We start from the raw sequence: 106280 nt of genomic DNA, 5'->3' as shown, positions 1-106280 counted from the left end.
GTCTTGTTTCACGGTAGTCATTCTGGTTTATCTCCTAGGTGGTTTTCACCCTCACACACAAACCATTAGACACTCTCACTCATCGACGCGACCGAGTTCTACGCCAAAATGCGCAAAAAACTCGGCGATAAGGGCCGTGAACTTACCGAAGCTAACCGCACCACAATCGTGCAGCTCTACGCCAACTATGTAGAGACCGGGCACTGCAAGATTGTGCCCATCGAAGAATTCGCCTACTGGAGCATCACCGTTGAGCGCCCGAGGCGCGATGATAATGGCGAGATTATCACTAACGCTCGCGGTAAGAAACAACCAGATGCAAGCTTAAGGGATACCGAACGCGTGCCATTCACGTATAACGGCAACACCCACGCCGACGCCGGACGTAACGAAACCATCCAGGCGTATTTCGAGGCAGAAGTGAAACCATACGTCCCCGACGCTTGGATTGACGAGAAGAAAACCAAAATAGGCTACGAGATCCCCTTCACCCGCTACTTCTACCGCTATCAACCACCCCGCCCACTCGAAGACATCGACGCAGAACTCCACGAGGCGACCCGCGAAATCCTCGATCTCCTCAACGAGGTGACCGAATGAGAACAGTAGCCTTGCGAAGGCTGAGCACAGTGCCAATCGCTAATGGACTAGGTCTTCCCGGAAATAATGCTGAGCCGTTGGATCCGAGGTACATAAGAACGACTGATATTGCGAGTCCAACGACACTGAAAGATGACACATTCGTCTCGCAACCAGCTGATATCGCTAGGAAAGCTTCTGTCAAATACGGCGATCTTCTGCTTGTATCAGCGGGAGCTTCTATCGGGAAAAGCGTCCTGTATATGAGTCATAATCCTGCCTGCTACGCGGGCTTCCTGACTCGAGTAAGACCTAAATCAATTAGAGAAGGACGCTTTCTATCATATTGGACGCAGTCCCTCCATTTTATAGACCAGGTAAGGTCTACAGCGGTTCAATCAACAATCGAAAACTTCTCCGCTTCTCGGTATAAGGAACTTCGAGTTCCAGTAATATCCGAGGTGCAACAGGAGCGCATTGCCGAGTATCTTGATGTTGAGACGGCGAAGATTGACCTCCTCATCACCAAACAACAAGAACTGATTGATCTCACGAAGGAAAGAGCCGATGCTGATATCGAAGCGTCAATCTGGGGGCAAAGAATTGAAACGGATCAGGAGTCGGAGATCATCAAGCGATCTTATTATCCACGGAACATCTCGAGTTTGGCACTCGAACGTCGGCTGGCTACTCTACCCAAGACGTGGGACGTACAGCGTTTTAAGTGGGTCTTCACTCGCAAGGATGAACGAAACACTGATCTAGTATTGGAAATGCTTTCGCTGCGCCAAACTGGAGCCGTTGTGCCCCGATCTGAAACTAGGCAGAGCCAAGAACCAAGCGAAGCATCTATTCCGAAATATCTTGCAGTGTCCTCGGGTGATTTAGTTGTAAACCCTATGTGGCTGACGGGTGGAGCAATCGGCGTCTCTGAGCGTGCAGGCGCAGTAAGCCCTGATTATCGTGTTTTCGCCATAGCAGATCAGTTGCTACCTAGCTACGCGCATGAAATTTTACGCAGTGTTAGCTATAGACACCAGTCGAAATTGTTTGAGCGTGCCAGCACGACTTTTGATCGACGAATCCAGCAGATCGATCTGGACAACTTACCGGTGCCGATTCCTCCGAAAGAGGATCAAGAGGAGATTGTGCAAGAGGTTAGAAAGATACATAAGCACAGAGATGAGCTTATCAACATCGTCGAGCGTCATATCGAACTCGCACAGGAGCGGCGCTCAGCATTGATTACTGCGGCGGTGACAGGTCAGATCGAGGTTTAGGAAGATAGAGCATGGGTGTTCAGCACGAGAAGAGTTTCGAGACCGAGATCTGCGAGTATCTCGGCGCGCATGGCTGGCTCTATGAGGAAGGTTTTTCCGGTTATGACCAAGAGCTGGCGCTGATCCCGGAGGATGTATTTGCGTGGTTGCAGGCCACCCAACCAGAGCAATGGGCGCGCGTGGTACCAGCAGATGCCTCACCGGTAGAAGCGCAGTTAGCTAAACACCTCTTGCTTGATCGACTTGTGAAGTCCCTTGAACAGCCCCTCGAGCACGGGGGTGGCACGTTGGCTGTTCTGCGCGGTGGGTTCAGAAAAACACCAGCGAAGTTCGACATGTGCGCGTTTCGGCCCGCTACCTCAATGAATCCGGTTGTGCAGCAGCATTACGCGCTCAACCAGTTGCGGGTGGTGCGGCAGGTACATCACTCCACAAAACGCCCACACGACTCCATTGATTTAGTCTTTTTCGTCAACGGCCTGCCAGTAGCCACAGCCGAGTTGAAAACCGATAACACCCAGAGCGTAAATGACGCGGTACGCCAGTACCGCAAGGATCGCCTACCCCAGGGCGAACCCCTGTTGAAGTTCGGTTCCCGAGCACTCGTACATTTCGCAGTCTCAACTGACGAAGTGCAGATGACTACAAAACTTGACGGTGCAAACACCGTGTTCTTGCCGTTCAACCTAGGCAACGATGGCGCTGCCGGTAATCCCGTGAACCCGAATGGGGCCACAACCTCATATCTGTGGGAGCGGGTGCTGCAGCGCGATAACTGGTTGCAGATTCTAGAGAGGTTTGTGAATCTGCAGATCACCGAGAAAGTTGATCCGATTACGGGTGCCCGCACGCGCAGTAAGCAAATCATCTTCCCGCGTTTCCACCAGTGGGAAGCCGTAACCAGTCTGCTGAAAACAACCCAGAAGGAAGGAGCCGGGCACAAGTATCTGATCCAGCATTCTGCGGGTTCTGGCAAGACGAACTCGATTGCGTGGCTGGCACATGGACTGGCAAACCTCCACAACGCTGACAACTCGAAAACCTTCGACTCTGTCATTGTGGTTACTGACCGCACCGTGCTTGATGACCAGCTTCAGAAAGCTATTAAGTCTATCGAGGGCACGAAAGGAGTCGTCGGCACTATCAATGCCGATGAAGTACGCAAAGCCTCGGCTTCCTCGAAGTCTGCACTCCTTGCTCAGGAACTCACTGGCGGCAAGCTCATCATTATTGTCACGTTGCAGACCTTCCCGTTCGTGCTCGACGCTCTAGCGGAACAGGGTGGGCTCGCAGATCGAAAGTTCGCGGTGATCGCGGATGAAGCCCATTCTTCGCAGACTGGCACGAGTGCGCAGAAGCTACGCCAAGTGCTCTCCCAAGCAGAAGTGGAAGCCCTCGAAGATGGCGGAGAAGTCAGCGTGGAGGACGTGCTTGCCGCTGAGATGGCGGCGCGTGCCACCGCCCATAACATTTCCTTCTACGCATTTACCGCCACACCAAAGGGCAAAACCCTGGAAATGTTTGGCCGGCCCGGCCCGGACGGTAAACCGGAACCTTTCCACGTTTACACCATGCAGCAGGCCATCGAAGAAGCCTTCATTTTAGACGTGCTGCGCAACTACACCACGTACAAGACAGCCTTCCAGCTCGCGCAGAAAACTGGGGATGTGAAGAGCGAAGATGAACTGGTAGATGAGTCCACCGCTACGAAAGGACTCATGCGCTGGGTGAGCCTGCACCCAACAAACATCGCCCAAAAAGTACAGATCATCGTTGAGCATTTCCGCGAAAATGTCGCCCATCTGCTTGATGGGTATGCCAAGGCAATGGTGGTCACGTCGAGTCGTGCTGCAGCGTTGAAATACAAAATAGCGATTGATGCCTACATCGATAAACATGACTATCAGCTCGGCACCCTCGTTGCTTTCTCCGGCAGCCTTACTTCCAAGCAGATTGACGACACCGTACCCGGAGTACAAGAGCCATATACCGAGGTGACTATGAACCCCGGCTTGCGCGGGCGAGGCATTCCACAAGCCTTCGCTGGCGGCCAATACCAAGTATTGATCGTAGCAAACAAGTACCAGACCGGCTTCGACCAGCCATTGCTGTGCGCGATGTATGTCGACAAGCGGCTCGACGGTATTGAGGCCGTCCAGACCCTATCCCGGCTCAACCGCACCTTGCCAGCTAAAGGCAAGGACACCACGTTCATCCTTGATTTCGTCAACGACGCCGAAACCATCTTGCAGGCTTTCCTGCCGTACTACCGGACCGCCGAAATCGTTGAGACCACCGACCCGGATCTGGTACACGACCTATCACGAAAACTTGAAACTGCGGGGATCTACACCGGCGATGAAGTCGATGCGTTCGCCCAGGCGTTCGTCATCGACAAAGCACACGGAAAACACACTGCGCCACTGAAGCAGGCAGCTGACAGATTCAATGACCGTTATGTGGCTGCGGTAATGGATAAGAACAAAGCTGAGATTGATGAACTCGACCTGTTCCGCAAAGACGTTGGCTCTTTTGTGCGCCTGTACGATTTCTTGTCGCAGATCGTTGACTACCAAGACACCGACCTGGCGAAACTCGCACTATTCCTTCGCCTGCTCAAGCCGCGTTTGACTGGACGTAAAACTCCAGAAGAGATTGACTTCACCAACATCGAGCTGACGCACATCAAGCAGACTCGAAAGAGCGAAGGAGCTATCCCGCTCGTCGGCGAAGGCGACAAGCTCAAGCCCATGGGGGTTGGTGGCGGGCGCTCGCGCGATCCGCACATGGTTGCGTGGCAAGAGATCCTCAACAATATCAACGCACTGTTTGAGGATGAAGACTTCGATCCCGGTTCAGTGGAATCCTGGGTTCAAGGCGTGGTCACGATCCTTGTGCAAAACGATGAAATCAAGGACCAGGTTAACGCGAATACCAAAGAACAATTCCGAGAGTCTCAAACAATCGAAACCGCAGTCACCAACGCAGTGCTCGACCATCAAGATACCCAGAACGTCATCATGGAGAAGTTCTTTGAAAGCTCACACCGGCGCAACCAGATCATCAAAGAAATCTCCGATCTCGTTTACTGGAAACTCCGGAACCGACGAGATGAGAAGTAAGAAACCGCGGGTGATATGTGTACAACAAGTTCCTATTTATGCGATTCAGCCGTTTGCACCGTCGTAAGCGACAACGGAGGTAAATCCTACTGTTGACTTTGCTCGGATTTCCCGTAGGATCGCTCGCGAAGACCCCGGAACGATCACCAGCCTCGGCTGAATCGCCGGGGTTACGTCTACCACTGAACCACACGCTACATCCCTGTATCGCAAGCAAGTTATATAGAAATCGGTGTTGATACCCACGTTTCTACCGGAATGCTCAATTGATTAGCTATCGGCGTGTATAGATCTACCCCCTGCTCACTTGTCTTCAATGAAACGATGAGAGCATATCGAACCGCTAGATCACGGCGATCTTTACGATTGTTATTCTTCCACCAACCGCCCACGGGATATACGGCAATATTCTTGCAATGCGCTAACTCCACTCCCGCACCTAGCCAGTCGTCCTGATGCAATGAACCACGGCTTCGAGCTTGTTCACCTAAAAACCACCGCTGGGAATTGTTACTATCACTCGGGCGATCTTCGTCATTAGCCTGACGATTAACCCTCCGGATAAAGTCATCAGGGGTTTCCGTTGAACCTTGCAAATCAAAACGAAGGCCGTATGAAGAGTAGGAATACTTATTTCTCCAACCGCGACGAGAAGCAGATGGCTCAATAAAATAAGAAAGAGTTACTCGCAAACGTACTTCTTGTTCTCCCAAAGCTCTAAGTGCCTCCACCGGCCAGGGCAGCTGATGTAACCTCAAAGAAGGCATCATGAAGCGCTCCCCCTGAAAGGGAACGAAACTATCCTGCACCACTAAAGTGACGGAATGAGCGTTTGAATTCAAAACCGTGTACTCAGTTGGAACACCCCAACCAAATTCACGAAGAAGTGACTGGCGATCACCCTTACTCTGCTTTTCCTCCAGCCTGTGCTTCATGGTATCCGTCCACTCTGCCGAGTGAGTGAGTAATCCACGTACAGTTTCCGGCCAGTAATCCGGATAACGGCTCATGATCAACGCCGCTAATCTGGCAGCCTGTGCAGTTGCTGCACTCGTCGCCTCTGCGGATACCAGCGAAACATCGGAAGCTTTACCTGTAGAACACAGGGATAATGATTTGACGCGGGTCTCGCAGAGGCCACTACCGTCACTCAGCGTGTTTCCACCCTCCATACAAATATCGGGTTTGATTGGCCATCGGTTGTGATCAAATCCAGTTGATGTCCTGGTATGCGGTGAAATATCTCCCGCTGTAGCGACGGCATACCATCCATTGTCGTATTCCGGTGTGGATGGAACATCGGTCATGTTCGTATACGCGCCCACTGTAAGCGCATTCCAGGATTGTGCCGGATCCTCAATAGGATGGTTGCGAGAATTGGCCACATAGTCATCCTTGTATAAATTCACGTTGCCAGCGGCAGCGAGAATCAGACGCTTAATATCGTCTTGCGGCGCGGAGAGGAGTTTAATTTCCCCTTCGGTCTGGACAATCTCTGTACCCACTGCAAGAGCATCCACCGCAGACGACCATAACGTTGGCTCACCCGGGTTATCAGGGCGTGCCGTCAATGTTAAACAGAAAACGCGCTTTCGGTCAGGTCGAGCGATTTCCGGAAGTGCCACAGCCTGAACGGTTGCAGTTCCGTAATCAAGTGGGTCGAGCCGCTTGGCGTTATCCTCTGAGAAAATTCGAACCGATTCCAGTCTATGGTGAAGCAAAATATCATCTGTACCGCAGAATAACGGATCCAAGTTACCGTAAAGGGCGAGCCCTGCCATCGCGGTACCATGCCCACCCTCGTGTAGATCAGTTCCAGAACCTCCCAAAATAGAATGATGATCCGAAGCTGAAAGAGAATCTTTGAGAAGCAGATGCGTGCGAAGCACGCCCGTATCCAGATGACAAACAGCAGGAGCATCTTCTGAAGCGCACGTAATTCGCGAGCTCAGTTCTTGGACATAGTCCGTTCGCTCGGCAACGCAGAGATCTCTAACCCCGTCAATCAGAGTAGGGTAGCGTATCTCAGTGACGGGCACCCAGCTAAATGGCAAATTCTCTAAATCATTCCATTTCGCCTTGATCCATGCGACAACGTGAATATTGAATTGCATTCGCCATGAACGTTCGTGCAGCCGAAAAGCTATTACAAACCGATCCCATTGCTTAGCATCAAACCGCTGCGAATCTAGCCAGATTTCCCACCACTGCGGGCCGTCACGATCAGGCTCCTGGTCCGATGTCCACAGGTCTTGAAGAAATGCATTCCGAATACGTGACATATTCGCAACAAGATTGTTATTCTTCGGCTTCCCTTTAGCGCTTTCTTTGGTGAGATAGTCTTCAAATAACTGAAGAAACTCTTTTCGATACCGGTGAGATACCCATACCGTGACTTTTTCAGGTTGGCTGTCATGACCTTCCTGTACAGACAGCACCATCCATTTCATTTCACTGCGTTTCCCACCGCTTCGTGCGGTCAAGGAATCGATTTTGAGGGGATAGCAAGATTCCGCTCCCTCAAGAACCACCACTGCTCCAGTGGCACGTAGTTCCTCGTCGTTGGGGAACATGGACGTGGCCTTATGATCAAATTCAGCAAAGGCCTGCTCGGCCGATCTCAGAAGCTTCTTACCATGCGTACCACGATCAACATCTCGAACGTGTGGTCTTCCGCCTCCTGTTCTATTAAATCTCTCTGTCCGTACACATCTATCTATGGAAAGATGATCCCAGTTCGCCATTTTCTCACTCAAAGCTCGCAGCCTTCCTCGCTACCAACGCCGCGATGAGGTCCTCCCGGCTAACCCGACTTTCCCCGCGTAACAGCACTGTTTTCGCGGCGGATTCAGCGGCTTTCACAATCTCGGCGTGGCTCAACCCGGTGGTGTACTCACCCAGCTTCGCCATACTCACTCCCGTAACAAGACTTCCCAACCGAGCCTTCATCACGGACACCGCCTGCCGGGCATCCGGAAGTTCATAGGTGAGAACCGCGTCGAAACGCCGGAAAAGTGCCCGATCAAGAATGGCCCGATCATTCGTAGCAGCAATGACCAGCGACTGCGAGCTAGCTTCCTCCAGAAAAACAAGGAAAGAGTTGAGAATCCTCCGCGCCTCGCCCACGTCATTACCGCTGCGATCCGCACCCAGAGCATCACATTCGTCGAAAAGATACACCGCGCGAACCCGCGCAACTTCATCGAAAACCAGCCGCAGCTTCGCGGCTGTTTCACCCATGTACTTACTCAGCAAGCTGTCCAAACGCACCGAGACCAGCGGAAGACTGAGTTCACTGGCTAATACCGCGGCCGTCATGGTTTTACCGGTTCCCGGAGGCCCCTCAAATAAAAGCCGATGCACCGGCGTAAAACCGTGATCCAGCAGAGTTTTTCTTTGCCGCTGTTCCGATAGCACCTGTTTTATCTGCGCCAGCAACGCCGGATTAACAACCAAATCCTGCAGCTTCACCTGCGGCGCACTGGTATCCACCAATTCGGCAACATCGCCCGCCGGCCGCCTGATGAAAGTAACATTGCTCAGCGGTTGGCGTTCACGAGAAGAATCAACCGCTTTCTTGATATCTCCGGCAAGCACGTGGTGACCTGCTTTCGCCTCCCGGGCAGCAACTTGCAGCGCAACAGAATAAAAGTTTTCATCATCGCCGGCCCCGTAGGCGCGCACCATCGCCGCAACGTGACTACCAACTCCAGCCATGACGCACCTCCCCGTCCATCACATTCTACGTGCCAGAATCACCACTTATTTCGTGCCCAGCGGGACTGAGCGCATCACATACAAAAGCTTGATATCAAAGGAAAATCTGGTGGAGCTAAGGGGACTCGAACCCCTAACCCCCTGCTTGCAAAGCAGGTGCGCTACCAATTGCGCCATAGCCCCTAAGATTCCGGCGCGGGATCCGGAACGTGGTGCCAACGAGAATGCTCATCCATCACGTGCACCAGGGCAGCGACAGCACAACATCCAGCAGCAAGCGAGCCGAGGAAGAAACCAACCCGTTTCATAACCCTCCTCGTAACCGTGGGCCTAGATGGACTCGAACCATCGACCTCAGTCTTATCAGGACTGCGCTCTAACCAACTGAGCTATAGGCCCGGTGACCACATGAGTTTACACCGGCGAGCCGCCGTTTCCAAATCGTTTCGCTTGCGGTTCGCGTCACACTTGTTAGCTCAGCCGCAGCAGACGGCGCAGCGGCACCCCGAGCCAGGGAGTCACCAGGCGGATGGCCGGGCCGGTAAGCACGGCCGCCGCCAGGGTGCCCTCCCGCACGCCCACGAGCTCCCCGAGCACCGCGAAGGACAATGTGGTGGCCAGAGCAACCAGGGCGGCGTCGTTATAGACCTTGATGGCGCCGAAATTAGTCCAACGATGCACGCCGAAGCGGCGCACTGTTTTCCGGTAGATCGCGATGACCACGCCTTCACCGGCGTTAACGACCGCCCCGGAGCTCACCTCCACGCAGATACCCACCGCGAGCACCGCCACCCCGCCCAGGCACAGCAGCCACTGCTGGGTGTAGCTCGAATACGTGATCGGCCCGAGGATCGCGCCGGCTGCGTCGATACCGGTGGCCATGAGCAGGGCCATCGGTAATTGCAGGAATTCCAGCGGCGGGAATTCGCGGCGCAGCAAAGCCAGCTGGATCACGATGAAGACCACGTGCATGCACCCGGTCAGGGTGCCCACCGAGATCGGCGTCATGCGCGAAACCACGTAGGGGAGGGAAGAAATTGGGGAGGTCCCCAGGTCGGAGGCAATAGCCAGCTGGATACCGAAGCCCATAATGAACAGGCCCAGGGCCAGCACCAGGTAGCGGATAACCCACAGCCACCACGGGGCGCGCGCCCTACTCATCGGTGACTGTCAAGCGCAGTCCTCCCACCAGAGCCGCGAAGAGGTTGTAGATCAGCGCCGCGATCGCGGAGAGCGCGGTCAGAAGCACAATATGAATAATCCCCACCAGCACGGCGAAAGCCATCCAGCGGCCAAATTCCATGTATTCGCCCACCCGCAGCAATTCTTCATTGCCGAGGGTCTCAAATAGATCCGACATCTGCGAGAACACGTGCATGCCGTCCAGCACGAACCAGATGAGCATCATCGCGATCACGATCATCACGCCAATCGCCACGGACAGCAGGAAGCCGATTTTCATGGCGGACATCGGCTCCACCTTGGCGATGGTCATCCGGATCCGGCGAATGCCCACGGTTTGCTTCGCGGGGGCAGCACCTTCCGGGGCGGAAACCCGCGGGTAGGCGCTGGCTCGATGCCCGGTGGCTGCCCCGCCCGCGGCCGGGCCAGCTGATCCGCTGGTGGCCCGTGCCGGGCCGCCAGCAGCGCCGTCGTACTGCATAGCTGAATGCGCCGGCACGGAAGCAGTGGAAGCAGCCGGACCGGTGTGGCCCTCCGCCGCCGCGGGCATGGCCCCGCGCACCCGGGTGGCCTCCAGCCCCGCGCCCTCACGCCCGCGGCCGGGCCCGCGTTCCGGAGTGTGTTGTGTATCTGTCATCTCAGTTCTCCAAGGTTTCAGCGGCCGGTTCTGTAGATTCCGTAACTTCCGCAGCTGCCGTAGGTTCCGTCACCTCAGCAGCTTCCGAAGATTCCGCGGATGCCTCCGCTGCCGGCTGCTCGCCTCCGGCGGGGACCTCTTCTTCGATCTCCACCTCAGCATTACGCGCGACAGCAATAATTCTGTCACCCTTATCGGGCCGCACGAAAGTAACGCCCTGGGTGTTGCGGCCGGTGAGCGACACTTCATCAACCGCGGCGCGCATCACCTTGCCCGATTCCATAATAGCGAGCACCTCGTCACCGCTGGACACCATGAGCGCGCCCACCAAATCCCCGCGGGCCTCGGTCAGCTTCGCCACCTTAATACCCATGCCGGCACGCCCCTGCACCCGGTATTCATCCGCGCTGGTCCGCTTGGCAAAGCCCTGCTCGGTCATCACGAATACCTGGGAGTCATCATGCACAACGTCCATGGTCAGCAACGAATCATCCCCGCGGAATTTCATACCCGTCACCCCGGAAGCCGCCCGTCCCATCGGCCGCAGCGCTTCCGCATCCGCGGTGAACCGCAAGGACATCCCGTGGCGGGAGACGAGCAGCAGGTCATCGGCCTCATCCACGAGGGAAGCGGCCACCACCTCATCGCTGGACCCATCGGCCAGCTCGCGCAGCTTAATCGCAATCAAACCGCCCGAGCGCGGGGAATCGTAATCCTGGAGCGGGGTCTTCTTCACCAGCCCGGACTTCGTGGCGAGCACCAGGTATTTCGCGTCGTCGTAACTGCGGATCGAACGCACCGCCGCAATCGTTTCCCCGGGCTGGAAGGCCAGCAGATTCGCCACGTGCTGGCCCTTGGCATCGCGCCCACCTTCGGGAAGCTCGTAACCCTTGAGGCGGTACACCCGCCCGAGGTTCGTGAAGAACAAATGCCAATCGTGGGTGGAGGCAATCCCGAAGTGATCGACCACATCGTCCACGCGCAGCGAGGCCCCGCGAATCCCCTTGCCGCCGCGGTGCTGAGCGCGGTATTCGCTCACCTTGGTGCGCTTGACGTAGCCCGAGCGCGTGACCGTGACCACCACGTCCTCTTCGGGGATGAGGTCCTCCACGCTCATTTCCCCGTCGTAGGGAAGAATGGTGGTGCGCCGCTCATCACCGTACTTATCGGTAATGGCCTGGAGTTCTTCGGAAATAATGGAACGCTGGCGATCCTCGGAGGCCAGAATCCCGCGGTAATCCTCCACGAGGGCCCGCTTTTCTTCGTATTCGTCCAGGATCTTCTGGCGTTCCAGGGCGGCCAGGCGGCGCAGCTGCATTTCCAGAATCGCATTGGCCTGGTCCTCATCAATATCGAGGAGCTCCATGAGGCCGGTGCGGGCCACGTCCACGGTGGCCGACGCCCGAATCAGCGCAATAACTTCATCGAGGGCATCGAGGGCCTTGAGGTAGCCCTCCAGAATATGCATGCGCTTGAGCGCCTCGTTGAGGCGGTATTCGGTGCGCCGGCGGATCACGTCCATCTGGTGCGCGACCCAGTGCCGCACGAAACCGTCCAGGGAAAGCGTGCGCGGCACCCCGTCTACCAGCGCCAACATATTCGCCGGGAAATTATTTTGCAGTTGCGTATGCTTGTAAAGATTATTGAGGACCACCTTCGGTACCGCGTCGCGTTTAAGAACGACGACGATCCGCTGGCCGGCCCGCCCGGAGGTTTCATCGCGAATATCAGCAATGCCCGGGAGGCGGCCATCCTTGATGCCCTCCACCATTTTGTCCAGCAGCCGATCCGGATTGACCTGGTAGGGCAGATCGGTGATGACCAGGCAGGTGCGGCCCCCGATCTCATCGACTTCCACCACGGCGCGCTGGGTGATCGAGCCGCGCCCGGTCCGGTAGGCATCCTCGATGCCGCGGGTTCCCAGGATCGTTGCCCCGGTGGGGAAATCCGGGCCCTTGATACGGCGCATGAGCTCGCCCAGGAGTTCTTCCCGGGAGGTATCCGGGTGGGCGAGGTACCACTGCACGCCGTCATTCACTTCGCGCAGGTTATGCGGGGGAATGCGGGTGGCCATACCCACCGCGATACCTTCGGAGCCATTGACGAGCAGGTTCGGGAAGCGGGAGGTGAGGATGGTCGGTTCCATGAGCGAGCCATCGTAGTTCGGCTCGAAATCAACCGTATTTTCCTTGATATCCCGCACCATTTCCAGGGCGAGGGGAGCCATGCGCGCTTCCGTGTAGCGCGGGGCGGCTGCCCCCAGATCACCGGAGGTACCGAAGTTACCCTGGCCGGAAACCAGCGGGTAGCGCATGGACCAGGGTTGGGCCAGGCGCACCATCGTGTCATAAATCGCGGCGTCGCCGTGGGGGTGGTAGTGCCCCATAACATCGCCCACGATTTTCGCTGACTTGGAGAAGGAAGAATCTGGCCGGTATCCGCCGTCGTACATCGCGTAAATAACGCGCCGATGCACGGGCTTGAGGCCATCGCGCACGTCCGGCAGCGCGCGACCCACAATAACGGACATGGCGTAATCGAGGTAGGAGCTCTCCATTTCGCGCTGGAGATCCACCTCCATAATCGCGCCGTGATTATACGTGGACGTCGTTTCGCTTTCGCTCATAATGATGACAAATCCTAGATATCGAGGAAGCGCACGTCGTGCGCATTACGTTGAATGAAGCCGCGGCGAGAATCCACATCTTCGCCCATAAGAACACTGAAGGTTTCGTCGGTTGCGGCGGCCTCCCCGATGGAGACCTGCTTGAGGGTGCGGAATTCCGGATTCATGGTGGTATCCCACAGTTCCTCCGCGTTCATTTCACCCAGACCCTTGTAGCGCTGGATGCGCTGGGATTCTTCGCGGGGCAGCCGCCAGCCCTTGGCTTTGCCTTCTTCGAGCACCTCATCGCGTTCCCGATCCGAGAACACGTAGGAATGCGGGGCGTTCGTCCACTTGATGCGGTAGAGCGGGGGCATGGCCAGGAAGACGTGCCCGGCTTCGATCAGCGGGCGCATATAGCGGTACACCAGGGTGAGCAGGAGGGTCGCGATATGCGAGCCGTCCACATCCGCATCGGCCATGAAAATAATCTTGTGGTAGCGCAGCTTATCGATATCGAATTCATCGCCGATACCGGTGCCGAAAGCGGTGATGAGCGATTGGATGGTATCCGAGGAAAGCGCCCGATCCAGGCGGGCCTTTTCCACATTGAGGATCTTGCCGCGGATGGGCATAATCGCCTGGTGTTCCGGATCGCGGCCGTTCACCGCGCTACCGCCGGCGGAATCACCCTCCACGATGAAAATTTCGCATTCTTCGGGTTTATTCGAGGTGCAATCCTTGAGTTTGCCGGGCATCGAGGCCGATTCCAGCACGGATTTGCGGCGGGTGGCTTCCCGGGCTTTGCGGGCCGCGGCGCGCGCGGCAAAAGCCTGGGTGCCCTTGCGGATAATTTCTTTGGCATCCGCGGGGTGGGAATCAAGCCAGTCGCTGAGCTGGGTGTACATCTGCTGCTGCACGAAAGTGCGCGCTTCGGTATTCCCGAGCTTGGTTTTGGTCTGGCCTTCGAATTGGGGGTTCCCCAATTTCACGGAGATCACGGCGGTGAGGCCTTCGCGCACATCATCACCGGAAAGATTCGGGTCTTTATCTTTGAGGAGCCCGTGTTCGCGCGCGTACTTATTGATCACCGAGGTGAGGGCGGAGCGGAAGCCTTCTTCGTGCATCCCGCCTTCGGTGGTGTTAATGGTATTCGCGAAGGTATTGACCGATTCGGAGTAGGCCGAGGTCCACTGCATGGCCACTTCCACTTCGATCTGCTTCTCATCATCTTCGGCTTCGAAGTAGATGATGTCGTTATTGATGATGTCCGATTTCTTCATCGAGTTGAGGAACTTGACGTAATCAAGCAACCCGCCGGAATAGCAATAGGACACTTCGCGCTTGGCCGGGACCTCCGCGGCGGCTTCCCCTTCCGCCCCGGTGACTTCATCGCCTTCCGAAGTAGCAGAGCGGCGCTCATCAATAAGGTTGATACGCAGGTTCTTATTGAGGAAAGCCATCTGGTGGAAACGCTTACGCAGCGTTTCGAAATCATAATCCGTGGTTTCGAAAATATCCGGATTGGCCCAGAAAGTTTGGGTGGTTCCCGTTTCGGTGGTTTCTTCCCCGCGTTCCAGTTCCCGGGTGGGCACCCCGTTTTCGTACGCGATGCGCCATACGTAGCCATCGCGTTTGACGATGGTTTCCATCCGGGTGGAGAGCGCATTCACCACGGATACACCCACGCCGTGCAGGCCACCGGACACCGCGTAGCCGCCCTGGCCGAATTTCCCGCCGGCGTGCAGCACGGTCATCACAACTTCCACCGCGGGGCGCCCTTCGGTGGGATGCATATCCACCGGGATGCCGCGCCCGTTATCTTCCACGCGCACCCCGCCATCTTCGCGCAGAGTCACCGTGATGGTATCCGCGTAGCCGGCCAGCGCCTCATCAACCGAATTATCTACAACTTCGTAGACCAGGTGGTGCAGGCCGCGCTCCCCGGTGGAGCCGATGTACATACCGGGGCGCTTGCGCACCGCCTCCAGACCCTCGAGGACGGTAATATTTGATGCGTCATAGGACTGATCGGGGGATACTTCGCCGACGTGATGCGCAGGGCCCTGCGGGGCCGGATTTTGCGGGGCAGAATTCTGCTGGGCCGAATTCTGATCCGGCTGCGAGGCCGGGTTTTGTTCCGGCTGCTGCACCGGTTCGGGATGACTCGTTGTTTCCGACACGCGCGGAACACTCCTTCAGGCTAACTCTCAAAAATGGGCCTCTCCCGCATTGACCGCCGTTCTGGTAGGTACCTACGCTGGAGAGTCCCTCGTCTATTCTAGCCTATAAGCAGCTACGAAACTGAGACGGAGGACCGCTGTGCTGGAGATGTCCGAGCAAGAATTCGAGGAAGCGGTGGCCGATGCCATCGATCTGCTGCCCGAAGCTTTCCTCGCCTCGCTTCCCAATGTGGTGTTTTTGGTGGAGGAGGAGCCCGAACCCGATATGCTCCGCCCGGAAGATTACGATGAGGACGGCCTGCCCGCGGTACTCGGTTTTTACGACGGCGTCGCGCTCACCGAGCGCGGCGATGATGCCGGTTTACTTCCCGACCGCATCTTTATTTTCCGCGGCCCGCTCATGCGCTGGTGCGAAACGCGCGAAGAATTGGTGGAGGAAATCGGGGTCACTATTATCCACGAGGTTGGGCATTTTTACGGTTTGGACGACGACGCCCTGCACGCCCTGGGCTGGGAATAGCCAGCATCGGTGCGGCTGGCTGGCCCTGGGTATCGGGGCTGGCGGTTCGGGTTTCACCTACGGGTAAGCGGGCCGGGCTAGCCGTAGGTATCGCGGGGTCCGCGGCCGGGAACCGAGAGTGGCCCGTGCTTCCAGCTGGGCCGATGCGGGCCCAAAATCACAATCTCCTTGACGATCCCCTCCCCTATTTCGGCGGCAATCCGCCCGGAGAGCGTAGCGAGGAGCGCGCGCATCTGAGTTTTCCACGAGGTGGAGGAGGCGCGCAGGGTGAGGACGCCGTCGTCGGAAAAATCTTCGATATGGCAGTGCCGCGCCACATTCGGTCCCACAATCGCATTCCAACGCGCGGAAACCGAGGCGATATCGAGGTGGCTCTGCCAGCCGCGGTCGCGGATGGTGCGAGCCAGAAGTTCGCCGATCGGATGCGGGTCGCGCCAGGAGGGCCGGGCCCCGGAACCCACATCCCCCCAGCCCGGGCCGGGGCTGGCCACCGGGTCACCAATGCGATCGGCAGCGCCGTTTTCGCCAGGCGCGCCCGTGCCATTAGCCGCGAGGTAGCGGGGGGCGGCAGCGGGGCGGCGAGTGCGCACATCCCCGCGCCGGAACGCCGCTTCCCGGGCGGCGTCCAGGGCGTGGAGCGCGAAAAGATCGCCGGCATCACGCGCCATCGCCCGCCTCCTTAATAGTCGCGCTGCCGGAAGCTTGTTCCGTTATCACGCTGCCGCGATCTTCTTCGGTCACCGCACCATCGCGAACCTCCCCGGTAATGCTGCCAGCCGCGATATGGAGGCGGTCCCCGCGCAGGCTTTCGGGCAGGTCATCACCCACAGCGGCGGTCACAATCACCTGCTCCGCGCCGGCCACCAGCTCGGCCAGGCGTTCGCGGCGCCGGGCATCGAGTTCGGCAAAAACATCGTCGAGGAGGAGGATGGGTTCGCCGTCCTCACTCAGTAATTTCCAGCAGGCCAGGCGCAGCGCGAGGGCGAAACTCCAGCTTTCCCCGTGGCTGGCATAGCCTTTGGCCGGCAGGGTTCCCAAAGATAAGCGCAGGTCATCGCGGTGCGGGCCCACCAGATTCACGCCGCGCTCAATTTCTTGATCCCGGCGTTCATCCAGCTGGGAACGCAGCAAAGCCCGGGCGGTCTCCACATCCCGCAGTGCTTCTTCGTGGGCGGTGACAGCGTGGCAGCTAGCGGCGTCGTCGTTTAAAAGCGCGGCGGCATCGGGCAGGGTGAAGGTGCCGCGCCACGCATTTGCCGCGTAATCGAGGCGGGCGTGCCCGCGATTGCCGGAGACCACGTTGTACATCTCCGTGACGTACGGGCGCAGCCGCGCCACCAATTCGGCGCGGGCGGCCACGATCTGGGCGGCGAGCGCGGCCAGCTGCTCGTCCCACACATCAATCGCGGCGTGATCCACGGCTTTCCCGCGGCGGCGCGCGGCTCCGGCTGTTTTGAGGAGTGCGGCGCGCTGGCGGATCACGCGCTCGTATTCGCTTTTCACGGAAGCGAGCCGCGGGCGCAGCTGAACCATGAGGTCGTCCAGAAAAGCGCGCCGAACCGCAGGTTCGCCGCGCACAAGCGCCAAATCTTCGGGCGCGAAAAGCACCGCGCGGATTGTGCCAAGAATTTCTATCGGGCGCACGTTTCCGCGATTGAGGCGGGCCCGGTTGGCGCGCCCGGCATAAATTTCCACTTCTACGGTGGTGGGCGATTCGCCGCGCAGCACCCGGGCCTGCACCACGCCGGCGGCCGCGCCCTGGCGGATCAGCGCATTATCGGAAGAGACCCGGTGGGAGGTGAGGGTGGCCAGGTAGCCGATGGCCTCCACCAGATTGGTTTTCCCCTGGCCGTTTTCACCCACGAGGATGGTCACCCCGGAGCGGAAACGCGCCATTTCACGCCGGTAATTGCGAAAATCCGCCAACGCTAAGTCAGAGATGTACACTCACACCCGCGCCTTAGGAGTAGGTGCGAATCGGCATGAGGAGGAGGCGGAACTCATCCGTATCTGAGCCGGTTTCTTCGGGCTGGCCGGTAATAACCGCCGGTTTCGTGGGGCTGGTGAAGGACAGGCGCACGAAAGGCGTATCCACCGCGGTCAGGCCGTCTTGCAGATAGGCCGGGTTGAAAGCCATCGCAATATCTTCCCCGGTGAGGGTAGCCGACAGGGCTTCACTGGTTTGTGCCGAATCATTTTGACCGGCGTCCAAAACCACGCTGCCTTCGCTGAAGCTCAAGCGCACCGCACTATTTTTTTCGACGACGAGCCGCGCACGCTTGATGGCATCGAGCAGCATAAGGCGATCAATTACGGCGTACCCATTGACGGTATCCGGGAAGAGGGCCCGCACCTGCGGGTAATCCCCGTCGATGAGGCGGGCCACGTTCTGGCGGTCCGCGGCCCGGAAACCGATGAGGCCGGTACGGCCGGTGGTATCCAGGGTCATGCGCACATTACCCACCGAGCCGAGGGACTTGGCGATATCGGACAGGCGGCTGGCCCGCACCAGGATGCGCGCGGAAATCTGCGGATCTTCCGGTTCCCAGGTGAGGTTGGCAATGGCCAGGCGGTAACGATCCGTTGCCATGAGCGCAATATTTTCGCCGTTGATTTCGATGCAGACCGAGACGAGAAGAGGGAGGGTGTCATCGGTGGAGGCGGCGGTGACGGCCTGGGCTACCGCGTGCTGCCAGGCGGCGCCGTCCACCACGCCGGAAACCCCATCGAGAGGTGGGGCGGCCGGGTAATCTTCCAGCGGCATCGAGGTCATCACCATGCGCGAAGAACCGCATTGCAGATCAAGTTTGGTGCCTTCAACCGTGAGATCAATGGGCTTATTGGGCAGGGCGCGGGCGTATTCGGCTAGCAGGCGCCCGTGCACCAAAATGGTGCCGGCTTCTTCCACATCCCCGGTGATTTCAGCGTAGGAGGAAATATCAGGATCGTAGGAGGAAAGCGCAATGACACCGGTGTCTTTGGCTTCGATTTTGATCCCGGAGAGGATGGGCAGCGAAGGGCGGGTGGGGATAGTGCGTGCCGTCCACGAGACGGCGTCCGCGAAGACATCGTGTTCAATCCGCAATTTCACAGCGAACCTTCCTCCCAATAACAAGAAACGTCTAGGGCTACTTTACGCGAGGGAGGGCCCGGAAGGAAAAGAATTTAGCGGGTTTGTAATTACATCAGTGTAATTTACGGCGTGCGGGTGCACCGGCCCTCGGCGACCGTTTGTTGTTCATGCGGGTGTTAATAGGTAGTGGTAGTAGTAGGTGCTGTGGACACTGTGGAAATGTGTTCGAAACGGCATGAGCATGCGGATCTGGGCTGTGGATGAGCCTGTGGACGGTGCTGTGGATAATATCGACTTTCGGGGGATGAGACACTTTGGGCTTTCGGCTATCCACCGCTAGATCTCGCCGATCCGCTTAATTTACGCCCGTGTCCACAGCTTATCCGCAAGCCCTGTGGATAGCGTTCGCGCAGGTCATGTGGGTGAGGAAACAGCGCGGTTTGCAAGGCGGGCTGTGAGGCGGGTTGTGAGCCGCACGTAGCATATGAGGTGCCGGACCTGAAACATGACTTGGCTCATTTAGTCAGGTTTTTGGGAGCGGGCGCGCTGGAGCGGTGGTGGAAAGCGCGGGAAAGCGCTGGAATAAGCCGAAAAGTCGCTTCGATAGTGGAGCCCGCTTAGTCAGATGGCAGCGCCGTCGTACTAAAGTCGCACTAAACGTGCCGCACTACATGTGCCGCACGGATGAAACGCGAGCTACAGAGCTACAGCGCTACTCCGCCTGGCTGGCGGCCTGCTTAATACGCACGGAGAGCTCGGAGACCTGGTTATAGGTGGTCTGCCGCTCGGCCATCTGCTTATCGATTTTGCGATAGGCATGCATAACAGTGGTGTGATCGCGCCCGCCGAAAAGCGAACCGATCTTCGGGAGGGACAGATCCGTCATTTCCCGGCACAGGTACATGGCGATCTGCCGCGCGGTCACCGGAATCCGGGAACGATCCGCGCTGGTCAGGTCATCAATCGTGATGGAGAAGTAATTCGCGGTTTGCGCCATGATGAGGCTCGGCTTAATATCCACCGAATCCGGATTGGTAATGAGATCCTTGAGAACCATCTCGGAGAGCGTAAGCGAAACCGGCTGTTTAGACAGATCCGCGAAGGCGGTGACCCGCCGCAGCGCCCCTTCCATTTCGCGCACATTCGTGGTCATATGCGTGGCGATATATTCATGCACTTCGCGCGGCACGCTAATGCCATCCACATGCGCTTTCTTTTCCAGAATGGCGATACGAGTTTCCAGATTCGGGCGGTCAATACTGGCCACCACCCCGGAATTGAAACGCGAGAGCATCCGCTCTTCAAAACCATTGAGAAGATTCGGCGCCACATCGGAGGTAATAACAATCTGCTTATTGGAATTCGTCAGGGCGTTGAAGGTGTGGAAGAACTCCTCCACGGTGGTATCACGCCCGCCAATGAACTGGATATCGTCAATCAGCAAAATATCGACTTTGCGGAAAGAATCCTTGAATTCACTCTGCCGCCCGTCACGTACCGCGTTAATAAAAGCGTTGGTGAACTCTTCGGCGCTGATATAGCGCACGTGAATATTCGGGTAGAGCGAAATCGCATAATTCCCAATCGCGTGCATAAGATGCGTTTTCCCCATCCCGGAATCCGAGTAGAGGAACAGCGGATTATAAGTAGTCCCGGGCGCTTCTGAGACCGCTAGCGAGGTCGCGGTGGGAAAACGATTCGAATCCCCAATCACAAAATTATCGAAAGTGTATTTCGGGTTGAGCCCGGCGGCCGTAGACATCGCCGCGAAGGAAGGATCGGCCGAATTCCCGTAAATCTTTTCTTCCCCGGAAGCCATCATTTGGGTAGCGAGCGAGGTCGGCTCGGTTGTTTCAACCGGCGCGGTTGCATGTGATGCGGTTACGTGCGGTGCCGGTGTATGCGGCGTGCTTGCGTGGGTGGTATTGAGGGCCGACGGCGCAGCTGGAGCCACCGGCTCGCCCGGCGCATCAGGAAAAGCGCCCGGTTCCTCCAGGGTGAAATCCCGGTAGGTCGCGGACTTATTCCATTCCGAATCCGGGGAGAGCGCGGTGGGAGTTTCCGCCCGGCGCGGAGCCGGAGCGGCCTCAACGGGCCGAGTTTCGCGGCGCTCAGTAGCCGGAAGCGGGGATTCATTCACGCTCGGATCAATGGAAATCACCAGGCGGATACTATGGCCCAGAATATTGGAGAGCGCCCCGGTCATGAGATCGGCAACGTGTTCCTCGATCCAGTTCTTCACGAACTCGGATCCCACCACGATCATAAAAATGTCCTCCGCGGTGGCCAGCGGGTGGGCCATGCGCACAAAAGCGGATTGCGAATCGGAGAGATCGCCCTGCATACGCAGCAATTCCAAGGCAGCAAGCCAAGCATCGCGCGCGGGGTTCATCTCCGCCATGACATCCTCCTGAGGACTCTTTCAAGAAAAAAGGGGGCGAGCCTCGCAGCCAGGTGATCCGAGCGCCGTTGATGATCACGACTGTAAGTTTCACGGTATCTGGTGAGGCCATGCCCTATCTGTCTGCCTATCGTAGGTGAATGACGCGCAACACGCTAACGAGTTATCCACAGGCTTCTCCACACCTGTGGAAATTACATCTCTGTTATTCACAGGTCACTTGCGCGCTGTGGAGCCTTAAAAACCTATCCTCAGATTTTTCCACAGATGTGTATAGGCCGAAAAAATTGCTTTGGTACGTGTTTTCTCACAGTGATCATCCTTGAGATAACGGTCACCGCGCGCTAAAAACCTTTGACTCACCGGCCTGATCTCGCGTAAAGTCATCTAGTCCATGCGTGGTTCAGCCGCGCGTCATTTGTCAAGAAGGGCCGCCACCGCTTGTGGATAAGCCCGTCAATATCTAGTGGAGGGGATCACCGTGGTTAAGCGGACTTTCCAGCCGAATAATCGCCGTCGCGCTAAGGTACACGGTTTCCGCAAGCGCATGTCGACCCGCGCGGGTCGCGCTGTTCTGGCAGCTCGCCGTCGCAAGGGTCGCGCCAAGATTTCGGCTCAGTAAATGCTTCCAGCCGTTCACCGCATGCGGAGTTCGGCGGATTTCGACTCGGCCTTTTCCGGAACGCGCGGCTCTGCCCGGCGCGTCCAAGTCATCCTTGGCTCCCAGTCGGAATCGACCCTAACCGGCCCTCACCCTGTGCGGGTCGGTTTTGTCGTATCCAAAGCTGTGGGTAATTCCGTGGTGCGGCATCGGGTATACCGGCAACTGCGCCATCTCATGCGTGCGCGTCTAAGTTTTTTCGACGACGGCGATCTCGTCGTCGTTCGAGCTTTTCCTGCCGCGGCGGGAAGCAGCAGCGCGCAACTCGGTGAGGATCTGGACCGCGCGCTTGCCAAAGCACGGGCGCAAGCAACGCGCCCGCACGAAACACGCGGGTACCAGAGGGCGGATCTAGCAGGGCATACGCAAACAGCACGCAAGCAAGAAACGCGGGCGGTGAACGCGTCATGACGCAAACGCCGGCAAGCGGACAACCGGAACGGCACGGCAAAGAAAGCCTGCTGGTGCGGGCGGTGCGCTGGTACCAACGCACGATCTCAGCCGCGCGCCCGCCGCGATGCCGCTACGCACCGAGCTGTTCGGCCTATGCGATACAAGCCATACAGATTCACGGGACCGGCAAAGGTACACTTTTAACCGTGTGGCGCTTGCTACGGTGCAACCCGCTGACGAAGGGCGGCGTAGATAGAGTGCCACCGCCGGGTCAGTGGCCAAGCAAACCATTGGACCAAGATGAGCTTCTCGAGCTTTACGCCAAAGAAGACGCCTTAGACGATACGAACAACGCTACGGGCAATCCCAAGCGGGAACACCCAGCAGCGTGAGGAGAAACTAAGTGGATACAATTCTCGCTCCGTTTATGTGGGCGGTCTCGTGGGTGATGTACGGCATCCACGAAGGACTCGTACTCCTGGGAATGAACCAGGGCGCCGGGCCGGCGTGGGTCTGCGCCATTATCGGCCTGACCATTGTGGTTCGTCTGCTCATCTTGCCGCTGTATAACCGGCAGATTCGTGCTTCGCGGGCAATGCAGGTGCTGCAACCCGATATCCAGAAGTTGCAGAAGAAGTACAAGGGGAAGCGCGACCAGGTGTCCATGCAGCGCCAGCAGGAAGAACTGCAGGCGCTCTACCGCAAACACGGGGCCTCCCCCATGGCATCCTGCTGGCCGATGCTGGTGCAGATGCCGATTCTCTTCTCCCTGTACCGGGTGCTCATTAACTTCCCCTCCATCGCGAACGGCAAGCGCGGGCCCATCGGGCCGATCACCCAGCCGGTGGCGCAGTCCTTCGAGGACACCACCTTCTTCGGCGCCCCGATGTCGGCCACCATTTCAACCGCGGGCCAATTTGCCAATGCCACGCAGGTACGGATTGTCGCCGTCGTTCTGGTGATCATCATGATCCTCAGCATGTTCTGGACGCAGCGTCAGCTCATGACGAAGAATATGCCGGAACAGAAGGACCCGAATAACGCGGCCCTGCGCATGCAGCGCATGATGCTCTACGGCATGCCGCTGATCTATGTGTTCTCCGGCGCGGTGTTCCCGGTGGGCGTGCTTATTTACTGGTGCGCCGGCAACCTGTGGAATATGGGTCAGCAGAGCTGGTTCATTCGCCATAATCCCACGCCCGGTTCGCGTGCCTATATTGAGCGGGAAAAGCGGATCCTGGAAAAGCGCAAGCGCAAGGGTCTCACCGATGAGGAAATTGCCGAACTGGAAGAGCAGGAGCAGAAGGGCGGCCAGCGCTACCAGCCGATGAGCAAGGAACGTGCAAAGAAAGCCGGGCTGAGTCCGGATGCGTATATGCCGCGCCCGGAAGATGACGGCGAGGACGATAAGCCCGCCGTCGGCAAAGATGGTTTGACGGATGAAGAACGCGCCCGCAAGCGCTACGAACGCCGCCAGGCCGAACGGGCCCGGGCCCGCGCCAAGAAGAATAAGAAAAACCGCGGGAAATAACACCCGGCTATCGGCGTAGAACAAGCTAAACTTAGTCAAAGAAAAGGAACGGACGGGTTGCGCAAAATCTTGGCAGCCCCAGAAGGGGATCCCCCGGATACCAGGAGAAAGAATGAGCGAAACGTCTGAGGATATTAAGAAGCTTGATCGCGAAGGCGATATTGCGGCTGACTACCTCGAAGAACTGCTGGATATTGCTGATCTCGACGGCGATATTGATATCTCGATTGACGAAGATCGTGCCACGATCGCCATTGTCACCGAGGGTGAAGCCGATGAGCGGCTGCGCCGCCTGGTGGGCCGGCACGGTGCCACTCTCAACGCGCTCCAGGATCTGACCCGCCTCGCGGTTCAGGAAAAGACCGGGGAACGCTCGCGGCTCATGCTGGATATTGCGGGTTATCGCGATGAACGGCGCGCCAAGATTGAGGAAATCGCCGCGGAAGCCATCCGCGAGGTGCAGGAAACCGGCGATGAAATCGAGCTGGATCCCATGAATCCTTTCGAGCGCAAGGTTGTGCACGACGCCGCTGCCGCCGCCGGGCTCGTTTCCGATTCCGAAGGTGTGGGCGCCGGGCGTCACGTGGTTATCAAGCCCGCGGATGAAGACTAAGGCGAGGATTAATACGCATATATGGCGGAAGAACATCCGATGATCGAGGTTCCTCCTGCCGCCGGTGCCGAGCATTTCGGCACGGCGACATGGGGAACCTTGCTTCATTTTGCGCGCCTGCTCGAAGAAGAAGGCGAAGTGCGCGGGCTTGTGGGTCCGCGCGAACTGGGCCGCTTGTGGTCTCGGCACCTGCTTAACTCCCTCGCTATTGAGGAATTCATCCCGGCGAATGCCACGGTGGGCAATGTGGGTTCCGGTGCCGGTTTTCCCGGAATTGTGCTGGCAATTGTGCGGCCGGACGTGACCGTCACGTTGATTGAGTCCATGGGGCGGCGTACCGAATGGCTGCGCTACGTGGTGGGCGAGCTGGATTTGCGGAACGTCAAGGTGCGGACCGCCCGCGCCGAACAGTTGAAGGGTCGGTTCGCGGCGGATATTGTGACCGCCCGTGCCGTCGCGGCACTCAAGAAATTACTGCCGTGGACGATGCCGCTGGTCAAACCTGGCGGACGCCTGGTCGCCCTTAAGGGCGAGCGTGCCGCCCAAGAAATTAACGACGCCGCAGCGCAGTTGCAGCGTTACGGAGCTGCGGAGGTTGCGGTTCATACTGTGGTGCCCTTCGGGACAGACGAGGCTACTCGAGTGGTCGAGGTGGTCAAGAAGGCTTCGTAGGCCAGATGGGCGTGTTGCTGGGTTGATGGGTTACTGGGCTTCAGAACTTGGTTGTTTGCTACTTAGTTTTCCACGGCTTAGTTGTGGGGCCCGGTTTTATAAGGGATGTGTGCTGGATTTATACGGGACGTGTTCCGATTCGGCCAGGTCTATCGAACATACGTTCGTGATGTGTGGCGCTTGTGGATAACGCGCGTGATGCAGATGACGGCGGCGCAGAGACGGCCTGATACCGGCTAGAATGTTCTGAGGTAAGGAGGGCGTTATTTATGAGTGATCCCCGTAAAAAAGTTGGACGTCGTGCTGCGCCGAGTTCGGCACCTTCGCCTGCACCACAGGATCGGGACACTCCGATCGCCCGCGAACTTCGGGAGGATTTTAAGCGCCTCAAGAAGGTAAAGGCGAGTAAATTCCAGAAGCCGGAACATACCCGCGTTGTTGCGGTGACGAATCAAAAGGGTGGCGTCGGCAAAACCACTACTGCCGTGAATATGGCCGCTGCCCTCGCTCTCAACGGGATGCGAGTCTTACTTGTTGATGCGGATGCGCAAGGGAATGCCTCCACCGGCTTGGGTATTAGCCCGCGGGAAGAACGCACTGACGTTTACGAAGTTTTTAAGGGCGAAGCACGGCTCGAGGATGTTCTTATTCAACTCGAGGATATTCCGAATCTCTACGTGGCTCCCTCGAGTATTACCTTGGCAGCCGTTGATTTTGAATTAGGCCAGGTGCCGGGGCGGTACTCTATTTTACGCGATGCGATCCGGGAAACAATGGATAGTTTCGCGGCGCAGGGCAAGGCTTTCGACTTTGTATTTATTGATTGCCCGCCGAGTATGGCGCTGTTGCCGGTGAGTGCGCTGGTGGCTGCTGATGAGGTGCTGGTACCGATTCAGGCGGAATTTTATGCGCTCCAGGGTGTGGCTCAATTGGTACAGACGGTTGAGGATGTGCGCTCATCTCGCAATGAGAAGCTACATATCTCGGCGTTTATCGTGACGATGGTGGATACCCGCACAAATCTAGCGAAGGATGTATCCGAAGAAGTGCGTTCACACTTCGGTGACCGGGTGCTTCACACGGAGATTCCTCGCTCCGTGGCTGCTGCGGAGGCGCCGTCCTTTGGGAAGAGCGTACTCACCCACGATCCCCGGAATCGGGCGGCTATTGCGTACCTTGCGGCAGCAAAAGAATTTTCAGCTCTCTCATAGTTAGGATCCATCGTGGCAACTCGCAAACGGCGCGGTTTAGGCAGTGGACTCGGTGCTCTCATTCCACCGGAACAGGCAGAGAATACCGAAAGTCCCATCGATATCTTTTTCGGTACGGCGAAGAAGAAGGACTCGGGTTCGCGGGAGGCTGCGGGCTCACGGCAGCGTGACTCTCAACAGGACGAGGCTAATCCCCTCGATCTTGGATATGGCTCGGCGGGCGAGAATGTTTCACGTGAAACATCGGGCGGTTCCAAGCGCACAGCTTCGAAACCGTCAGCTGCTGCATCTAAGAAGAAGGTGGCTAGTAAGAAGACTCAGGGCGGTAGTGGTGCGGCCGGGACACCGGATGGTGTAGTCGAATCGCAGGGCGTAATAACTGGAGCGAAGGCTGTTGGAGCTGAGGGTACTAACGTAATCGAGGAAGCTCCCGTTGTTGAGGTTGGCGCTGTTGCGGCGGGGACTCACGGTGTCGCGGGGATTGACGCAACAGAGCCGAACAATGTTTCACGTGAAACATCGGAAGATGACCTCGTTGCCGTGCCGGGTGCCACCTACGGAGAGATTGATGTCAATGTTATCGTTCCCAATCGAGCACAGCCTCGTACTAATTTCGATGATGACGATTTAGAGGAACTCGCACAGTCGATTAAAGAAGTGGGCGTTCTTCAACCCATTGTTATTCGCCCACTTAGTGACCCTTTGGATAACCATCCGGAAGCTCGATACGAACTCATTATGGGCGAGCGGCGCTGGCGTGCTACCCAACGGGCGGGCTTGACTCATATTCCCGCGATTATTCGGCGCACTTCTGATGAAGATTTGCTCCGTGATGCGCTTCTTGAGAATCTGCACCGAGCTGATCTCAACCCGTTGGAAGAAGCAGCTGCCTATCAGCAATTACTTGAGGACTTCCAATGCACACAAGATGAACTGGCGAAGAGGATTGCTCGCTCACGTCCCCAGATCACTAACACCTTGCGACTTTTGAAACTTCCGGCGTTGGTGCAGCGGCGGGTGGCAGCGGGCGTGCTGTCTTCCGGGCACGCGCGTGCCTTGCTTGGTCTTGCCGACGCTGGTGCGATGGAGCGGCTGGCGCAGCGAATCGTGGCAGAAGGATTGTCCGTCCGCGCGGTTGAGGAGATCGTTGCGCTCGGGGATGAATCCACGCCAGCTTCTGTTCGCCGAGTTCGTGTGAAGCGCTATGAAAACGAATTGAGTTCGGTAGCAACGCAATTGGGCGACCGCCTCAATACTCGTGTGAAGGTCGATATGGGCCGCACGAAGGGAACCATGCGCATTGACTTCGGTTCCCTGGAGGATCTCAATCGCATTTTGAGTGTACTTGCGCCGGATGTTACTGGTGTAGATATTCCTGAAGGGGAAACTGGCAAAGAATAGTAGGCAGCTCTTTCGATAGCGGGGCAATGTTTCACGTGAAACATTGCCCCGTTTTCTTATTCATAGACAGGTCCTTTATGCGGGTAGCTACTATTAGCCATGGCTGGAAAGTAATCGACAAACTACGCCTGACTCATGCAACTTTAGAGACCCAATTGGCCTAGATTTTTACTCATATGGGTATGAGTTATCGCTTTACCGGTAGGGAGGGTGTTCCGTGATGAGTAGCCATTGGGCTTGAGTGATGGTAACACTGACGCGACCAAAAAATTTTGGGCTACTTTTCGACCGTCGGAATTGGGCTACTTTTCGCCCCGCTTACACTTTCGTAAACCTGACTAAATTGCGCCAAGTTAGGTTACACCACTGGTGGATGTTTCACGTGAAACATTCTGGCCAATGCATCTACGTAGCTGGAATTATGTGGGTTTGACCGAGTAGTGCATTGCATAAACGGCGAGTCAACATATGCATTTTTGCCGACAGTAACGCGTCACTATTATCGTGCTAATTGCGCAGGTTGAACGGCGCTCCTAGCATTGTGGAAAAGAAAGCGGGCAATGTTTCACGTGAAACATTGCCCGCTGCTTGGAGACTTGCCTGGAGTTCCTATGCCGCTACTTCACCATTTCAGGGAGGTCTTCCGGCTCGCTGACATCCCGATCCGCTGCGCGGTGCAGGATTTGCAGGTAGAGCGATTCGGGGCTAGTCCCATTCTCGCGCGCATATGCTTCGACAGCTTGGGGAAGCAGTGAAGTCTCCGTCATCCCCGGTGCAATATTGACATCGATGACATACGGAGTACCTTCTTTCACGATGAGGTCAATCCGGGAAACATCGCGAAGTCGGAGGGTGGTATGCGCCGTGAGCGCGGCTTCGGTAACCCGTGCCTTTTCCTCATCAGAGAGACGAGCAGGTACATAGTACTTTGCGCGGCCAGCGAAGTAGCGCGCGTCGTAATCATAAGGTCCGTCGGTCTCAATTTCGACCGGAGGGAGCGCGATAGGACCTTCCGGCCCGTCAATAACCGAAACGGAAACTTCCGTTCCGGCGATAAAGGTTTCGACATGTGCTTCTTCCCCGTAGGCGAAGCAATCGACCATCGCCCGGGGGAGGTCCCCCGGCTTATCAACGATAGTTACTCCCAGTGCTGACCCGCCCAAATTCGGCTTCACCACCAGTGGGAATTCATAGCGTTCCCCGAGAAGATCAAGAATGGGCGCGACCCCAACCTCGCGGAAAAGAGCTTCCGGGAAGCTGACCGACCACGGTACGGCAAGCCCGGCGTGGCGCAAAAGCGATTGTGCGACCGTTTTATTAGAGGCGATTCGGGCGGCGTTCGCCGTCGAACCTACAAAACGGTACCCACTGAGAGAAAGCAGATCTTGAAGAGCTCCGTCTTCTCCGGTCGCGCCGTGCACCAACGGCCACACCACCGTAGGATTCATGGAGCTGAGGCGCTGAAGCAGGGTTGCATCAACATCGAGAACCTTGACCTGCGCGCCCGCCTCCCGCAGGAGCGTGGCAACCCGACGCCCCGAACTCAGCGACACATCGCGTTCGTGCGTGAGACCACCGGCAAGAATAGCAACGGTAAGAATATTGTCCATTTTCCCTCCGGACTTCACTCTACTCATCACTGATGAGAACCGATAGCAATCGAATCACTTCGTTGCCTGTGGCGAGGAATCATCCACGCCGAACATCTGGACCAAGTCATTTTCTTGGCTAATAACTTCGCCGAGCCTGCGCACGCCCTCGGTAATGCGTTCCGGGGTGGGGTAGCAAAAGGACAGCCGCATATGGTCAGTACCCTGGCCGTCCGCAAAGAAAGCAGTGCCGGAAACATACGCGACGAGGTTCTTCACCGCGCGGGGAAGCATCTCGTGCGCATTGAGGCCGCCGGGTAGTTTGACCCAGGTATAGAAACCACCGCGCGGCTTATTCCACGTGCACATGGGCATGTATTTTTCGAGCGCGGCCTGCATGGCCTGCCCCCGCTCGGCGTACATGCCGCGGTATTCCTTGACCTGCTGATACCAGTCGTAGGTGCGCAGATACTCGGCGATAGCGAGCTGGCCGAAGGTGGTCGGGCACAGGATCGCATTTTCCGCGGCGAGGGTGAGACGCGCGCTTAGTGCGGCCGGGGCCAACGCCCAGCCCACCCGGAACCCCGGTGCGAAGGTCTTAGAGAAAGAGCCGAGGTACACAACACCGTCCGGGTTGAAGGTCTGGATGGCGGGAATGGGATCGCCGTCGAAACCAAGCAGACCATAGGGATTATCTTCCACGATAAGAACATGGCGTTCATCGCAAATCTCGGCAATGCGCCGGCGGCGTTCCTCAGATTGGCTCACGCCGGCCGGGTTGTGGAAATTAGGGATGGTGTACAGGAACTTGATTGGCTTCCCGACGGCTTCCAAATCCTTGATGGTTTCCTCAAGTTGTTCAGGAATCAGGCCGTTGGCATCCATCTCCACGTGCACCACATGGGCTTGGTAAGCCCGGAAAGTTCCCAGCGCCCCAACATAGGAAGGAGCTTCGGCAATAACAACATCGCCCGGGTTGATGAAGATTTGGGAAACGAGATCGAGGGCTTGCTGGCTGCCGGTCGTAATATTGATGTCGTCCGGGTGGGCGCGAATTCCTTCGGGCCGCATCACTTCCACGATCATTTCGCGGAGCTCTTCAGTGCCTTGACCGCCGCCGTACTGTAGCATCTTGGCGCCATTATTCCGAATGAGCCGTGCGGTCATCTCCGCGAGGAAGTCCAGAGGCAGCCCGCTAATATTAGGCATTCCCCCTGCAAGAGACACAACTTCCGGGCGATTTGCAACTGCGAAAAGCTGACGAACCTCAGATTGCTTCATTCCTAAAGCTCGATCAGCATAGACATTGTACCATGGATCAAGTCTGGTAAATCCGGGACCGGCGTGCTGCTCGCCCATACGTTCTCCTTCTCTTTTAACACACTAAGTGTGCCACGCTCGGGGCCGCGATAAAACAATCTCCGCCGGTGTGCTCTGTGCATCATTCAATCGCGGGGCAATCATAGGATTACCACGAGAGAACCGCGGGACTATCGCGGAGCTACTGCAGAAATATCGCCGGCCCGAGCGTGTGAGTCCTATGGGGTAGTAGCGTACCCGCAAAGAAAGGCCCGTGTCAGCACCGCGTTTATTCGGAAGCCGCGAGTTTCCCGAGGCTCCCCAATTCCGCGAGAGCCGGGAGCTGCTCCAGGAGCTTAGCGCGGATTTCAAGTTTGGGAACCAGCCCCGCAAACCGTGCATATTCCTTGCCCTGGTAGACAAGGAGCAGGGTCGGCAGCCATCCGAGCCGCGGGATAAAAGAAGCGACTTCCTCCCACGGATTTGACGCGTGAGTTTCTGGAATGGCATCGTTCCTGGGGCCAGAATCCGAAGCACTGGAATCCGAAGCGCCAGTATCAGTGGCGGGAGTGTCGCCGGAATCGGTATGTGCGGGATCGCTAACGACGGGATCACTATTCGCGGGGTCACTATCAGCGAGGTCACCACCGGCCGGCTCATCTTCCAGCGGATCGATACCGCCATAACCCAGAGCGCGCTGAATTGCGCGGGTTACGTCTGCGGAGAGCTCGGAAAAGTCGATCTGATGTTCCGGAGCGCCACCGGGAAGAATGTGCTGCATCTCGGCATCCGCTCCGGTAGCGGCGGTGGTTTCGGAGTTGCGTCGCGGGCCTACGGGTGGCTGAGTGAGAACGTCCAGATTGACGCACCATGCGTCGAAGCTTACGTCCGGTATTAAACGATGAAGGTCGACGACGCACTCCTCGAAAATCACGCGCATTGGCCGATCATAGGGAACCCACGAAGCTGTAAAGAGTAGCAAAGTAGGAACGTCAGGTCGATACGTGGCCATGGCGCCTCCTTCCGGCTGGGCGGGTAGGAACCCTAGCCATCATCCTAAACGCGAAACGGCGAGGCGGATCAGAGATCCACCTCGCCGGTTCGACATATATAAATGAGCGGTACGCCGCGCTGAGTTGCACGAAACGATCACCGTGGGAGTCCCGTAGCGCTCGCACTAAAGGAGTTACACAGCGCGAGTTTCGCAGCACCCCTACCAAAGTGGTTAGGCTGCGCTAGTCTCGCAGCGCCCCACCAAAGCAGTTACGCCACGCTACCACCTGCGGCAGCTTGCTGGGCCGCGAGGTTTTCAAGGTAGCGTTCCGCGTCGAGAGCCGCCCGGCACCCGGTGCCAGCTGCGGAAATAGCCTGGCGGTAGTACCGATCCACGACATCTCCACAAGCGAAAACTCCGGGAATCGAGGTTTCGGTGTGCGGGTGGTTCACGACGATATAGCCGCCGTCGTCCAATTTAAGCTGTCCCCCAAGAATGTCCGTACGCGGGAGGTGACCGATGGCCACGAAAAGGCCGGTCACATCGAGATTCGAATCTTCTCCGGTCACGTTGTTGTGGAGGGTGAGCACGTTCATGGAACCGCCGTCTTCCCCCTGAATATCGGTGATTTCGCTGTTCCAGTGCATGACAATCTTGGGGTCGGCGAGGAGGCGATCCGCCATGATTTTCGAGGCGCGCAGCTCATCGCGCCGGTGGATCACGTGTACCTTGGTCGCGAAGCGGGTGAGGAAGAGGGCGTCCGTGACGGCGCTATCCCCGCCGCCCACCACGGCGATTTCCTGATCCTTGAAGAAGAAGCCATCGCAGGTGGCGCAGTAGGAAACCCCGCGGGAGGCGAACATGGTCTCGCCATCCAGACCGAGCTTCTTGTAGGCCGACCCGAGGGCCAGGATGACCGTGCGGGCCCGGAATTCGGATTCATCGGTGCGCACGATCTTGACATCGCCACTCAGGTCCATGGAGAGAGCGTCGTCGTACTCCATTTCCGCACCGAATTTTTCGGCCTGCTGCTGCATATTGGCCATGAGGTCGGGCCCGAAAATTCCATCCGGGAAGCCGGGGTAGTTTTCCACCTCGGTGGTGGTCATGAGTGCGCCACCGGCATCGATGGCACCGCCGATCACCAGCGGTTTCAGGCCCGCGCGTGCGGTGTACAGCGCGGCGGTCCAGCCCGCCGGCCCCGATCCGACGATGATGACGTCACGAATATCGCTCTCGGTCATATTTCTCCTGTGTTCTTGTGAGTGAGCGTGCCGCGTTGCGCGAGCACACCGCTCCCCATCGGGCACATCATTGGGTACAACGTCCCGGGGTGCGTGGCTATTCCCGGCCGCATATAAGCGCTGTCTGTAAACACCGTCGATACAGCCGTCTGTAAACACTGCCCATAAACGCCGTCTGTAAACAGTGTTTACTTCACGGTGATCTCAGAAATCTGCAATTTGAACTGCCCAGCCGCATTCTTCGGCAATTCAGTGAACCACAACACCACGTGATCACTGTTTACTGGTGTTGGTGCAGTAAGCGTTGTTTTCGCGCTCATTGGACCTTCGGTCACCACAGTGCCACCACTGGGCTGATCCGCGGTGGTATCACGCCACTGCACATTCCCGCCCTGGCCGCTCAACTGCAAGGTCACTTCCTTGACGGTGGACGGCTTCGCCAAGCGCAGCTCAATCCCGACTCCGTCTTTGAGCAGGCCGAATTTCGGATTGCGCAAGTATTCCCAACTGGCCCATTCCGTTGCCGGATTCTTATCGATGGCCAGCGGGAGTGTCTTCGGATAATCCTCATCCGCCTCGCTCTTCTGCGGGTTGAGAAGATTCGCCGAAACGATCTGCGGAGCCGCGGAGCTGGGCGAGGGCGCGGCACTCGCACCCGGCTGGGCACCCTGGCCTTCGGCACCTTGCGCATCGGCCGAGGCAGAAGGCGCGGCGGAAATCACCGGCGGGCGGGTGGACACGTCCGTGGGCCGGAAGAAGGTGGTCACCGCGAAGTACAAAGCCACTGCGACCAGGCCGATTGCGCCCGCAACGATGAGCTTGGAGGAATCGAAAATGCGCGATCCGAGGGCCCGCCCGTTTTCCTCATCGGCGATAATCGGCCGCGAAGGAGCGGGGGGCCGAGTGGCCGGCTTGCGATCCCCGCGGGTGCGGGCAGCGACTTTCGCCGGAGCGGCACTCGCGCGCGCGGCCGCCGAAACCGGGTGAATACGGGGTGCCGCCTGAGGTGTTGCGGGCACGGGAGTGGCGGCGGCAGTAGCGGCGGCAGCAGCTCCAGCCGCCGCGGCGGGCTTATTCGCTCGCTCGGATTGGCCGCCATTCTCCTCATCGCCGACGTTCATAATAGAACGCCGCTGCGGGTTCGCCGCGCTGTGAACAGTGTTTATCGCAACCGTGGGAGCGGAATCGCGCTCGCGTTCCGCTGCGGCGGCTTCACGTTCTGCGCTTTCGTGCCGAGCGGCTTCGCGTTCAGCAGCGGCACGCGCGGCGGCTTCGTGTTCCGCCGCCTCACGTTCGCATTCTTCCAGCTCACGTTCCGCTTCGCGTAGCGAGGGGAAATGCGGCTGGAACCGCGGAGTTGCGGCATCTTGAGCGACGACGCCGCCACCGGCAGCATGACCACGGTGGCTATTGATGTTGATCTCGGGAGTTTCCTCAGCCTTGGTTTCACCACGATCAGCGTAAACAGTGTTTACTTCCGTTTCCTCGATGGGGGAATCCTGTGCCGAAGGTTGCTCGGCATGAAGCTCCGATCCGGCCGGGGAGCTGGCCTCGGAATCCCGCTCGGTTTCCTCCTCATCGCGGAATTCCTCCGGGGAGACCCACTGCGGGTGGAGTTCCACTTCCGGAGCTGCGGTAATGCCTAATTCGGTATCGACGTCGCCTTCGAAATTCGCCCCGGATACGCCCTCAGGATCCAATTCTTGGGATCCGATAGCGGAGGAGGCCGATGCGGCTGAAGGAGCCGCGGAAGTTTCATCGGCTTCGGATGGTTCGCCGGGTTCGGACGGTTCGCCGGGTTCGGATGCCTCACCAGTTCCGGATAGCTCGCCGGCCGAGACGTCCTCGTTTTCTGGCGCTTCTTCTCCGGGGTGCACGCCTTCGCCAACTCCGGGAACGGCACCGGTCGCGCCCGGCCCGCCGAAGTCACCCGAACCGCCAAAGTCCCCAGCTTCACCAGCCTCGCTCAACTCCGCCGCCTCGCCGGATGCACTGGTGGCAGCTGCGGCGTCGTCGTTCTCAGAATCTTCGGCGCCGAAGGAAACGTGACTGGAACCCAAGGTGACGCGGCCAATCGCGCCCCCGCGCACGTGCCCGCCCAGCGGGTCGAAACCGAAACGGGAATCCCCGCCGCCGGGCAGCTGCGGCGCCACCAGCACCGGATCGGGGAATTCCCGCAGGTCAGGCCGGTTGAACGGCACGAGGCTGCGCAATACCTCCCCGGGGGAAAGTAAGCGCTTCGGGGAAAGCGTGCGCCGGAAAACCTCCCGAATATCGTCGGGTAGCGAATCATCGCGCGCCAGCGCCTCGAGGGTGGTCTCATCCGCCTGGGCGCCCTCGAGCAGGGTCGCCAGGAACAGCACCAGGTCCGCGGCCTCGGCGTTATTGAGGCTGGCCGGATCGTATTCATCCGTGCGCGCACCGGCCAGAGCTGCGTCAATACCGATGCCATCCAAGTACACGTCGCCGGCATCGCCCACTCGCACCCGCGATGGCGTAATACGCAAATGCCGCATGCCGCGCCCGGAAACCTGGGTGAGAATCGCGGCGAGTTCGCACACCACGGCCTTGGCCTGCTCGGGCGCAAAACCTTCCCCGTGCACGTACCCGGTGAGCGAGGTGCCCAACGGAATCTCGCTCACCACGAAATTTTCGCCAACAGAGAGCGTGCGCACGATATGCGCGTCGTCGAGCAACCCGGTGCGCCGCGCCGCGTCCAGCGCATCCGCGCGCGTGGGAATATCCCCGATGAGCAGCACCCGCACCGCGGTGCCGAGCGCGTCATCCACGGCGTACCACTGCTCGGTACCCGCAATATCGAGTTGCTCCTCGTACAAATTCTCCAGGCGGTAGCGACCGGCGAGAGTCATGCCCCTGGTTCCGATGGCGCTCACAGTTCCTCCTTGCCGTGCCTCGCGGCCACATTACTCCTATGGTATTTCGTGTTCCTCGCGCAGTTTATCGACGGCGCGCGGCCCGGCTTCTTCCGCCGCGCTAGCCTCACGTAAATTGTGGAGATGTTTTTCTGGGTCGACGCCGCCCGAACGCCGCCCGCTACGCAGGCTGCGTGCGATCCCACCGAGCAAGAGCACCCCGAGGAGCGTGCCAATAATATACGTCCCCGTGGTTTCCCAGCCGGCGCGCACCCGCACATTAATATCCTGCACCGCGCCGATCGCGGTGCCCACCGGGTCGGTCACCGCGGCCGTCACCGTGACATTCCCCGAGCCGGAAGCCTGCACCGGCACCGCCACCGTGACGGAGGCGGCCGGCGGGATTGTTGCCGCAACGGGATCGGAGGGCACGATGCGGAAATCTTCGGCGCGCAATTCCACCACCGCGCCCACGGGAACGGGAAGCGAATTATGCACATGCACGGGCAGATCCGCGTTTTCCGAAATGATGTTAATCGTGGAGGAGGGCTGGACCGTGACGGCGCCGGCCATTTCCTCGGCGAGCTGCGTGAGCTGCGCGGATAGTTCCTCACGCTGCGCGTGGTGGTCGCGGAGCGCCACCCCCGCCAATTGTGCAGCGTGATGGGTGACCGGCCCGGTGATACTAGCTGGCACCGGAGTAAGAGCAGCGGTGGTGGAAATGGTGGTGACATGCGCATCGCCGCGGGCCAGCATTGCCGCGGAAATCTCGCCAGGCAGTACGCGTTCCTCGGGAAGCTGGGCACACCCGGCCGCGGGTGCGTCCAGAAGATCCCCGGCTGCGGTGGGCGCCAACCACGGCGCACTCGTGAGCGCCCCGAGCGCGGCCCCGATATCGCGATCCGGCAGCGCCCCGGCCCGGGCTAGCGCCCCGCTTTCCGGCCGATCCACCAGCACTACCTGGGCGCGCGGCGCGGCGGGCAGTTCCCGGTAGGTGGCAGCGGAAAGCGCGAGAGCTGTTTGGCGGGCATCGATGGCGGAGAGCCGGCTCCCGGCAGCTTCTGGCAAACCTTCCCCACCCCCGGAGGCGAGCACATTTGCCTCGTCTGAACTGGGTAAATATCCCTGCACCAGGGCGGAGAGCACGCCGTCCGCGCGCAGCGCCGCGGCTTCATCCGCACCGGCCTCAGAATCTTCCACATCACCGCGAGCATCACTCAGCGAACACGTATCACTCCCGTCCGCAGCGAGCGGAATATTCACCCGCCCGCTCGGGCTGAGCCAGGAGGCATGCGCGGCATCCACATCGGTGGTGATAAGCGCCGCGGCCCCGGCATCGCGCAGCGCCCGCGCGGTGGCTCGATCCACCCCCAGCGCCGTGACCGCAATATCAGAACGCGCCGCAAATCCGGACGTTTGCGCCGCCTGCACCGCGTCCTGCCGCGCCAGGGCGAGCTTATCCGCGCGCCCCGCATGGGTGAGCGCCGCGGCATCCACATCCGCCCCCAAACCGAAGAACACGCTGGTCCCGGCCGCGGACGCAAAAGTTTGCAACGCGGCCCGCTCCGGATCACCCGCGATGAGCAGCGGATCAACCGCGGCACTTACCCCCGGGTGCGCAAAATAGTTCAAAGTCTGCAAGCGATGAGGCAACTGCCCGGCCTCCGCCGCGGAACCCGAAGGCGAAGACGGAGCCGAAGCGGTGGGCGTTTTACTTGGGGCCGACGGCGCAGCCGGGGAAGTCGCCCCCTGCGAAACCGACGGCGCGGCCGGCGAGGCGCTCGCGGCCGGGTCGGCAACAGACGTGGAGCTCGGCACGGCGGAACTTCCCGCGGTGGCGGAGGCGGTCGGCGAAGGGGCAGCAGCTCCGGCCGGAGTGCTCGGCGTGGGCGTACTTGCTGAAGCTGAAGCCGGAGCCGGCACCGCGGCCGGCGGCTGCGGGCTGGCCGAGGGCGCGGTGAGGCTGGTGTAGACCTGCTCCTCGAGGGTCGGGGCGCTGCCCACATCGCTCAGGGAGCGCGTGACCGGCACAATTGCGCTGATGGGGGCAGGTGCGGCGTCGTCGCCAGGAGCAGTGACAATAAAACTACGGTCCGTGGCAGTTTCCCCGTCCACCACGGCACTCACCTGGACCCCGCGTGGCCCCCACTCGGCGGGAATCCGCTCCCGCGGAATCGAAAAGGTGACGCGGGTGGAGGTGCCCGGCGCAATATCCGCATCCGGGGTGAGGGTGTCATAAAGGGCCAGGCCGGCGGGTTCCGCGCGCATGAAGCTGAGCACCGCGCTGCGCGAGGACGGCACGTAGCGCTGGATATAGAGCGAAACCGAATTGAGATGGCGGGTTTCCGTGGTGGAATTCGTCACGGTGGCGGTGAGGGTGAGGGTGGCATCCTTACCGAGCACCGGGGCGCCCACGTCCACGATGTCTACGCTAGGCGCGGCCGCCGGGCGTGCGGGAAGAACCTGCCCCGGAAGAACGTGCGCGGGCGAATTTTGTGCGGGCCCCACCTGCGCGGCCAAACCTTGCGTGCCCGCTAACCCCGCCGCGGCACTAGTACCCACCAACCCAAGAGCACTCAACGGCACCCAGGCCGCCACGGCCCCGGCAAGCGCGCCCCGCCACATCATTCCTCCCCCGCGAGAATCGCGCGGGCCGAGGCCACGATACGGCGTTCATTGGGATAGGCGAGGCGGGAGGCCACCCGATCCAGGCGCACCCACTCGGCCTTTTCCGCTTCGTGATCCGGGTCGTTATCAACGGTGATATGCCCGGACATCCCCTCCAATAAAAAGTGGTGCACAACTTTATGGACGCGGTGGTTGGTGCCGGAGAACCAGTAATCAATAGTGGCCAAATGCATGAGCACCCGCCCGGTAATCCCGGTTTCCTCCGCGATTTCCCGCACGGCGGCTTCTTCGGGTGTTTCATTACCTTCCAGGTGCCCCTTGGGTAAGCACCACTCCAGCCGCCCGCCGCGGTTGCGCCGCGCGATCACCGCCACGTAGGCCTTCCCGCCGCGCACCCCGATCACAATTCCCCCGGCACTCGTTTCGTTCACCACCGGAAGAGAGTGGCGCCGCGCAGAAGCCTGGTGCACGGCAGCGGCGCGCCTCCAGGATCTACGGCCCCCGAACTTGGAGGGCAACGGTGCTGACTTCGACATACCTCTAACACTACAACTAACGGTCAGGGCCCCCAGATGTGGCAACCTTTAAGGGTGACCACTTCTCAACAGACTCCGAAGACTCCAACAACGGACGATATGCCTCCGGGCCAGCGCCGCGCCCTCCTGCTCCTGGCAGGCCAGCGCGCCCTGGCGAATATCCCGGCCGACATCTTGCAACTAGCTTCTATCTTCTCAGATCATGGCGAAGAATTGGCCCTCGTGGGCGGCCCGGTTCGCGATGCCTTCCTCGGCGCCCCCATTCACGACTTTGATCTAACCACCTCTGCCCGCCCGGAAACCACCGAAAAACTCCTCGCCCAGTGGGGAACCACCTGGGATATCGGGCGGGAATTTGGCACGGTGGGGGCGCGGCGCGGTGACGTCGTCGTCGAAGTAACAACGTACCGCTCCGATACGTACACCATCGGTTCGCGCAAACCCGATGTGGATTTTGGTGACAACCTCGAAGGTGACCTCACCCGGCGCGATTTCACCGTCAACGCGATGGCGGTGCGCCTGCCCAGCCTCGAACTGGTGGACCCGTGCGGCGGGGTGGATGACCTCCTCGCCGGGCAATTGCGCACGCCGGTTACCGCGGCGCAGTCCTTCGATGATGATCCGCTGCGGATCATGCGGGCGGCGCGGTTCGCCGCGCAGCTGCGTTTCGACGTGGCTCCCAATGTGCTGCGGGCCATGGCGGATTACGCCGAGCGCTTGGAGATCGTCTCCCAGGAACGCATCCGCGCCGAACTGGAACGCCTCATGACCGCGCCCGCCCCGCGCCGCGGCATTGAGCTGCTGGTGTACACCGGGGTGGCCGAGCGCGTGCTGCCCGAAGTCGCGGCGCTCACCAATACCGTGGATGCCCAGCACCGCCACAAGGACGTGTACCAGCACACCCTCCAGGTGGTCGATAACGCGATTGCGCTGGAGGATGAGGAGGTGCCCGGGCCGGATCTTATTTTGCGCCTGGCCGCGCTGTTCCACGATATCGGTAAGCCGGCCACCCGCCGTTTCGAAAGCGATGGTTCGGTCACGTTCCGCCACCACGATGTGGTGGGCGCGAAAATGACGCGCGCGCGTATGCGTGAACTGCGTTTTGATAAAACGACGACGAAAAGCGTGGCGCGGCTGGTCGAGCTGCACCTGCGGGCTTTCGGATTTGGCGAACACGACTGGACCGATAGCGCGGTGCGGCGGTTCGTGCGCGATGCCGGGGAGCTCCTCCCGCGCCTGCTGCGCCTCATCCGCGCCGATATCACCTCCCAGAACCGGCGGCGGGTGGCGCGCCTGCACGCCGCGAATGACGAACTGGAACGCCGCATTATTGAGCTGCGTGAACGCGAGGAGCTCGAGGCGGTGCGCCCCGATATTGACGGCACCCGCATTATGGAGCTGCTCGGCCTCCAGCCCGGCCCGCAGGTGGGCAAAGCCCGCCAGTACCTCCTCTCCCTGCGCCTGGACGAAGGCCCGCTGGGTGTGGAGGAAGCCGAGAAGCGCCTGCTGGAATGGTGGGACGCCCAGTGAAACTCGTTGGCGATCTGCGCTCCCTGGCCCGCTCGCGGGGCTTCCTCAAGCTGCTCTCGGTCCGGCTCGTCACCCAGTGCGGGGACGGCATGTTCCAAATCGGCCTGGCCTCGCTTTTCTTCTTCAACCCGGCCGCGAGCGCGGATGTGCACGGGGTGGCGCTGTCCCTCGTGGTGCTGCTGCTGCCCTTCTCCCTGGTGGGGCCTTTTACCGGTCCCTTTATTGACCGGTGGCGCCGCCGCCAAATCTTGGTGTACGGCAACCAGATCCGGGCCGCCCTCACGGCGGCGCTGGTGGTGACCACGCTGGCGAATATTGTGTGGCTAACCTACGTGCTGGCCCTCGTGACCCTCGGGCTCAACCGGATTCTGCTGGCGTGCATGAGCGCGGGGCTGCCGAATGTGGTGGAGTCGCGCGAGCGGCTCCTGGTGGCGAATTCTCTGGTGCCGACCCTCGGGGGTGCTTCCACCGCGCTGGGCGCGATTCTGGCGTTTTTCCTGCGGCTGGCGCTGCCCGGGGAGGAGATGCAAAAAGTGGGGGCGCTGGTGTGTGCGCTGGCGCTCTACCTGGGCGGATCGGGGGTGGCGAGCCTGCTGGGGCGCGACGAGCTAGGCCCGCATACCCGCCCGCGCGGTTCGTTCGGCACAGCGCTTCTGGCGGCGGCGCGCGACCTGGTGGCGGCGCTGCGCTACCTCATTGCCCGGCGCACCCCGGCCGCGGCCCTCACCACCATGTCCCTGCATCGTTTCGTATACGGGATGCAGCTCATCACCATCGTGCTGGCCGGCCGCAACCTCTACGCCGACCCCGCCAACGCCGACGCCGGCATCGCCTATTTCGGGATGCTGCTGGGCATGATGGTGCTCGGGCACGGGGTGTCGATTATCCTCACGCCTCTCGCCCACGAACGCATGAGCCCGAGCTGGTGGGTGGTATGCGCGCTGGTGGGCGGCACCGCCGGCCAGGCAATCATCGCGGCCACCACGAACCTGACCTGGGTGATGGCCGGGCTCTTTATTTTCGGGATTGGGGTGCAGGGCGCCAAAATCGCGGTGGATACCATCGTGCAATCCGATACCGCGGATGAGTTCCGCGGCCGCGCCTTCTCCATTTACGACGTGCTTTTCAATATTTCGGAATGCATCGCTGCCGGGGTGGCGATCCTGGTGCTGCCAACCATCGGGTGGTCGCGCGAAGTGCAGCTCGCCCTCATCGTGATGGTGTGGTGCGTGGCCGGCGCGTACGCGCTGTTCGTGCGCGCCAGCGGCGGGAGGCCCGCCCCGGTCACGCTTTAGCAACTGTTTTTTCGGTACGACGCCGCCACCGCGGCCCGCGTGCTCCTTTCCCCGCGGGGCGCGGGAATCCGTGCGAGCCGCGGAAAACTGGCAAGATAAAGACGTACACGACCCGGCGCGCATCCGCCACCGGGACTCCCACCAGGACGGAGGATCCTATGGCCGCCACTCGACCAGGTGATATTCCACGTGATCGCATTGCCCAGGCTATTAACACCCTGCCCACTCAGGTTGCGGGCTCCCGGGCGGGTAGCGATAGCGGCGGCGAGGAGAGCGCGGGAGGGGCGGCGTCGTCGGCCTTAGGGAAGGCAAGCGATACGGAACATTCCGGTGGCGGCGACCAAGGCGGCTCCGGGAATCTGGAAGCCAGCCGCGGCGCGGATTCAAGTAGCGGCGGGGATTTCGGGGTGAAGCTGCTGCACGCGGCGGCGCTCCTCACCATCGTATGCGTGGGCCTCTACCTCATTCACGATTTTGTGGGGCCGGTGTTCCTGGCCCTCACCCTGGTGCTGACGGTGCGCCCGGTGCATCGCCTGCTGCTGCGCCATCACGTGCCGCGGTGGCTGTCCGGAACGCTGACCGTCTCCATTATTGTGGTGGTGCTCCTCGCGGTGGTGGGTTTGACGGCGTGGTCGCTGGCCGGGCTGCCGCGCACCCTCATGAGCTACGAAGATAAATTCACCCAGCTCTTCCAGGACACCATGACCTGGCTGGAAAGCCTGGGGCTGAGCACCGATCAACTCAGCCAGCGCCTGGGCGACGTGCTCAATATGGACACGATTATTTCGCTGCTCAGCCAGGCATCCGGGGCGCTTATGAGCGTGGGTAGCCTCATGTTCGTGCTGGCGCTCGCGATTTTCTTCATTACTATTGACACTCTTTCCGTGCCGGCACGCGCCCATATTGTGCGTGATCACGACCCGGATCTGTATCGCGCCCTGGCCTCCTTCGAGGGGCGGGTGCGCCAATACTGGCTGGTGGCCACGCTTTTCGGGTTGCTGGTCTCCACCCTCAATTATTTCGTGATGATGTGGCTGGGGATTCCGCTGGCGCTGGCCTGGGCGCTGTGGACCTTCGTCACGAATTACATTCCGAATATTGGTTTTATCCTCGGCGTGATCCCGCCGGCGCTTATGGGGCTGGTGGATAGCGGGCCGGCTACCGCGCTGTGGATTCTGGTGATTTTCACCTTCCTCAACGTCACGATTCAGGGCGTGCTGCAGCCGAAGATCGTCGGGGATGCGGTGGGCTTGTCCACCACCGTGACCTTCCTATCGCTGTTGTTCTGGGCGGTGGTGCTCGGGCCGCTGGGAACGATCCTCGCCGTGCCGCTCACCCTGTTTGTCAAGGCGATTTTCGTGGATTCGTCCTCGCGTTCGCGCTGGGTGGAGGCTTTCCTGGTGCCCGAATCGAATGCGAAAACCCGGGCGGAACGCGGCATTTACGATCTTGATGAACCAGTGCGCGAGATCTACCGGGATTTCACCTCGCGGGATTCCGAGGTGCGGACCAAGATGCGTGACCTGCGGAAGATTTCGCGGCGTCGTAAGAAAGGGATCCGCGGGTAGCTGCGGCTACGGCGCCGCGCAACTGCGCTTCGGCGCGGGGCGGCGCGGTTCGCCGCAGGGACGGCGGGCCGCAAGCGCTGCGGGTAGCTTGGACCACGCGGGTTAGCCACGAGCGCGTGACCTGAGGCAGACTAGATACGCGGCGCGACCACGCGCCGGTAGGGAGTAACGATGGCTGGAACGCGAACGGGTCGGACACAGAAGGGGCGCGCACGCACGCAAACTGGGCGTAACGCCGCTCCCGCGGGGCGCGCCGGCGCGCGTCAGACCGAGGCACGCCGGGGCGGAACGCGGCAGGGCGGAACGCGCCGCAAGCGCTCGATATGGAATTATCCGCGCCGCGGCAAAGGGCCGATTCACCGCTGGATTCCCTCGTGGCGTTTCGTGCTCGGGCTCTTCTTCACCCTGGGCTTCGGCGGCCTGGTTGCCCTGGTGACCCTCTATATTTTCCTGCCCGTGCCCAGCCCCGATGACGTTGCGACCGCGGAAAAAACCACTCTCTACTACCGCGATGGCAGCACCCCATTGGGCAGCATGTACGAGGTGAACCGCACCCCGGTGCCTCTGGAAACCCTGCCGGATTACATAGGGAATGCGGTGGTTGCTTCCGAAGACCGCACCTTCTACTCCAATTCCGGGATTGACCTGGGTGGCATCGCGCGCGCCGTCGTTAATAATATTCGCGGCGGGGCGCGGCAGGGCGGCTCCACCCTCACCCAGCAATACGTCGAAAATTACTACCTGGGCACCACCACCGATTACATCGGCAAGGTGAAAGAAGCCGTGCTCGCGGTCAAGGTGGATCGCAATTCGTCCAAACAGGACATTCTGGAAAACTACCTCAATACCATTTACTTCGGGCGCGGAGCCTACGGGATTGAAAGCGCGGCCCAGAACTACTTTGGGATTCCCGCCGCGCAACTGAGCCTGGACCAGGCCGCGCTGCTCACCGCGGTTATTCCGGCGCCTTCCGCCTGGGATCCGGCGGTGGATCCGGAACGGGCCGCGCAGCGCTTCGACCGGGTCATTAACCGCATGCTTGAGGACGGCTATATCACCGCCGAGCAGGCCGCGGCCGCCACCATGCCCGCAACCATCGACTACGTTGCCGCCAAACAATTCAGCGGCACGAACGGGTATCTCCTGGCCGCCGCCCAGCAGGAGCTCATTGCCACGGAAAAGTTCACCGAGGACAGCCTCAACCGGGGCGGCTATACGATTGTCACCACAATTGACCCGACCATGCAGCAGGCCGCGGTCGACGTCGTCAATGCGCTCCCCAAGGACCGCCCGGAGAACAATTACGTCGGCATGCTGTCCGCGGATCCCTCCACCGGCGGTATTTACGCGATGTACGCCGGCGCGGACTACCAGGAACGCCAGCGCAATACCGTCACTCAGGATCGCGCCCAGGCCGGATCGACCTTCAAGCCTTTCGGTGCGCTCGCGGCCCTCAAGCAGGGCAAATCCATCGACGGCACCTATTACAATTCCCCCGCGGAACTAAAAATTGGCGATATCACCATCAGTAATTTCGACGACGCCAATATGGGCAATATCAATATGCGCACCGCCACCGCGAACTCGGTGAATACCTACTACGCGCAGCTCAACGAGGAAGTGGGGCCGCGCAATACCCGCGCCGCCGCGATTGAGGCCGGGATCCCGGAAACTACGCCGGGCCTGGATAATTCCCTCACGAATGTGCTCGGCTCGGCCTCGCCCACCAATAAGGAGCTCACCCAGGCGTTCGCCGGTTTCGCGAACCGCGGGGTGAGCGTGCCCTTGCATCTGGTCAGCGAGGTGCGTGACGCCCAGGGCACCGTGGTGTACCGCGCGGATACCGCCGGCAAGCGGGTGCTCGATCAGCGCGTTGCCGATAATCTCAACGAGCTGCTCCAGGAGCCCACCGGCCCGCGCGGGACCGCGGATCGGGCCGGGCGCCTCGGCTTCCAGGTGGCCGGGAAAACCGGCACCTCCACGGATCTGAAATCCGCGTGGTTCGTGGGCTACAACCCGAAGATTATTACCACGGTAAATATGTTCCAGATCGGGCCGAACGGTGAGGAAGAATCGCTGGGCGGCTGGGGTGCCTACCCGTGGGGTATCGGCGGGAACGGCTACCCGGTGGATATGTGGGTGGACTTCATGAAGGCCGTGACGGGCGAGATGGATTTGCCGAAGTTCCCCGAACCGGAACTGATTGGGGACAAGCGCCCCAGCTACCGCCCCACGCGCCCCGAACCGGTGGAAGAAGTAACGACGACGCCAGAACCGAGCGCGGAGCCTACCGAGCAGCCAGCGCCGGCCACCCAGGAGCCGGAGCCCGAACCGAGCGCAACAGTGCCCCCGGAGCTGCAGCCCACCCGGATGCCCGCCCCGCCCACGGAAACCATCCCGCTGCCCACCGAGCCGGCCGAACGCGAGCGCGTTCCCGGTGCGGTTGGTTAGGAGTGAACCATGAAGATCTATCCGTTCTGGGCGCGGGAAAGCGCCCCGGTATCTACCACCTCGGGGCCGGCCACGGTGGCGCAATGGGGCTGGTCCGCGAACTCGGAAGAGGAAGCGCACAAAGTCGCGCGGGCGCGGCTGCATCGCCTCGTTGATCGCATTGCCGAACTCGGTCATTTTCCGCGCGAACGCCAAGCTCGCGCGGAATACTACCCGGGCACCCCGCTGCGCGAAGAAATCCTGGCCGTGCTCAGCGAAACGAACGGCACCTCCACCTGCGCGATCACCCGGAACCGCTACGGAGCCGAAGTCCTCAACACCTCCGATATCCTCATCGCGGACGTGGACGTTCCCGAATTAGAAGAAGCGGTCCGCGCCCGGGGCCGCGGCCGTAATCGCTCCGGCGCCCGCGCGGCAGGCTCCAGCGCGCCCGGCTCCGGCAAGCCCGGGTTTTTCGCCCGGCTTTTCGGTTTCGGCGCGAGGAAGCAGGAGCGGCTCGCCGGCTCCGCTTTCGATCCTGCGCCGGAACCCGCCCACACACCGCAGCCCGCACCTGCTACCGCGTCGCTCGCCGGACCCGCACCTGATCCGGCTGCCATCCCGGGGCTTATCACCGAAACGGCGCCGGTGCGCCAGTACATGATCGAAGCCGAACTCATTGCCTTCGACCGCATCGAACACTTCGCGCGCCTCAATGCGGCCTGGCCGATTTTCGTTTACCGCACCTTCAAAGGCTTCCGCGTCATCGTGGCGGTCGAGGGCATCGCCGCGGACTCCGGGGAAGCGCAGATGATCCTCAACCAGCTCGGTTCCGACCCGCTCTACATGCGCCTGTGCCGGGTGTACGAATCCTACCGGGCGCGCCTGACCGCCAAACCCTGGCGAGTCGGGATGGCGGCGCCGGCCGTGCGCTGGCCCGAGTACGATGCGTCGTCGGCGCTATGCGATCCGGTTGCGCGCGAGAAAATGCAACGATGGTTGGAACAGTACGACGACGCCCGCGCCGGCCACGCCACCACGCGCTTCCTTGCTGCGTTCGGGCCCGCTCCTACCGGGCGTGCCGCGCAGGTGGTGGAGCTGCACGCGCGCGTGACCGGAGCGGAGTCCGGCCTGCCGCTTGCCTAAGTTGGGCCCGTGCCGCTTGGCCTGCTGCTGGTCTAGAGGAGGCCTCCGCCGCCGGTCTGAACGGTGACCTAGAGCTGGAGGGTGCCCGCCCACTGGTTGGCGACGGTATCGAGGTAGCCGAGGTGGTCGTCGAAGAGGCCGGCGTACCTTTCGGTCATCTCCAGGGTGATGGTTCCCACCAGTTCCGTCCATGCGCGAATCACGGAGACGATGAGGCCGTCGGGCAGTTCGCCCAGTTCCGCGTCGAGGGAACCGAAAGTCATGCGGATCCGCCACAGGTCCACCCCGAGCGCGCGGGTTTCCGGGCCGGTCAGGGCCTTATTACGCCCGCCTTTCGCGATGCGAGCCAATTCGAGGGGCACGCGCAGGGCGGCGGCCGTGGTCATTTCCGGATTGGAAAAATCAATAGCGCTGGCACCGTAAATAAGGGAAAAGCGGTTCGGGTAATCGAGGGCCCAGGTGTGGGCGGCGCGCCAGGCTGCCACCCAGCGTTCCCGCCCCGATATTTTCTGGTCCGCCGCCCGGCGCATCGCCCCGGCCAGGTCGCGGTAGGATTCGGCCGCCAGGGCGGTGAGGAGTTCTTCGCGGGAGCGCACGTGGCGGTAGGGAGCACCCGGGGAAAGCTCAAGGGAGCGAGCAATCGCGCGCATGGAAAGCTGTTCGGCACCGGCGCGGTCAAGCTGCGCGCGGGCCGCATCCAGCAGCTTTTCCCGCGTGGTGGGTGCTTCACCTTCACTCATAGCCCGCTCCTATGCTTGTGCCCGGTAGGCCGCCTCAATCGCGGTGGAGCGACCTGGGAGCGACCTAGAGAAAGTCTACCGGTCACCTCCCGGTTTCGGCCGGGATTCTCACGGAAATACGGGCGAAAAGGCGTGGGCCGCTCCATATTTAACCATCTGGAAAACAGTGCCGGCACCGGCTAGACTGAGGGACTGACCTATCTGTTCGCGGGCGCAAGCATACGAACAGGCGGGTCAACGCATAACCCTTCTGCCGCGGACGGACCGCGGCCGTTTAGACCAGAGGAGGTGGGTAGACATGCGTGAATACGAGATGATGATCATCCTTTCTCCGAACGTTGACGAACGTAATCTGTCGACCAACGTTCAGAAGCTGCTCCAGGTTGTCCCCAATGAGGGCGGCGAACTGGAAAAGGTCGATATTTGGGGCCGCCGGAAGCTTGCTTATGACATTAACAAGCACTCGGAAGGCATTTACGTCGTCGTCGATATGAAGGCGACTCCCGCAACCGCAAGCGAACTTGACCGCCAGCTCAGCCTCAATGAGGATGTGCTCCGCATCAAGCTCCTGCGTCGCGACGAAAAGTAAACGTACCACCAGCGTAAGAACCGAATCTGAGAAAACAACGGGGTAAAAGGAGCGATTATGGCAAACGAACCGGTCATTACGATCGTCGGTAACCTCACCGCCGATCCGGAAATGCGTTTCACGTCAGGTGGTGTGGCGGTCGCGAGCTTCACGGTTGCTTCCACCCCGCGCAAGCGCAATGCCCAAACTGACCAGTGGGAAGATGGCGAGCCAATGTTCGTGCGGTGCTCGGCGTGGCGTGACTACGCGGAGAATGTCGCCGAATCGCTGTCCAAGGGCATGCGCGTGCTGGTGACGGGCCGGCTCACGGTCAATCGTTACCAGACCCAGAACGGGGAACAGCGCGAAGGTCTGGAACTTCAGGTCGATGAAATTGGGCCCTCGCTGCGTTACGCGAAGGCTCAGGTTACCAAAACCAGCGGCGGCGGTAATTACAACCGCGGCAACCAGGGTGGCTACGGCCAGAACCCGGGTGGTCAGGGCGCGCCAAGCGGCCAGGGCGGGCAGGGCTCCTACGGGGGTCAGGCCAGCTACAACGCTCCGCAGGGCGGCTCGGCTTACGATCCGTGGAGCCAGCAGCCGCAAGCCCCGCAGGGCGGTTCCGCTTTCGACGATATGCCCCCGTTCTAAATTTTCGGCTAGATTTCCGTTCTAGATTTTCGGGATTACGCACACACCCATAAGTGACATTTTGGCTCGGGCTGCCGCCCCGCAGCGCGCCGCGCACTGTAACGCGCGGGATTCGCGGGAATTGCGCTAGGCACGAGTCGCAGCAACATTAGGAGAAAACTATGGCGAAGGGACATCTTCGCAAGCCGTTGAAGCGGAAGACCGCTCCGGTGAAGGCCATCAAGGTCGGCAATATTGACTACAAGGACACCGCTACGCTGCGCAAGTTCATTTCGGACCGCGGCAAGATCCGCGCCCGCCGCGTGACCGGTGTCAACGTTCAGGAGCAGCGCAAGATCGCCAAGGCGATTAAGAACGCCCGTGAGATGGCTCTGCTTCCCTACTCGAGCAACGCTCGCTAAGGAGGCACATAATGAAGCTCATTCTTACGCACGACGTCGAACGCCTCGGCACCGCCGGTGATGTTGTCACCGTCAAGGACGGCTACGGCCGTAACTACCTGCTGCCGCGCGGCTACGCCACTCCGTGGACCAAGGGCGCCCAGAAGCAGATCGACCAGATGGCCGAAGCGCGCCGCAAGCGCTCCATCACCGATCTGGAAGCCGCGCACGCGCTGCGCGATGCGCTCAACGAAGCCGTGGTGCAGGTGAAGAAGGCCGCCGGTGAAAACGGCCGCCTCTTCGGCGCGGTGACCTCCAAGGACATCGCCGAAGCCGCCACCGAAACCGTGGGCAAGCCGGTGGACAAGCGTTGGATCACGCTTGCCTCCCCGATCAAGTCCCTGGGCAGCTACACCGCTAAGGTGCGGGTGCATGAGGATGTCACGGCATCCCTCCAGGTGGATGTGCTGCGCGCAGCCAAGAAGTAATAGCTGATAGCTAGCGCATCAGCACGCGAAGGCGGGGGAGAATCTTTATGGTCTCCCCCGCCTTTGTGCTGCCCGCGCTAGCTGCGGGGGTGCCGCGCTAGCTGCGGGGGTGCCGCGCTAGCTCCCCAGCTGCACCCATTTTTCCCCGCGTACCCGCAGGTACATGGGCAGCGCCCGGGCGCTCATACACACCCCGGCATAGCCGATCCACAGCCAGATGAATCCCGTCTGCCCGGACGTCCATTCCAGCAGCCCGAGCACCATCGGCCCGTACAGGGCGAGGGGGATAAACATCATCCACGCGAGGGTTTTAAGATCGCCCGCGCCAATGAGCACGCCGTCGAGAATAAAAGCCACCGAGGCGATGGGGAAAAATACCGCAATGACGAGGAGGCCCCAGAAAGCCAGCCAGCGCACGTCCCCCGCGGTGCTCATGATGCGCACGATCAGCGGCGAGGTCAGAACTGTAGCCGCGCCCAGCACCGCGCCGACGCTCATGCCGCGGCTCAGGCAGCGCCCGAGCACTGTTCGCAGGCGTGATTCGTCGCCGGCGCCGGAGGCTTGGCCCACGAGGATTTGCGCGGCCATGGCGAGGGCGTCCAGCCCGTAGGAAGCGAAATTCCAGATGGTCATGGTGATTTGGTTCGCTGCCAGCGCTTCGGTGCCGAGTTGGGTCGCCCCGGTAATTTGCAGCAGGATCAGCACGCGCAGCACCGCGGAACGCACGATGAGGGGAACGGAATCGTGGAGGGCGCGTAGCACCCCCACTCCACGCGGAGCGAGCGGCGCGTGGTGCTCGCGCGCATGATGTACGACGACGCCGGTAAGGACTACGCCCATGACCGTCTGCGCCGCCGCCGTACCTATTCCGGCGCCCGCCAGGCCCAGCCCGGCGGGGTAGATGAAAACGAAGTTGAGGGGGATATTGACGAGTGCCCCGAGCACCGAAACTTTGAAGGGTGTGGTGGTGTTCCCGAGCCCGCGCAGGGTTCCGGTGGCGGCTAGGACCACGAGCATGCCGGGGAGTCCCGCGGCGGAGAAACGCAGGTAGCGTGCACCTTCGGTGATAACGACTCCCTCGGCGCCGAAAAGCGCGAGGATCTGGGGTGCCCAGATGGCTAAGATCGCTCCGAGTAGCACGCCCAGTGTTCCGGCTAGCCACAGGCCGTCCATGCCTTGGGAGAGGGCGGCTTTCATGCGCCCGGCTCCCACGTAGCGGGCGGTGGCGGACGTGGTGGCGTAGGCGAGGAAAATGCACAGCCCCACGAGGGTGGTGAGGATGGTGGAGGCGAGGGCGAGGCCGGCGAGCGGCCCGGTGCCCAGATGGCCGACCATCACGGTATCCGTGGCGACGAGGAGTGGCTCGGCCAGCAGGGAGCCGAGGGAGGGCAGGGCCAGGCGCGCGATCTCGCGGTCAATGGCGTGCTTGGTGGTGGGGGTGTTTCGGTTCCCAACGGGACCGTCAGGATGTTTCTCGGGTGTCGTCACGTCCGCTAGCTTAGCCGAGTCGTACCCGGGCGAGCCTACTTGAGGAAAGCCTCAACGTGAGTGACGTCACGTAGTTAAGATGTGGAGAACTTTCCCGCAGAATATCCACAGTTGTGGACAAACTTGGGGACGGGATGGCGGGGATTTCCCCCACTCCATCCACAGCTGTGGATGAATCTGGGCATAAATGGTGAACAATCCCCAAGCTATCCACAGTTTGTCCACTGGTTATGCACGGATCCGCCGGCGTGTTTACACATCCGCACAGGAGAATTAACTTGAAATTCACCTCGTAAACGCGTTACGAAAGCCAGTGGAGATCTATCGCCGAGAAAGGGAAGCTATGTCCGTCGTCAATAACGGTGCGAAGATGCAGGGGTCATCTTTCGAACGTACTCCTCCCCAAAACCTCTCGGCGGAACAATCTGTTTTGGGTGGAATGCTGCTCTCCAAAGATGCCATTGCCGATGTGGTGACGGTGCTGACCGCCGATGATTTTTACCATCCCTCAAACGCCACGGTCTTCACGGTCATCCTGGAGCTTTTCGGGCGCGGGGAGCCGGCCGATGCCATTACCGTGGGTGCGGAGCTGAAGAAACGCGGGGATCTTGAGCGGATCGGCGGACTGCCATATCTGCACACCCTGGTTGCTTCGGTGCCCACGGCTGCGAATGCCGGTTATTACGCGAATATTGTGCGCGAACAATCCCAGCTGCGCGGCTTGGTGGAAGTGGGTACCCGCATCGCCCAGCTCGGCTACACCACGGACGGCGCGGATGTTATGGGCCTCATTAATATGGCCCAATCGGAGGTGTTTTCCCTCGGGCAGTCGCGTGAGGCTACGGATTACGCCACGATGGCGGAAATCGTTCCTGGGCTTTTGGATGAGCTGGAGAAGAACGCGGAACGCGCGGGCAAATTAGAGGGCGTGGCCACCGGGTTTATTGACCTGGACGCCAAACTCAACGGCCTGCGTGCCGGCCAGATGATTATTGTGGCGGCCCGCCCGGGCGCTGGTAAGTCCACTCTTGCGATGGATTTTTGCCGGCAGGCAGCCATCCATGATCAGCAACCGGTGGTCTACTTCTCCTTGGAAATGAACCGCACGGAGCTGTCTATGCGTTTGCTCGCTGCTGAAGCGGGAGTTTTCCAAGACCGCATGATTAAAGGTGAGATGACGCAGCAGGATTGGGACAGAGTCGCTGGCGCCGTCGAACGTATTTCTACCGCGCCGCTTATTGTGGATGACTCGCCGAATCTCACCCTGCCGGAAATTCGCGCGAAATCGCGGCGTCTCAAGCAGCAGCACGATATTCAGATGATTGTGATCGACTACCTCCAGCTCTTGGCTTCGGCCGGGAAGGTTCCCGAATCGCGCCAGCAGGAAGTCTCGGAGTTTTCGCGTTCGATTAAGTTGCTCGCTAAGGAATTGGAAATTCCTATTATTGCGGTGGCGCAGCTCAACCGTGATTCGGAAAAGCGTAATGACAAGCGCCCCCAGGTGGCTGACCTGCGTGAATCAGGTTCGCTGGAGCAGGATGCCGACGTCGTCCTTCTTATCCACCGCGATGATATGTACCATCAGGATTCGGAGAAGGCCGGCCTGGCGGAAGTCATTATTGGCAAGCAGCGTTCCGGGCCTACCGGCACCGTAGAAGTGGCCTTCCAGGGCCATTACGCGCGTTTCGCGAACCTCGCGGATAACAACTAAACGCCGAAGAACTGCGGGGGTGGGCTGAACCGCGGGGGTGCGCTGCCGATATGCAACGCACCCCCGCGTAAAAATACTATTTTCTATCGCCGGCATTTTACCGCCGGGCCCTACAGCCGGGCTCTAACGCCGGCGCTCTACCATCAGCATTCCGCCGTGGCTTTACGCCAACTCAAGGCTGTCCCGCACCGCGGCCAGCAGCCGGCAGACGCGCGCCTGCGGGAGCGGCTCGGAGGAGAGCTGGTTCTCCACGTAGGAGAAGGAGATGCCGGTACCCGGATCCGCGAAGGAAAGGCAGCCGCCGCGCCCGTTGTGCCCGAAGCTGCCGCGGGAGAGCATGGGTTCGCGCTGGCTGCCCAGCTGGAAGACCAGCCCGTAGCGGGAGGTCGAATCGCACAGGACTTCGTCGAAGCCTTCGGCGCGGGTGGCCGAGACCGCGGTAATAAGCTCGGCGTCGTAGCGCGCATAGCGCCCATCGCAGAACATCGCGTAGAGGGTCGCCAAGGAGAGCGCATCGGCATGCCCGTTGATAGATGGCATTTCCGCATCGAGGAAATGCGGGTCGGTAATGGCCGAATCGGTATCCTTCGGGGATTGGTAGGCGTAGGAGGTTGTGGAGTTCGGGTCGGCCTGGGCCTGGCGCAGCGCCCCGCCCCAGCCTTGGGTGCGCGGGCCCCAGAAATGCTTGGCGATGCGCGAGCGCTCGGATTCGGGGCAGCCGATCCACACGGAAAGGTTGAGGGGTGCGCGGAAGTTTTCTTCCAGGTAGTGCTTGGGGGTGAGGCCGGAAACTCGCCGTACCAGCTCCCCGGCCAGATAGCCCATGGAGAGCGCGTGGTAGCCGTGTTTGGTGCCCGGCTCCCAGCGCGGGGCCTGGGCGGCGAGCTCGGAGGTAATAAGATCCCAGTCGAAGAGCGCGCTCGCGGGCAGAATATGGTCAAAACCGGGCAGGCCGGCGGAGTGGCTGGCCAGCTGGCTCACCCGAATATCTTCCTTGCCATTGGCGGCAAATTCGGGCCAGTACTCGGCCACGCGCGCGTCCGGATCAATGAGCCCGCGCGCCACGCAGTCCGCGAAGCAAATCCCGGTCAGGCCCTTCGTTTGCGAGAAAATAAGCTGCACCGCGTTATCCGGGTAGGGCGTACGCTCGTTAATAGGGTCTTCAACGACGGCGCCGTCGGCCACGCCACCCCCGGTATTTGCACCGGCGGGCGGGTTCCAGCCCCCGTAAATATTGACCACGGGTTCGCCGTGCCAGAGCACCGCGATTTGCCCGCCGCGATCCTGGTTGGTGGCGATGGAGGCGGCGAAAGCGTCGACCACCCGTGCGAATTCCGGGGCGTAGGAGCCGCGGATGGAATCGCGCGCCTGCGTGAATGTTGTCATGGATTCCTCCTTGAGTGCGCCGAGGGTACGGACTCTCCCTCGGCAAGGTCCATATACGGGTGCGCGCTGGCTAGCTGCTCACGCATCCGGGAAAAGTAATACTCCTGAAATTCCAGCGCTTCAATCCACAGGCGTTGCGCACTGCGGGTGGCGCAGTGGTAGTAGCGTTCGCGCCCCAGGCGCGCCAGGTATCCGTCAATAAAATCGAGTTGTTCGGGCAGCGGCATGGCGTCCATATTGTGATACAGCAGGGTGTCATGGATGCGGTAGACGCTGAAACGGTCCACGTTATCGCAGTCCCCGACCGACCTCGCGAGCACGCTGGCCTCCGCCGGGTATTCGCGCTGGCCGCGGTATTCGGGGGAATCTTCCGGATATTCGCTGCGGCCATCGGTATGCATGGCGATGCCTTGGCAAATCTCCACAACCTCCGCTTCCGGCATGCCCAGGCTTTCCAAAAAGGGGCGCACGATACGCGCGCCGGCCCGCCCGTGATCTACCGGCCGCGCGGAATCAAATTTCCCGATGTCATGCAGGAGGCAGGCAATTTCGAGGGTATCTACCGCCAGACCTTCAGACATCGCGACCCCGCGCCCGATGGCCGCGACCCGTAAACAGTGTTCATAGCGGTAGCGGCGGGCGCGTGCGCTGGCCGGGGCGCCTTCCAGGTGCTCGCGCAGGAACGCGAGGGCGGGGCGCAGGTACGGATTCGTTGTCACGTTTCTATTGTGGCACGCCACGCGGACTCCCTTCCGTACTTAAGTGTTACGACGACGCCGCTTACGCACCCGGCGCGCCACTACCCGCGCCAGGTAAATCCCCACCGCGCCTAATTCCCAGACGAGGGCTTTCGGGGTGGTGGCCGGCGCGAGGCTGGCCCCGCGCATAACCGGGGTGAATTCGAATTTCACCGCGAAGTACCGGGCCCGCGGTACGTGCTGCCAGGAGGTCACGATAACCGCGGCGATGGTGCCATCCGGGAGCAGGCCGGGAACCGGATCGCGCTCGCGGAGCAGCGCGGCGCAATCGCCCATATTTTCTTCGGTGGTGCGCGAGTGGCTTTCCGCGATGAGCGCGCTGCGCGGTACCCCGCGGGCGGCGAGCCAAGCGGCCATAACTTGGGCTTCACTGGGCACGCCGGGTGAGGCTCGCCCGCCCGAGCAGATGAAAGCGGGGCGTGCGCCGCGCGAACGCGCGTAACGGTATTCGGCCAGCGCCCGCGCGAGGCGGCGTTTCAAACTCCCGCTAGGCAGGTAACCCAGGCGGGTGTGCACGATCCGGCCGCCCAGCACAATAATGACCGGGACGGCCGGATCGATGCCGGGCATGGCCTAGTCCTGATCCCGGTAAGCGCCCTGCCACACGGTGGCGAAGGGGGTATTGGCTTCCACGCGGGCCTTGATGCCGGCGGTCACCATATCCTTGGCGCGCTGCACGGCTTCGTGGATCTCCACGCCCTTGGCCAGTTCCGCGGTGATGGCGGCGGCCAGGGTACAACCAGCCCCCGAGACGCGTTCTTCACCGATCTTCGGGGCGCGGTAAACAGTAGCCTTTTCGCCATCCCAGAGCACATCCACGGCATCCGGGCCGGGGAAATCAATCCCGCCCTTGACCACCACGTTCTTCGGGCCGAGCTCACCGATGCGCTTGGCGGCTTCGATGAGGTCCTCCTCAGTTTCCAGGGCATCCAGCCTGGAGAGGGTACGAGCCTCAAAATTATTCGGGGTGGTGACGGTGGCGAAGGGGAGGATCTTGGTGCGCAGCGCATTATCGGTATCCAGCGCCTGGCCCGGTTCCTGACCCTTGCAGATGAGAACCGGATCCACCACCACATTGTCCCATTCCTGGGAAGCGAGCCCGGCGCGCACCGCCTCAATGGTATCCGGGTGGCCGAGCATGCCGACCTTCGCGGTGCGAATATTCTGGGAGCGCAGCGCGGCTTCCATCTGGGCGCTAATCACTTCCGGAGGGACGGGCACGAAGCGATGGTTCCAGTTATTCTTCGGGTCGAAGGACACGATACACGTGAGCGTGCCCATGCCGTACACCCCGAGCTGCTGGAAGGTCTTCAAATCAACTTGGAATCCAGCACCGCCGGTAGCTTCAGACCCGGCGATGGTGTATGCAAAATACATTCCGCTCCTTTTCCTTACGGGTTCCTGGCACGGTGACGTTCACCTGATATTGCGCCCCGATCCACCGGGGCGTGACCTGCCTTTCACCACTTCTATGCTAGCGAAGGGCTACGACATATTTTTTGGACGTTTTATGCGCTGGACACCAAAGCACCGCCATTAGCCCAGCTCAACCGCTATTCCCCGTTGCGCCGGAAGGTATCGGGATGGCGGCCGGTGCGTCCGGCTTCTAAACGATCCATATTGTCGATCTCCTCCGCTTCTTCTTTGAGAAGAGTGAAATCGAGGCAGGCCAGGTTTTCAGCCAGGTGCGCGGTGGAGGACGCCCCGGGGAACACGATCCGCCCGCGCGAGAGGTGCCAGAGCAATACCAGTTGGGCAACGGTGCATCCCTTAGCGGCCGCCAGCTCGGCAAGCACGGCGTCGTCGTTCACAGCGCCGCGCGCTAGCGGCGCCCACGCTTCCACGCGAATCCAGGCGTCGGTGCAGTACTGCGTGACCTCGGCGTTCTGGAAATAGGGGTGCGCTTCGATTTGATTGACCGCGGGTTGGATCTGCGCGGCGAAACGCAGCGCCTCGAGGTGGTGACGCTCGAAATTGGACACGCCAATTGCGCGGGCGCGCCCGTCGGCCACGAATTCCTCCATGACCTGGTACGCCTCCACGTAATCGCCGCTGAGCATGGGCCAGTGAATGAGGAAAAGATCAACGTAATCGGTGCCCAGATCCGCGAGCGAGCGCGCGAACGTTTCCCGCACGGCGCGCGGGGCGTGGTGGGGATTATCGAGTTTCGTGACGAGGAAAATATCTTCGCGATCCACGCTGGATTCCGCGATTGCCCGGCCCACCGCGGCTTCGTTGCCGTACATTTGCGCGGTGTCGATATGCCGGTAGCCCATGGCGAGCGCCTCGCGCACGGCCCGGCGCGCGGTGGCCTCGTCCATGCGGTAGGTGCCGATGCCCAGTTGCGGAATCCAGTGGCCGGAATTGAGGGGAAGAAGCGGGATTGTTGCCATGGCTCTATTCTTGCAGAAGGTACGACGGCGCAGCTGTGGCACGTGCGCGTGTGGCCATGCAGGTGGCTCTACAGCAGTTCCCAGGTAGCATGTGGGTCGCGCGGGGATTTGCCATTCCAGCGGAGCACGCCGGCATCGCGCAGCAGGTTGAGGTGGCGGAGCACGGTGGGGCGGGCAAGGTCCACAAGCTCGGTGATTTGCCCGGTTCCCAGCGGCTGTTGGGCCAGGCGCAGGGCGTCGAGAATCGCGCGGCCGCTCGGCCCGATCTGCCGCATGATTTCTTCTGGAATTGCGTTGCTGGCCAGCAGGGTGAGGTGTACGGCCTCGGATAATTGCACGTAAAGCGGTTCGGCCAGCCCGGCCCGGCGGGTTTCTTCGAAAATACGCCGGATGCCTTCGCCCAGCTCCTGAGTGATACCCATATCGAAGAAAACTCGGGCAATGCGCGGATTGCGGGCCTTGCGGCCAATTTTTTCCGGATGGGAAATATCAACCAGACCGGGAAAACGCCCGGGGCTGGTGAATTCAATCCGGTTCGGAAAAATCTCCACTCGAATATGGTCGCCCGCGATTCCATAGGAACGGTGGACCACGGCATTGACCAGGCCTTCCAGCCACGCCTCACGCGGAATAATCGGCACATCGGCAAATGTGCCCGCATCGGTGAGTCGGCGGTGCCCCGGCAGGAATTCTTCAATAATGCGGCTGGCTTCCGCAATTTGCTGCGGGAGGGAGCCACCTATCCGAATATCTTTCCCGGCTTCTACGTTCTGAAAACGCCCGGTACCGCGCTCATTATCGGAATATTTGACCACCCGCACGTAGGCGTTCGGAAAAACCTGCTGCGGATTTTTTGCGAAAAGAAGGTAGCCGGCTACTCGCAGTTGACCATCACGATCAATGAGGTCGCGGGCGCGTAGCGCATTGGTTCCCGAGGATGAGCTGAGGAGGGCGCGGTATTCCTCAAGCTGTTCCGCGTCTAGATCGTCTAGTTGTCCGTCGGGTGCCGGAGCGCCGTCAAAACCAATAAATCCGCGATCCCACTCAAGTTCTTGGCGTTGCCGGAAAGTAAGTTTACGTGTTTCATCCCCGATACGTTGGAAACAATCACCCTTATTAGTTTCGTGAACATCGCGGCTAGGAGGAACGCTTAGGAGCATTATCCACCCGCCCTCGATAGCTATGTCATCAATAACAATCCGGACCCGCGGATTAGTAAAGTCGATAGCTGCCTGCCGGATCGCATTCGCGGCTTTATCGGAAACCGGTGCCGGGGATCCGTTATGAAGACCGACGGCGATAACGCCGCCCTCCGCATTCGCCATGCCGACGATATCCTCCGCAAGGTCCTTGGGTTGAATGGATCCGCTTTTTCGTTCGTACCACTGGTCTTCTGGCAAACGAAGGAGCTCTTCCACGGCTTCATGAACCGGAAGAGTGAGAAGGCTTTCCACGCTACGCTGCAGCATGCATCTACTCTAACATTGTTAGAGTAGCTTTAGAGTAGCTTCGGGAGACCTCGAGAAAACGTTGCTATGGCGCGGATTTCTACTCTCACACCGGATGTTAGAGTACTTTAGAGTAGATGTGAGAGTAGCGCGAATAGTTACTGGGAAGCCGCCCGGCGCCGGATGGCTCAGAGCGAGTCGATGGCATTTTTGGCGGTGACCAAATCCGCGCCGGTGCGCTCGCGGCCCCGCAGAAATGAGAGCTACCGTACAGCCGGCGAGAACGGCCCCTCGCTCGGGTAATCTTCACGGTATGAGCGCGGTTACCTATCGTTTTCAGGGTTATACATTCATCGAGCACCGCATCCAGGTGCCCCTTGATTACTTTGGTGCGTTCACTCAGCTGGCCCCGGACGATACCATCGCCCACGTTCCCGCTACCATCACGGTTTTCGCGCGGGAAATTGTGCGGGCCGGCCGCGAGGACGCGCCGCGTCTGGTGTATCTGGAAGGCGGGCCGGGCCACGCGGCACCGCGCCCGGCGGGGCTGAGCGGCTGGCAGGATCTGCTGCTCAACCACTATCGCCTCGTTCTGCTCGACGAACGCGGCACCGGCAATTCGTATCCGCTCGATTCCCTCACCATTACCGCGGCCGGCAGTCCCGCCGCCCAGGCCGCGCTACTCTCCTGTTTCCGCCAGGATTCTATTGTGAACGACGCCGAACACCTGCGCCGCCACCTCCAAGGCGATGAACCGTGGAGCGTGCTGGGGCAAAGTTTCGGGGGTTTTGCCGCGGTATCCTATCTCTCCCACGCGCCCGCGGGGCTGCGCGAAGTCATGATCACCGGCGGGCTGCCCAGTTTGGATAGCGGCCCGCAAGCCGTATACCGGCAGACCTTCCCGCGCCTGGCCGCCCGGCACCGCGCCTATTTCGAGCGCTACCCGAATGATGAGGACACCGCCTGGTATATCGCCACTCACCTGGCGGACGTGGAAGAAATCCTGCCCACCGGGGAGCGCCTCACCCCGGCGCGATTCCGCCAGCTCGGCCAGCGCCTCGGCTTCACCTACGGCTTCGAGCAGCTCCACTACCTGCTCGAAGACCCGGTCTGGTCCTTCCGCGGGCAACGCCGGCTGCGCCCCGCCTTCCTCCAGCGGGTGGGCGAAGCGGTATCCGCCGCGCGCGCCCCGCTCTATTTCGCGCTCCAAGAAGCCATATATGCGCAATCGGGCACCGGCCCGCTGGCCTGGGCCGCGCACCGGGTACGCGGAGAATTCCCCGAATTTGCTATCCCCGCGCTCGCGATGGGCGGGGTCGGTGAAACTGATCTGCGCAAGGAGGGGCTGGGCTTCCGCTTCTCCGGGGAGAGCGTTTTCCCCTGGCAATTCGAGCAGGATCCGGCGCTGCTCCCGCTGCGCGGGGCAGCTAATGAGCTGGCCTTCCGCACCTCCTGGCATGATCTGTATCGCCCGGATGTGCTGGGCGGCAACCAGGTGCCGGTGGCCGCGTGGATTTTCCGCGAGGATATGTACGTGCCGGCCGATCTCTCCCTGGAAACCGCCGGGCGCATCCGCGGCCTGACCGCGCTGGTCAGCGATGATTACCAGCACGATGCGCTGGGCCGCGATCCGCATACCGTGATTAACGCGCTGCTCGAGGCCGTGCATCGGGAGCGGTAAGCGGTAGCCCCGGTGGCGCGGGGCGCGTTAAAGCGGTAGCCCGGGCGCGCGGCCCGCTCGCACGGGCGGCCGCTCACGCCGCGCCACCGCGGTAGCCGCGGCCGCTACTCGGTAATCCCCACCCCGCCGGTTTCCCGATTCATGCGAATCGCAAAAGCACGCGCTTCATCCAGGTCGATGCCGTCGAGGAGGTGGGCGCGGGCGGCGGCGTCGTCCTCAGCGCGCAAACGCGGCACCGAGCGCTTGAAGCCATTCCTCCCCACAAAATCGCGGTAAAACTCGCGCAGAATATCCATATCCGCCTCGATGTCGCCGGAAAGGTAGAGGTGCTTCCACCACCCGTAAGTTTTGGTGCGCGAATCAATAAAGCCGAGGGTGATGGGCAAGCGTCCGGCCAGGCCCATGCGGTAAAAGCCGGATTTCCAGTACTGAACGTCCTTTCGGGTGCCTTCCGGGGCGAGCGCCACGCAGAATTCCTCGCTGCGTTCGGCCTGCTCCAGCAGCGACCCCACGATTCCGCTGGGGTGGTTGCGATCCACCGAAATTCCGCCGACGGCGCGCACGATCGCCCCCAGCACCGGGGCCTGCACCAGCGAATTTTTGACTAGGAATTTCATGGAGCGCCCGTAGCTCCAAAACGCGACAATATCGTAAATACCATCCCAATTAGAGGAATGCGGGGCGCCGATGAGGATCGTTTTTGGCGCGATGGGTTCGTGCACAAAGGTCCAACGGGAGCAGGCGCGGAAAATGCGCGCGGCGGCGCTACGGAATGCCATGGGGGTCCTTTCGCGGAGGGTGGCGTCTGGCCGGTATTGTACCCGCTTCTTGCGCAGGGCTTTTAAGTACGACGACGCAGCACCGGCCCGCGCGCCATCTGGCAACGCGGGCGCGGTGGCCACGGCGCCGGCACAGAAACCGCCGGCAGGATCGGCGCGGGCCACGCGCCATGTCCTATATAAAGAAGCGGAATTCGGGCGAGCCGGGTTCGACCTTGTGAATATCAATCCCGGAGCGGTCCATGCGATCCAGCAGGTCAGCCAGGTTTTCCGGGTGTTGAATATCGATGCCCACCAGCGCCGGGCCGGTCTCGCGATTGGTTTTCTTCGTGTATTCGAAGTACACGATGTCTTCGTCGGCCACGAGCACGCGGTCGAGGAATTCTTTAAGGGCCCCGGGTTTCTGGGCGAAGGTCACCAGGAAGTAGTGGCGCAGCCCCTCGTAGACCATGGAGCGTTCCAAAATATCGGCGTAGCGGGAGACGTCATTATTCCCACCCGAAATTACCGCGATGAGCGGGCGCGGTGTGGTGGCGGGAGCGGCGCCACTGCCGGAGAGTGCGGCGTCGTCGTTCCCACTAACGGTACCGGTGCTCACGTTAGTGCCCACGGCGCCGGCACCCGCGCCGCCGGTGCTAGCACCCACGCGGGTTTCGACCAGGGTATTCAGGCGCCCCACCGCGGCCGGGGCAAGCGCGCCGGATGGTTCGGCAATAATCCCGTCCACCTGGTAGAGGTTGAGCATTTCGGTACACAGCGCGCCTTCGGGCACGGTGACGAAGCCGTCCACCAGGTCGCGCGCTGCGGCGTAGGTGAGGTCTCCCACGCGCGCCACCGCGGTGCCGTCCGCGAAATTATCAACGGAATCCAGCGTGACCGGCCCGCCCGCGGCCAATGCGGCCTGCATAGACGCAGCGCCGGTGGGCTCCACCCCGATCACCCGGGTGTGCGGATGCGTATTTTTCACCCAGATCGCGGTGCCGGCCAGCAGCCCGCCGCCGCCCACCGGCACCAGCACGGCCTCGGGTTCCAGCCCGCTTTGCTCCACGCACTGCTCGAAAGCTTCGGCGATCACGGTGCCCTGCCCGGCGATAATCGGAGCGGCGTCGAAAGGATGCACAAAGGTCGCACCGTGCGCAGAGGCGTACGCCAGGGCGGCGCCGGCTGCGGCGTCGAACGTAGGGCCGCCAATAATCTGTTCCACCCACGCACCCCCGATATCGCGGATCCGTTCGCGTTTCTGGCGCGGCGTGGTGGCGGGCAGGAAAATCTTGCCGTGAATCCGCAGGTGATTGCAGGCGTAAGCCACGCCTTGCGCGTGATTGCCGGCCGATGCGCACACCACGCCGGCGGCGCGTTCCTTCTCCCCGAGCGCGTGAATCGCGTTGTATGCCCCGCGAACTTTATAGCTGCGCCCGACCTGCGTATCCTCGCGTTTGAGGTAAACGGGCCGGCCGAGGGCGGCGCTGAGGCGCTCGGATAGCTGCAGCGGGGTGCGGCGCACCGTGCCCGCGAGGGTGCGGGCGGCTGCGGCGATGAGCTCGGGTGAAGGTAATTCAGTCATCCTCCTATTGTGCCGGGATGCGGGCGCGATGGCGTGGCTGTTTCACCACGTGGGTGCGCGCGTCTACGATGGAAGCATGATGGAACCCGGCCACGGCTCTGGCATCGACGCGGACGCCGATTTCGAATTCGAACGCAAATTCCTGGTGCGCGAACTCCCCGACGACGTCGCCGAGCACGCCTCCACCCAGGTCATCATCCAGGCTTACACCTTCGCGCAGGACGGCTACGCGGTACGGGTGCGGGTACGTTTCCCCGATGCTTTCGTACCTTTTGATGAGTTCGACGACGCCGCCGACTTCCGCGGTGGTTACGAACGCCGTGCGCTCGCGCGGATGCTGGGGGCGGGATGCCCGGCGAGCGCCTCGGTGGCGGTGAAATCGCCGGTGGTCAGTGCGGAACGCTACGAGAAAGAAATGGAAATTGATACCGATGTGGCCGTGCAGATTCTGCGGCGCTCGGTGGATCTGGTCCTCAAAAATCGTTTCTCCCTGTGGATCGATGAGGACGGCTGGGAATTCGATGCTTTTGGCGGGCAAAACGCGGGGTTGATTATTGCGGAAGTGGAGCGGCGCGCGCCGGTGGTGGACCTGAAAATTCCAGATTTTTGCGCCACCGAAGTTTCCGACGATCTGCGTTTCACCAATGACCATCTTTCCAAGGACCCGTGGATGCAATGGGGTGCGGCCTATATGGAGGAGCTGAATGCGCGCGGCCCGCATTTCCTGGATTTGCGCGCGCCGCAGCAGCGCGAACGCGAGGGCGAGGGGGCGTGAGCGCGAGGGTCGGGTGAGAGCGGCGGGTGCGGGAATTGAGTTTCATGCGGCGCCTCCCTCATAGGGGAACGGCACTTTAGTCGAAACGGAACCCGAAGAGCCCGCCCGTTTCCCCAGCGTCCGTCAGGACCGGGTCAATGGCGTAGTTGCGGCGCTCAAATCCCTCGTTTTCGGCAGCGGTGAGCCGGTCGGAATTGAGAGTCACTATATATTGGAATCCTATTTGATCCGCCAGCCGCGCGCCGATATTGAGGCAGGAAGCAACCTGGCGGTCATCCATGGAATCAAATAGCTGACTATCGTGCACCAAGATTCGCGGGGCGCGCCCGAGTGGGATCGCCGTAACCACGCAGACCATATCAAGCAGGAAGGTTTTGACACCTTGGATTCCCGCTGAGGCATCACCGTCAATCTTCGGGATAACTTTCAGGGTGCCTTTGTTTGTTACCTCGATGAGGAGGGACACCTTTCGGTCAGTGTAGATTTCTTCACCGAGCTTCTGGAAAAGAACCAAGGCTGCTTCGAGGCGGGGCCCGAGATCCTCGATTTCGGTTCTTAGGCCGGCTTCCGCCTCGGCTTCCATAGAGCGTATATGGAGCTTCGTTTTGGTTACGGACTGCACAAACTCCAGTTTTTGTTCCAGGTTGGAGACACGGGTATCCACCTCGGTGAGTTCGTGCTGGGCATGTCGGAATGTTTCTAGTGCCATAGAATCCTGCAGGAGTTTCATGACACGTGCACGTTCCTGGTCGAGATTTTGGCGCTCAGAGTTTATTTCTTCGAGACGCCGATTCACGCTCTGCAACTCTGACTCAAGGTACAACTTCCTGTTGCGGATCACGGAAGCGTGGAAAGCAACGACGTCACTGAAACGGCGGGTTGTGGCCTCCGGGAGGGTAATACCGATTTCGGCATACATCTTTTCGAGCTGTTTCAGCCTTACAGCTTCGGCAACGGGAGGATGTTCTTCCGCTATCGTGAGTTCGATATCCCGCTTTCGCTGTTCAAGGGAGAGTCCTTCGTCGTTGAGATCCCTGATTGCATGCGAAAGCCGGTTGGCCTCTTGCTGGTGGTCAGCATACTGTTCATCTACCCGGAAGACTGAGAGATGAGATTCCAGCCGAGAGCGCTTTTCGCGCGCCTGCGCCAGATCAGCACGGAGCTCTGATTCGCTGAGATGTATATTTCCGAAGGCCCCATCGGACATGGCCTTTTGAAGGGCACGCCGATTCTTTTCCAAAGCCACTATGGCACTGGCTTTGCCGAGTAGTTCGGGTGAAAATCCCAGAAAGAAGCCGATACGAATTCCGGATTCCCAATCAGATTCCACGCGGTATGTTTTGAGGGGGTCGGCGAAGTAATCCCGAGCTAACTGCCCGAAGAGCTGGCCCACCGTTGGATATTTGGTATCCGTAGGAAGGCTGCACAGCTTCGCGAGCTCACGCCTCCATTCGGCAACAGCGGTGGAGGATCCGTCAATGAAGACTTTTGTTTGCGGTGATACCGGCCTTTCAATACGGGTTGTTTTTGTGGCGCTATCCAATCCGAGGTTCGCCCAGAAGGAATGCTGGAATAACTGCGGAATCTTGAGACTCTGATCCAGATTGCCCCCGAGAAGGTAGCGCAGTATTCGGATAAAGCTTGTTTTCCCCGCACCGTTTCGGCTATCTCCCGAGGTGGATTCAGCTGTCTTATCCGCGAGCACAATATTCAAGCCGTCATGAAAGTTCAGTTGCTTGAAGCGTTCGTCTGAAGAGCCCAGGTTATGCAGGAACACGGCGTATCACCAACTTTCCCGATTCGTTCCAGGAGAGTGCGTTGATGGCAAAAAGCATCGATAACGCAAGGGAAAACCAAGTGAAGCTGATGTTGGTACCGTGCTGGAGTTCTGCATCCTTCGAGCCCTTCGAGAATTTCTCCCAGAGTGTGGAAACAGTTGTGGGTGAATCTAAAAGCTCGATGATGCGTGCTCCGACGGTGAGTAAGGCTTGGTCAGGAGTTATTCCTTTAGTGGGAAGCAGCATTGCTTAGTCACCTCCGGTGTGCGGTTCTGACTATCAAGTTTACGGGTCACGCGAGCGGGTAGGAATGGCTGGATTTCGTTGAATTCGAGTTGAATGTGAGTAATGGCACGGCTGTGGGTGTCTCAAAAACCGCAAGCATTGTTGCGCATGCGTTTAGACTTATACAAGTACTCACTCGTTGTTACATTAACGGACCTGTGTCGCCATATTGGCGTGCACACCACGGCATGTGTATCACTCAACCTGAGGTGAGCGGGTTGCTTGATCCGGCCGTTGAGGGGCGGCGTGCAAACGCCGCCCCTCTTTATTTTGTTTATTTACCCTGTTTTCTCCCCTATACTCCTTTGATTTCCACGAAACTCTCGCTCCCCTTGTCATAGCGGTACCGGGTGTTTTCCCCGTTTTGAATGAGCTCAACGGCGGTGGCGATGGCTTCGCGCGGGACGATGAACCATTCGCTCGGGTCGTAGTTTTTGCCCTCGCTATCGATTTGCGAGAGGGAGACTTTTACGTCCGCGAAGATCTGGTGGAGCAGGTGCTCTAGTTTCGCGGCGTTCACATCGTAGGTCACGTACGTGTCCACGATTTCGACGGGTGCCATGAGGTAGGTGGGTGATTGTTCCGCGCCGGCGATGCGCTTTTCTACCGGCCCGCGCGAGAACCCAATCTTGTGGAGGTTGCGCAGGCTGGAGATCTGCGGGTCTGTGGAGAGTGAACGGAGAACGTAAATCCACCCGGTTGGAGTTTCGTCCGGGGAGGCTTCGCTGGCAATTTCACTAGATGCCTCACCACCCGCCGAGGGCTCGGCGTAGGCAAGATCGTAAGCAACATCGGCGGGTTGGGTGATGATCCGGCCGTCTTCTTCAGCCATTCGTCCCGCGAGGGATTGGCGGTAGAGATCGGATTCTGTTCCGTTTTCAAAAATAACCCGAAGACGCTGCCTGGTAATCGTTTTGCCGGCACTGGTGACAGTTTTTTCGTCCTTGCCTTCGGAGTCGACGTATCCCATAACCCCATTCAGGACGAAATACAGTCCGTCCCGAATCACGTTGATTCCCGTTTCTATGCTCTTATAGGGTTTCTGCCCCACGATCCCGGCCGATAGCTGTGCATGCTTCGCCTTGAAAAGCGGCTCAAACTTCTCAAACTCTTTTGCTTTCACGCGTTTCGCCACGTAGTCCGGCGCTGCATTAGTCCGCGGCGGCGCAGCGGGGAGCCGGGACACATCGGTGATTCCGTATCCGTCGTCCAGGAGGTTGAACTCATCGGAGGCCAGAACATCATCGATACTTTGCGGGGCTTCTTCGCGGGTGAGTAGCCCGAATTCAGTGTCGAGGGCCTTGAGCTTTTCGAGCTTTTCAGGATCGGCACGGATTCCCTCCAGGCGCGCGCCGAGTTTGCGTTCCCCGATAGCGCGGGTGTGCGGATCAGGTTCACGCCCTTCTTTGGCCCGGAAGTCCACGATTTCGAGGAAGGCGCGTTCTAGCCGGTCTTCGCTAGTGAAACGCCGCGGGGCCGGGGGTGCGTCAAGCAAACCTTCGGTATCGGAGGCGAGGATCTTCGCGAATTCTGCTTCAAAATCGAAATCAGCCATTAGTTCTTATCCCCCTGGGAAGCATCGGCGCTCGCGGTACGTGCCGGTACCGGAACATCTTCGGCGTGCTTACCACCGCTGCGCACTGTTGCGGGTTCGCTCTGCTCCACCGTAGCTGCGTTATTCGCAGCTTCCGTTTCCCCGGCGCTACCGCCGTCAGCTTCCACCCCAGCCTCAGCTTCAGCCGCCGCTTCGGCCGCGGCTTTCTCAGCATCATGCTTTGCTTTTTCGCGTTGCAGGATGAGCAGGCCTTCGGCGTACAGTTTCTCGGTGGGGTCGTCGCTGCGGACGTCCGGGCGGCGGCCATTGACCTTGACCCAGTCGGTGATTGCAGGCCACATCTCCATTGCTTCTTCGGGCTTCAGAGTGATGCGGGTAGCGGCGATGGCATCTTGGATGATGCGCAGCACCGGGCTGGAGACCTGCTTGGACATCACTTCGAAGGCCTTCTGGAAGGGGTTGATGGATTCGATGAGGTCGATATTGATCTCATCAATATCCACGAACTTGTTCCCCGCTTCTACGAAGCGCCGGTCGCCCACGGTCCGCACTTCGCCAGATTTGATCACGGAGGAGACCACCACATGCTGGCGGATTTGCTCGACTTCTTTCTCAGTGATGTCCGGGTAGGTCTGGCGAATGATGCGCGGGATAAGAACCTTGTTAATGATTTCGGGTTCCGCAGCTCCGGCCGCGGCCCGCGCTACCTGGTCATCTTGCAAAATATTGGCCTTCAGGTCATCGATACCGGTGGCGATAATCTCCTTGGCGCGCTTGGTAGACGGTTCCACCAGGCCCTTGACTTCCAGGGTGCCGGGATCCGGGGTTTCGTCCGTGTTGCGCTTGGCCCGGAAGTTGTAATTCGGGGCAAGCACTTGCTCCATGAGCAGCGCCGCGGTGATGCCTTTCAGCACGTTATTGACGGAGAGTGTCACTTCGTTTTGGGTGGCATCCGGTTCGGCTAGCAGGTTCGTGAATTGCGCGTGGCTTTTCCCGGGACTATCGCGGGTGACGCGCCCGATGATCTGGATGAGTTCGGTATGCGAGGCACGGTAACCAACCGTGAGGGCGTGTTCCGCGAAAGGCCAGTCGAAACCTTCTTTCGCCATCCCGAGCGCGATGATGATGTCAGCAGCGTCGCGATTCTTCGCGGCCACATCGGTCAAATACACCAGGGTCTTAGCGCGCGCTTTCTCATCACTATCGTCCACGAGGTCCGCGACTCGCAGCACGGCACCGGTATCGCGCCGTCGCACGAAGATCATGCAGTCGTCCCCGGGGAAACGTGGCTCTACCTGCGCAACTTCTTCGGGCGAAAGCACTTCGCCAATAATATCGAGGATCTTCCCGACTTCTTCGTACTTGTCCTTGGTGGATTCCCCGGAGTTCACGGAGGGGATATGCAGAATAGTTTTCTTGTCGAGGTCCAGCACTTCCGCGATGGCGTCGGTGTAACGGCCCTGGTAGAAGTGGTGGCCGATCCCCAACGTTTTCAGGTACTGGTAGCCGTTGAGCTGGTCGTAATAGTTGAAGGTGACGGGCGTGAATTTCGCTTCGTCTTTCGGGTCAAGCACGGGCACGGAGTCCCCGCGGAAATAGGAGCCGGTCATGGCGATGATATGCGCGTCGGACTGCTCCATAATGGCGTGCAGCACGGAGCCGAGCCGGTTGTTATCCAGGTCAGCGGAGACGTGATGGAATTCGTCAATCGCGATCACGCAGCCGTTGAAATCCTCGGGTTTGGCCTGCTCAAAGGCGAAACGCAGGGTGGCGTGCGTGCAGACGAGCGTAGCATCCGGCCCTTCGAGGAAACGCAGGAATGCGGCGACTTTCGATTCGTTGCTGCCGGGTGTGCACAGGTTGTTCGCGGGTTTGACGTCCCAGTCCGCGAAGAAGCCATAGGTGGTGAGGTCGGTGGGCGCGAAGGACGCGCCGATGGAGCGTTCGGGTACCGCCACGATCACCTTGCGCCGGCCCTGGTTGAAGAGCTTATCAAGCGCAATAAACATGAGCGCGCGCGATTTCCCGGAAGCGGGCGGCGCCTTGATGAGCAGGTACTGGGAGGCGCGCTGTTCATAGGCACGAGCCTGCATTTCCCGCATCCCGAGCTCATCGGTGGCAACCGATTTCCCGGTTTGCGCATAGGTCACGTCCACAACGTTTTCGGTGGCCACGGCTATTTCCCTTCTGCTTCGATCATCTGCTGATACTTCGCGAACAGCACCGCGAGGCGTTCCTCATCGGATGCGAACGGGGTGCTCTTGTAAAGTCTATCGACCGCTTCGTCAATTTTTTCGTGCGCTTCGCGGAGGTTGCGCGGCATGAGGTCCGCGTCGTAGAGTTCCGCGAGTGTTTTTTCGCAGTGGTATTCGCGTACATCGAGTACGCGTAGCGCACGTTTCGTGAGTTCTTCTTTCGACGACGCCGACAACTCTGGCACGGGGAAAGTGTTATAGACCAAGGTATTCGAGTAGCGGAAGTCGGTTTTCATCTTCCCGCCAACAGCGCGTAGCCAAGCCATGTGCATCTTCGAGGTCAGCAAGGCAAACAACCACGGCTCAGCATCGTAGATAGCGAACGCACTATCGGAAATGACAGTGTCAGGACCGAGGTACCCGATAGGTGCGTACACCCTCCGTTCGGAAGAAACCCTTGGAACGATAATCGAATCCGTGGGCTTATAGGACCGTTGCTTAAATCTGTGTGGTTGCTCAGCAAATTCCACTGTGCTGGGAGCTTTGCTCCGCAGCCGTTCAGCTCGGACACGTTCGAGCCGTTTCGCAATGGCGGGAATGTGCTGTGCCTCGGCGACGCAATCGTCATCTATCCACAAACAAAATCTGTCGTTTCCACGGATATATTCGGCACTTCCTACATAGTGCTTGATGAATTTTTCGGATTCAGGATAGTTGGTGAGGAGCTTTTCTACGTCCGCGGGTTCGAGAATCAAATGCCCGCCATCAGTTGGTTTAGAGCCGTATGCCATGGGTGGAAATCCGGATGAGAGTGGCTGCCGATGCTTAGTAATAATGACATCGTCACCTTCAGCGAGGTAGGCATTAATATGCTTGACCGGTTTCTCAATCCCGTCGCTAAATAGGCGTTTGGGAGCATTCGAAGCATTCCGGAGGCTGAGAACGATGACGGTCACCCCGGCATTATGAGAGGCGTTATTACTCCACTTGAACGACGTGTAGGCATAGCCAATTTCGATGCCCCCGGTCAGAACAAAGGGGAAGAGGAGACCGACGTGATCACCCTGGGTAATGGAGTTGGTACTCACGAAAGCCAGTTGAGCGGCCGTGTCTCGGATGTAATCCGCGCCTTTGAGGAACCAAAGCGAGATGTAGTCAAGATTTCTCGAGTACTCACGCTTCCCGAAATAGAAGGCCAGATCCTCCTTCTGATTGGTCGACTGCATGCTGGATCCTACATAAGGTGGGTTTCCGATTAGGTAAATTTCGTCGGTGCCGTTGTTGGGGCAGACCTCGTTCCAGTCGAGGCGGGTGGCGTTGCCGTGCACGATGTGCCCGGTTTCCTTGAGCGGAATGAGGGGGATATCCAGGCCGAACTTGGCTTTGAACTCCTGGTTCATCTGGTGCTTGGCGATCCAGAGGGATAGGGTGGCCATCTCCACGGAGATGTCATCAATTTCGATGCCGTAGAAATTCTCGATATTGATAACCGAGGAACCGAAGCCCAGGGTGGCTGCGCCGAGCTTTTCTTCCTCGCCCATGCCGAGCAGGCCCCAGCGGCCCGCCGAGGAAAGGGAATCGATGCGGTCCAGGATCGCGTGTTCGAGCTTCCGTAATTCCTTATATGCGATAACTAAAAAGTTGCCGCTGCCGCTGGCTGGATCAAAAAGCTTGATTTTTGAAATTCTTGTGAGGAGTTTCTTGAGGCGCGGTACTGATTCGCAGGCTTTGTCATATTCGTTCCAGAGTTCATCCAGGAAGAGCGGCTTGATTGTTTTGAGGATATTGGGGACCGAGGTGTAGTGCTGGCCCAGGTTGGCGCGCTGGTCCTTATCTACCACCGCCTGGAACATGGAGCCGAAAATATCCGGGTTGATTTCCGACCAATCCAGGGTGCCGAGCTCCAGGAGCGAATCGCGCGCGTGCTTGGTGAATTGGGGAACTGTCAAAGAGGCGGCGTCGTCGTTATTAATGCGGAAAAGGCGACCGTTGACGTAGGGGAAGCTCTGCAAGTAGACGGGTTTATCGGCCGCGTTGGGAGTGTCAAGCGCGTAGAAAAGTGCGGTGAGGAATGCGGCGGTGTCGGAGCCGTCGCGCTGAGTGTGCGAGCCGACCGCGCTGGTGAACTGGCCTTTTGCGAAGATGCCGGTATCCTCCGCGAAGAAGCAGAAGAGGAGGCGAGTGAAGAAGATGTTGAGGCTGTGGGGAGATTTGTCCTCGTGGAAGAGGTTGGGGTTGGCGGCGAGGAGTTCGTCGTACACCTTGCTCATGTGTTCGGCGGCGCGGCGGTCCGCGTGGGTATCCGAGGAGAAGTGCTGTTTCTCCATATTCGCCCAGGGGAGGAAGAAGGTGAAATCGCTGGCGAGTTTGGCGAGGGGGATGCTGAGGGAATCGCCGGTTTTGGTGTCAATTGCGGCGAGGGATTCGTAATTCGTGGCGATGACGAAGCGGGTATTGAAGCGCAGCGCGGCTTCGCTGGTTTTCATTTCCTGTGCGGTGGCTATGAGGTCGCGGCTGGTTTCGGCCAGGTAGATCTTGTTTTTCCACACGATATCGCGATCCGGGTTCGCCGCGACGTTGAGCGAGCTGGCGGTGGTGGAACGCAGGCGGGTGACGCTGGATTTGGAGATGCCGTACGCGAGGAGGAGGTTGAAGAAGAAATCGCGGGTGAAGGGCGCACGGGAGGTGAGTTTCTTGACGTTCTCCTCAATACTCTGGAGAGTGATGGCCACGGCCGGCTCCTTTCGCGGACGGGCCCGGGCGCGGCGCGGGTGCTGCGGCTCGGGCGGTACGTTCCTATCTTAGAGGGGGCTTGCGACAGAAATTTTGGGGAGTCGAGCGCCGACTACCATGGAGGTAATCAAACGGTAGTCCGGCCAAGGGAGAAGAAGGGTGCGGCCAATGATCGAAGGCAGGCTGAGAGCCGAGCGGCTTCAAGCGCTGCTGGACATAAATCAGGCGACGCAGCAGGAGCTCAGTGACCTGCTGGGCGTGAACCAACCCTACATCTCCATGGTGCTCTGGAAAGAAGACGTGCTCTCCGAGGAACTCGTGGTGTGGGCTGCCTATGACCCTTATTGAGCACCTTTCGGTTTAATGCAGCTTAGCCAAAAGATAAAGTGTAGTTATCGTTGAGGGTGAAAATTCCCGGATTATCTCGCTCATCACCCCACGGATCGGTGAAAAACACTCCGATTATTTCGGCATCCGACGGAACCATAAAAGCGTAGGTAATCTCTTTAGCGAATCCAGGCTGCATAAGATCGTTGCACTCCGGATTGCCGGCAATCTTATATAATTCGTCTACCTGGTCGAATTCTTGGGATTTTGCAGAGAAGGCTTTGATCTTGACAGGAAGACTGCACGTAAGATCCATAGATGTCTTTCCGACATTTTCTACCTTTGCTTTGGCCAAGAAGAACTTGCCACCTGCGTCTGGCTGTCGAGTTCCTGCTTTGTTCATCCCATCGACAATCTCGAGGTGATCGGTTTCAGAAACTTCGAGCAAAGTTAGCTTCACTGCCCCATTTTTAAGAGTGTCACCAACGTGGTGCTTTACTGGTTTTGGTGTAGTTTTCGTGGGGGATGGTGTTGGGGATGGTGTTTTGATTTGAGTTGTAGTTTTGTTACTGGGGGTAGGTGCCGCATCTTTGACCTCGTTGGAAGAGCATCCGGCCAGAGAAGTGATAATTACTGCACAAGAAACAAGAATTGTTGAAAATCGTCGCATAATATCTTTCCTTACTTGAATATTTACGCCATCTGGAGCGGGGTTATCGGGTATTTGCCAGCGTCAAGTAGTTGTGAAAATTGGATATAACACAATCAACTCTTGTCGTTAGTTTGATTATTTGATTTAGATTCCTCTCGGATTTCACGGATTGTCTGGATGATGACTTCTGGATCAATGTCGTCAAGGCCTAATTCGTACGAAATATCCGCCATTTCATCGAGCGCTTCCCTTGCTACCTGCCGCTGCTTTGCGCGGTACTTCAGAACATCTGAAAGTAGCAGTCGGCGATGAGTGGTAATTTTCCGGAAAGGTATTGCCCCTTCCTCGCACAGCTTTACAACGGTCGGGCGGGTCATATTCAAGAGGTCAGCAGCTTCCTGCGTGGAGATTTGCCTATCCCCATCTGGCTCCTCAAGCAAAGCCAACGAAATCTGTGCGCGCAGCAGCGGTGGAACCTCCACCGTAACACCGTCGAAGGACAATTCGACTCGATTTGATTTTTCAAGAAGGGCGCGGATCTGATCCATAGTCTCCCGGTTAGCTTGCGCGTTTATTTGATCATCTGAAACAGTCGTCACGTCACACCCCCTTTTCGTTTCTTTCGTTTCCAGTGTAGCGGGCCTCGCGTGGGGAGGGAAGACCATATTCTCGTGAAGCCGCACCGGCCCGCGCGCAAAAAGGAAACCCGCGTCAGCCCTGGGGAGAACCTCCGCATCGCACCCACCTTGGCCAAGCCGCTACGATAGGGCACATGGCTCAAGTTCCGGTGTCCGCTATTCATCCTGTTGCCCCTGACCACCTGGGCGCCGTCGCCCTTTTTAGTGCGCCGATTGACGTGCGCGCGGCGCTGGAACGCGTGGAAGTGGACGGCCAGGCCCTCGATGTCCACCTGGATGAGCTCCCCGGCGGGCAGGTCTTCAATTTTCTGGCCAGTGGCGTGACGGTGTTGCTCACGCCCGTCTCCGGGCCGGCCGCGCTGGAGGGCGCCGCTCCGCCGCACGCTTTCCACATTATGATGACGTTTTTCTCCGATATGGCGCGCTCTGGGGAGGACATGCCCGACCCGGTGAGCGACGAGTTCGCGGCGCGTCGTCGTACCTCCATGCACACGCTGCACCGGGTGTACACGGCCGTGATCCGCTCGCTCATGGGCGAGGAAGCCGCGGTGGGCGTGGCGCGCCCCGAGCTGGGCATCATCTACCCCGCCGATGTGGTGACCGGTTATCGGATCGACGCCGCAGACCCGTTCCTGCTGTGGGTTTACGTGCCGATGCGCGCCGGCGAGGTAGTGTCCGGGCGCACCGTGGGCCTGCCGCTGTTCGGGCACCTCGACCTCGAGGTGAAGGACAGTCACCGCCCGCGCGAGGCCGTGTACGAACTGCTCGCGAACACCGCCGGATATATTATTTCCGACGGCGCAACCCTCATGCCAGGGCAAACTCTGGGCACCGCTGCGGATGAGTCCATTGCTATCGCCCAGGGCCGCGACGGGGAGACCCCCACGCTGCGGTTGGTGTACTAAATTAGAAAAACAAAAGGAGGGTACTGCAGCCCCTCCTTTTCATGGTTTCCGGCATTATTAGCGCCAGTCGAGTGATGGCAACGGGGGACGTTTCCAGATAGTGGGTAGGCGGAACTCTGCCTTCCACTGGCCGCTATCCGGCCCGGTACTGGGCCGAACCATCCAATAATCTTTGGCCTCATAGCCTTTTTCGAGCCCCCGTTTCATAACTATCCCCAATTCATCGCCGGGAAGGAAAAACGTATCCTCATCTGTGCTCCAGAGGTACTCTTCTTCATCATCCCACTCGTTTTTAAGGGGGACTCCCCTGTACCCATTCACATCTCCGGAGCCCTCGTTCAGGTAGGGCTGTGAGATGCACCCATCGAGTTTTTTGTAGGGATTTTTCCCTACAAACGTTAAGGAAAATGTTGCGTCCCACCCAGACTTCTTATTTTCATATTCGAGGATATCCTCAGGAGGAACGTCAAGACGCCACCATGAGTCTTTGCCGTTGATGGCATGAGGATAAAGAGACATCGCATGCATCATGGCGGAAACCATGACGGACGTGCTCACACCTGTTTCTTTGGCATAAAGCCCATCGCGAGGCGGGAAATCGGCCTCGAAAGTGGACTGTGGAGTTTCCAAGGTGATGACGTCATTCTCTGTATCAAAGGTGAGACGAATCGTGTCCACGAGCTACCCCTTTCTTAGTAAATCCAATCCCCGCTCTGGGTGAAGATGAAGTCGTCACCGGGGTACTTGCTGAGCTTCACGCAGCCGATAATGAACTCCACCAGCGCCCAAATGCCGATAGTGAGCCAGTTAAACAGAATCATGCAGATTCCGATACCTACCTGCCCGCGCAGGAAACGGTGGACGCCGAAGCCTCCCAAGAAGAAAGCAAGGAGCACGTAAACGATCTTATTGACCGTGCGGAATTGCGGCTCTTGGTAATAGGCGGGCGGGGCTGTGGGATACGCCTCCGGAGCGGTGGGGTACGGCTGCCCTGGCCCCTGATACGGCTGCCCCGGAAATGGATACTGCTGGTTCTGTTGCGGCCCCCGTTGCGGGTACGGTTCGAAAGCGCTCATTGATCCAATCTTTCCTTGTGCCCGGTATGTCACGAGCTCCTGCCGAAAAGTATAGCCGGCGGGTCCGTGAGCTGGGCTGCTATGAGCTGTGAGGAAAAGCCCGGCCCTGTAAAAGCAATAGCTGCGACGCTGTAAAAATGGCAACCATGAATCCGCAAGACTGATAACAAAAAACCCGCAAGAGTGATATCGATAAGTCCGCAAAAGTGATATCGAAACTCCCGCAATAGTGACAATTGCACGCGAAACGGCTAGTCTCACAGCATGGCTTATATTCAGCGCGCGGTTGATACAACGCTGCAACAAGACCTGGAAATCATGGGTGGCGTGGTAATTGAAGGTGCGCGCGGCTGCGGAAAAACGGAAACGGGCATATTCCACGCCAAATCAGAATTCCGCGTGGACCAGGCATCCAACCAGCGCCTCGCGGAACTCAATCCCCAGGGAGTTCTGGAAGGCGATGTTCCCCGGCTCGTTGATGAGTGGCAGCTCGCCCCGATCCTCTGGAACGAGATCCGCCACGAAATCGATGCGCGGCGCACCCCGGGCCAGTTCATTTTATCGGGCTCGGCAACCCCGGCCGATTCGATTACCCGCCACACCGGCGCTGGCCGGCTTTCCCGAGTGCGCATGCGCCCCATGGCCCTGGGCGAAGCATATCCGCGGGAAGACCGCATCACCCTGACCGAGCTACGCACCACCACGAACGTGCGCTACGTACCCGGGGCCCTCAGCTACCCCGAACTCGCTACCGAAGCGGTGCGAGGCGGCTGGCCCTTCCTTGTCTCCTCGCAAAATCCTGCCTTTATCCGATTCGTCCAGAACTACGTGGACAATATCGCCCACGCGGACCTCGCGCAGGTGGACGCCCGCTTCGACCCGGAACGGGTGCGGCGCCTGTTGCGCTCCCTCGCCCGCAATATCGCGAGTGAAACCGCGGCGACCACCCTCTCCCAAGATATTTCCGCGGACGGCGGCGAACTCTCCCCGCAAAGCGTGCGAAGCTACCTCGATGCGCTCACCCGGATTTTCATCGTGGAGGAACTCCCGCCCTGGAGCGGCTCTTTGCGCTCAAAAACCCGGCTCCGCAAGCAGGCGAAACTGCATTTCTGCGATCCCTCCCTGGCACTCGCGGCTCTTTGCGCAACCCCGGAAGAGCTCGCGAATGACCCCGAATATTTCGGTCAGATTTTCGAATCGATGGCGGTCCGGGACATCCGCACCTACGCGGAGCAGATCGGCGCCACCTGTTTCGGTTACCGTGATGAGAGCGGCCTGGAAGTAGATATTCTGCTTGAGTTCAGCGATGGCCACTGGGCCGGCATCGAAGTGAAACTTGGCGAATCGGATCGCGCCGTGAGCGCGGGGGAGCGCAATTTACTCCGGCTGCGTGACGCCCGTATGGTGAAATCCCCGGATTTCCTCGCCGTGGTGACCGGTGGCCGCACCGCATTCACTTTGCCAAGTGGCGTTCATATTCTTCCCCTGAGCACTATGGGTCCTCTAGCGCAGTGACGCTATCTCCCAAAGATCGCAGAAAAATCCCCTCACTTCCGTGGCGAGGGGACCGCATTACCCGAGAACGGGGTGCTGAGTGTAGTAGCTTTGCAACGACTCCTTGGAAATGAGGCGGTCTCCAATTTCTATGGGTGATAGCCCTTCCCGCATATTCTTCCAGGGGTCCTCGCTATGGGTGCGAGCCGAAAGTTGATTGCCGCTGAGCTGAGCGAGGCGGTCAACGACCTCGTTCACGATCTGCGCTTCATCGGCCGTGATCGTGCTATCAAGTTCGCCCTTGCGGATAATGAACTTTCCGCGGTGCTGGTTGAAGAGCGCGGGGCTAACCGGGCCACCTCGCCATGCCTGGAAATCCTCCGGGAAAAGAGGATACCCGCGCGTGGCGAGGCAGTGAGCTTGACTGTAAAAAGCGAGCTTCTGCATTTTCATGGTGGTCATATCCCCGCAGCGCTGCAAAATATATCCGGCCACATGTGTAATAGATGCCATTCGAGTGCCCTCCTTCCACCTTGTAGTCTAGTGAACATGGGGGAAGTTAGCACTATGGATCCGGTGACACGTAGCGCTGCGAAAAAGGCTTCCAACCTCCTCGGTTCGGAGGATGAGAAAGAGGCCGCAGCGGCGCGCGCGATTATCCAGCAATGGCGAAAGCAGCATCTTGAGCCAACGTGGGGAGTATTTGATTCAGCGCGGATGGTGTGCCGATCTTTGAGCGGTGCCCTCGCAACATTCCGTCTCAAACGAATGGAGTCCATCGAGAGCAAGATTCTGCGTCCGGGTAAAAACTACGATGCCGGGGCGATGGATGATATCGGTGGCTGCCGCATCATTCTGCCTGGGATGAATGAGCTCAACGCAGCGCGAGAGCTCATAACCGATGCTATTTCGGTTCGGAAAGTAAAAGACTACGTCTACGTTGACGCACCTCCGAGCGGATATCGTTCTATCCACGTACTTACTCAGAACGAGGGGAAAGAAAAGGGCCTGAGCTACCGCGTCGAAGTTCAGCTCCGCACAGAGCTTCAGCACGCGTGGGCGACTGCCATTGAGGCGGCAAGCAATGTTTACGGCGAGAATTATAAAGACCCTGCGCCAAGGGCGATATCGGAAAACGGCGTCAAGCGATTGGAGTTTTTCCGGCTGGTATCCGCCGGTTTTGCACTGAGCGAAGGCGTTTTGCTTGATCACGGTGTTCCCCAAAGTATTGAGGAAATTCGGGAAAAGCTTCGGGAGTCTAGCGTTAGTAAGGACATTGTGGATGATCTTGAACTCGTGACCGATGACGTTGTTCAGTTGACAGAAGGACACCAGGGCCCCGGTTTATATCTCTTGGTATTTGAGCGTGAGAAACAGGAAGTCGCCGTTCAACATTTTGATGAGGATGATCCTCGCAAGGCCTTTGAGGCGTACAACGACCTCGAGGAAAAGAACAGTAGTGCAAGGGATACGGCGGCAAATCTTCCTGATGGGGTGCTGGTGTATTCAGATAATCCGGAACGCCTCCCACTCGCGTACCCGAACTATTCCAGCAATGTGAATGTATTCCTGAAACGGTATCGGGAAATCTTCCAGTTGGAAGATGAATAATGCGGTTTCTTGCAGCTGACCCGCATACTGAGCTACGACGCATGCCCATGTGCGCGCATCCCGCTATAATCATGACCGTCCGTGCGGTGGCAGAGCCGGACACCATAACCATATTTTCTCGACACGCATGGAAAGGTCACGATGAGCTCGCAGTCCACCGCGCCGCACGGCGCCAGCACGCACCCCGAATCACACCCCACCACTCCTGCCCCCGCGCTCGCGGACGGCCTGGTCACCCCGAATAACGTCAGCCCGAACTCCACCGGCACCGCCGCCACCCCGAACACCTCCGGTGCCGCGACCCCGGGCGCCACCTCGGGCACCACCGCCCGCTTCGCCGACGTCGCCCGTTCCCACCTCTTCGTGTACGTGGCGGTTTTCTTCGTCTCCTTCCTCCTCATTTCCAATATCGGTGCCACGAAGCTCATCACCCTGAATATCGGCGGTCTTGATCTTTATTTCGACGGCGGCGCGATGCTCTTCCCGCTCACCTACATCATCGGTGACCTTCTTTCGGAGGTTTACGGTTTCAAAGTCGCCTCCCGCACGATCATCCTTGCTTTCGGGGTGCAGATCCTGGCCTCCTGCTGTTTCTGGCTGGTGCAGATCGCCCCGCCCGCCCCGGATTACGCCAACCAGGAAGCTTTCGAAGCGGTGCTCGGCGTGGTGCCGCGCTTCGTAGCGGCCTCCGTTTTCGGATTCCTCTTCGGCCAGCTCTCCAACTCCTACGTGCTGGTGTGGATCAAGCGCCGCTTCGGGGAACGCGCCTTGTGGGTGCGCCTCATTTCCTCCACCATCGTGGGCGAATTGCTGGACACCATCATTTTCTGCTTCGTGGCCTGGGGCGCGGATATTGCAGCCGGCAACGTCGAATTCTGGTCCATCGTCAACCTCTCCCTGGTGGGCTGGCTCTATAAAGTCGGCATCGAAGTGGTATTCCTCCCGCTGACCTATGCCGTGGTTGGTGTGGTCAAACGCCACGAAGGCTTACGATAGGCAGCGGGCCGGTGGCGGCGTCGTCGTACTAAAAACAACGCGAGCGCGCGGCACGGCACCCGGGCATAACGCGCGTGCCGCACACAAGAACCGCACCCAACAGAAAGGTGAGAGCGTGACAACAGGATTTACGATCGGGACGCGCCTGGACGCGCGCGTGGGGGACCTCACCGGGCGGCCGCTGGGACGCACCGGCGTGATTCACACCCCGCACGGCGATATCGCGACCCCGGCGTTCATTCCCGTCGGCACGAAAGCGACCGTCAAAACGCTTACGCCCGAGCAGGTGCGCGGTATCGGCGCGCAGGCCGTGCTCGCGAACGCCTACCACCTCTACCTGCAACCCGGCCCGGAGATCCTGGACGCCGCCGGCGGCCTATCCGCCTTCATGAACTGGAACGGGCCCACCTACACGGATTCGGGTGGGTTCCAGGTGCTCTCGCTCGGCTCCGGCTTCAAAAAGGTGCTCAGCAACGAGTACGCCGGGAAAAACGCCGGGCGCGCGGATACCGAACTCGCGCGCGATAAAGAGCGCCTCGCGAATGTGGACGACGACGGTGTATGGTTCCGTTCCCACCTCAACGGCTCGCGCCACCGGTTCACCCCGGAGGTGTCTATGGGGATTCAGCACCAGCTCGGTGCCGATATTATGTTCGCTTTCGACGAGCTCACCACCCTTCTCAACTCCCGGGCCTACCAGGAGAAAAGCCTGGAGCGCACCCGCCGCTGGGCCGAGCGCTGCCTGGCCGAACACCGCCGCCTCACCATCGAACGCGCCGGCAAGCCCTACCAGCAGCTCTTTGGCGTGATCCAGGGCGCGCAATACGAGGATCTGCGCCGGAAAGCCGCGCGGGACCTCGGCTCCATGTGCGTGGACGGGCAAGAATTCGACGGTTTCGGGATCGGCGGGGCCCTGGAAAAGGAGAAACTCGGGACCATCTGCGCCTGGGTGAGCGAGGAACTTCCCGAAACGAAAGCCCGCCACCTCCTCGGGATTTCCGAACCGGATGATTTCTTTGCCGCTATCGAAGCTGGCGCGGATACTTTCGATTGCGTCAATCCCTCCCGGGTGGCGCGCAATGCCGCGATCTACTCCCCGGACGGGCGTTTCAACGTGACCCGCGCCCAGTTCCGCACCGACTTCGGGCCGCTGGTGCCCGACTGCGAGTGCTACACCTGCCAGAACTATTCGCGCGCCTACCTCAATCACCTCTTCAAGGCGAAGGAGGCGCTGGCGGCCACGCTCGCCACCATCCACAACGAGTACTTCACCGTGCACCTCGTGGACACCATTCGCGCGGCTATCGAATCCGGCGATTACGCGGCCTGCAAAGAAGAAACGCTCGGGCGCTTCTACCGCGGGCAGTGGGGGCGCGCGTAGCGGGCGCGCTTATGGCGGGCGGCGCGTAAGGGAGCGGCGCGTTCAGTGTGACGCACGTTCCGCGCGCACACGTAAACGGCCCCGCGCGGTCCGCCGCGCCGCACGCGCGAGCGCCCGCGCCTAGAACGCGCGGTGCGCCGCCTCGCTCAGCTTCTGGAAGGTCTCCGGATCGGGGAATCCGGACACCTCGTAGCGAGGCGGCCACACATTTTCGAGCGGCTGGAAGCCCTCGGGCCACACATCGCGGGCCACGTCCAGGCGAATGGTGATATTGGCGGCTTCCGGATCCGCATCATCAAGATAGTTAATGAAATCCGCGACCGCCGGAATGGACCCGTAGTGATCCGAGCGGCGCCACTGCGTGAGGCTCACCGCGCCTTCGTCCAGGTCATGCACTTCGTAGAGCGCCACGTGGCCCATTTTCTCCGGCCAGCGCGAAAGGAATTCCTGCTGGTGATCGTACATGCGCCCGCGGAAGGTGGCGCGCAGATTCGCCAGCGGCGCGTAGGCCGGGTGATCCGGCATAGGAATCCATTCCATCCAGCCGTCCGCGGCCACGGTGTGGGGAAGCGGGTAGATAGCGTCGTCGATATCGTAGTCCTGGAGCAAACGGTTGAAGAGCGCGGGAAGCTCCGGATCATCAGCCAGCACCACAAAGAGGCGCGAACGCGAAGCCGGCACGAACAGCGGCAGCGCGCCGTTGTATTGCTTGCTGATCGAGTACGCCACCTGCTGGACCAGATCCACATCCGCGAACCACGAACTCTGGTAATTATTCGGCTCGGTAAAAGCCAGCACCCGCGCGCCCGCGTACATCATGACCACCAGCTCCAGGGCCGCGTAGCCCGATTGCGCATTCAGGCCGCGCAGCGATTCCACGGCGTGCCCGAATAGCGGACCCACATCATCCGTTCCCGGAATGAGATCCAGGTCCGAGAAATACAGCGGAATGATGTTATCCGGAGTATCGCGCGCCAGCCCCACGCCCACGAAATCCGTGAGCGGCAGGTAGATAAAGGAATCATCCTCGCGCCGGTTGACGCGCGTGAAATAATCCGCGGCGCGCACAATCGGCATAATCGGCCCCTCGGCGTCATCCTGCTCCTCCGCGAGCTCATCAAGCGCGGGATCGCGGTGCGGAAACCCCGGGTCGCTCGGATCCATGGTCCCGAAGAATTGCGCGAAGATTTCCCGCCAGGACAGGTTTTTCTGGCCGCGGCCCGGCGGGGTACCGGGCATCTCGGGCGCGCTGCTTCCCGCGGCCGCACCCGTTCCGGTAGCCGCACCGCCCGCGTTCGCACCGTTTCGGGGCGACGACGCCGCCCCCGGCTGGGCGGACCCGGCCGCACCTTCGGTGACCTGCGGGGTGGTGGCCCCGGATACGCCAATAGTGATGAGGCGGTTAAGAAGTGCGCGCCGGCTGTCTTCGGGAGCATCCGGATCGATCATCTCAAAGGGGCGGAAGCGGAAGGTGCGTCCGTCCGGGAGCAGGACATCCAGCCACGGCCCGTCGGCATTGACCAGCGCGCCGGCGAGTTCGGGATGAGCGGTGGCGACCTCGAGGGCCCAATTCATGAGCGACATACCTCTATTCTGGCAGAAAGTGGCGCAGGCCGCTCGCCGGGCGCGGTATCCTTGCAAGCAGAGATGTGACTCATGGAACCAGGTCGAGGAGGAGCCATGCCGTCCTATTCTTATCCCGGAGATGGGCTGCTGGCCTGCGTGCCCGGCCTGGCGGTGTTCACGCCCGCCCTACCTGCCGATCCGGCCGCGGTGTGGGAAGCGATGCGCGCCGGTCACGATTTCCCCACTCTTCTCACGCATCTGTGGTCCGCGCTGGGCGCGGATTTTGCGCTGTTCTACGCCGACGGCCCGCTGCTGCGGGTGGCCGCGCACGGTCTCATCGTTCGGGATGTCACCGGCCGCGCGGTCGCGGACGGCAGTAACGCCCTCACCTGGCAAGAAGCCGCCACCACCCAGGACACCACGGTGACGGTGGGGAACGTTGGCGCTGCGGGTGCTGCGGGTGCGGAAAGCGCGGCTTTCGGTGGGAACGACGGCGCAGCTACCGCACCTGGCCCGGCCCTCCCATTAGAGCGCGGTATGGCCCGCGCCGGAGGCGCTCGCATTAGCCTCAGCCCGGTTCTCAGCGGTCGGCCTGCGGCGGTTAGCCGGCCCGCGGCTCCAGCGCTCGCGGTGTCCGCCGAGCAGCCGGTGGCTCCGGCTTCCCTGCCCGTTGATCGCCCAGAAGCTTCGGCTGCCCACCCGGCGGTGCCGGAGCCTCCGGCACCGCCACTTCCGCCGGCGGCACCGCTACCGCCGGTTGCTCCAGCGGCACCGGTGGCGGAGAGCGCCCCGGTTCCCAGCTACGCCGCGGCCACCGAAGCCTACCCGGTGCACACCACCGAGCCCTATCCTTCCTCCGGCATTCCCGCCCCGCTCCCGGCGGTCGAATTACATTTCTCGTTTGGGGAGACGGTGCTGTTGGGCGGGGTGAGCCCGGCTCTTAAAAATATTATTATGGGCCGCCGCCCGCTCCTCGATGCCGCGGCTGCGGGCTCCGATCCGGCAGCCACCCAACTCCTCCCGGTTCCCTCCCCGCGCCAGGAAATCTCCCGCACCCACTGCGAAGTTCTGGTAGAGGCCAGCGGCGCATTCCTGCGGGATTGCCATTCCAATAACGGCACCTACCTCAAGCACGGGGACGGCCCGCTGCGCCGCATCGAACCTGATCACGCGGTCGGCCTGGAAGATGGGGACCTGGTAGATATGGGTGACGGCGCCAGCTTCACGGTGCATTACCGCAGCTAGCGCCGCCGCGCCTTCTCCTCAGCGGCACACCGGGCTACCCGGGAATACAAACACCCGGGCTGCCCGCCGCGCCACGTGGGCCAACTCGCCCTTTCGGCTACTTCCGATACAGCGTTTTACGCTGGTAATGCGGTTCGCTGGTGACATTCACGCCCAGGGAACGGAAAATACCATCGTCCACGGAGCCGAGGATCGTGGTGGTATGCACATCGCAATTCTGCAGATCCTTCAGCTTGCTCAGCGCTGCCGCCGCGGTGGGATCCGAGGCCGCGGAAACCGAGAGCGCGATAAGCACTTCATCGGTGTGCAGGCGCGGATTACGCGAGCCCAGGTGCTCCGTTTTAAGGGTCTGGATCGGGGCGATGGCCTCCGGGGCCAGCAGCTTCACCGAATCATCAATCCCGGCCAGCACCTTGAGCGCATTAAGCAAAACAGCGGCGGAACAGCCCAGCAGTTCCGAAGTTTTTCCGGTCACGATTCTGCCATCGGGCAGCTGGAGCGCGGCGGCCGGCCCACCCGTGGCCTCGGCCTTGCGCAGCGCCGGGGGCACCACCGGCCGGTCGGTGCCGGTCACCCCGAGCTTGGCCATAATGAGGGCGATGCGTTCGGAACATACCGGCTCAGATTCGCTGCGCTTCTCATCAACAAGCGCGCGGTAATACCGGCGAATAACTTCCTGGCGGGCGGCTTCGCGGCAAACGTCGTCGTCGGAAATACAATATCCCACCATGTTAACGCCCATATCCGTGGGGGATTTGTACGGTGTTTCCCCGGAAAGTTCGCGCAGCAGCAGGCTGAGCAGCGGGAACACCTCGACGTCGCGATTGTAATTAATTGTTTGCACGCCGTAGGCGACCAGGTGGAAGGGGTCGATCATATTGACGTCGTCCAGATCGGCCGTGGCCGCTTCGTAAGCGAGGTTCACGGGGTGATCCAGCGGAATATTCCACACCGGGAAGGTCTCAAACTTCGCGTAATTGGAGGTGATGGAACGCTGGTGATCGTGGTACAGCTGCGAAAGGCAGGTGGCGAGCTTGCCGGAACCCGGGCCGGGCGCCGTCACCACAATAAGATCGCGCTGCGTTTCCACGTATTCGTTCTTCCCGAAACCGTCCTCGGAAACGATGAGCGCGGTATTGGAGGGGTAGCCCGGGATGCGGCGATGGCGCGCCACATTGAGACCCAATTTAATAAGACGGCGGCGGAAATCGCGCGCCTCGTGGTTATCTTCCTCGTATTGGGTGAGCACCACGGAATTGACCATGAAACCGGCTTCGCGGAATACATCCACGAGGCGCAGCACCTCATCCTCATAAGAAATGCCCAGGTCGGCGCGGTGCTTCGCCTTGAGATCGCGCGCGTTAGCGGCAACCACAATCTCCAGCTCATCCTTCAATTCGGCCAGCATCGCAATTTTGTTATCCGGGGTGAAACCGGGCAGCACCCGCGAGGCGTGGAAATCATCGAAAAGCTTGCCACCCATCTCTAGGTAGAGCTTCCCGCCGATCTTTTCGCGGCGCTCTCGAATTTTCTGGGACTGGAGCTTAATGTATTTTTCCCGATCAAATCCGATGCTCTGCAATGAGGGGATATGGGGGGAAGGGGAAGGGGTTTCTGTAGTAGGGATGGAGTTACGCGCGTTTTTATCAGCCACGCCGGATCGCCTCTCTCGGTCACCTCAGCAGTACCGACAAAGTGTAGCGCCTCGCGCCGGATTTCGCATCGAGCCGGTGGGCGTGTGCGGGAGCGCGGGGCATTCGGGCTGGCGGCAAGGGCGCGAACGCTACGGGCGGGCAAAACCGGGCGTGGTTAAACCGTTGCGCTCATCGATTGAGTCCGCAACAATAGGGGGCGACGCTGGGAGGAGATATGCCAAAGATTTCTGCACCAACGGTCCGCGAGCATCGGGAAATGATGATAGCCCGGCTCGTGGATGCGGCGGAAAAGATTCTCAAAGACGAGCCGGGCAAACCGCTCTCGGCCGGGGCGGTGGCTGCGGCTGCGGGTATCGCGCGCAACTCCATTTACCGCTATGTCGGGTCGGTTGAAGACCTGCGGCTGCTGGTGCTCGAACGGAATGTGCCCAGGTGGCGCGCCAAGGTGATGGGCCAGGTGGATATGAATGCCGAACCGCGTGAACGCCTCGCGCAGCTGGTGGTGGCGTGCATCCGCCAGTCCGGCCAGCGCGACTCGCATAAATGGCTCATGGGTCTCATGCGTGCGGCACGCGGGAAAGGTTCGGAAAAGGCCACGGCGCATACCAAAATGGGCGTGGATAAAGCCCACGGTTTCTTCACTGACGCCCTCAAAATGTGCTGGAAAGATACCGGCATCGCGAATCCCGATATTTGGACCTCTTTCAGCCGCGCCCTCATTTCCGACGCATTTCGCCAGGTGGAAACCGGCGCGTCGCTCGAGGATGTATGCCGGATTGCCCGCCACACTATTCTTGCTATGTCCGCCGGGCATACAGATGACGAACTCGAGAAAGAACCACACGCATGACACACGCGCGCATCGCGATCAACGGCTACGGCAACCTGGGCCGCGGGGTGGAACAGGCCCTCAGCCTCGCCCCCGACCTGGAGCTGGTGGGGGTTTTCACCCGCCGCGAAGGCGTGATGACCGCCTCCGGCCCGGCATTCCCCGCCGCCGAACTCACCGATCCGCAGCTGCGCGCCCGCTGGGCCGGCAAAATCGACGTCGTTATCAACTGCGGCGGCTCAAAATCGGACCTCGACACGCAAACGCCGTTGGTCGCCTCCGGTTTTAACGTGGTGGATTCTTTTGATACACACGCGCGGATTCCGGCGCATTTCGAACAGGTCGACGACGCCGCCCGCGCGGCCGGCACCCTCGCTCTCATTTCCGCCGGTTGGGACCCGGGCCTGTTTTCGCTCCAGCGGTTGCTGGCCGAGGCGGTTTTGCCGGCCGGGCACTCGGAAACTTTCTGGGGTCCGGGGCTGTCCCAGGGGCATTCGGATGCGGTGCGGCGGGTGCCGGGCGTGAAAAACGCGGTGCAGTACACCGTTCCCAAGGAGCAGGTGCGGGCCGCGGCCCTGGCCGGGCAAACGGAAGGCCAGCTCAGCGCGGGCGATAAGCATCGCCGGATCGTTTACGTGGTCTTGGAGAGCGGTGCGGATCCGGAGGCGGTACGCGAGGCCATCGTGACAATGCCGAATTACTTTGCCGAATACGAAACTGAGGTCCACGTGATCTCCGAGGAGGAGTTCGCCGCGGAGCACACCGGGATGGCGCACGGCGGCGATGTGATTCGGCACGGCACTACCTCGCCGGGGACTTCGCACGCCCTGCATTTCAACCTCGCGCTGGATTCCAATCCGGAATTCACCGGTTCGGTGCTGGTGGCCTGCGCCCGCGCGGTGGCGCGGATGCATGCGCGTGGGGAACGCGGGGCGGTAACCCTCTTCGATGTTCCGCCGGCTTTGCTTCACCCGGCCAGCGCAGCGCAGCTGCGCGCGGATTTGCTGTAGGGAGGGTTCCCGGTAATTATGTGGGATCCAGTACCGGCCTTGGCGAAAATTGTCCCGGAGCTAATATGGGGCATGCTCTTCTCGTTTTTCGCAGCCGACTTTTACCGCATCGGACGTTTTGATTTTGAAATCATCTCCGAAGTTGTGACGCTTGGCGGTCTCGCGCTGTGGAGTTTCTCCCGGCGGTATAAGGAAAACTGGGGCGAGGTCTTGCACGCCGGGCTCTATATGGGCGTATGCCTCGCCTTAGTGGCGATCAACAACTCCTCGTGGACGCGTTTCGCGGTGATTATCCTCGCGACCTGCTATGCCTTGGGGTATGTTCAGCGGGTGAAAAAAGCTCAGAAACCGGAATAGGAACTGTTTCTCGATGATCTCGAGGAGGATCGCGAACTCGGGATCCGCTAAATCAAATTCGCGGAGGCGAGCCATTCTTCCAGCGCGCTATCTGTAGCTGCCTCGTGGATATTCTCACCGCGCACGGAGAAGGGCACGCCGGTGGTTGCCTCCGGGGCCAGATTCGTGAACGTCGATTCGATTTCTACCTTCGGCGAGCCAGACCAGGTGGTGAACGGCAGCACCAGCTGATCCGTGAGACCGGAGGATTTCAGGTAGGTCTGTACCACCGGGGGGACCTGCTCGCACCACACAGGGAAACCGACAAGCACGACGTCGTACCCGCTCGCGCTGGGCGCCGGGGCCGCAAGCTCCGGGTAAATGCCCTCCGCAAGTTCGCGGGTGGACTGGGCGTGCGTCTCATTCGGATCCGCGGGATAGGGATGCGCGGGGACAATCTCAAAAGTATCCGCACCCAGGCGCGCCGCGATTTTTTCCGCCAGCACCTTGGTGTTCCCGATTTCGAGGTTACGCACCTCGCCGTCCCAGAAATTCAGGCCGGCACGCGAGAAGAAAGCTACGAGACAGCGCGGGCGGGGCGCATCCGCCGGCGTTTCCTGCTGAGCCGCACGAATTTCTGACATCGGAATTTCCTTCCCGCGAAGCGAGCCCTCCGCACTGAGAATTGTGACCTGAACATCATCCATTCTGCCACCGAGCCCGGGCTACCAGCGGGTCTTTATACCCGGGGCGTCCACGCTTAATTCCTGAATTGTTTCTCAATTATTCGCGTTTCAGCCCCATATGATTCACTTGCCAGCCCCTTATGATTTACCCGCCCGCCCGCGTCATTCGCCTGCCAGCGCCCTAATCATTGGCGCGCCCGCGCGCCAGCACCACCCGAGTTTCCAGCGGTGTGACCACCAAAATGCTCACCAGGCACATAGCCAAACCAAGAACCGTAATGATCCCGAGTTTCGTGAAAGCAGCGGTATCCAAGCGGGCACCCCACGAGTAATTCGTCATAAGAGACATACCGACCCCGAGCGCGGTGGTCAGCGCCGTCGTTACTACCAGGGGAATAAAAGTTTGCAGGATCCGAATCCGCGTGAAAACGGCTGTGGGGAAACCGAGGAAACGCAAGGACTGCGTCTGCTGCGCCGATTCAAAAACGAGGGAGGCGTGATTCGTGAGGCTGGACAGCGCCACCACCGCGAAACCGAAACCGAGGGTGACCATCACACCTGTGCCGATATCGGCGGAGACCAAGCGAATCGCCACCGAATCCGAACCGCTGCGCTCGGGAAGCGTGGAGGTGTAGCCACCGATGAAACACAGCAGCGCGAGGGTGGAGACACTGCGCCACACCGCGCGCGGATCGTTGAGAATCCGCCGCGCCGCCATGAGCAGCGACGCGCGGCGCGAACGCGTGAGCGGATAGGCCAGCGCCTGAATAATAAAGGAAGCCGCCACCGAAAGCGCGAACAGGAAGACCAGCAGCACGCCCGCCATCATGACGATTTGCACGATGGGCGTGGAACCGCCACGCGCATTAGCCACCAGCACATACATAATTCCGGCGACGACGAGCACCCCCAGGCGCCACGCCCGCAGCGCACGCGGAGTTTCGCGGCGCGCCACCCCCAGGGGTGAAATCGATACCCGCATCAGCCCGCCGAGCGCTGATACCAGGGTCACCACGAAGAGCAGCGCAATAACCGCGGCAATAAAGGGAACCGGCAGCAGCATCTGAGCGGGATTAATGGGCAGCCCGAGGAAGCTCAGCGCGCGCCAGCCCGGCAGCGTCACCAGGTAAAGCACCGTGCCCAGCGCGGTGCCCAGCAGCCATTGCACCACCGTTTCGCACAGCGAGATCGCAATCGTCTGGCTGCGGGTGGTGCCAACCAGGCGCAGGGAAGCCAGGCGCTGGGAGCGATCCTGCGCGCCCAGCCGCGCGGCCCCGGAAGCCAGGGAAGAAATGGGGATAACCAGGAGCGCCCCGGCGAAAAGCGCCAGGCCAAGGTACATTTCCGTCAGGCCGGCGCCCATGGTCTCGCTCAGGGCTTCGAGGTGGGCAGCCATGGCCAGGCTCGGGTGGAAATTCCAGTTATAGAACATGAAGATGCCGCCGGCGATGGTGAGCGCCATGGTGGCTGCCAGGGTGAAACTGAGGACCGCGAGGATATCCAGCCAGGCGTTCCCGGTGCGAGCGCGCAGCCGCGCCAGCGTGAGGCGGGGCGCGAAAGAGAGGACTTTCATTGCAGCTCGCCCCCGTTCGCGGTGGTGGTGCCGGGCTGGGATGCGCCGGGGCGCGCCGTGCCGGGGCGCGCCGTACTGGGCTGTTCCGCCGCCGGAGCGTTAGCCGAATCGGCGTGAATAACGCCGTCGCGAATCTCCACGAGGCGTTCGCACCAGGCGGCCACGTTCGGGTCGTGGGTAACAATAATCAGGGTAGCCCCGCTCATTTTCGCGGCGGTGGTCAGGATCTGGGTGACCTCGTGACCGGTGGCCTGATCGAGGGCACCGGTGGGTTCATCAGCGAAAACCACCGCCGGCTGGCCCGCCAAGGCCCGCGCAATGGCCACGCGCTGGAGCTGCCCGCCGGACATCTCCCCCGGGCGGCGGTGGCGTTCGGGTTCCACCCCGAGGCGCGCCAGCCACATATCCGCGGCGGCCAGCGCCTCCCGCCGGGGCCTACCCTGGAGCAGCAGCGGCACCGCCACGTTTTCGCGGGCCGGCAGCTCGGGAACCAGCTGACCATCCTGGAAAACAAAACCGAAATTCTCCAGGCGCATTTTCGAACGCTGCCCGTCGGACATATCCGAAATCGGCTCATTGCCCAGTAGTACCGTGCCGGTGGTGGGCGTGATAATCCCGGCTAGGCAGTGCAGCAGCGTGGACTTACCCGAACCGGAAGGTCCCATAATCGCCACCGACTGCCCGCCCGGAATACGTAGCGAGACCTGGCGCAGCGCCGCCACGTTCCCAAAATTCTTCGTGAGATTATTCGCCACCAGATCCGGGGCGAGATTCTGTGCTGTGTTCATGGCTCTAGTCAACTTCCGATTGGCCGGCGGCGGCAGGGCTCGTACTCCACACTTATGGTAGAGCTAGGTCTACCATTCCCGGATTTGCGCGTGACGGCCGGCCCGCCCCGGCTACCATGGCGATATGACAACGCAGAGCGCCATGCACATGGATAACACCCGAGTGGTGGCCGAACAACTCCGCCGCGCCACGATGCGCGGAGTGCTTGCGGGCGGGCTCGGTACCATCGCCCTGATATCCGTGGCGGTGGCGGGGCTCTCCCTGCTCGGCGGATTCAGCCCGATTCCAATCATTATCGGGCTGGCCGGACTGCTGGCCCTGGGTGGGGCCGGGTGGATAGTGTGGCGCGGGAACGGGAGGGCGCTCGCGGACGTGGCCCCGGCGTCGTCGACCTGGATGGCGCGACCATCCGATCATCGCGACGTAGTGCACGCGCAACGCTCCATTGCCGCGGCTTTTGAAATCGAACGGCGCCGCATCGAACGCGATCTGCACGACGGCGCCCAGCAGTACCTGGTCGCGACCTCGATGGATGTGGGTGAGGCGGCGTTTCTGCTGGAAGGCGACGCGAACGGCGCGGTGAGCTCGGCGGATCTGGCGGCCGCGCGTGAACGCATGGCGTCCGCGCAGGACCGCGCGGAACTGGCCCTTACCTCGCTGCGGCGCACCGTGGCCGGTATCCATCCGAAAGTGCTCTCTGACCTGGGGCTGGAGGCGGCGGTGCGCGACCTGGTGGTCTCCGCGCCAGTGCCCGCCACCCTGCGGGTGCCGCGCCCGCTGCCCGAAATCCCCGAAGGCGTGATCGCCGCCGCGTATTTCACGGTGGCCGAAGCGCTGACGAACGTGGCGAAACACGCGCCCGCCGCCACCGCGACCGTGCTGCTTATTGCCGACGACGACCTCCATCTCAGCATCACTGACACTGGCCCGGGCGGGGTCATCCCGGGCAGCGGCCTGCGCGGGATCGGCGAGCGGCTCGCGGCTTTCGGCGGCAGCCTGCGCATTTCCAGCCCGGTGGGCGGGCCCACGGAAATTCGCGCGCGCATCCCGCTGCTGCTCCACCGCGGCGAGTGGGGGAGCGGGGCCGGGGTGGCGCGGGCTACGGACGTGCCCGCGACGGTCGCGGCGCCGGACGTTGTGCCGGAAACCGAAAATACGAGAACGGAGGGGACGGATGCGTCTGGTCGTTGCTGATGATTCCGCGCTATTTCGCGAGGGGCTGTGCGGGCTGCTGGAGCGGCGCGGGCACACCATTGTGGCCACCGCCGCCACGGCGCCGGAGCTGAGCGAGACGGTGCGCGCGGCCGCCGCTCGCGGGGAGGCCCCCGACCTGGTCATTACCGACGTGCGCATGCCACCCACCATGAGCGACGACGGCCTGCGCGCCGCCGTGGACCTGCGCCGCGAATTCCCGGCCCTGGGCATTATGGTGCTTTCCCAATACGTGGCGCCGGCCTACGCGCGCGAACTTTTCCACCCGGCGGCGGGGACCGGTGGGAACGGCGCCGCGGTCACGCATGCTTCCGGGAACGAGGATGACGCGCCCGGTGGCCTGGGGTATTTGCTCAAAGATCGCGTGGCGCGGGTGGCGGATTTCGTGCGGTCCCTGGAAATTGTGGGGGTGGGCGGCGTGGTCGTGGATCCGGATGTTGCGGCCCAATTAATGGCGACGACGCCGTCACTTCTCACGGAGCTCACCTCCCGCGAACGTGAAATCCTGGAGCTCATGGCGCGTGGATATGCCAATTCAGCAATCGCCGCCGAGCTCTACCTCACCGGGGCAACCGTCTCCAAACACGTGGCAAATATTTTCCTCAAGCTGGGGATGCAGCCCGGGGAAGAAAACCGCCGGGTGCGGGCGGTGCTGGCCTATCTGACGGAAACCTCGCGCGCGGGCTGAGGCGCGGGGTGCGCCGTTTGCGCAGGCTGCGGTTCGGGCTGAAAATCGTGTCGGAGGCCCGTGGGAGAATGGGCGCATGACCTCGGATCCCTGCGCTCGCCTGCTCGCTGCCCCGCCCTCGCTGCCGGTAGCAGCCCACCTTGATGAGGTGCGCGCCGCGCTGCCGCTCGCGGTGGTGAACGCCCCGCCGGGAACCGGGAAAACCACGCTCATTCCGCCGCTGGTGGCCCGCGCGCTCGCGGAAGGCGTGCGTGGAGGAACCGATGCGGGCGGTAGTCGGCCCGGGCGGGTCCTTGTGATTCAGCCGCGCCGGGTGGCCGCTCGGGCAGCGGCTCGGCGCCTGGCCGAACTCTTCGGGGAACCGGTAGGCGCCAGCGCCGGCTATAGCGTGCGCGGGGATTCCCAGGTGAGCCGGGAAACCCGCATCGAAATGATCACTCCCGGTATCGCGGTGCGCCGCCTGCAAAGCGACCCGGAATTGCGCGGTATCGGCGCTCTTATTTTCGACGAAGTGCACGAACGTCACCTTGATGCCGATCTGGCCCTCGCCCTCGCCCTGGAAGCCCGCGCCGCTTTCCGCCCGGACCTTTTGCTGGTGGCCATGTCCGCCACCGTAGAATCCCAGCGCACCGCGGCGTTGCTGGAAGCGGGGGCCGCAGCGCCCGGGGAAACCCCGCGGATCGTGGATATTCCGGGTGTGCTTCATCCCCTCACCCTGCGCTACGCACCACCCGGGCGCGGGGAAGAACCCTTGGGCACAATTTCGCGGGACGGCGCGCTCGGGGTGCGCCGGGAATTCCTGGCGCACGTGGCCCGGGTGGTGGAACGTGCTTTTAGGGAGGTGGAGTTCGGCGATATTTTGGTCTTCCTGCCCGGGGTGCGGGAAGTGGAGCACGTGGTTGGCCTGCTCAGCCACTTACCTGCCCGGGTGGCGCCCCTGCACGGCTCCCTCACAGGCGCCCAGCAGGATGCCGCACTCCGGGAAGTTACCGGAACCCGCAGCATTATTGTGACCACCGCTATCGCGGAATCCTCCCTCACCGTGCCCGGGGTGCGGATTGTGGTGGATAGTGGGCTCTCCCGGGAACCCCGCACCGATTACGCCAGTGGCATCAGCGGGCTCGTCACGGTGCTGGAATCCCAAGCCGCCGGTATCCAACGCGGCGGGCGCGCCGGGCGTTTAGGCCCCGGAACCGTGTATCGGGTCATGAGCGAAGCCACCTGGGCCCGCCTCGCCGAACGTTCCACCCCGGAAATTTACACCGCGGATCTCACTGATTTTCTGCTGCAAGCAGCGGTATGGGGTGCCCCGGAAGGTCGCGGGCTCGCCCTCCTCGACCCGCCCCCGCAGCCGGGCGTGGCGGCCGGAATGCGCACCCTCACCGCCCTCGGTTGCGTGGTGGCAGAACACGGCGCCGGGGATGATGCGGCCGATGATGGGACGCTCGGAACTGCGACGCACGGGAGCACCGCCACCGGTGAGAGTACCGGCGCTGAGCGCGGCTGGCAGGGTACGGACCTGGCCCGCACCCTCGCCCCGCTCCCGGTCAGCACCCGGCTGGGGCGTAGCCTGCTGGAAACCACCCCGCGGCTAGGGGCGAGCACAGCCGCCCAGATCGTTGCCGCGCTCGCGGAATCACCTAGGCTCCCCGGGGCGGATCTGGCACGGTGGCCCACCGCCGTCTCGCCGGCTTGGGCTCGGCAAGCCCAGCGCCTCGAAAAACTAGCCCGCCGCGCCCTGGGCGATGCCACGGCAGTCGGTAGTGAGAAGAGTAAGAGCGAGCAGAGTGGCAGCGGACAATCCGGTAGCGGCACATCTAGCCGCGGGAAAACCGATACCGCAGGTTCCGGTAAAACCGGCCCAGCTGGCTCCGGGAAACCCAGCCGGGCGGCTCGCAGTGACGATGCCCTCGCCCTCGTAACCGCCTGGGCATACCCGGATCTGCTGGCCCGCGCGGTGGATAGCACCTCGGGGCGCTACCTCCTGGCCAACGGCAGCGGAGCGATACTCCCGCAAGGCTCCCCGCTCCTCGGAACGCCCTGGCTCGCGGTCGCAGAAGTGAGCGCCAGCCAAGGCCGAGCGGATGCACTTATCCGCGCCGCAGTACCCGCCGATGAAGAACTCGCCCGCGAAGCCGGCCGCGGCCTCATCACCACCGGCACCGCAATCAGCTATCGGAAAGGCCGCCTGCGGGCCCGGGAAACCACCCGCCTGGGAGCCATCGAACTCGCCGGCCGGGATGTAGAGCGCCTCCCGCGCGCAGCAGCCACCGCGTGGGTGAGCACCGCCGCCAGCTCCGGAACCCTCCCGCTGGAATTCACCGCCGGAGCCCAAGCCCTGCGCGAACGCCTCGCCTTCCTCCACACCGTCTTAGGTGCCCCCTGGCCCGATATGAGCGAAACCGCACTACGCCAGCGCATCGAGGAACTCGCCGGCCCCGAACTCGCCGCCCTCGCGCGGGGCGGCACTTGGGGAAACCTCGGGGCCGGAAATATTGAACGGCTACTGCCCTGGCCGGAAGCCACCCACCTGGACGAACTCGCTCCCGCCAGCCTCACCATCCCCACCGGAGAACAACGCACCATCCACTATGAAGGCGGCCGGCCCACTGTCCGCCTCCGTGTCCAAGAAGCCTTCGGCTGGGCTCGCACCCCGCGCTTAGCTGGCGGGCGCATCCCCGTCACGCTCGAACTACTCTCCCCGGCCGCCCGGCCCGTCGCCATCACCGACGACCTCGAAAGTTTCTGGGCCGGCCCCTACGCCCAAGTCAGGGCAGAAATGCGCGGGCGCTACCCGCGCCACCCCTGGCCAGAAAACGGTGCCACCGCCAGCCCAACCAAACGCGCCTGCCCGCGCCGCACGGGTCAGAGCCGCTAAATCCGCACCGCTACAATGCCGTGCAGACTGCTCACGCCCGCGCGGGCGGGTAGGTGAAGGCCCGCAGCTAAAGTACGCCCAGGTCGCCCCGGGATATGCCTCAGTAGCCGAAGGTCAAGGTGCCAGTTTCGTCGTCGTCGGCAAAATCCCGGCGAATAGAAGTCGCAGCACCGGCAAGATTACGCAAGCGCGCCCGCAACATCTCAATCGTCAGCCCGGCCATCGGCAAACAAATCCGCAACTGGAGGTGACCACCCGACATCACCGCATCACCATCCAAAAACTCGCCGATCCGCTCCAAAATATCGCGAGTACGGGCCTCCGTCGGCGACTCCACCAGCGACGCCGCCACATACAGCACATCGCCCAAGCCGGGAACATTCGCGTAACTCGCGATCATCTCCTGCTTATCCGACTCCGAACGCCATACGACCTCAAAACGGTAATGCACCCCATCCGGCAGCGCCTGGGCATGAAAATCAGCCACCAGCACCTCATACAGGCCCGCCGCCGTCGTCACATCACGAGAATTGGACGCCTCGCGCCCGGACTTCCTAGACATCAGCCTCCCCCTCCCGGGTAGCGTCCGAAAGCGCATCCGCGCCGGCCGGAGATGACGCATTCACATCGTGCGCATGCGAGGCATCCGCGCCGCTCATCGCCCGGGCCTGCGCCGCCACCAAAGCCGCGCAGGCCGCCAACTGCGCGGCCGGAACCGGCAGCCCCACCGCGTAATGAATATGCGCACGCCCGCCCAGCAGGCGAATCCCGCCAATCGGCAGCGCATCCGCGGCCCGCAACACCGCAATCAGATCCGGGCCCGTCGGGTCAATACCGAAATGCTCCAGCACCGCCGCCGCATTGCGGGAAAGCACCGAGTCAGATTGCGCATCAGATTGTGCATCGGATTGCGTAGTGGGTGGCGCGCCGGTTTCGGCGGCGGGCTCCGTGCCTACTTGCGTGCCTGGCTCAGATGCTGCGTGCGTGCTGGACGCCGCGGAAGCGGCGGCGCCGTCGTACTTACGCAGCTCCGCGCCGGTGAGCACCGGTGCCGCAAGATGAACGACGGCGCGGCTATCGCGCCGGGTGGACTGCCCGGGCCAGGCGGTAACCGGCACCCCGTGAGTGACAAAACGTAAAGCCGGAGTCTCATCCGCCCGCGCGCCCGCATAAGTATCGCGCAGGGCCGCGGCGGCGTCCTCCCATGTTGTGAACTGTGATACCACCTCACCAGTATTCCACGTTGGCGGCAGAATGCGGCACAGGCCGGGCGCGCCGCGTACAATAGAGATCATCCCGTCCACGCTTGTCCGCGGACGGCCCCCTGAGCATCCTCGTGATTTTTCCGCGGCCCTCGAGTAGCAAAGGACGGTACCAGCAGCCATGGCGCATGGAGCACATCTGGCCCCCGAGAGTGACAACCAGGCGGACGCTGCTGCCCTGGATCGGGCCCTGCTTGCTATGGTCGCCGAGGCCGCGCGCCTGACCGCCCCGCGCATGTGGATCAACCGGCTTCGTTTTTCTTCGCGCCGGGCCGCGGTGGCCGCCCGCACCCGCCTGCAACGCAATGGCTGGGTTCAGCAATCGCAACTGTCCCAATTCGGGCGGTCCAAAGATTCCTGGATGCTCACCCTGTGGTCCGCCACCTCGGTGGATAACGGGGTCATCGCCGATTCGCGTTCCTACCTGGAGCTTATTGCCGCCGCCACCAACGGGCGTTACCTGGGTTGGGAAGCTTCGCTGCTGCCGGCTCTGCGCGAATGCGATAATCCCGATTATTACCCGGAAGGGAGCATCGGCTGGCTCGCCCCCGGGGATGAGAATTATTTACACGAAGCGCGCGAAGAAGCGAAGAAATTGGTGCCGCGCGGGCGGGAACTGCCTCAGAACCTGCGCGATATATGCGCGCTGCTGCCCGAATTGCGTGGCCAGCGCTCCCGGCAGGCCCTTGCCTCCGGGCTCGGGGTGCTCATCGGGGACCGGCTGGTGGCCCACGCACCCCTCGCCTGGGTGGCCTACCGCCAGCGCGGCGGTTTCTACCCCTGCCTGCTGGGCCTGGAACGCGATACCGCCTACTTCCCCGAATCCATCGTTGCCGAAGCTTATGATGCCGAAGCGGACCTGTGGGAACGGCTCCAAGAAGCCGTGCTAGAACTGCCCGCGGCCGAGCAGTAGCGAACACCGCGCCGCGCCCTCAATTTGGCTGGCAATCCACCCGGGCCGCTGCCCGCTAATTTCAAAAGCGTGACTGAAATAAAGATCCGTGCCGTGCACTACCACCCCGCCAAGCGGAAGAGCCGCGGCCTGGCGGGCTGCCTCCCGCACCGCCTCCGCGCTAGCATCGCCCAGCCGCAAGGTCACGGCCGCGCTATCCGCCCCGCTCACCAGGGTATTGCGCAGCATCACCACCGGAACTTCAGAGCCATCCACCCGGAGCGTAGCCCCGAAACCGTATTCGGCCTGAGCCGCATCGCGCTGCCCGAGCAGCGGAGCGAGCGCGGAAACCAAACCGTTCCAGCGATACACCCCGGCCGTGCCCAGCAGCTCATCAAAACGAGCATCCACCCCGGCCGGATCCGTGAACTGATCGGCATCCCCGGGCGCATTGCCCACAAAAGGATTCATTTCCGGGCGCGCGGAAAACGTATCCTCCAGAATATCCCCGGCGCCGGCCACCGCCTCCGGCCCGAAAAGATCATCTTTCGTGGGGGGAACGTTATCGAGACCGCGCACGAACACCGCGGTAGCGTCAATAGCGGCGACGACGAGGAACTTCACCATGCTGGTGAGCCGCGAGAAAGGCAATCCGGCCATGCGTAACGCCAGGTGCAGGACCACATCCTCCCCGACAATACGCACATCACCCAGAGAAAAAGTCTCAAAAACCCAGCCGGCCAGGCCGGTGACATCGATGAGATCCGCCCGGCCCACCGAGCAACGCAGATTGAGATAGGAACGCCCCTCCCCATCGCGCGCCGGGGAAAGTTCCACAGTTTTCAGGTTGTGCCCGATAGCTACGGCCAGGCGCAGCCCCTCCGTGGATGCCACCGGGCGCATTCCCGCCCGGCACGCGGTCACCACGCGTTCCCAGGTATTAATGATGTAGCCCGGTTCGCCGGGTTCGGCTTCCGGAATATCGCCGAGGGAAGCGGCGATGGTGTCAATTTCCCGACCGATAGCGTCCATCTCATCCATGGGGGAAGTCTACCCGGGGCCTCCGACAGCAAAATGCGGTGTTCACGCAGGGCTCTGTAATGTTCGCGTACGGCTCTGTAATGTTCACGCTCGGCTCTGCGGTGTTCACGCAGGGCGGCGCGGTGGGCGATGTCATATTAAGTAAAAAATGTGGCGAATACTCGGGGAGAAAGTCCCAGCTGCGGGATAAAACCCTCGCGCGCGGTGGTGATATCGCGTAGGATTAGGCTCCGTCACCAAAAAGTAAGGGTACCCTTACTTACGAGCGTTGGGCTTCCTTACAAGGTGCATCCGAACAGGGCACCAACGCCCAGTATAGCCAGAAAGGGGATGGTGATGGGAATGGGATATCAACGGGGTGCGGTCCGGGCCGGCCTGGCCGCGCTGCTGGCGAGCATGCTTGCCCTGCTGGGGGCCTGCGGAGCTGCGTCGTCGCCGGAAAAAAGCGCGGGAAGCGAGAAACCGCAAGTGCTCACCACCTTCACGGTGCTGGCCGATATGGCGAGCAATATTGCCGGCGAGCATATGGAGGTCGCCTCGATCACCAACCCGGGCGAAGAAATTCACGATTATCAGCCCTCGCCCGGCGATATTAAACGCGCGGAAGGCGCGGATATTATCCTGTACAACGGCCTGGGCCTGGAGCGTTGGTTCGAAAAATTCGTGGAGAATTCCACCGCGGAACGCATTAACCTTTCCGACGGCATCGAACCCGTGGCCATCGCGGAAGGCGATTACCAGGGCAAACCGAATCCGCACGCGTGGATGAGCCCGAAGAACGGCAAGCTGTACGTGGATAATATGGTCGCCGCTTTCGCGAAAGTGGATCCCGCCCACGCTGAGGATTACCGCACCAACGGCGAAAATTACAAGAAACAACTGGATGCCATCGCCAGCGATATGGACGCGGCCCTGGCCACCATTCCCGAATCCCAGCGCGCGCTGGTGAGCTGCGAAGGCGCATTCTCCTACCTCACGCGCGATCACGGCCTGCAAGAAAAGTACCTGTGGGCGGTCAATGCCGAAGGCGCGCAAACCCCCAAGGCGAAGGCCGACCTCGAGAATTTCGTGCGCACCTCCGGGGTGCGGGCGCTGTTCTGCGAATCCACCGTGGACGACAAAATGGCGTCCGTTGCCGAAGACACCGGTGTTCCGGTGGCCGGCTTACTGTACGTCGACTCGCTTTCCGAGGCGGACGGCCCCGTGCCCACCTACCTCGATTTGCTTCGGTACGACGCCGATCTCATCACCCGCGGGCTGACCGGCAAAGCGGGTGAAGTCGCGGGAGAACCCACGAAACCGGCCGGCAAGTAAACGCTGCTCGCATATAAACACTGCTTGCAGGTGAACGCTGCTAACACGGCGGCGGTATTCGCCATACATGCAGTTCGCAAGCATGCACAATCGCAGAAAGGCGGAGAAACGGTGGCAACACCAGCAGAAACTCCGAAATACGCTCTTGAGGTGAACGGTGTTCACGCGCGCTACGGCTCGGTGCAGGCCCTCACCTCGGTGAGCTTCGGGCTGACCCCGGGGGTTATTTGCGCCCTCGTGGGGCAAAACGGCTCGGGTAAATCAACGCTCATGAAATCAATTATGGGATCGGTGCGTCACGGCGGGGATATTACGATCCTCGGCCAGAGCGGCGCGCGGGCCCGCAAAGCCGGCCTGGTTGGCTACGTCCCCCAAAACGAAGGCGTGGACTGGGCATTCCCGGTCAGCGTGCAGGAAGTGGTGACCATGGGCCGCTATGGCTTTATGGGCCCCACCCGCCGCGCGCGGGCCGAGGACCGTGAGGCCGTGCGCCACGCCCTCGACATGGTGGAAATGACTCCCTACGCGGAGCGCCAGATCGGCTCGCTCTCCGGCGGGCAGCGCAAACGCGTGTTTATTGCGCGCGCCATCGCGCAGGGCGCCCAGCTCATGCTCCTGGACGAACCCTTCGCCGGGGTGGATAAACCCTCGGAAACCATGATTATTGCGCTGCTCCAGAAACTGGCGGCCTCCGGGGTAACCATCCTGGTCGCCACCCACGACCTGGCCGGCCTGCCCCAGCTGTGCTCCGAAGTGCTCCTCCTCAACCGCCGTGTCATTTTCCACGGTCCGGTGGCCGAGGCCATGAAGCCCGAGCACCTCATGCAGGCTTTCGGCGTCGTCCCCGATCACGGCGAACCGGAGCCGGGCGCAAACCCGGCCGCGGATCCGGCAACCGCTTCGGCCACAGACCCGGCCGCGGATCCGGCAACAGCTTCGGCCTCAGACTCGGCCACAAACCCGGCCACAAACCCGGCCACGCAGCTGCGCAAGGCAAAGGAGAATCGCTAGTGTGGTACGAACTTTTCGTTGAAATGTGGACGCACCCCTTTATGGTGCGCGGAGCCACGGTCACCCTCACCGCGGCAATTGTGTGCGCGGTCATTAGTTGCTGGCTGGTCCTCATTGGGTGGTCGCTTATGGGCGACGCCCTCTCGCACGCGATTCTGCCCGGCGTGGTCATCGCTTACGTGCTGGGAATGCCCTTCTCCCTGGGCGCGGTCATCGCCGCCCTCATCGCGGTGGCGCTCATTTTCCTGCTGCGCTCCACCTCGCGAGTCAAAGAAGACGCCTCCATGGGAGCAGTGTTTACTTTATTCTTCGCGATCGGTTTGATCCTCATCAAACTCAATCCTTCCAATGTGGACCTCAACCACGTGATCTTCGGCGACCTGCTGGGCGTCACGCGCGCGGATATGATCCAGGTGGTGATCCTGGCCCCGCTCGCGCTCGCGATTTTGCTCTTCAAGCGCCGCGACCTGACCGCCTACGCTTTCGACCCCACCCACCTGCAAGCCATCGGTATCCGCGCCCGCAGCCTCGGGGCGATTCTGCTGTTCTGCCTGGCGCTCACGGTGGTGACGGCCATGCAGGCGGTGGGCGCGATCCTCATTATCGCGCTGGTGATCGTGCCGGGCGCCACGGCGTACCTGGTCACCAACCGCTTCCGCGTCATGCTGATTTTCGCGCCGGTCTTCGCGGCAGTGTGCGCGCTGGTGGGCCTATACGTTTCCTACTGGCTCGACCTGCCCTCCGGCGCCGCGGTGGTCACGGCCCAGGGCATTATGTTCCTGGTGGTCTGGTTGATTTCCCCGCACGGTTTGCGCGGCAAACTCGAGGGCGCGCGCACCCGCGCCGCGGTTTCTATCTAGTACGACGGCGCAGCTAGCTGGCAGCGGCCTTGCCCGCCAAGGGATGTTGCCTGGTCAAAAGTGTTGCTCAACAGGTGTGGCCCAGAACCGCGAAGGTTCCGGGCCACACCTGTTTGTAGCTGGCTATGCGCTGCTCAGCTGGGCGCTGTACTCAGTCAGGCGCTGTACTTAGCTGTGCTGCGCTCGGCTGGGCGTTACTTAGCTATGCCGGCGCCGTGCCAGCAGACCGGTTCCTACCAAGGCGAGAGCGCCAGCCAGCAGCCAGGCACTCTCCGCGCCGGTAGCGGGTAGCTTCTTCTTGACGACGCGGGCCGGCTTGCTCGGCGCCGCCGGTTCGGCCGGCGCGGGCGCGGTGCTCGGGGCCGCCGGTGCGGCTGTTGGAGCAACGGTCGGTTCGGTGGTCGGAGCGGTTGTGGGCGCTACCGTTGGATCAACAGTCGGAGTAACAGTCGGGTCTACCGTCGGCTCGGTGGTTGGATTAACCGTTGGATCGACAGTAGGTTCAACCGTGGGCTCCGGCGCGATCGGAGTTCCCGGAGTGAGCGTCGCAGCCTTCTGGGTGAAGCTCACCTGCGCGTTGAGAACGGTGCTGCTCCCATCGGCAAAAGTCACCTTGATCGGCAGCTCGTGAGTTCCGGTGGCAGCGTCCTTACCCATTGTCACGGTAAGTGCGCCGTCGTTCGGATTAACCACAACATCCCAGCCCTTCGGCAGGGTCGCGCCGTCATTGAGCGCGTAAGCACCGTTCACGCTGAGCGCGGGCGTGACCGCAGCGCCGTTCGCATCCGTGAAACTCGGAGCGGGCACGTTCACGGTGACCGGATCCAGATTCTCGCGCGCGGCGGAGGCCGGCTGGTAAGCAGCGTTCACCGCGGTGACGGTGACCTGCGCCGTCGTGGACACAATATCTTCCACCCAGGTACCCGCGGCGTCCTGCGTTTTCACGGCGCGCTTGTAAGTGACCGGGTAGACGCCGGGCGTGGCGGTATCCACCTGGGACGCGTCGATAATCACGCGGGTGGGAATGCCGGTTCCGTCCGGGGCATCGTAATTCGCGGTGGAGTAGGTGATGACCTGCTTCGCATCGGTGAGCGCCTGCGGATCGCGGTCGCTCGTGAGGGTGGCCAGGTCGAGGTTGCCCGCCTGCGCCGCCTGCTCCGCAAGGCCGCGGATCGTGCTCAGCTGGGCGCGGGAATTGTAAGCACTGTACTGCGGAATCGTGACATCGTTGGCCTCCACAACCTTGACCAGGCGCACATGTGCGCTGGAGAGCTCCGCGGCGAGCGGGGCATAAGCGCCTTCGTTCATCGCGATGGGATTGCCCTGGGCATCCACGAAACTGGGCTGCTGGGCGGACATTCCGTAGGTGTAGACCGGCATAATCTGGTCAGCGGTTGCCCCGACCGAGTAGCCCTTATCGCGAATCGCATCCCGAATCGGCATGAGGTCAATCTGGTAGGAATTCACCGTGGCCGTTGAAATATTCGAGATCATGCTCTCGTAGCCCTCGCATTGCGAGCGTAGCCCATTGGCGTAGATGGCCTGGTACTGCAGGTTGAAACCGTCAGCGAAGGGCACCTTCTTCTCGGCATCCACATCCCGGTGCTTCACCGTGGGCATGGCCTGCTGCACGGCGAGGGGAACCTGGGTGAAGGGGCCGGAGAGGTCGCTGTAATTAGCGGCATCGGATTTTTCCACCGCCACGAACTTACCGGTGGTGCCGTGCTGGCTGGCAGCAGCGCCGTTATCCAGCTCGGTTAGTGGGGTGAAGCCGCGGAAGCGGATAATCCGCTTGTATCCCTGGGCTTTCTTAGACATATCTTCGCCGTAATCAGTTCCGGCCAGGACCAATTTGTGGTTCTGCAACGAAGCGATTGGCATCAAACCGTTGACTGTGGAGACGTCCTGGTTGAACTTGAGCGGGACGTCCAGGGTGATCACATCATCCGGGCCGGTAGAAGCCGGGAGAGTGCCGCGGAGCCACACCGTTGCGACGTTATTCCAGTCCGCATCGGTCATCATGGCGAGCGTCTTTTGAGTGCCGTCCTTGAGGATGAGCCAGATGGTCACCTTGGTGGACACGTCCGAGTTTGCGAAGAATTCTTTGAGCTTGGGGCCGTTCACAACGAAACCCGAAGCGGCGACCGGGGCGCCGGAGGTGTCGTAAGCAGCATTGCCATCCATCCAGCCCACCTGGTAATTGAGCCCGTAAAGCGGAGAGGTGGTGTTATTACGCACCTGGATGCGCGCGGTGAGCTCGGTGGTCTTGGTAAGGTCAATGAGGTTATTACGCATGCAATCGAGGCGGTTGCCCGGATCCTGCTGAGGGTCGGCCGGCATCGGGAAATTGTTGGAAGCCGAGCCGTCGGCAGCGCGCAGTTGCATGCCTACGCTAAATTTTGCGTCTTTACCGTTCTTATCTTGCGGGGTGATGAGGCTGCCATCACCGATCGCCAGGCCCGAAACGATGGCCGGGCTGGGGTTATCCGCTGTGGGAACGTCCGCCACGGCGAGCGGGGCTACGATTCCGCATCCCAGGACCGTGAGGGCGGATAGTGTTCCGACAGCGAGCTTGCGCATCTTTGCCATGATGTCCTATCCAGAGTTGTGGTTACTTATGCTTCTAACCCTAAATGAAATTTAGTGTTAGCTAAAGCGATCTTGGTAGGACAATGTTCAAGTGGTGCGAGCTGGGTGGATGGTTGGCGCCGGGAGGGGTTGGGTAGGGCTGGGTGTGAATCGGCGGTGCTGTGCGAAAAGGGGGCGTGAAGCGGGTGTGCGTCGTCGTAAAAAGGTATAAACTCAAATTATTGAGGTGACAAACTTCGCGCAAGGGTGCGGGGAAAGGGGTCGCCTCGGGTATCGCGGTAGTCGCAAGAAGGGTGCACGGTCATGGGCGTTATTCGGGGCGTGACGGAAGAAGATATTCTCGCGTTTCTTCGCGAGCACGGCATCGAGGCTGGCGCGAACTATCTGGTGGTGCGCAAGTATAGAAGTTTCTTGGGCGGAATTGGCAAGCTCCTGGTGTCGAACCTGTGGAATGCGATTGACGCGGCGGTGATCCGGGTGCTGGTGGTGACCGATGCCGAGTTTATTGTGATCAATCCGGAGGGGAAGTCGGGGCTGTCGAATATTTCGCGGGCGGACGGCGAGCGTTTCCGGCGGTACCCGTGGGAGAGCGTGATCGATTTTCATGTGGAGCGCAAAGCCACTACCGCGCTTATTAGCTGGACCGTGGAGGGTAAGGCGCAGACCTGGGAAGCGGATATTAACCATCCGGGAGTTTTCAGTTTCAACCCGGTCAATTTGCCGGCGTTCCTGAAGCATTCACGTTAGGTTGGTTTTGCGGCCGGGCTTGGGGCTTCGGGCTTGAGCGCGGAAAAAGAAATTGCTCCCCACCGGGATTTGGGTCACCGAGGAGGAGCTTCGCGCGCTCGAAGGGATTCGAACCCCCGACCTTCTGATCCGTAGTCAGATGCTCTATCCACTGAGCTACGAGCGCACAGTCACGAGGTGGCTACCACAAGCTCCTCAATAAAAAATTGAGGAGGCGAGCGATTAACCCGCCTCGTTTTGCGACAGATAAGAGTTTACCGCGTTCCCCGGCGAGAGCAAAATCTACAGGCCAGGTGCGTTATGTTTCACATCTGGCCCGGCTGGGTCTGCGGTCAGTGCTGGGTAGTGGCGGCAGGTGTGCTGCCCGACTGTGTGGGCGCATTCAACGGAACTCGGCCAGTGCCGTGGCGAGAGCTGAAGTTGAGTCCCGCACCGGCGCTTCGTTTGGTAGCGTCGCTGAACTGATGGCGGATCTCAATGAGGCTGACTAGCGTCTTCCGTACGAATCAGTTCAAGCGCGATGCCAAGGTGCTGTTCAAGAAACATTACGACGCCGCAAAGCTGGCGAAGGCTATCGAAGCGTTGATGAGGCAAGATCGCGATGAGCTGCGCACGCGGTATCGTGACCATGCACTGCAGGGAGGTTGGAAAGGCTGAAGTGTGTGCATCTCCCGGGTTAATAGACAAAAAGTGGGTCTAATGACGGCGTGTCGTTGGCTTGGATCCGGATCAGATCCGTACGAATCGG

General features: G+C 60.8%; 90 protein-coding genes and 3 tRNA genes. 43 read left to right on the top strand and 50 right to left on the bottom strand.

The window, feature by feature from the left end:
• Window positions 1-108: 108 nt before the first annotated feature.
• From ACRQFC_RS04580 to ACRQFC_RS04570, 3 genes are read left to right on the top strand one after another with little or no spacing between them, the layout of a single operon-like run.
• A complete protein-coding gene (locus ACRQFC_RS04580) occupies window positions 109-600 on the top strand; it encodes a hypothetical protein (protein WP_284897624.1) in 492 nt (163 codons plus the stop codon).
• A complete protein-coding gene (locus ACRQFC_RS04575) occupies window positions 597-1859 on the top strand; it encodes a restriction endonuclease subunit S (RefSeq protein ID WP_410374593.1) in 1263 nt (420 codons plus the stop codon). The genes ACRQFC_RS04580 and ACRQFC_RS04575 overlap by 4 nt, the downstream gene beginning before the upstream one ends.
• Window positions 1860-1870: 11 nt before the next feature.
• On the top strand, window positions 1871-4981 hold the full coding sequence (locus ACRQFC_RS04570) for a type I restriction endonuclease subunit R (protein ID WP_284896848.1): 3111 nt from the start codon (window positions 1871-1873) through the stop codon (window positions 4979-4981).
• A gap of 218 nt (window positions 4982-5199) precedes the next feature.
• Here the strand turns inward: ACRQFC_RS04570 and ACRQFC_RS04565 are convergent, their stop codons facing one another.
• The 9 genes from ACRQFC_RS04565 to gyrB form a co-directional block, all read right to left on the bottom strand.
• Window positions 5200-7737 carry a S8 family peptidase gene (locus ACRQFC_RS04565; RefSeq protein WP_284896847.1) on the bottom strand — a complete coding sequence of 846 codons (2538 nt, stop codon included), beginning with the start codon at window positions 7735-7737 and terminating at the stop codon, window positions 5200-5202.
• A complete protein-coding gene (locus ACRQFC_RS04560; RefSeq protein WP_320753651.1) occupies window positions 7730-8698 on the bottom strand; it encodes an AAA family ATPase in 969 nt (322 codons plus the stop codon). Before ACRQFC_RS04560 ends, ACRQFC_RS04565 begins: the two co-directional genes overlap by 8 nt.
• Before the next feature lie 107 nt (window positions 8699-8805).
• Window positions 8806-8881, bottom strand: a tRNA-Ala gene (locus ACRQFC_RS04555).
• Window positions 8881-9006 carry a hypothetical protein gene (locus ACRQFC_RS04550; protein WP_257960159.1) on the bottom strand — a complete coding sequence of 42 codons (126 nt, stop codon included), beginning with the start codon at window positions 9004-9006 and terminating at the stop codon, window positions 8881-8883. The genes ACRQFC_RS04555 and ACRQFC_RS04550 overlap by 1 nt, the downstream gene beginning before the upstream one ends.
• 17 nt (window positions 9007-9023) lie before the next feature.
• Window positions 9024-9097: transfer RNA gene (locus tag ACRQFC_RS04545), tRNA-Ile, on the bottom strand.
• Between the two features lie 72 nt (window positions 9098-9169).
• A complete protein-coding gene (locus tag ACRQFC_RS04540) occupies window positions 9170-9859 on the bottom strand; it encodes a YczE/YyaS/YitT family protein (RefSeq protein WP_284896845.1) in 690 nt (229 codons plus the stop codon).
• Window positions 9852-10517: a DUF3566 domain-containing protein gene (locus ACRQFC_RS04535; protein WP_284896844.1), complete on the bottom strand. Its 666-nt coding sequence runs from the start codon at window positions 10515-10517 to the stop codon at window positions 9852-9854. Before ACRQFC_RS04535 ends, ACRQFC_RS04540 begins: the two co-directional genes overlap by 8 nt.
• A gap of 1 nt (window position 10518) precedes the next feature.
• The gene (gyrA, locus tag ACRQFC_RS04530) at window positions 10519-13143 is read right to left on the bottom strand and encodes a DNA gyrase subunit A (RefSeq protein ID WP_284896843.1); all 2625 of its coding nucleotides are present in this window, start codon (window positions 13141-13143) and stop codon (window positions 10519-10521) included.
• A 14-nt stretch (window positions 13144-13157) separates the two neighbouring features.
• Window positions 13158-15305, bottom strand: coding sequence for a DNA topoisomerase (ATP-hydrolyzing) subunit B (gyrB, locus tag ACRQFC_RS04525; RefSeq protein WP_284896842.1), 2148 nt, complete (start codon window positions 15303-15305; stop codon window positions 13158-13160).
• Window positions 15306-15453: 148 nt separating this feature from the next.
• Between gyrB and ACRQFC_RS04520 the strand changes: the two genes are divergently transcribed.
• The gene (locus ACRQFC_RS04520; RefSeq protein ID WP_231366691.1) at window positions 15454-15825 is read left to right on the top strand and encodes a metallopeptidase family protein; all 372 of its coding nucleotides are present in this window, start codon (window positions 15454-15456) and stop codon (window positions 15823-15825) included.
• Between the two features lie 77 nt (window positions 15826-15902).
• Here the strand turns inward: ACRQFC_RS04520 and ACRQFC_RS04515 are convergent, their stop codons facing one another.
• The 4 genes from ACRQFC_RS04515 to dnaA form a co-directional block, all read right to left on the bottom strand.
• Window positions 15903-16493 (bottom strand): DciA family protein, encoded by a 591-nt coding sequence (locus ACRQFC_RS04515; RefSeq protein WP_284896841.1) that lies wholly within the window; start codon window positions 16491-16493, stop codon window positions 15903-15905.
• Window positions 16483-17772: a DNA replication/repair protein RecF gene (recF, locus tag ACRQFC_RS04510; RefSeq protein WP_284896840.1), complete on the bottom strand. Its 1290-nt coding sequence runs from the start codon at window positions 17770-17772 to the stop codon at window positions 16483-16485. Before recF ends, ACRQFC_RS04515 begins: the two co-directional genes overlap by 11 nt.
• A 13-nt stretch (window positions 17773-17785) precedes the next feature.
• Window positions 17786-18916: a DNA polymerase III subunit beta gene (dnaN, locus tag ACRQFC_RS04505; RefSeq protein ID WP_284896839.1), complete on the bottom strand. Its 1131-nt coding sequence runs from the start codon at window positions 18914-18916 to the stop codon at window positions 17786-17788.
• A 694-nt stretch (window positions 18917-19610) separates the two neighbouring features.
• Complete coding sequence (dnaA, locus tag ACRQFC_RS04500) at window positions 19611-21299, bottom strand: chromosomal replication initiator protein DnaA (protein ID WP_284896838.1); 1689 nt, start codon at window positions 21297-21299, stop codon at window positions 19611-19613.
• 481 nt (window positions 21300-21780) lie between these two features.
• Here dnaA and rpmH point away from each other — a divergent pair, with 481 nt between their 5' ends.
• The 8 genes from rpmH (at window position 21781) to ACRQFC_RS04460 (ending at window position 27781) form a co-directional block, all read left to right on the top strand.
• Window positions 21781-21921, top strand: a complete 141-nt coding sequence (gene rpmH / locus ACRQFC_RS04495) for a 50S ribosomal protein L34 (protein WP_039898524.1) — start codon at window positions 21781-21783, stop codon at window positions 21919-21921.
• On the top strand, window positions 21922-22371 hold the full coding sequence (gene rnpA / locus ACRQFC_RS04490) for a ribonuclease P protein component (RefSeq protein WP_284896837.1): 450 nt from the start codon (window positions 21922-21924) through the stop codon (window positions 22369-22371).
• Window positions 22368-22745: a membrane protein insertion efficiency factor YidD gene (gene yidD, locus ACRQFC_RS04485; RefSeq protein ID WP_284896836.1), complete on the top strand. Its 378-nt coding sequence runs from the start codon at window positions 22368-22370 to the stop codon at window positions 22743-22745. The genes rnpA and yidD overlap by 4 nt, the downstream gene beginning before the upstream one ends.
• An 11-nt stretch (window positions 22746-22756) precedes the next feature.
• Window positions 22757-23884: a membrane protein insertase YidC gene (gene yidC / locus ACRQFC_RS04480; RefSeq protein ID WP_284896835.1), complete on the top strand. Its 1128-nt coding sequence runs from the start codon at window positions 22757-22759 to the stop codon at window positions 23882-23884.
• Between the two features lie 112 nt (window positions 23885-23996).
• Window positions 23997-24497 carry a Jag family protein gene (locus ACRQFC_RS04475; protein ID WP_016442050.1) on the top strand — a complete coding sequence of 167 codons (501 nt, stop codon included), beginning with the start codon at window positions 23997-23999 and terminating at the stop codon, window positions 24495-24497.
• Between the two features lie 21 nt (window positions 24498-24518).
• Window positions 24519-25169, top strand: a complete 651-nt coding sequence (gene rsmG, locus ACRQFC_RS04470) for a 16S rRNA (guanine(527)-N(7))-methyltransferase RsmG (protein WP_284896834.1) — start codon at window positions 24519-24521, stop codon at window positions 25167-25169.
• Between the two features lie 269 nt (window positions 25170-25438).
• The gene (locus ACRQFC_RS04465) at window positions 25439-26380 is read left to right on the top strand and encodes a ParA family protein (RefSeq protein ID WP_284896833.1); all 942 of its coding nucleotides are present in this window, start codon (window positions 25439-25441) and stop codon (window positions 26378-26380) included.
• 12 nt (window positions 26381-26392) lie between these two features.
• The gene (locus ACRQFC_RS04460) at window positions 26393-27781 is read left to right on the top strand and encodes a ParB/RepB/Spo0J family partition protein (protein ID WP_284896832.1); all 1389 of its coding nucleotides are present in this window, start codon (window positions 26393-26395) and stop codon (window positions 27779-27781) included.
• A gap of 617 nt (window positions 27782-28398) precedes the next feature.
• Here the strand turns inward: ACRQFC_RS04460 and ACRQFC_RS04455 are convergent.
• The 7 genes from ACRQFC_RS04455 to ACRQFC_RS04425 form a co-directional block, all read right to left on the bottom strand.
• Window positions 28399-29418, bottom strand: coding sequence for a D-alanine--D-alanine ligase family protein (locus tag ACRQFC_RS04455; protein WP_284896831.1), 1020 nt, complete (start codon window positions 29416-29418; stop codon window positions 28399-28401).
• Between the two features lie 27 nt (window positions 29419-29445).
• Window positions 29446-30729: an aminotransferase-like domain-containing protein gene (locus ACRQFC_RS04450; protein ID WP_284896830.1), complete on the bottom strand. Its 1284-nt coding sequence runs from the start codon at window positions 30727-30729 to the stop codon at window positions 29446-29448.
• A 229-nt stretch (window positions 30730-30958) separates the two neighbouring features.
• On the bottom strand, window positions 30959-31609 hold the full coding sequence (locus tag ACRQFC_RS04445; RefSeq protein ID WP_435731325.1) for a YbbN family protein: 651 nt from the start codon (window positions 31607-31609) through the stop codon (window positions 30959-30961).
• Window positions 31610-31932: 323 nt separating this feature from the next.
• Entirely contained in the window at window positions 31933-32907 is a 975-nt protein-coding gene (gene trxB, locus ACRQFC_RS04440) for a thioredoxin-disulfide reductase (protein ID WP_284896828.1), read from the bottom strand.
• A gap of 188 nt (window positions 32908-33095) precedes the next feature.
• Window positions 33096-35801, bottom strand: coding sequence for a hypothetical protein (locus tag ACRQFC_RS04435; RefSeq protein WP_284896827.1), 2706 nt, complete (start codon window positions 35799-35801; stop codon window positions 33096-33098).
• A 36-nt stretch (window positions 35802-35837) separates the two neighbouring features.
• A complete protein-coding gene (locus tag ACRQFC_RS04430) occupies window positions 35838-38408 on the bottom strand; it encodes a DUF6049 family protein (RefSeq protein ID WP_435731326.1) in 2571 nt (856 codons plus the stop codon).
• Complete coding sequence (locus tag ACRQFC_RS04425; protein WP_026428902.1) at window positions 38405-38944, bottom strand: NUDIX hydrolase; 540 nt, start codon at window positions 38942-38944, stop codon at window positions 38405-38407. The genes ACRQFC_RS04430 and ACRQFC_RS04425 overlap by 4 nt, the downstream gene beginning before the upstream one ends.
• Window positions 38945-38980: 36 nt before the next feature.
• On the opposite strand from ACRQFC_RS04425, the gene ACRQFC_RS04420 reads away from it, so the two are divergent.
• From ACRQFC_RS04420 to ACRQFC_RS04400, 5 genes are all read left to right on the top strand, one after another.
• A complete protein-coding gene (locus tag ACRQFC_RS04420) occupies window positions 38981-40474 on the top strand; it encodes a CCA tRNA nucleotidyltransferase (protein ID WP_407705676.1) in 1494 nt (497 codons plus the stop codon).
• A complete protein-coding gene (locus ACRQFC_RS04415; protein WP_435730613.1) occupies window positions 40471-41769 on the top strand; it encodes an MFS transporter in 1299 nt (432 codons plus the stop codon). The genes ACRQFC_RS04420 and ACRQFC_RS04415 overlap by 4 nt, the downstream gene beginning before the upstream one ends.
• Window positions 41770-41927: 158 nt before the next feature.
• A complete protein-coding gene (locus tag ACRQFC_RS04410) occupies window positions 41928-43337 on the top strand; it encodes an AI-2E family transporter (protein ID WP_284896824.1) in 1410 nt (469 codons plus the stop codon).
• A gap of 171 nt (window positions 43338-43508) precedes the next feature.
• Window positions 43509-45788: a transglycosylase domain-containing protein gene (locus ACRQFC_RS04405; protein ID WP_284896823.1), complete on the top strand. Its 2280-nt coding sequence runs from the start codon at window positions 43509-43511 to the stop codon at window positions 45786-45788.
• A gap of 9 nt (window positions 45789-45797) precedes the next feature.
• Window positions 45798-46913, top strand: a complete 1116-nt coding sequence (locus ACRQFC_RS04400) for a hypothetical protein (RefSeq protein ID WP_284896822.1) — start codon at window positions 45798-45800, stop codon at window positions 46911-46913.
• A 68-nt stretch (window positions 46914-46981) separates the two neighbouring features.
• Here the strand turns inward: ACRQFC_RS04400 and ACRQFC_RS04395 are convergent, their stop codons facing one another.
• Entirely contained in the window at window positions 46982-47653 is a 672-nt protein-coding gene (locus ACRQFC_RS04395; protein WP_087070175.1) for a TetR/AcrR family transcriptional regulator, read from the bottom strand.
• Between the two features lie 298 nt (window positions 47654-47951).
• On the opposite strand from ACRQFC_RS04395, the gene rpsF reads away from it, so the two are divergent.
• The 4 genes from rpsF (at window position 47952) to rplI (ending at window position 49740) form a co-directional block, all read left to right on the top strand.
• Window positions 47952-48242: a 30S ribosomal protein S6 gene (gene rpsF, locus ACRQFC_RS04390; RefSeq protein WP_026428896.1), complete on the top strand. Its 291-nt coding sequence runs from the start codon at window positions 47952-47954 to the stop codon at window positions 48240-48242.
• A gap of 57 nt (window positions 48243-48299) precedes the next feature.
• A complete protein-coding gene (locus tag ACRQFC_RS04385) occupies window positions 48300-48872 on the top strand; it encodes a single-stranded DNA-binding protein (RefSeq protein ID WP_016442032.1) in 573 nt (190 codons plus the stop codon).
• 161 nt (window positions 48873-49033) lie between these two features.
• Window positions 49034-49273: a 30S ribosomal protein S18 gene (gene rpsR, locus ACRQFC_RS04380; RefSeq protein ID WP_016442031.1), complete on the top strand. Its 240-nt coding sequence runs from the start codon at window positions 49034-49036 to the stop codon at window positions 49271-49273.
• 11 nt (window positions 49274-49284) lie between these two features.
• Window positions 49285-49740: a 50S ribosomal protein L9 gene (gene rplI / locus ACRQFC_RS04375; protein WP_284896821.1), complete on the top strand. Its 456-nt coding sequence runs from the start codon at window positions 49285-49287 to the stop codon at window positions 49738-49740.
• 117 nt (window positions 49741-49857) lie between these two features.
• Here the strand turns inward: rplI and ACRQFC_RS04370 are convergent, their stop codons facing one another.
• Window positions 49858-51228 (bottom strand): MATE family efflux transporter, encoded by a 1371-nt coding sequence (locus ACRQFC_RS04370; protein WP_284896820.1) that lies wholly within the window; start codon window positions 51226-51228, stop codon window positions 49858-49860.
• Window positions 51229-51571: 343 nt separating this feature from the next.
• Between ACRQFC_RS04370 and dnaB the strand changes: the two genes are divergently transcribed.
• Window positions 51572-52939 (top strand): replicative DNA helicase, encoded by a 1368-nt coding sequence (dnaB, locus tag ACRQFC_RS04365; RefSeq protein WP_087070178.1) that lies wholly within the window; start codon window positions 51572-51574, stop codon window positions 52937-52939.
• 162 nt (window positions 52940-53101) lie between these two features.
• On the opposite strand, the gene ACRQFC_RS04360 is transcribed toward dnaB, so the two are convergent.
• The 6 genes from ACRQFC_RS04360 to ACRQFC_RS04335 form a co-directional block, all read right to left on the bottom strand.
• Entirely contained in the window at window positions 53102-54325 is a 1224-nt protein-coding gene (locus ACRQFC_RS04360) for a serine hydrolase domain-containing protein (RefSeq protein ID WP_284896819.1), read from the bottom strand.
• On the bottom strand, window positions 54322-55044 hold the full coding sequence (locus ACRQFC_RS04355; protein WP_284896818.1) for an HD domain-containing protein: 723 nt from the start codon (window positions 55042-55044) through the stop codon (window positions 54322-54324). Before ACRQFC_RS04355 ends, ACRQFC_RS04360 begins: the two co-directional genes overlap by 4 nt.
• A 39-nt stretch (window positions 55045-55083) precedes the next feature.
• Complete coding sequence (locus tag ACRQFC_RS04350; RefSeq protein ID WP_284896817.1) at window positions 55084-55653, bottom strand: YdcF family protein; 570 nt, start codon at window positions 55651-55653, stop codon at window positions 55084-55086.
• A gap of 3 nt (window positions 55654-55656) precedes the next feature.
• Window positions 55657-56460: a bifunctional hydroxymethylpyrimidine kinase/phosphomethylpyrimidine kinase gene (gene thiD, locus ACRQFC_RS04345; protein ID WP_284896816.1), complete on the bottom strand. Its 804-nt coding sequence runs from the start codon at window positions 56458-56460 to the stop codon at window positions 55657-55659.
• A gap of 176 nt (window positions 56461-56636) precedes the next feature.
• Window positions 56637-57476 (bottom strand): aldo/keto reductase, encoded by an 840-nt coding sequence (locus ACRQFC_RS04340; protein WP_284896815.1) that lies wholly within the window; start codon window positions 57474-57476, stop codon window positions 56637-56639.
• Window positions 57477-57544: 68 nt separating this feature from the next.
• Window positions 57545-58945 carry an ATP-binding protein gene (locus tag ACRQFC_RS04335; protein WP_284896814.1) on the bottom strand — a complete coding sequence of 467 codons (1401 nt, stop codon included), beginning with the start codon at window positions 58943-58945 and terminating at the stop codon, window positions 57545-57547.
• Window positions 58946-59237: 292 nt separating this feature from the next.
• Here ACRQFC_RS04335 and ACRQFC_RS04330 point away from each other — a divergent pair, with 292 nt between their 5' ends.
• Window positions 59238-60605 carry an alpha/beta fold hydrolase gene (locus ACRQFC_RS04330; RefSeq protein ID WP_284896813.1) on the top strand — a complete coding sequence of 456 codons (1368 nt, stop codon included), beginning with the start codon at window positions 59238-59240 and terminating at the stop codon, window positions 60603-60605.
• 104 nt (window positions 60606-60709) lie between these two features.
• On the opposite strand, the gene ACRQFC_RS04325 is transcribed toward ACRQFC_RS04330, so the two are convergent.
• Both ACRQFC_RS04325 and ACRQFC_RS04320 read right to left on the bottom strand, forming a co-directional pair.
• Entirely contained in the window at window positions 60710-61384 is a 675-nt protein-coding gene (locus ACRQFC_RS04325; RefSeq protein ID WP_284896812.1) for a 1-acyl-sn-glycerol-3-phosphate acyltransferase, read from the bottom strand.
• Between the two features lie 175 nt (window positions 61385-61559).
• Window positions 61560-62948: a pyridoxal-phosphate dependent enzyme gene (locus ACRQFC_RS04320; protein WP_284896811.1), complete on the bottom strand. Its 1389-nt coding sequence runs from the start codon at window positions 62946-62948 to the stop codon at window positions 61560-61562.
• 76 nt (window positions 62949-63024) lie between these two features.
• Between ACRQFC_RS04320 and ACRQFC_RS04315 the strand changes: the two genes are divergently transcribed.
• Window positions 63025-63723: a CYTH domain-containing protein gene (locus tag ACRQFC_RS04315; RefSeq protein ID WP_284896810.1), complete on the top strand. Its 699-nt coding sequence runs from the start codon at window positions 63025-63027 to the stop codon at window positions 63721-63723.
• Window positions 63724-63799: 76 nt separating this feature from the next.
• On the opposite strand, the gene ACRQFC_RS04310 is transcribed toward ACRQFC_RS04315, so the two are convergent.
• From ACRQFC_RS04310 to ACRQFC_RS04290, 5 genes are all read right to left on the bottom strand, one after another.
• Complete coding sequence (locus ACRQFC_RS04310; protein WP_284896851.1) at window positions 63800-65428, bottom strand: ABC-three component system protein; 1629 nt, start codon at window positions 65426-65428, stop codon at window positions 63800-63802.
• Window positions 65429-65486: 58 nt separating this feature from the next.
• Window positions 65487-65747, bottom strand: coding sequence for an ABC-three component system middle component 6 (locus tag ACRQFC_RS04305; protein WP_284896809.1), 261 nt, complete (start codon window positions 65745-65747; stop codon window positions 65487-65489).
• A 334-nt stretch (window positions 65748-66081) separates the two neighbouring features.
• Complete coding sequence (locus ACRQFC_RS04300) at window positions 66082-67341, bottom strand: GIY-YIG nuclease family protein (protein WP_284896808.1); 1260 nt, start codon at window positions 67339-67341, stop codon at window positions 66082-66084.
• On the bottom strand, window positions 67341-69515 hold the full coding sequence (locus ACRQFC_RS04295) for a DEAD/DEAH box helicase (protein WP_284896807.1): 2175 nt from the start codon (window positions 69513-69515) through the stop codon (window positions 67341-67343). Before ACRQFC_RS04295 ends, ACRQFC_RS04300 begins: the two co-directional genes overlap by 1 nt.
• 2 nt (window positions 69516-69517) lie before the next feature.
• Window positions 69518-72268 carry a DNA methyltransferase gene (locus ACRQFC_RS04290; protein ID WP_284896806.1) on the bottom strand — a complete coding sequence of 917 codons (2751 nt, stop codon included), beginning with the start codon at window positions 72266-72268 and terminating at the stop codon, window positions 69518-69520.
• Window positions 72269-72437: 169 nt separating this feature from the next.
• On the opposite strand from ACRQFC_RS04290, the gene ACRQFC_RS04285 reads away from it, so the two are divergent.
• Window positions 72438-72617 (top strand): hypothetical protein, encoded by a 180-nt coding sequence (locus ACRQFC_RS04285; protein WP_284896805.1) that lies wholly within the window; start codon window positions 72438-72440, stop codon window positions 72615-72617.
• Window positions 72618-72639: 22 nt separating this feature from the next.
• On the opposite strand, the gene ACRQFC_RS04280 is transcribed toward ACRQFC_RS04285, so the two are convergent.
• Entirely contained in the window at window positions 72640-73266 is a 627-nt protein-coding gene (locus ACRQFC_RS04280) for a hypothetical protein (protein ID WP_284896804.1), read from the bottom strand.
• Window positions 73267-73361: 95 nt separating this feature from the next.
• A complete protein-coding gene (locus tag ACRQFC_RS04275; RefSeq protein ID WP_284896803.1) occupies window positions 73362-73847 on the bottom strand; it encodes a helix-turn-helix domain-containing protein in 486 nt (161 codons plus the stop codon).
• A gap of 173 nt (window positions 73848-74020) precedes the next feature.
• Here ACRQFC_RS04275 and ACRQFC_RS04270 point away from each other — a divergent pair, with 173 nt between their 5' ends.
• Window positions 74021-74791, top strand: coding sequence for a DUF4261 domain-containing protein (locus tag ACRQFC_RS04270; protein WP_284896802.1), 771 nt, complete (start codon window positions 74021-74023; stop codon window positions 74789-74791).
• 57 nt (window positions 74792-74848) lie between these two features.
• Here the strand turns inward: ACRQFC_RS04270 and ACRQFC_RS04265 are convergent, their stop codons facing one another.
• Complete coding sequence (locus ACRQFC_RS04265) at window positions 74849-75469, bottom strand: hypothetical protein (RefSeq protein ID WP_284896801.1); 621 nt, start codon at window positions 75467-75469, stop codon at window positions 74849-74851.
• Between the two features lie 14 nt (window positions 75470-75483).
• A complete protein-coding gene (locus ACRQFC_RS04260) occupies window positions 75484-75867 on the bottom strand; it encodes a TM2 domain-containing protein (RefSeq protein WP_284896800.1) in 384 nt (127 codons plus the stop codon).
• 264 nt (window positions 75868-76131) lie between these two features.
• On the opposite strand from ACRQFC_RS04260, the gene ACRQFC_RS04255 reads away from it, so the two are divergent.
• Window positions 76132-77382 carry an ATP-binding protein gene (locus ACRQFC_RS04255; RefSeq protein WP_284896799.1) on the top strand — a complete coding sequence of 417 codons (1251 nt, stop codon included), beginning with the start codon at window positions 76132-76134 and terminating at the stop codon, window positions 77380-77382.
• A 57-nt stretch (window positions 77383-77439) separates the two neighbouring features.
• Here the strand turns inward: ACRQFC_RS04255 and ACRQFC_RS04250 are convergent, their stop codons facing one another.
• Complete coding sequence (locus ACRQFC_RS04250; protein ID WP_284896798.1) at window positions 77440-77874, bottom strand: Panacea domain-containing protein; 435 nt, start codon at window positions 77872-77874, stop codon at window positions 77440-77442.
• A gap of 54 nt (window positions 77875-77928) precedes the next feature.
• Here ACRQFC_RS04250 and ACRQFC_RS04245 point away from each other — a divergent pair, with 54 nt between their 5' ends.
• From ACRQFC_RS04245 to tgt, 3 genes are all read left to right on the top strand, one after another.
• A complete protein-coding gene (locus ACRQFC_RS04245) occupies window positions 77929-78972 on the top strand; it encodes a RelA/SpoT domain-containing protein (RefSeq protein WP_284896797.1) in 1044 nt (347 codons plus the stop codon).
• Between the two features lie 141 nt (window positions 78973-79113).
• A complete protein-coding gene (locus ACRQFC_RS04240) occupies window positions 79114-79968 on the top strand; it encodes a queuosine precursor transporter (RefSeq protein ID WP_284896796.1) in 855 nt (284 codons plus the stop codon).
• 145 nt (window positions 79969-80113) lie between these two features.
• Window positions 80114-81349 carry a tRNA guanosine(34) transglycosylase Tgt gene (gene tgt, locus ACRQFC_RS04235; RefSeq protein ID WP_284889982.1) on the top strand — a complete coding sequence of 412 codons (1236 nt, stop codon included), beginning with the start codon at window positions 80114-80116 and terminating at the stop codon, window positions 81347-81349.
• 120 nt (window positions 81350-81469) lie between these two features.
• Here tgt and ACRQFC_RS04230 read toward each other — a convergent pair whose 3' ends face one another.
• The gene (locus ACRQFC_RS04230; RefSeq protein WP_284896795.1) at window positions 81470-82933 is read right to left on the bottom strand and encodes a hypothetical protein; all 1464 of its coding nucleotides are present in this window, start codon (window positions 82931-82933) and stop codon (window positions 81470-81472) included.
• Between the two features lie 96 nt (window positions 82934-83029).
• Here ACRQFC_RS04230 and ACRQFC_RS04225 point away from each other — a divergent pair, with 96 nt between their 5' ends.
• Entirely contained in the window at window positions 83030-84160 is a 1131-nt protein-coding gene (locus ACRQFC_RS04225) for an FHA domain-containing protein (protein ID WP_284896794.1), read from the top strand.
• Between the two features lie 97 nt (window positions 84161-84257).
• Here the strand turns inward: ACRQFC_RS04225 and ACRQFC_RS04220 are convergent, their stop codons facing one another.
• Window positions 84258-85742 carry a DUF1846 domain-containing protein gene (locus tag ACRQFC_RS04220; RefSeq protein ID WP_159455036.1) on the bottom strand — a complete coding sequence of 495 codons (1485 nt, stop codon included), beginning with the start codon at window positions 85740-85742 and terminating at the stop codon, window positions 84258-84260.
• A 287-nt stretch (window positions 85743-86029) separates the two neighbouring features.
• On the opposite strand from ACRQFC_RS04220, the gene ACRQFC_RS04215 reads away from it, so the two are divergent.
• The 3 genes from ACRQFC_RS04215 to ACRQFC_RS04205 are packed head-to-tail and all read left to right on the top strand — an operon-like array spanning window position 86030 to window position 88011.
• Window positions 86030-86665: a TetR/AcrR family transcriptional regulator gene (locus ACRQFC_RS04215; protein WP_284896793.1), complete on the top strand. Its 636-nt coding sequence runs from the start codon at window positions 86030-86032 to the stop codon at window positions 86663-86665.
• Entirely contained in the window at window positions 86662-87654 is a 993-nt protein-coding gene (locus ACRQFC_RS04210) for a diaminopimelate dehydrogenase (protein WP_087070215.1), read from the top strand. The genes ACRQFC_RS04215 and ACRQFC_RS04210 overlap by 4 nt, the downstream gene beginning before the upstream one ends.
• Before the next feature lie 39 nt (window positions 87655-87693).
• On the top strand, window positions 87694-88011 hold the full coding sequence (locus ACRQFC_RS04205) for a hypothetical protein (RefSeq protein ID WP_143231833.1): 318 nt from the start codon (window positions 87694-87696) through the stop codon (window positions 88009-88011).
• A 47-nt stretch (window positions 88012-88058) separates the two neighbouring features.
• Here the strand turns inward: ACRQFC_RS04205 and ACRQFC_RS04200 are convergent, their stop codons facing one another.
• From ACRQFC_RS04200 to ACRQFC_RS04190, 3 genes are all read right to left on the bottom strand, one after another.
• On the bottom strand, window positions 88059-88634 hold the full coding sequence (locus tag ACRQFC_RS04200) for a flavodoxin (RefSeq protein WP_159454984.1): 576 nt from the start codon (window positions 88632-88634) through the stop codon (window positions 88059-88061).
• Window positions 88635-88857: 223 nt separating this feature from the next.
• Window positions 88858-90249, bottom strand: a complete 1392-nt coding sequence (locus ACRQFC_RS04195) for an ABC transporter permease family protein (RefSeq protein WP_087070218.1) — start codon at window positions 90247-90249, stop codon at window positions 88858-88860.
• Window positions 90246-91037: an ABC transporter ATP-binding protein gene (locus tag ACRQFC_RS04190; protein WP_234984443.1), complete on the bottom strand. Its 792-nt coding sequence runs from the start codon at window positions 91035-91037 to the stop codon at window positions 90246-90248. The genes ACRQFC_RS04195 and ACRQFC_RS04190 overlap by 4 nt, the downstream gene beginning before the upstream one ends.
• A 124-nt stretch (window positions 91038-91161) precedes the next feature.
• Here ACRQFC_RS04190 and ACRQFC_RS04185 point away from each other — a divergent pair, with 124 nt between their 5' ends.
• The 3 genes from ACRQFC_RS04185 to ACRQFC_RS04175 all read left to right on the top strand — a co-directional run bounded on the left by ACRQFC_RS04185 (window position 91162) and on the right by ACRQFC_RS04175 (window position 95816).
• Window positions 91162-92232, top strand: coding sequence for a sensor histidine kinase (locus ACRQFC_RS04185; protein ID WP_200807165.1), 1071 nt, complete (start codon window positions 91162-91164; stop codon window positions 92230-92232).
• The gene (locus tag ACRQFC_RS04180; protein WP_087070219.1) at window positions 92213-92938 is read left to right on the top strand and encodes a response regulator transcription factor; all 726 of its coding nucleotides are present in this window, start codon (window positions 92213-92215) and stop codon (window positions 92936-92938) included. Before ACRQFC_RS04185 ends, ACRQFC_RS04180 begins: the two co-directional genes overlap by 20 nt.
• Before the next feature lie 76 nt (window positions 92939-93014).
• The gene (locus ACRQFC_RS04175) at window positions 93015-95816 is read left to right on the top strand and encodes an ATP-dependent RNA helicase (protein ID WP_284896792.1); all 2802 of its coding nucleotides are present in this window, start codon (window positions 93015-93017) and stop codon (window positions 95814-95816) included.
• 100 nt (window positions 95817-95916) lie between these two features.
• Here ACRQFC_RS04175 and ACRQFC_RS04170 read toward each other — a convergent pair whose 3' ends face one another.
• Complete coding sequence (locus ACRQFC_RS04170) at window positions 95917-96378, bottom strand: hypothetical protein (protein ID WP_284896791.1); 462 nt, start codon at window positions 96376-96378, stop codon at window positions 95917-95919.
• Window positions 96371-97111: a hypothetical protein gene (locus ACRQFC_RS04165; RefSeq protein ID WP_284896790.1), complete on the bottom strand. Its 741-nt coding sequence runs from the start codon at window positions 97109-97111 to the stop codon at window positions 96371-96373. The genes ACRQFC_RS04170 and ACRQFC_RS04165 overlap by 8 nt, the downstream gene beginning before the upstream one ends.
• A gap of 88 nt (window positions 97112-97199) precedes the next feature.
• Here ACRQFC_RS04165 and ACRQFC_RS04160 point away from each other — a divergent pair, with 88 nt between their 5' ends.
• Entirely contained in the window at window positions 97200-97991 is a 792-nt protein-coding gene (locus ACRQFC_RS04160) for a ribonuclease E inhibitor RraB (RefSeq protein ID WP_284896789.1), read from the top strand.
• Here ACRQFC_RS04160 and ACRQFC_RS04155 read toward each other — a convergent pair.
• The gene (locus ACRQFC_RS04155) at window positions 97965-99011 is read right to left on the bottom strand and encodes a hypothetical protein (RefSeq protein ID WP_284896788.1); all 1047 of its coding nucleotides are present in this window, start codon (window positions 99009-99011) and stop codon (window positions 97965-97967) included. The genes ACRQFC_RS04160 and ACRQFC_RS04155 overlap by 27 nt on opposite strands.
• Before the next feature lie 336 nt (window positions 99012-99347).
• Between ACRQFC_RS04155 and ACRQFC_RS04150 the strand changes: the two genes are divergently transcribed.
• From ACRQFC_RS04150 to ACRQFC_RS04140, 3 genes are all read left to right on the top strand, one after another.
• Window positions 99348-100325, top strand: a complete 978-nt coding sequence (locus tag ACRQFC_RS04150) for a metal ABC transporter substrate-binding protein (RefSeq protein ID WP_284896787.1) — start codon at window positions 99348-99350, stop codon at window positions 100323-100325.
• 111 nt (window positions 100326-100436) lie between these two features.
• The gene (locus tag ACRQFC_RS04145; RefSeq protein WP_284896786.1) at window positions 100437-101336 is read left to right on the top strand and encodes a metal ABC transporter ATP-binding protein; all 900 of its coding nucleotides are present in this window, start codon (window positions 100437-100439) and stop codon (window positions 101334-101336) included.
• Between the two features lie 23 nt (window positions 101337-101359).
• Window positions 101360-102196 (top strand): metal ABC transporter permease, encoded by an 837-nt coding sequence (locus ACRQFC_RS04140; protein ID WP_284896850.1) that lies wholly within the window; start codon window positions 101360-101362, stop codon window positions 102194-102196.
• A gap of 198 nt (window positions 102197-102394) precedes the next feature.
• On the opposite strand, the gene ACRQFC_RS04135 is transcribed toward ACRQFC_RS04140, so the two are convergent.
• A complete protein-coding gene (locus ACRQFC_RS04135; protein ID WP_284896785.1) occupies window positions 102395-104785 on the bottom strand; it encodes a YPDG domain-containing protein in 2391 nt (796 codons plus the stop codon).
• Between the two features lie 303 nt (window positions 104786-105088).
• Here ACRQFC_RS04135 and ACRQFC_RS04130 point away from each other — a divergent pair, with 303 nt between their 5' ends.
• A complete protein-coding gene (locus ACRQFC_RS04130; protein ID WP_284896784.1) occupies window positions 105089-105532 on the top strand; it encodes a hypothetical protein in 444 nt (147 codons plus the stop codon).
• A 93-nt stretch (window positions 105533-105625) separates the two neighbouring features.
• Here ACRQFC_RS04130 and ACRQFC_RS04125 read toward each other — a convergent pair.
• Window positions 105626-105698: transfer RNA gene (locus tag ACRQFC_RS04125), tRNA-Arg, on the bottom strand.
• A 311-nt stretch (window positions 105699-106009) separates the two neighbouring features.
• On the opposite strand from ACRQFC_RS04125, the gene ACRQFC_RS04120 reads away from it, so the two are divergent.
• A complete protein-coding gene (locus ACRQFC_RS04120) occupies window positions 106010-106189 on the top strand; it encodes a type II toxin-antitoxin system RelE/ParE family toxin (RefSeq protein ID WP_284896783.1) in 180 nt (59 codons plus the stop codon).
• The last annotated feature ends 91 nt before the right edge of the window (window positions 106190-106280 follow it).

Origin of the sequence: Actinotignum inguinis, assembly GCF_051265835.1 — a bacterium.
Classification (GTDB): domain Bacteria; phylum Actinomycetota; class Actinomycetes; order Actinomycetales; family Actinomycetaceae; genus Actinotignum; species Actinotignum timonense.
The sequence above is the reverse complement of the archived record's forward strand: the minus strand, read 5'-3'. Positions and strand labels throughout refer to the sequence as shown.

Excerpts from the sequence above, each read along its gene's own strand:
- ACRQFC_RS04580 (WP_284897624.1), top strand. The coding sequence starts at position 109 with ATGCGCAAAAAACTCGGCGATAAGGGCCGTGAACTTACCGAAGCTAAC.
- ACRQFC_RS04575 (WP_410374593.1), top strand. The coding sequence starts at position 597 with ATGAGAACAGTAGCCTTGCGAAGGCTGAGCACAGTGCCAATCGCTAAT.
- ACRQFC_RS04570 (WP_284896848.1), top strand. The coding sequence starts at position 1,871 with ATGGGTGTTCAGCACGAGAAGAGTTTCGAGACCGAGATCTGCGAGTAT.
- ACRQFC_RS04560 (WP_320753651.1), bottom strand. The coding sequence starts at position 8,698 with ATGGCTGGAGTTGGTAGTCACGTTGCGGCGATGGTGCGCGCCTACGGG.
- ACRQFC_RS04550 (WP_257960159.1), bottom strand. The coding sequence starts at position 9,006 with ATGAAACGGGTTGGTTTCTTCCTCGGCTCGCTTGCTGCTGGATGTTGT.
- ACRQFC_RS04540 (WP_284896845.1), bottom strand. The coding sequence starts at position 9,859 with ATGAGTAGGGCGCGCGCCCCGTGGTGGCTGTGGGTTATCCGCTACCTG.
- ACRQFC_RS04535 (WP_284896844.1), bottom strand. The coding sequence starts at position 10,517 with ATGACAGATACACAACACACTCCGGAACGCGGGCCCGGCCGCGGGCGT.
- gyrA (WP_284896843.1), bottom strand. The coding sequence starts at position 13,143 with ATGAGCGAAAGCGAAACGACGTCCACGTATAATCACGGCGCGATTATG.
- ACRQFC_RS04520 (WP_231366691.1), top strand. The coding sequence starts at position 15,454 with ATGTCCGAGCAAGAATTCGAGGAAGCGGTGGCCGATGCCATCGATCTG.
- ACRQFC_RS04515 (WP_284896841.1), bottom strand. The coding sequence starts at position 16,493 with ATGGCGCGTGATGCCGGCGATCTTTTCGCGCTCCACGCCCTGGACGCC.
- dnaA (WP_284896838.1), bottom strand. The coding sequence starts at position 21,299 with ATGGCGGAGATGAACCCCGCGCGCGATGCTTGGCTTGCTGCCTTGGAA.
- rnpA (WP_284896837.1), top strand. The coding sequence starts at position 21,922 with ATGCTTCCAGCCGTTCACCGCATGCGGAGTTCGGCGGATTTCGACTCG.
- yidD (WP_284896836.1), top strand. The coding sequence starts at position 22,368 with ATGACGCAAACGCCGGCAAGCGGACAACCGGAACGGCACGGCAAAGAA.
- ACRQFC_RS04475 (WP_016442050.1), top strand. The coding sequence starts at position 23,997 with ATGAGCGAAACGTCTGAGGATATTAAGAAGCTTGATCGCGAAGGCGAT.
- rsmG (WP_284896834.1), top strand. The coding sequence starts at position 24,519 with ATGGCGGAAGAACATCCGATGATCGAGGTTCCTCCTGCCGCCGGTGCC.
- ACRQFC_RS04465 (WP_284896833.1), top strand. The coding sequence starts at position 25,439 with ATGAGTGATCCCCGTAAAAAAGTTGGACGTCGTGCTGCGCCGAGTTCG.
- ACRQFC_RS04455 (WP_284896831.1), bottom strand. The coding sequence starts at position 29,418 with ATGAGTAGAGTGAAGTCCGGAGGGAAAATGGACAATATTCTTACCGTT.
- ACRQFC_RS04450 (WP_284896830.1), bottom strand. The coding sequence starts at position 30,729 with ATGGGCGAGCAGCACGCCGGTCCCGGATTTACCAGACTTGATCCATGG.
- ACRQFC_RS04445 (WP_435731325.1), bottom strand. The coding sequence starts at position 31,609 with ATGCGCGTGATTTTCGAGGAGTGCGTCGTCGACCTTCATCGTTTAATA.
- trxB (WP_284896828.1), bottom strand. The coding sequence starts at position 32,907 with ATGACCGAGAGCGATATTCGTGACGTCATCATCGTCGGATCGGGGCCG.
- ACRQFC_RS04430 (WP_435731326.1), bottom strand. The coding sequence starts at position 38,408 with ATGATGTGGCGGGGCGCGCTTGCCGGGGCCGTGGCGGCCTGGGTGCCG.
- ACRQFC_RS04425 (WP_026428902.1), bottom strand. The coding sequence starts at position 38,944 with ATGTCGAAGTCAGCACCGTTGCCCTCCAAGTTCGGGGGCCGTAGATCC.
- ACRQFC_RS04420 (WP_407705676.1), top strand. The coding sequence starts at position 38,981 with ATGTGGCAACCTTTAAGGGTGACCACTTCTCAACAGACTCCGAAGACT.
- ACRQFC_RS04410 (WP_284896824.1), top strand. The coding sequence starts at position 41,928 with ATGGCCGCCACTCGACCAGGTGATATTCCACGTGATCGCATTGCCCAG.
- ACRQFC_RS04405 (WP_284896823.1), top strand. The coding sequence starts at position 43,509 with ATGGCTGGAACGCGAACGGGTCGGACACAGAAGGGGCGCGCACGCACG.
- ACRQFC_RS04400 (WP_284896822.1), top strand. The coding sequence starts at position 45,798 with ATGAAGATCTATCCGTTCTGGGCGCGGGAAAGCGCCCCGGTATCTACC.
- ACRQFC_RS04395 (WP_087070175.1), bottom strand. The coding sequence starts at position 47,653 with ATGAGTGAAGGTGAAGCACCCACCACGCGGGAAAAGCTGCTGGATGCG.
- rpsF (WP_026428896.1), top strand. The coding sequence starts at position 47,952 with ATGCGTGAATACGAGATGATGATCATCCTTTCTCCGAACGTTGACGAA.
- ACRQFC_RS04385 (WP_016442032.1), top strand. The coding sequence starts at position 48,300 with ATGGCAAACGAACCGGTCATTACGATCGTCGGTAACCTCACCGCCGAT.
- rpsR (WP_016442031.1), top strand. The coding sequence starts at position 49,034 with ATGGCGAAGGGACATCTTCGCAAGCCGTTGAAGCGGAAGACCGCTCCG.
- rplI (WP_284896821.1), top strand. The coding sequence starts at position 49,285 with ATGAAGCTCATTCTTACGCACGACGTCGAACGCCTCGGCACCGCCGGT.
- dnaB (WP_087070178.1), top strand. The coding sequence starts at position 51,572 with ATGTCCGTCGTCAATAACGGTGCGAAGATGCAGGGGTCATCTTTCGAA.
- ACRQFC_RS04360 (WP_284896819.1), bottom strand. The coding sequence starts at position 54,325 with ATGACAACATTCACGCAGGCGCGCGATTCCATCCGCGGCTCCTACGCC.
- ACRQFC_RS04350 (WP_284896817.1), bottom strand. The coding sequence starts at position 55,653 with ATGCCCGGCATCGATCCGGCCGTCCCGGTCATTATTGTGCTGGGCGGC.
- thiD (WP_284896816.1), bottom strand. The coding sequence starts at position 56,460 with ATGTATTTTGCATACACCATCGCCGGGTCTGAAGCTACCGGCGGTGCT.
- ACRQFC_RS04340 (WP_284896815.1), bottom strand. The coding sequence starts at position 57,476 with ATGGCAACAATCCCGCTTCTTCCCCTCAATTCCGGCCACTGGATTCCG.
- ACRQFC_RS04335 (WP_284896814.1), bottom strand. The coding sequence starts at position 58,945 with ATGCTGCAGCGTAGCGTGGAAAGCCTTCTCACTCTTCCGGTTCATGAA.
- ACRQFC_RS04330 (WP_284896813.1), top strand. The coding sequence starts at position 59,238 with ATGAGCGCGGTTACCTATCGTTTTCAGGGTTATACATTCATCGAGCAC.
- ACRQFC_RS04325 (WP_284896812.1), bottom strand. The coding sequence starts at position 61,384 with ATGGCATTCCGTAGCGCCGCCGCGCGCATTTTCCGCGCCTGCTCCCGT.
- ACRQFC_RS04320 (WP_284896811.1), bottom strand. The coding sequence starts at position 62,948 with ATGACTGAATTACCTTCACCCGAGCTCATCGCCGCAGCCGCCCGCACC.
- ACRQFC_RS04315 (WP_284896810.1), top strand. The coding sequence starts at position 63,025 with ATGATGGAACCCGGCCACGGCTCTGGCATCGACGCGGACGCCGATTTC.
- ACRQFC_RS04305 (WP_284896809.1), bottom strand. The coding sequence starts at position 65,747 with ATGCTGCTTCCCACTAAAGGAATAACTCCTGACCAAGCCTTACTCACC.
- ACRQFC_RS04300 (WP_284896808.1), bottom strand. The coding sequence starts at position 67,341 with ATGGCTGATTTCGATTTTGAAGCAGAATTCGCGAAGATCCTCGCCTCC.
- ACRQFC_RS04285 (WP_284896805.1), top strand. The coding sequence starts at position 72,438 with ATGATCGAAGGCAGGCTGAGAGCCGAGCGGCTTCAAGCGCTGCTGGAC.
- ACRQFC_RS04280 (WP_284896804.1), bottom strand. The coding sequence starts at position 73,266 with ATGCGACGATTTTCAACAATTCTTGTTTCTTGTGCAGTAATTATCACT.
- ACRQFC_RS04270 (WP_284896802.1), top strand. The coding sequence starts at position 74,021 with ATGGCTCAAGTTCCGGTGTCCGCTATTCATCCTGTTGCCCCTGACCAC.
- ACRQFC_RS04260 (WP_284896800.1), bottom strand. The coding sequence starts at position 75,867 with ATGAGCGCTTTCGAACCGTACCCGCAACGGGGGCCGCAACAGAACCAG.
- ACRQFC_RS04255 (WP_284896799.1), top strand. The coding sequence starts at position 76,132 with ATGGCTTATATTCAGCGCGCGGTTGATACAACGCTGCAACAAGACCTG.
- ACRQFC_RS04250 (WP_284896798.1), bottom strand. The coding sequence starts at position 77,874 with ATGGCATCTATTACACATGTGGCCGGATATATTTTGCAGCGCTGCGGG.
- ACRQFC_RS04245 (WP_284896797.1), top strand. The coding sequence starts at position 77,929 with ATGGATCCGGTGACACGTAGCGCTGCGAAAAAGGCTTCCAACCTCCTC.
- ACRQFC_RS04240 (WP_284896796.1), top strand. The coding sequence starts at position 79,114 with ATGAGCTCGCAGTCCACCGCGCCGCACGGCGCCAGCACGCACCCCGAA.
- ACRQFC_RS04230 (WP_284896795.1), bottom strand. The coding sequence starts at position 82,933 with ATGTCGCTCATGAATTGGGCCCTCGAGGTCGCCACCGCTCATCCCGAA.
- ACRQFC_RS04225 (WP_284896794.1), top strand. The coding sequence starts at position 83,030 with ATGCCGTCCTATTCTTATCCCGGAGATGGGCTGCTGGCCTGCGTGCCC.
- ACRQFC_RS04215 (WP_284896793.1), top strand. The coding sequence starts at position 86,030 with ATGCCAAAGATTTCTGCACCAACGGTCCGCGAGCATCGGGAAATGATG.
- ACRQFC_RS04210 (WP_087070215.1), top strand. The coding sequence starts at position 86,662 with ATGACACACGCGCGCATCGCGATCAACGGCTACGGCAACCTGGGCCGC.
- ACRQFC_RS04200 (WP_159454984.1), bottom strand. The coding sequence starts at position 88,634 with ATGTCAGAAATTCGTGCGGCTCAGCAGGAAACGCCGGCGGATGCGCCC.
- ACRQFC_RS04195 (WP_087070218.1), bottom strand. The coding sequence starts at position 90,249 with ATGAAAGTCCTCTCTTTCGCGCCCCGCCTCACGCTGGCGCGGCTGCGC.
- ACRQFC_RS04190 (WP_234984443.1), bottom strand. The coding sequence starts at position 91,037 with ATGAACACAGCACAGAATCTCGCCCCGGATCTGGTGGCGAATAATCTC.
- ACRQFC_RS04185 (WP_200807165.1), top strand. The coding sequence starts at position 91,162 with ATGACAACGCAGAGCGCCATGCACATGGATAACACCCGAGTGGTGGCC.
- ACRQFC_RS04180 (WP_087070219.1), top strand. The coding sequence starts at position 92,213 with ATGCGTCTGGTCGTTGCTGATGATTCCGCGCTATTTCGCGAGGGGCTG.
- ACRQFC_RS04175 (WP_284896792.1), top strand. The coding sequence starts at position 93,015 with ATGACCTCGGATCCCTGCGCTCGCCTGCTCGCTGCCCCGCCCTCGCTG.
- ACRQFC_RS04170 (WP_284896791.1), bottom strand. The coding sequence starts at position 96,378 with ATGTCTAGGAAGTCCGGGCGCGAGGCGTCCAATTCTCGTGATGTGACG.
- ACRQFC_RS04165 (WP_284896790.1), bottom strand. The coding sequence starts at position 97,111 with ATGATCTCTATTGTACGCGGCGCGCCCGGCCTGTGCCGCATTCTGCCG.
- ACRQFC_RS04160 (WP_284896789.1), top strand. The coding sequence starts at position 97,200 with ATGGCGCATGGAGCACATCTGGCCCCCGAGAGTGACAACCAGGCGGAC.
- ACRQFC_RS04155 (WP_284896788.1), bottom strand. The coding sequence starts at position 99,011 with ATGGATGAGATGGACGCTATCGGTCGGGAAATTGACACCATCGCCGCT.
- ACRQFC_RS04150 (WP_284896787.1), top strand. The coding sequence starts at position 99,348 with ATGGGAATGGGATATCAACGGGGTGCGGTCCGGGCCGGCCTGGCCGCG.
- ACRQFC_RS04140 (WP_284896850.1), top strand. The coding sequence starts at position 101,360 with ATGTGGACGCACCCCTTTATGGTGCGCGGAGCCACGGTCACCCTCACC.
- ACRQFC_RS04135 (WP_284896785.1), bottom strand. The coding sequence starts at position 104,785 with ATGGCAAAGATGCGCAAGCTCGCTGTCGGAACACTATCCGCCCTCACG.
- ACRQFC_RS04130 (WP_284896784.1), top strand. The coding sequence starts at position 105,089 with ATGGGCGTTATTCGGGGCGTGACGGAAGAAGATATTCTCGCGTTTCTT.
- ACRQFC_RS04120 (WP_284896783.1), top strand. The coding sequence starts at position 106,010 with ATGAGGCTGACTAGCGTCTTCCGTACGAATCAGTTCAAGCGCGATGCC.